At 69.3% G+C, this 114,157-nt stretch carries 102 protein-coding genes and 3 tRNA genes (2 of these 105 only partly in view); 72 read left to right on the top strand and 33 right to left on the bottom strand.

Annotated elements, in window-relative coordinates; translation table 11 throughout:
- Positions 1-1,768, top strand: the 3' portion of a protein-coding gene (locus B7438_RS06585) for a thioesterase domain-containing protein (protein ID WP_085368756.1). The gene continues 167 nt to the left of window position 1, outside the view; only the last 1,768 of its 1,935 coding nucleotides appear in the window; its start codon lies beyond the left edge, outside the window; the stop codon is at positions 1,766-1,768.
- 41 nt (positions 1,769-1,809) lie between these two features.
- Entirely contained in the window at positions 1,810-2,664 is an 855-nt protein-coding gene (locus B7438_RS06580; protein ID WP_085368755.1) for a polyphosphate kinase 2 family protein, read from the top strand.
- Positions 2,665-2,670: 6 nt separating this feature from the next.
- Here B7438_RS06580 and B7438_RS06575 read toward each other — a convergent pair whose 3' ends face one another.
- From B7438_RS06575 to tatA, 3 genes are all read right to left on the bottom strand, one after another.
- Complete coding sequence (locus B7438_RS06575; RefSeq protein WP_256921894.1) at positions 2,671-3,969, bottom strand: isochorismate synthase MenF; 1,299 nt, start codon at positions 3,967-3,969, stop codon at positions 2,671-2,673.
- Between the two features lie 74 nt (positions 3,970-4,043).
- Positions 4,044-4,877, bottom strand: coding sequence for a twin-arginine translocase subunit TatC (gene tatC / locus B7438_RS06570; protein ID WP_256921893.1), 834 nt, complete (start codon positions 4,875-4,877; stop codon positions 4,044-4,046).
- 2 nt (positions 4,878-4,879) lie between these two features.
- Positions 4,880-5,071: a twin-arginine translocase TatA/TatE family subunit gene (gene tatA, locus B7438_RS06565; protein WP_085368754.1), complete on the bottom strand. Its 192-nt coding sequence runs from the start codon at positions 5,069-5,071 to the stop codon at positions 4,880-4,882.
- 102 nt (positions 5,072-5,173) lie between these two features.
- On the opposite strand from tatA, the gene B7438_RS06560 reads away from it, so the two are divergent.
- Positions 5,174-5,458 carry a hypothetical protein gene (locus B7438_RS06560; RefSeq protein WP_085368753.1) on the top strand — a complete coding sequence of 95 codons (285 nt, stop codon included), beginning with the start codon at positions 5,174-5,176 and terminating at the stop codon, positions 5,456-5,458.
- 53 nt (positions 5,459-5,511) lie between these two features.
- Positions 5,512-6,540, top strand: coding sequence for an acetylxylan esterase (locus B7438_RS06555; RefSeq protein ID WP_085368752.1), 1,029 nt, complete (start codon positions 5,512-5,514; stop codon positions 6,538-6,540).
- Here the strand turns inward: B7438_RS06555 and B7438_RS06550 are convergent.
- Positions 6,501-7,166 (bottom strand): FadR/GntR family transcriptional regulator, encoded by a 666-nt coding sequence (locus B7438_RS06550; protein WP_256921892.1) that lies wholly within the window; start codon positions 7,164-7,166, stop codon positions 6,501-6,503. The genes B7438_RS06555 and B7438_RS06550 overlap by 40 nt on opposite strands.
- A 151-nt stretch (positions 7,167-7,317) precedes the next feature.
- Between B7438_RS06550 and B7438_RS06545 the strand changes: the two genes are divergently transcribed.
- The 12 genes from B7438_RS06545 (at position 7,318) to B7438_RS06490 (ending at position 21,219) form a co-directional block, all read left to right on the top strand.
- Positions 7,318-8,931 (top strand): ABC transporter substrate-binding protein, encoded by a 1,614-nt coding sequence (locus B7438_RS06545; protein WP_085368750.1) that lies wholly within the window; start codon positions 7,318-7,320, stop codon positions 8,929-8,931.
- Between the two features lie 65 nt (positions 8,932-8,996).
- On the top strand, positions 8,997-9,950 hold the full coding sequence (locus B7438_RS06540) for an ABC transporter permease (RefSeq protein ID WP_055889842.1): 954 nt from the start codon (positions 8,997-8,999) through the stop codon (positions 9,948-9,950).
- 2 nt (positions 9,951-9,952) lie between these two features.
- On the top strand, positions 9,953-11,998 hold the full coding sequence (locus B7438_RS06535; protein WP_085368749.1) for a dipeptide/oligopeptide/nickel ABC transporter permease/ATP-binding protein: 2,046 nt from the start codon (positions 9,953-9,955) through the stop codon (positions 11,996-11,998).
- A complete protein-coding gene (locus B7438_RS06530; RefSeq protein WP_085368748.1) occupies positions 11,995-12,786 on the top strand; it encodes an ATP-binding cassette domain-containing protein in 792 nt (263 codons plus the stop codon). The genes B7438_RS06535 and B7438_RS06530 overlap by 4 nt, the downstream gene beginning before the upstream one ends.
- Before the next feature lie 66 nt (positions 12,787-12,852).
- Positions 12,853-13,779 (top strand): dihydrodipicolinate synthase family protein, encoded by a 927-nt coding sequence (locus B7438_RS06525; protein WP_143465671.1) that lies wholly within the window; start codon positions 12,853-12,855, stop codon positions 13,777-13,779.
- Positions 13,776-14,822, top strand: coding sequence for an ROK family protein (locus B7438_RS06520; RefSeq protein ID WP_085368746.1), 1,047 nt, complete (start codon positions 13,776-13,778; stop codon positions 14,820-14,822). The genes B7438_RS06525 and B7438_RS06520 overlap by 4 nt, the downstream gene beginning before the upstream one ends.
- The gene (locus tag B7438_RS06515; protein ID WP_085368745.1) at positions 14,819-15,499 is read left to right on the top strand and encodes an N-acetylmannosamine-6-phosphate 2-epimerase; all 681 of its coding nucleotides are present in this window, start codon (positions 14,819-14,821) and stop codon (positions 15,497-15,499) included. The genes B7438_RS06520 and B7438_RS06515 overlap by 4 nt, the downstream gene beginning before the upstream one ends.
- Positions 15,496-16,572 carry a DUF4862 family protein gene (locus B7438_RS06510; protein WP_085368744.1) on the top strand — a complete coding sequence of 359 codons (1,077 nt, stop codon included), beginning with the start codon at positions 15,496-15,498 and terminating at the stop codon, positions 16,570-16,572. Before B7438_RS06515 ends, B7438_RS06510 begins: the two co-directional genes overlap by 4 nt.
- Positions 16,569-17,708, top strand: a complete 1,140-nt coding sequence (gene ubiE, locus B7438_RS06505; RefSeq protein ID WP_085368743.1) for a bifunctional demethylmenaquinone methyltransferase/2-methoxy-6-polyprenyl-1,4-benzoquinol methylase UbiE — start codon at positions 16,569-16,571, stop codon at positions 17,706-17,708. The genes B7438_RS06510 and ubiE overlap by 4 nt, the downstream gene beginning before the upstream one ends.
- Entirely contained in the window at positions 17,708-18,787 is a 1,080-nt protein-coding gene (locus tag B7438_RS06500) for a polyprenyl synthetase family protein (protein ID WP_085368742.1), read from the top strand. The genes ubiE and B7438_RS06500 overlap by 1 nt, the downstream gene beginning before the upstream one ends.
- Positions 18,788-18,805: 18 nt before the next feature.
- Positions 18,806-20,188 (top strand): FAD-dependent oxidoreductase, encoded by a 1,383-nt coding sequence (locus tag B7438_RS06495; RefSeq protein ID WP_085368741.1) that lies wholly within the window; start codon positions 18,806-18,808, stop codon positions 20,186-20,188.
- A gap of 38 nt (positions 20,189-20,226) precedes the next feature.
- On the top strand, positions 20,227-21,219 hold the full coding sequence (locus B7438_RS06490; RefSeq protein WP_085368740.1) for an alpha/beta hydrolase: 993 nt from the start codon (positions 20,227-20,229) through the stop codon (positions 21,217-21,219).
- Positions 21,220-21,297: 78 nt separating this feature from the next.
- Here B7438_RS06490 and B7438_RS06485 read toward each other — a convergent pair whose 3' ends face one another.
- The 3 genes from B7438_RS06485 to B7438_RS20490 form a co-directional block, all read right to left on the bottom strand.
- Positions 21,298-21,786: a YajQ family cyclic di-GMP-binding protein gene (locus B7438_RS06485; RefSeq protein ID WP_085368739.1), complete on the bottom strand. Its 489-nt coding sequence runs from the start codon at positions 21,784-21,786 to the stop codon at positions 21,298-21,300.
- Between the two features lie 76 nt (positions 21,787-21,862).
- Positions 21,863-23,041, bottom strand: coding sequence for a Fic family protein (locus B7438_RS06480; RefSeq protein WP_085368738.1), 1,179 nt, complete (start codon positions 23,039-23,041; stop codon positions 21,863-21,865).
- Positions 23,042-23,121: 80 nt separating this feature from the next.
- On the bottom strand, positions 23,122-23,295 hold the full coding sequence (locus B7438_RS20490; RefSeq protein WP_179150743.1) for a hypothetical protein: 174 nt from the start codon (positions 23,293-23,295) through the stop codon (positions 23,122-23,124).
- A gap of 127 nt (positions 23,296-23,422) precedes the next feature.
- Between B7438_RS20490 and B7438_RS20485 the strand changes: the two genes are divergently transcribed.
- The gene (locus B7438_RS20485) at positions 23,423-23,653 is read left to right on the top strand and encodes a DUF2283 domain-containing protein (RefSeq protein ID WP_085368737.1); all 231 of its coding nucleotides are present in this window, start codon (positions 23,423-23,425) and stop codon (positions 23,651-23,653) included.
- 65 nt (positions 23,654-23,718) lie between these two features.
- Here the strand turns inward: B7438_RS20485 and B7438_RS06470 are convergent, their stop codons facing one another.
- Positions 23,719-24,357: a TetR/AcrR family transcriptional regulator gene (locus B7438_RS06470; protein ID WP_085368736.1), complete on the bottom strand. Its 639-nt coding sequence runs from the start codon at positions 24,355-24,357 to the stop codon at positions 23,719-23,721.
- Between the two features lie 66 nt (positions 24,358-24,423).
- Between B7438_RS06470 and B7438_RS06465 the strand changes: the two genes are divergently transcribed.
- The 6 genes from B7438_RS06465 (at position 24,424) to B7438_RS06440 (ending at position 30,665) form a co-directional block, all read left to right on the top strand.
- Complete coding sequence (locus B7438_RS06465; RefSeq protein ID WP_256921891.1) at positions 24,424-25,896, top strand: MDR family MFS transporter; 1,473 nt, start codon at positions 24,424-24,426, stop codon at positions 25,894-25,896.
- A gap of 98 nt (positions 25,897-25,994) precedes the next feature.
- A complete protein-coding gene (locus B7438_RS06460) occupies positions 25,995-26,696 on the top strand; it encodes a DedA family protein (RefSeq protein WP_085368734.1) in 702 nt (233 codons plus the stop codon).
- A gap of 2 nt (positions 26,697-26,698) precedes the next feature.
- Positions 26,699-27,925, top strand: coding sequence for a sensor histidine kinase (locus tag B7438_RS06455; protein ID WP_085368733.1), 1,227 nt, complete (start codon positions 26,699-26,701; stop codon positions 27,923-27,925).
- Complete coding sequence (locus tag B7438_RS06450; RefSeq protein WP_085368732.1) at positions 27,922-28,596, top strand: response regulator transcription factor; 675 nt, start codon at positions 27,922-27,924, stop codon at positions 28,594-28,596. The genes B7438_RS06455 and B7438_RS06450 overlap by 4 nt, the downstream gene beginning before the upstream one ends.
- A gap of 136 nt (positions 28,597-28,732) precedes the next feature.
- Entirely contained in the window at positions 28,733-30,136 is a 1,404-nt protein-coding gene (locus B7438_RS20960; RefSeq protein WP_085368731.1) for an acyltransferase, read from the top strand.
- Positions 30,137-30,215: 79 nt separating this feature from the next.
- Positions 30,216-30,665 (top strand): helix-turn-helix domain-containing protein, encoded by a 450-nt coding sequence (locus B7438_RS06440; RefSeq protein WP_085368730.1) that lies wholly within the window; start codon positions 30,216-30,218, stop codon positions 30,663-30,665.
- An 87-nt stretch (positions 30,666-30,752) separates the two neighbouring features.
- On the opposite strand, the gene B7438_RS06435 is transcribed toward B7438_RS06440, so the two are convergent.
- Entirely contained in the window at positions 30,753-31,352 is a 600-nt protein-coding gene (locus B7438_RS06435) for an ATP-dependent Clp protease proteolytic subunit (protein WP_256921898.1), read from the bottom strand.
- A gap of 177 nt (positions 31,353-31,529) precedes the next feature.
- Here B7438_RS06435 and B7438_RS06430 point away from each other — a divergent pair.
- The 4 genes from B7438_RS06430 (at position 31,530) to B7438_RS06415 (ending at position 34,526) form a co-directional block, all read left to right on the top strand.
- Positions 31,530-31,611 (top strand) — tRNA-Tyr (locus tag B7438_RS06430).
- Positions 31,612-31,856: 245 nt separating this feature from the next.
- On the top strand, positions 31,857-32,816 hold the full coding sequence (locus tag B7438_RS06425) for a carbohydrate kinase family protein (protein ID WP_085368728.1): 960 nt from the start codon (positions 31,857-31,859) through the stop codon (positions 32,814-32,816).
- Positions 32,800-33,756, top strand: coding sequence for a hypothetical protein (locus tag B7438_RS06420; protein ID WP_085368727.1), 957 nt, complete (start codon positions 32,800-32,802; stop codon positions 33,754-33,756). Before B7438_RS06425 ends, B7438_RS06420 begins: the two co-directional genes overlap by 17 nt.
- The gene (locus B7438_RS06415; RefSeq protein WP_085368726.1) at positions 33,753-34,526 is read left to right on the top strand and encodes a hypothetical protein; all 774 of its coding nucleotides are present in this window, start codon (positions 33,753-33,755) and stop codon (positions 34,524-34,526) included. Before B7438_RS06420 ends, B7438_RS06415 begins: the two co-directional genes overlap by 4 nt.
- Here B7438_RS06415 and B7438_RS06410 read toward each other — a convergent pair.
- Positions 34,469-35,773 (bottom strand): CynX/NimT family MFS transporter, encoded by a 1,305-nt coding sequence (locus B7438_RS06410; protein WP_179150742.1) that lies wholly within the window; start codon positions 35,771-35,773, stop codon positions 34,469-34,471. The genes B7438_RS06415 and B7438_RS06410 overlap by 58 nt on opposite strands.
- A gap of 80 nt (positions 35,774-35,853) precedes the next feature.
- Between B7438_RS06410 and B7438_RS06405 the strand changes: the two genes are divergently transcribed.
- From B7438_RS06405 to B7438_RS06370, 8 genes are read left to right on the top strand one after another with little or no spacing between them, the layout of a single operon-like run.
- Positions 35,854-36,939, top strand: coding sequence for a trans-aconitate 2-methyltransferase (locus tag B7438_RS06405; RefSeq protein ID WP_085368724.1), 1,086 nt, complete (start codon positions 35,854-35,856; stop codon positions 36,937-36,939).
- Positions 36,936-38,042: a hypothetical protein gene (locus tag B7438_RS06400; protein ID WP_143465667.1), complete on the top strand. Its 1,107-nt coding sequence runs from the start codon at positions 36,936-36,938 to the stop codon at positions 38,040-38,042. Before B7438_RS06405 ends, B7438_RS06400 begins: the two co-directional genes overlap by 4 nt.
- Positions 38,043-38,099: 57 nt before the next feature.
- On the top strand, positions 38,100-39,149 hold the full coding sequence (locus tag B7438_RS06395; protein ID WP_179150741.1) for an ABC transporter substrate-binding protein: 1,050 nt from the start codon (positions 38,100-38,102) through the stop codon (positions 39,147-39,149).
- A 3-nt stretch (positions 39,150-39,152) separates the two neighbouring features.
- A complete protein-coding gene (locus B7438_RS06390) occupies positions 39,153-39,950 on the top strand; it encodes an ABC transporter ATP-binding protein (protein WP_085368721.1) in 798 nt (265 codons plus the stop codon).
- A gap of 43 nt (positions 39,951-39,993) precedes the next feature.
- On the top strand, positions 39,994-40,740 hold the full coding sequence (locus B7438_RS06385; protein ID WP_085368720.1) for an ABC transporter permease: 747 nt from the start codon (positions 39,994-39,996) through the stop codon (positions 40,738-40,740).
- Positions 40,730-41,551, top strand: coding sequence for an ABC transporter permease (locus tag B7438_RS06380; RefSeq protein WP_085368719.1), 822 nt, complete (start codon positions 40,730-40,732; stop codon positions 41,549-41,551). The genes B7438_RS06385 and B7438_RS06380 overlap by 11 nt, the downstream gene beginning before the upstream one ends.
- Positions 41,548-42,483 carry a carbohydrate kinase family protein gene (locus tag B7438_RS06375; protein ID WP_179150740.1) on the top strand — a complete coding sequence of 312 codons (936 nt, stop codon included), beginning with the start codon at positions 41,548-41,550 and terminating at the stop codon, positions 42,481-42,483. Before B7438_RS06380 ends, B7438_RS06375 begins: the two co-directional genes overlap by 4 nt.
- 31 nt (positions 42,484-42,514) lie before the next feature.
- Complete coding sequence (locus B7438_RS06370; protein ID WP_085368717.1) at positions 42,515-43,381, top strand: MurR/RpiR family transcriptional regulator; 867 nt, start codon at positions 42,515-42,517, stop codon at positions 43,379-43,381.
- Between the two features lie 91 nt (positions 43,382-43,472).
- Here B7438_RS06370 and B7438_RS06365 read toward each other — a convergent pair whose 3' ends face one another.
- Positions 43,473-44,177 carry a FadR/GntR family transcriptional regulator gene (locus tag B7438_RS06365; RefSeq protein WP_179150739.1) on the bottom strand — a complete coding sequence of 235 codons (705 nt, stop codon included), beginning with the start codon at positions 44,175-44,177 and terminating at the stop codon, positions 43,473-43,475.
- A gap of 121 nt (positions 44,178-44,298) precedes the next feature.
- Here B7438_RS06365 and B7438_RS06360 point away from each other — a divergent pair, with 121 nt between their 5' ends.
- The 8 genes from B7438_RS06360 (at position 44,299) to B7438_RS06325 (ending at position 52,727) form a co-directional block, all read left to right on the top strand.
- Positions 44,299-45,570 (top strand): sugar ABC transporter substrate-binding protein, encoded by a 1,272-nt coding sequence (locus B7438_RS06360; RefSeq protein WP_085368715.1) that lies wholly within the window; start codon positions 44,299-44,301, stop codon positions 45,568-45,570.
- 110 nt (positions 45,571-45,680) lie between these two features.
- Positions 45,681-46,559, top strand: a complete 879-nt coding sequence (locus tag B7438_RS06355; protein ID WP_085368714.1) for a carbohydrate ABC transporter permease — start codon at positions 45,681-45,683, stop codon at positions 46,557-46,559.
- Positions 46,556-47,389, top strand: coding sequence for a carbohydrate ABC transporter permease (locus B7438_RS06350; RefSeq protein WP_210724011.1), 834 nt, complete (start codon positions 46,556-46,558; stop codon positions 47,387-47,389). The genes B7438_RS06355 and B7438_RS06350 overlap by 4 nt, the downstream gene beginning before the upstream one ends.
- Before the next feature lie 7 nt (positions 47,390-47,396).
- Positions 47,397-48,584, top strand: coding sequence for a mandelate racemase/muconate lactonizing enzyme family protein (locus B7438_RS06345; RefSeq protein ID WP_085368712.1), 1,188 nt, complete (start codon positions 47,397-47,399; stop codon positions 48,582-48,584).
- 46 nt (positions 48,585-48,630) lie between these two features.
- Positions 48,631-49,455 (top strand): fumarylacetoacetate hydrolase family protein, encoded by an 825-nt coding sequence (locus B7438_RS06340; RefSeq protein WP_218775141.1) that lies wholly within the window; start codon positions 48,631-48,633, stop codon positions 49,453-49,455.
- Positions 49,452-50,828 (top strand): aldehyde dehydrogenase (NADP(+)), encoded by a 1,377-nt coding sequence (locus B7438_RS06335; protein ID WP_085368710.1) that lies wholly within the window; start codon positions 49,452-49,454, stop codon positions 50,826-50,828. Before B7438_RS06340 ends, B7438_RS06335 begins: the two co-directional genes overlap by 4 nt.
- 45 nt (positions 50,829-50,873) lie before the next feature.
- Positions 50,874-51,686, top strand: coding sequence for an inositol monophosphatase family protein (locus B7438_RS06330; RefSeq protein WP_085368709.1), 813 nt, complete (start codon positions 50,874-50,876; stop codon positions 51,684-51,686).
- A 141-nt stretch (positions 51,687-51,827) separates the two neighbouring features.
- Complete coding sequence (locus B7438_RS06325) at positions 51,828-52,727, top strand: M23 family metallopeptidase (RefSeq protein WP_085368708.1); 900 nt, start codon at positions 51,828-51,830, stop codon at positions 52,725-52,727.
- A gap of 67 nt (positions 52,728-52,794) precedes the next feature.
- Here B7438_RS06325 and B7438_RS06320 read toward each other — a convergent pair whose 3' ends face one another.
- Positions 52,795-54,555 (bottom strand): glycoside hydrolase family 13 protein, encoded by a 1,761-nt coding sequence (locus B7438_RS06320; RefSeq protein ID WP_085368800.1) that lies wholly within the window; start codon positions 54,553-54,555, stop codon positions 52,795-52,797.
- An 85-nt stretch (positions 54,556-54,640) separates the two neighbouring features.
- A complete protein-coding gene (locus B7438_RS06315) occupies positions 54,641-55,705 on the bottom strand; it encodes a LacI family DNA-binding transcriptional regulator (RefSeq protein WP_085368707.1) in 1,065 nt (354 codons plus the stop codon).
- A 219-nt stretch (positions 55,706-55,924) separates the two neighbouring features.
- On the opposite strand from B7438_RS06315, the gene B7438_RS06310 reads away from it, so the two are divergent.
- From B7438_RS06310 to B7438_RS06295, 4 genes are all read left to right on the top strand, one after another.
- Positions 55,925-57,136 (top strand): maltose ABC transporter substrate-binding protein, encoded by a 1,212-nt coding sequence (locus tag B7438_RS06310; protein ID WP_085368706.1) that lies wholly within the window; start codon positions 55,925-55,927, stop codon positions 57,134-57,136.
- A 67-nt stretch (positions 57,137-57,203) separates the two neighbouring features.
- Positions 57,204-58,856 carry an ABC transporter permease subunit gene (locus tag B7438_RS06305; RefSeq protein WP_085368799.1) on the top strand — a complete coding sequence of 551 codons (1,653 nt, stop codon included), beginning with the start codon at positions 57,204-57,206 and terminating at the stop codon, positions 58,854-58,856.
- Positions 58,856-59,743: a sugar ABC transporter permease gene (locus B7438_RS06300; RefSeq protein WP_085368705.1), complete on the top strand. Its 888-nt coding sequence runs from the start codon at positions 58,856-58,858 to the stop codon at positions 59,741-59,743. The genes B7438_RS06305 and B7438_RS06300 overlap by 1 nt, the downstream gene beginning before the upstream one ends.
- A complete protein-coding gene (locus B7438_RS06295) occupies positions 59,740-61,587 on the top strand; it encodes a glycoside hydrolase family 13 protein (protein ID WP_085368704.1) in 1,848 nt (615 codons plus the stop codon). Before B7438_RS06300 ends, B7438_RS06295 begins: the two co-directional genes overlap by 4 nt.
- Here B7438_RS06295 and B7438_RS06290 read toward each other — a convergent pair.
- Positions 61,584-62,420, bottom strand: coding sequence for a pentapeptide repeat-containing protein (locus B7438_RS06290; protein ID WP_085368703.1), 837 nt, complete (start codon positions 62,418-62,420; stop codon positions 61,584-61,586). The two genes, B7438_RS06295 and B7438_RS06290, sit on opposite strands and share 4 nt — an antisense overlap.
- Positions 62,421-62,541: 121 nt before the next feature.
- Between B7438_RS06290 and B7438_RS06285 the strand changes: the two genes are divergently transcribed.
- The 4 genes from B7438_RS06285 to uvrA all read left to right on the top strand — a co-directional run bounded on the left by B7438_RS06285 (position 62,542) and on the right by uvrA (position 66,507).
- Positions 62,542-63,498, top strand: a complete 957-nt coding sequence (locus B7438_RS06285; protein ID WP_085368702.1) for an aldo/keto reductase — start codon at positions 62,542-62,544, stop codon at positions 63,496-63,498.
- A 127-nt stretch (positions 63,499-63,625) separates the two neighbouring features.
- Positions 63,626-63,697: transfer RNA gene (locus B7438_RS06280), tRNA-Thr, on the top strand.
- A 31-nt stretch (positions 63,698-63,728) separates the two neighbouring features.
- Positions 63,729-63,802, top strand: a tRNA-Met gene (locus B7438_RS06275).
- Between the two features lie 182 nt (positions 63,803-63,984).
- Positions 63,985-66,507: an excinuclease ABC subunit UvrA gene (gene uvrA / locus B7438_RS06270; RefSeq protein WP_085368701.1), complete on the top strand. Its 2,523-nt coding sequence runs from the start codon at positions 63,985-63,987 to the stop codon at positions 66,505-66,507.
- Between the two features lie 98 nt (positions 66,508-66,605).
- Here uvrA and B7438_RS06265 read toward each other — a convergent pair whose 3' ends face one another.
- Positions 66,606-67,052: a MarR family winged helix-turn-helix transcriptional regulator gene (locus B7438_RS06265; RefSeq protein ID WP_085368700.1), complete on the bottom strand. Its 447-nt coding sequence runs from the start codon at positions 67,050-67,052 to the stop codon at positions 66,606-66,608.
- Positions 67,053-67,102: 50 nt separating this feature from the next.
- Between B7438_RS06265 and B7438_RS06260 the strand changes: the two genes are divergently transcribed.
- The gene (locus tag B7438_RS06260) at positions 67,103-67,879 is read left to right on the top strand and encodes an alpha/beta fold hydrolase (protein WP_085368699.1); all 777 of its coding nucleotides are present in this window, start codon (positions 67,103-67,105) and stop codon (positions 67,877-67,879) included.
- A gap of 15 nt (positions 67,880-67,894) precedes the next feature.
- On the opposite strand, the gene B7438_RS06255 is transcribed toward B7438_RS06260, so the two are convergent.
- Positions 67,895-68,743 (bottom strand): endo alpha-1,4 polygalactosaminidase, encoded by an 849-nt coding sequence (locus B7438_RS06255; protein ID WP_085368698.1) that lies wholly within the window; start codon positions 68,741-68,743, stop codon positions 67,895-67,897.
- A 132-nt stretch (positions 68,744-68,875) separates the two neighbouring features.
- Here B7438_RS06255 and B7438_RS06250 point away from each other — a divergent pair, with 132 nt between their 5' ends.
- The 3 genes from B7438_RS06250 (at position 68,876) to B7438_RS06240 (ending at position 72,573) form a co-directional block, all read left to right on the top strand.
- On the top strand, positions 68,876-69,673 hold the full coding sequence (locus B7438_RS06250; RefSeq protein ID WP_143465665.1) for a hypothetical protein: 798 nt from the start codon (positions 68,876-68,878) through the stop codon (positions 69,671-69,673).
- 102 nt (positions 69,674-69,775) lie between these two features.
- On the top strand, positions 69,776-71,143 hold the full coding sequence (locus B7438_RS06245) for an NAD-dependent succinate-semialdehyde dehydrogenase (RefSeq protein ID WP_085368696.1): 1,368 nt from the start codon (positions 69,776-69,778) through the stop codon (positions 71,141-71,143).
- A 77-nt stretch (positions 71,144-71,220) separates the two neighbouring features.
- Positions 71,221-72,573 carry an NAD(P)/FAD-dependent oxidoreductase gene (locus tag B7438_RS06240; protein WP_085368695.1) on the top strand — a complete coding sequence of 451 codons (1,353 nt, stop codon included), beginning with the start codon at positions 71,221-71,223 and terminating at the stop codon, positions 72,571-72,573.
- 10 nt (positions 72,574-72,583) lie between these two features.
- On the opposite strand, the gene B7438_RS06235 is transcribed toward B7438_RS06240, so the two are convergent.
- Positions 72,584-73,591, bottom strand: coding sequence for an agmatine/peptidylarginine deiminase (locus B7438_RS06235; RefSeq protein ID WP_256921889.1), 1,008 nt, complete (start codon positions 73,589-73,591; stop codon positions 72,584-72,586).
- 8 nt (positions 73,592-73,599) lie between these two features.
- Positions 73,600-74,598, bottom strand: coding sequence for a nitrilase-related carbon-nitrogen hydrolase (locus B7438_RS06230; protein ID WP_143465663.1), 999 nt, complete (start codon positions 74,596-74,598; stop codon positions 73,600-73,602).
- Positions 74,599-74,689: 91 nt separating this feature from the next.
- On the opposite strand from B7438_RS06230, the gene B7438_RS06225 reads away from it, so the two are divergent.
- Positions 74,690-75,310: a TetR/AcrR family transcriptional regulator C-terminal domain-containing protein gene (locus tag B7438_RS06225; protein WP_179150738.1), complete on the top strand. Its 621-nt coding sequence runs from the start codon at positions 74,690-74,692 to the stop codon at positions 75,308-75,310.
- A 237-nt stretch (positions 75,311-75,547) separates the two neighbouring features.
- Here the strand turns inward: B7438_RS06225 and B7438_RS06220 are convergent, their stop codons facing one another.
- On the bottom strand, positions 75,548-76,471 hold the full coding sequence (locus B7438_RS06220) for an aldose 1-epimerase family protein (RefSeq protein WP_085368692.1): 924 nt from the start codon (positions 76,469-76,471) through the stop codon (positions 75,548-75,550).
- Between the two features lie 123 nt (positions 76,472-76,594).
- On the opposite strand from B7438_RS06220, the gene B7438_RS06215 reads away from it, so the two are divergent.
- Positions 76,595-81,229, top strand: coding sequence for an SdrD B-like domain-containing protein (locus B7438_RS06215; protein WP_085368691.1), 4,635 nt, complete (start codon positions 76,595-76,597; stop codon positions 81,227-81,229).
- A gap of 103 nt (positions 81,230-81,332) precedes the next feature.
- Here the strand turns inward: B7438_RS06215 and B7438_RS06210 are convergent, their stop codons facing one another.
- The gene (locus B7438_RS06210) at positions 81,333-82,850 is read right to left on the bottom strand and encodes a PucR family transcriptional regulator (protein ID WP_085368690.1); all 1,518 of its coding nucleotides are present in this window, start codon (positions 82,848-82,850) and stop codon (positions 81,333-81,335) included.
- Between the two features lie 94 nt (positions 82,851-82,944).
- Between B7438_RS06210 and gabT the strand changes: the two genes are divergently transcribed.
- A complete protein-coding gene (gene gabT, locus B7438_RS06205) occupies positions 82,945-84,300 on the top strand; it encodes a 4-aminobutyrate--2-oxoglutarate transaminase (protein WP_085368689.1) in 1,356 nt (451 codons plus the stop codon).
- Positions 84,297-85,790 carry an NAD-dependent succinate-semialdehyde dehydrogenase gene (locus tag B7438_RS06200; RefSeq protein WP_085368688.1) on the top strand — a complete coding sequence of 498 codons (1,494 nt, stop codon included), beginning with the start codon at positions 84,297-84,299 and terminating at the stop codon, positions 85,788-85,790. The genes gabT and B7438_RS06200 overlap by 4 nt, the downstream gene beginning before the upstream one ends.
- 73 nt (positions 85,791-85,863) lie before the next feature.
- Here the strand turns inward: B7438_RS06200 and B7438_RS06195 are convergent, their stop codons facing one another.
- The 6 genes from B7438_RS06195 to B7438_RS06170 are packed head-to-tail and all read right to left on the bottom strand — an operon-like array spanning position 85,864 to position 93,211.
- A complete protein-coding gene (locus B7438_RS06195) occupies positions 85,864-87,036 on the bottom strand; it encodes a glycoside hydrolase family 1 protein (RefSeq protein ID WP_085368687.1) in 1,173 nt (390 codons plus the stop codon).
- A gap of 12 nt (positions 87,037-87,048) precedes the next feature.
- On the bottom strand, positions 87,049-87,912 hold the full coding sequence (locus tag B7438_RS06190; protein WP_085368686.1) for an alpha/beta fold hydrolase: 864 nt from the start codon (positions 87,910-87,912) through the stop codon (positions 87,049-87,051).
- Positions 87,909-89,612 (bottom strand): ABC transporter ATP-binding protein, encoded by a 1,704-nt coding sequence (locus tag B7438_RS06185; protein ID WP_085368685.1) that lies wholly within the window; start codon positions 89,610-89,612, stop codon positions 87,909-87,911. Before B7438_RS06185 ends, B7438_RS06190 begins: the two co-directional genes overlap by 4 nt.
- A complete protein-coding gene (locus B7438_RS06180; RefSeq protein WP_085368684.1) occupies positions 89,609-90,562 on the bottom strand; it encodes an ABC transporter permease in 954 nt (317 codons plus the stop codon). The genes B7438_RS06185 and B7438_RS06180 overlap by 4 nt, the downstream gene beginning before the upstream one ends.
- Positions 90,559-91,539, bottom strand: a complete 981-nt coding sequence (locus tag B7438_RS06175; RefSeq protein WP_085368683.1) for an ABC transporter permease — start codon at positions 91,537-91,539, stop codon at positions 90,559-90,561. The genes B7438_RS06180 and B7438_RS06175 overlap by 4 nt, the downstream gene beginning before the upstream one ends.
- A gap of 4 nt (positions 91,540-91,543) precedes the next feature.
- Positions 91,544-93,211: an ABC transporter substrate-binding protein gene (locus B7438_RS06170; protein ID WP_085368682.1), complete on the bottom strand. Its 1,668-nt coding sequence runs from the start codon at positions 93,209-93,211 to the stop codon at positions 91,544-91,546.
- 295 nt (positions 93,212-93,506) lie between these two features.
- Between B7438_RS06170 and B7438_RS06165 the strand changes: the two genes are divergently transcribed.
- Positions 93,507-93,938 (top strand): hypothetical protein, encoded by a 432-nt coding sequence (locus B7438_RS06165; RefSeq protein WP_256921888.1) that lies wholly within the window; start codon positions 93,507-93,509, stop codon positions 93,936-93,938.
- A gap of 17 nt (positions 93,939-93,955) precedes the next feature.
- Here B7438_RS06165 and B7438_RS06160 read toward each other — a convergent pair whose 3' ends face one another.
- Positions 93,956-95,059, bottom strand: coding sequence for a LacI family DNA-binding transcriptional regulator (locus B7438_RS06160; RefSeq protein WP_085368680.1), 1,104 nt, complete (start codon positions 95,057-95,059; stop codon positions 93,956-93,958).
- An 82-nt stretch (positions 95,060-95,141) separates the two neighbouring features.
- Here B7438_RS06160 and B7438_RS06155 point away from each other — a divergent pair, with 82 nt between their 5' ends.
- Both B7438_RS06155 and B7438_RS06150 read left to right on the top strand, forming a co-directional pair.
- Positions 95,142-95,849, top strand: a complete 708-nt coding sequence (locus tag B7438_RS06155; protein ID WP_085368679.1) for a PhzF family phenazine biosynthesis protein — start codon at positions 95,142-95,144, stop codon at positions 95,847-95,849.
- On the top strand, positions 95,846-96,751 hold the full coding sequence (locus B7438_RS06150) for a hypothetical protein (protein ID WP_085368678.1): 906 nt from the start codon (positions 95,846-95,848) through the stop codon (positions 96,749-96,751). The genes B7438_RS06155 and B7438_RS06150 overlap by 4 nt, the downstream gene beginning before the upstream one ends.
- An 85-nt stretch (positions 96,752-96,836) precedes the next feature.
- Here B7438_RS06150 and B7438_RS06145 read toward each other — a convergent pair whose 3' ends face one another.
- The 5 genes from B7438_RS06145 to B7438_RS06125 all read right to left on the bottom strand — a co-directional run bounded on the left by B7438_RS06145 (position 96,837) and on the right by B7438_RS06125 (position 102,654).
- On the bottom strand, positions 96,837-98,330 hold the full coding sequence (locus tag B7438_RS06145) for a catalase (RefSeq protein ID WP_085368677.1): 1,494 nt from the start codon (positions 98,328-98,330) through the stop codon (positions 96,837-96,839).
- 13 nt (positions 98,331-98,343) lie between these two features.
- Positions 98,344-98,790, bottom strand: coding sequence for a Fur family transcriptional regulator (locus B7438_RS06140; RefSeq protein WP_085368676.1), 447 nt, complete (start codon positions 98,788-98,790; stop codon positions 98,344-98,346).
- Between the two features lie 73 nt (positions 98,791-98,863).
- On the bottom strand, positions 98,864-100,138 hold the full coding sequence (locus B7438_RS06135) for an ATP-binding protein (RefSeq protein ID WP_085368675.1): 1,275 nt from the start codon (positions 100,136-100,138) through the stop codon (positions 98,864-98,866).
- A gap of 162 nt (positions 100,139-100,300) precedes the next feature.
- On the bottom strand, positions 100,301-102,040 hold the full coding sequence (locus tag B7438_RS06130; RefSeq protein WP_085368674.1) for a sodium:proton antiporter: 1,740 nt from the start codon (positions 102,038-102,040) through the stop codon (positions 100,301-100,303).
- A gap of 50 nt (positions 102,041-102,090) precedes the next feature.
- The gene (locus B7438_RS06125; protein WP_085368673.1) at positions 102,091-102,654 is read right to left on the bottom strand and encodes a TetR/AcrR family transcriptional regulator; all 564 of its coding nucleotides are present in this window, start codon (positions 102,652-102,654) and stop codon (positions 102,091-102,093) included.
- 132 nt (positions 102,655-102,786) lie between these two features.
- Here B7438_RS06125 and B7438_RS06120 point away from each other — a divergent pair, with 132 nt between their 5' ends.
- Both B7438_RS06120 and B7438_RS06115 read left to right on the top strand, forming a co-directional pair.
- On the top strand, positions 102,787-104,244 hold the full coding sequence (locus B7438_RS06120; RefSeq protein ID WP_085368672.1) for an MFS transporter: 1,458 nt from the start codon (positions 102,787-102,789) through the stop codon (positions 104,242-104,244).
- A gap of 52 nt (positions 104,245-104,296) precedes the next feature.
- Positions 104,297-104,914 (top strand): hypothetical protein, encoded by a 618-nt coding sequence (locus tag B7438_RS06115; protein WP_085368671.1) that lies wholly within the window; start codon positions 104,297-104,299, stop codon positions 104,912-104,914.
- Here the strand turns inward: B7438_RS06115 and B7438_RS06110 are convergent.
- Positions 104,911-105,594: a GntR family transcriptional regulator gene (locus B7438_RS06110; RefSeq protein WP_085368670.1), complete on the bottom strand. Its 684-nt coding sequence runs from the start codon at positions 105,592-105,594 to the stop codon at positions 104,911-104,913. The genes B7438_RS06115 and B7438_RS06110 overlap by 4 nt on opposite strands.
- A 257-nt stretch (positions 105,595-105,851) precedes the next feature.
- Here B7438_RS06110 and B7438_RS06105 point away from each other — a divergent pair, with 257 nt between their 5' ends.
- The 8 genes in view from B7438_RS06105 to B7438_RS06070 are tightly spaced (at most 58 nt apart) and all read left to right on the top strand, a layout consistent with a single transcriptional unit that may run on beyond the window.
- A complete protein-coding gene (locus B7438_RS06105; RefSeq protein WP_085368669.1) occupies positions 105,852-107,126 on the top strand; it encodes a Gfo/Idh/MocA family protein in 1,275 nt (424 codons plus the stop codon).
- A 55-nt stretch (positions 107,127-107,181) separates the two neighbouring features.
- Positions 107,182-108,426: an extracellular solute-binding protein gene (locus tag B7438_RS06100; protein WP_085368668.1), complete on the top strand. Its 1,245-nt coding sequence runs from the start codon at positions 107,182-107,184 to the stop codon at positions 108,424-108,426.
- 58 nt (positions 108,427-108,484) lie between these two features.
- Complete coding sequence (locus tag B7438_RS06095) at positions 108,485-109,438, top strand: carbohydrate ABC transporter permease (RefSeq protein WP_256921887.1); 954 nt, start codon at positions 108,485-108,487, stop codon at positions 109,436-109,438.
- Positions 109,435-110,304 carry a carbohydrate ABC transporter permease gene (locus B7438_RS06090; protein ID WP_085368666.1) on the top strand — a complete coding sequence of 290 codons (870 nt, stop codon included), beginning with the start codon at positions 109,435-109,437 and terminating at the stop codon, positions 110,302-110,304. Before B7438_RS06095 ends, B7438_RS06090 begins: the two co-directional genes overlap by 4 nt.
- Positions 110,305-110,330: 26 nt before the next feature.
- Positions 110,331-111,353 (top strand): NAD(P)-dependent oxidoreductase, encoded by a 1,023-nt coding sequence (locus tag B7438_RS06085; protein ID WP_085368665.1) that lies wholly within the window; start codon positions 110,331-110,333, stop codon positions 111,351-111,353.
- A gap of 1 nt (position 111,354) precedes the next feature.
- Positions 111,355-112,431, top strand: coding sequence for a dihydrodipicolinate synthase family protein (locus B7438_RS06080; protein WP_218775140.1), 1,077 nt, complete (start codon positions 111,355-111,357; stop codon positions 112,429-112,431).
- Entirely contained in the window at positions 112,431-113,450 is a 1,020-nt protein-coding gene (locus B7438_RS06075) for a hydroxyacid dehydrogenase (protein WP_085368796.1), read from the top strand. The genes B7438_RS06080 and B7438_RS06075 overlap by 1 nt, the downstream gene beginning before the upstream one ends.
- Before the next feature lie 2 nt (positions 113,451-113,452).
- Positions 113,453-114,157, top strand: partial view of a Gfo/Idh/MocA family oxidoreductase gene (locus B7438_RS06070; RefSeq protein ID WP_179150737.1) — the 5' portion only. 216 nt of this gene lie beyond the right edge of the window; only the first 705 of its 921 coding nucleotides appear in the window; it begins with the start codon at positions 113,453-113,455; its stop codon lies beyond the right edge, outside the window.

The raw sequence follows: 114,157 nt of genomic DNA, 5'->3' as shown, positions 1-114,157 counted from the left end.
TTGGGCGGGGATCGCGTGGGTGTGGTTCGCGATCGTGCTTGCGGAGCGCATCCCGTACCCGTTCCGGCTGCTGCCGCCGAAGACCCGCCGGTCGCGTCGGCTCGCGGGCAGCTCGCTCTACCTGCAGCTCGCTCCGCGGCTCGTCGGCGGCGTCGCGCGTCTCGCCGGGGTGCTGTTCGGACCGCTGCTGCTGGCGACGAGCATCGCCGGGCTGTTCTCCGCGCGCTGGCGTGCCCGCCCGTACCTCGCGGTGTTCACGCTTCCCGCCGTGCTGCGCAAGGTGGTGAATCTGGGGCGCAGACGCGGGCTGCTGCGCGACGGCCACGACGCGGACATCCTCCGCTACGACGCCTTCCTCTCGGGGGCGTTCCCGCACATCCTGGACTTCCTCGACTGGTGGCGCGACCCGCAGGCGCCCCGCGAGTACACGCCGTCTCCGGGGCTGGTGGATGTGCCGGCGGGACTCCTCGGCCTCGACCTCCAGCCGTATCCCGACCCGCTCGGCTATCCGGGGCTGGCCGCCGGCGCGCTCCGCCGCCACAGCATCCGGAGTCTGCGCGAGGTGTTCCTCAGCCAGCGTGAGATCGACGACCTCTGCGACCCCGACCTCGACGACCGGGCGGACGTGGGCCTCATCCGTGTGGCGAGCCGGGTGGATGCGCACGGGCTGCGGCACTGGATCGTCCAGTTCCCGAGCACCAAGTCCTGGCACCCGCGTGCCGGCGCCGCCCCCAACGACCTCACCGCCGATCTCGTGATCGGCGCAGAGCAGGAGCCGACCGCCACCCGCGCCGCCATCGCGACGATGCTGCATGCGGGCATCCGACCGGGCGAGCCCGTGTTGCTCGCCGGGTTCAGCCTCGGTGGCATGGTGGCGGCGCAGGTTGCCGACCGTGCGACCCGCGCCGGCCTCACCGTGGCGCATCTCGTGGTGGCGGGCACCCCGCTCGGGCGGGTGCACATCCCGGACGGTGTTCGGGTGCTCGCCATCGAGCACGTGCTCGACATCGTCCCGCGCATCGACGGCAGGGAGAACCCGGTGCGCCCGCCGCTCTCCGCGCAGGGGACGGACCGCTTCGTCACGGTGAAGGCCGGCCCGCTGCTCCCCGTCGGCTTCCGGCTCGGCGCGCTGCACCAGTCCACGGCGTACGCGGATACGGCGAAAGCCATCGAGGAGCAGTCACCGGATGCGCTCGTCGCGTCCATGCTCGACGAGCTCGCGGTGTACTTCGGCCAGGGCCAGACCGTCGTCGACCACGCCATGCTGCGCACGGGCGGCCTCGGTCCGCAGCCGTCCGTGCCGTTCTACCTGCACAGCACGGTGCAGGAGGGGATCACGCGCGGGACGCTCCGACAGACGCTCCGGCGCATCCCGGGTGTTATCGCGGTCGACGTCTACCAGTCGCGGGCGGGGTTCGCCACGACGATCCTCTGGAACGCCGACGTGCTCGTGCGCAGCCTGAAGCCGTGGTTCACCACGGTGGAGCGGTTCGCCGTCTACCGCGGCCTGCTGTCGCTCCTGAAGCGCCGCAGGGCGGTGGGCATCCACTTCCGGCTGCAGGCGAAGGAGACGCCGGGGGTCACCTGGGAGGCTACGGTGCAGCAGATGGCGGACGGGCAGTGGAGGGAGATCCTCGACGTCTCGTTCGACGACTCTGCTGCAGAGGCGGAGTTCGAGGATGCGTTCCCCGGCGGAGCGGCGCCGACGGTCGTGTTCTACCCGCCCTCGGCGTTCGACCCTGTCGTGGACACCGCATCCCGTCGCTGACCTGGTCGTAGGATGAGGCCCACGCGAACGAGGAGGTCACCGTGGGTCGTGAAGGGTACTGGACGACGGACCCGAAGGACGCGTTGCGCGTCGGTCCCGGTTTCCGGCTGGACGCTCAGGATGCGGCGGCGAAGCCCGGGTTCGACGGGCACAAGTCCGACGGGGAGTTGGCGCTCGCCGAGGGGGCCGGGATCCTCGCCGACCTCCAGGAGCGGCTGTACGCGGCGGGCACCGTCGGCGACAAGCGCAGCCTGCTGCTCGTGCTGCAGGCGATGGACACGGCAGGCAAGGGCGGCATCGTCTCCCATGTCGTCGGGGCGGTCAACCCCGGCGGGGTGCGGTACGCCGGGTTCAAGAAGCCGACGCCGGAAGAGCTGGCGCACGACTTCCTCTGGCGCGTGGACCGCGAGGTGCCGTCCGCAGGCCAGGTCGGGGTCTTCGACCGCTCGCACTACGAGGACGTGCTGATCGGGCGGGTGCGGCAGCTGGCCCCCGCCGACGAGATCGAGCGGCGCTACGGCGCGATCAACGGCTTCGAGGAGGAGCTGCGGGAGAGCGGGACCACGATCGTGAAGGTGATGCTGCACCTCAGCAAGGACGAGCAGCGCGCCCGCCTGGCCGACCGGCTGGAGCGGCCGGAGAAGCAGTGGAAGTACAACCCGGGGGATGTGGACGAGCGGCAACTCTGGGACGAGTACCAGGCGGCGTACCAGGTGGTCTTCGACCGCACCTCGACGGACGGCGCTCCGTGGTACGTGGTTCCCGCCGACCGCAAATGGTATGCCCGGCTGGCGGTGCAGCACCTGCTCATTGATGCCCTGGAAGGCATGAACCTCGACTGGCCAGCGCCCGAGTACGACGTGGAGGAGGAGAAGAGGAGGCTCGCGGCGTCCTAGCGCCGATCAGCCGAACGCTTCGACCACCGGACGGAACTTCATCGTCGTCTCGACCAGCTCCCGCTCCGGCACGGAGTCCGCGACGATGCCGGCGCCGGCATATGCCGTGATGTCGCCGGACTCGGAGACCTGAGCGCAGCGCAGCGCGATGGCCCACTCGCCGTCTCCGTCTCCGCCGACCCAGCCGACGGGGCCGGCGTACCGGCCGCGGTCGAACGGTTCGAGCTCGTGGATGACAGCCATCGCATCCCGTGTCGGGGTGCCGGCGACAGCAGCGGTCGGGTGCAGGGCGTCGACCAGGTCGAGCGAACTGGACCCGTCGCTCAGGGTGCCCTGTACGTCGGTCGCGAGATGCCAGAGGTTCGGCAGCTTCAGCGTGAACGGCAGGTCGCTCGCCGCGAGATCCGCGCTGTGCTCACGCAGGGCGTCGACGACGCTCGAGACCGCGTACCGGTGCTCGTCCTGGTCTTTGGTGCTGCTGGCCAGGGTGACGGCGGCGTCGTGGTCGCTGACGCTGTCGGCCCCGCGGGAGATGGTGCCGGCGAGCACGCGTGCGCTGACGGTGCCGTGGTCGACTCGCACCAGGGTCTCCGGAGAGGAGCCGACGAGGCCGTCGACAGCGAACGTCCAGCACTCCGGGTAGCCGAGCGCCAGCTCGACCAGCGCGCGGCGCACGTCGGACTCGTGCGGGAGGTGGCCGGTGAGATCGCGGGCGAGCACGACCTTGCGCAGATCGCCGTGCCGGATGCGGTCGACGGCAGCCTGCACGGCGGCGCGGTAGCCCTCCTTGCCGAGCGAGCCGGGAAGCAGGGTGAGGCGGTACTCGTCGCCGAACGGAGTGGGGCGGGGGAGCCGCGACGCGGCTGCGCCAGCGCCCTGCGCGCCGGTGCCGTCGCCGTCTGCGTCGTCTGCCGGACGGATGCGCGTGATCCAGCTGCGCCCGTCGCGGCGGCCGATCACGAATTCGGGCACGATCAGCACGCTCGGCGCTGTGCTGTCATCGGCGAAGGCGAACGTGCCGAACGCGACCAGCCCGGTGCCCGGCTTGCCGACGGCGTCGGTGACGGACGCCTGCGAGACGACCTCTCTCCATGCGGCGGCGGCAGCGCGCATCCGGTCGTTGCCGGAGAATTCGAGCCGCAGCGCCTCGCCGATGCCCGCCATTCCTTCTCCCTTGCGGAGCCACAGCAGCGGGTGCCTGGCGTCGAGGAAAGGGATGAGCTGACGAACGTCGTCGATGGGGGTGGTCTCGACCAGGAGTGCCGTTGCGCTCGATGTCCGGGGCGTGGTCGCTGTTGCTGTCACCCGATCAGCCTACGCCCGGGATGCTGGGCGCCGGATGCGCGCGGGCTGGGGGTTGTCGGGGCTGTGGTGCCATCTCAGACGAGCTCGGCGGGGGACGAGGCGAGGATCGCCGCCGCCCTGCGGTCGGAGCGCCGGTCGTGCAGGGCCGCGACTCCCGCGGCGGCGAAGAACAGCGCGACCATCGGCACGGCGAGGCCGACCATCGAGAGCACGTCTGCCGATGGCGTGGCGATGGCGGTGAACAGCGCGATGGCGATCACCGCCACCCGCCACGACCGCACGATGGTGGAGGCACGCAGCACGCCGACGAAGTTCAGCATCGCCACCACGATCGGCAGCACGAACGCCACGCCGATCGCCACCACCAGCTTGAGCACGAAGTCGAAGTACGACTTGGCCTGCACGATCGCCGCATCCTGCTCGGGGGCGAACCCGGTGAGCACGCCGACCATGTGCGGAAGCACGAACCATCCGGCGAGGCACCCGGCGAGGAAGAGCGGGACGGCCGTGAAGAAGAAGCCGAACCCGTACAGCCGCTCCCTGCGGTCGAGCGCCGGGACGAGGAATGCCCACAGCTGGTAGAGCCAGACCGGGCTCGACACGATGACGCCGACGGTCATCGCCACCTGCATCTTGAGGTCGAATGCGCCGGTGATGGTGTCGTAGTTGAGCTCTGCGAGGCGGTGCTGGGTCGCGGCGACCTGCTCGATGGGGGCGCGGAGCGCATCCAGAACCGGGGTGGAGACGAACCAGCCCGCCACCACCCCGGCGAGCAGGGCGGCGGCCGAGCGGAACAGACGGCGGCGGAGCTCGGCGAGGTGCTGCGCGATGGCCATTCGGCCGGCCTCGGCCTTCGGCGTGCGCGTGCGCTTCTCTGCGCGCGCCGTCGTGCTCGTGCTCAGCCGCATGGTCAGACCTCGGTGCTGCCCTGGGTCTTCGGCTCGCCGTCGCGGCCGGTGAACTCGGGCTTCACTTCGTTCTTGAAGATGCGCATCGACTGTCCGAGGCTGCGCGCGAGGGCGGGGATCTTGGGGGCGCCGAACAAAAGGAGGATGACGGCGACGATGATGAGGGCGTGCCAGCCGTTGAGGTTCGCGAACATCGGGGGAGGCCTTTCTCGTGGAGGTTCGCGGCTGTTGCCGCCCGGTCACTCAAGCACATCAGACGTCTGATGTCCAGCGCGAATTGTGATACGGTCGCTCCCATGTTCGGTCTGACGTTCGACAAATTGATCGTCGTGGGAGTCATCGCAGCCTTCCTCGTCGGTCCGGCGCGGCTGCCCGGATACGCGGCGAAGCTGGGTGAGCTGGTGCGCAGGCTGCGAACCACGGCGGACGGTCTCAAGGAGCGCGTCGCCGACGAGGTCGGCCAGGACATCGACTGGCAGAAACTCGACCCGCGCCGCTACGATCCGCGCGCCATCGTGCGCAGTGCGCTGTTCGACGACGAGCAGCAGACGCCGCCCGCTCGCGCGGCCGAACCAGACTGACCACCCGCCGCGACCGCACCGCCCACCCCGGAACCCCCCCCGAAAGTGAGAGCATGTTCCTCGACCTGCCAGAGTCCGAACTTCGCGCGTACCGCAGTGCACAGACCGTCCCGGACGACTTCGACGAGTTCTGGGCGGGCACGATCGACGCTGCCGGCTCGCATCCACTGCTCAGGAGCGTCGTCCAGGTGGATGCCGGACTCGCCACGGTCGACGTGTTCGACGTGCGCTTCGGCGGCTTCGAGGGCGAGGAGATCGCGGCCTGGCTGCGCATCCCTCGCGGCGTGGACGGCCCGCTGCCCGCCGTGGTGCAGTTCCACGGCTACGGCCGCGGCCGCGGAGACGCCGTCGAGAACCTGCTCTGGGCGTCGGCCGGATACGCGCACTTCGAGATGGACACCCGCGGCCAGGGCTGGAGCGGGTCACGGGGCGTCACCCCGGACAGCGGATCGACGGCGCCGCAGATGCCCGGCTTCGTCACCAGGGGCGCCGAAGACAAGGCCACCTATTACTACCGCCGCCTGTTCACCGATGCGGTGCGCGCCGTGGAGGCCGCCCGCTCGTTCGAGGTCGTCGACGCGGAGCGGGTGGCGGTGCTCGGCGTGAGTCAGGGCGGGGGGATCGCGCTCGCCGTCGCCGGGTTGGTGCCCGGCATCGCGCAGGTCATCGCGCGGGTGCCGTTCCTCTGCGACTTCCCGCGCGCATCCGTGATCACCGACAGGATGCCGTTCCGCGAGATCGCCGACTACCTCGCGCACTTCCGCGACAGCGCGGAGCGGGTGCACCGCACCCTCTCCTACTTCGACGGCGTCAACTTCGCCGCGCGTGCCGATGCTCCCGCGACGTTCACGGTCGCGCTGATGGACCCGATCTGCCCGCCCTCGACCGTCTACGCCGCATACAACGCGTACGCGGGGGAGAAGGTCATCCACAGCTGGACGTACAACGCCCACGAGGGCGGTGGCGTGGACGACGACGTGCTCTCACTCCGCGTGCTGCGCGACGCTTTCGCCGAGCCTGGTGCGGCCGAGCGCGGCGCACCTCAGGACGCGGTGCCCAGCCCCCTGCGCAACGGGATGTAGTGCTTCACGACCGCCTCGCGGTACGCCTCCACATCGCCGGCCTCCGCCGCGCGCAGCATGTCGCCGTGCGCGCGGGCCGTCTCGTCGAGCCCGGCCGCCGGGGGAAGCCCAAGCCGCGGGTACACGACCGTGTTGACCTCCCAGAATGCCGTGACGAGCTGGCCGACGAGGGCGTTGTCGAGGTGGGCGAGCAGGGTGGAGTGGAAGGCGCGGTCCTCCTCGGCGAACGGCTCGCCGCGTCCGCTCTTGTCCTCCATCGCTGCGACCACGTCGTGCAGCACGGGATCGCTCGTGCCCTGCAGTGCTCTGCAGATCTGCTCCGCCATCGCGAGGTCGAGCGCTTCACGCACCTCGACCACCTCGCGAAGCGCGGCGAAGTCGTCCTCGGGGCCGAGCACGCCTCGGAAGACGAGGCCTTCCACCAGGGGAGCGAGTGACAATTGTCCGACGTACGTCCCGTACCCATGGCGCACCTCGACGATGTCGAGGGCGGCGAGGGTCCGCATCGCCTCGCGGACGCTGGACCGGCTCACGCCGAGTTCGGAGCACAGCTCTGCTTCGGTGGGAAGGAGGTCCCCCGGTTGCAGGCGGTGGATGAGGATGTAGTCCTTGATCTGGTCAGTCACCGACGAACGGCGTTGGCTGGGGGCCGAGGAGAACATTCCTGTCGTGGTGGGCTCGATCGCCATTGTGGACTTGACCTTTCCGCGGGATGTGCACTACTTTCAGTATACCCACGTAGGACATCAGACGTCCGATCTCAGGAGAGGCAGTTCAATGTTGAGAGATTCACTCCAGAAGCAAACGAGCAGACGTACCTTCCTCGCAGCTACAGGAGCGGCAGGCATCGTCGCCGCGCTCGCAGCGTGCAGCGGCCCGCCATCGACCACCGGCAAGGCCGGAACCGCGGCAGCAGCGGGATCGGTCGACAAGAACGGCACCATCACAGCGGGCATGTCGTACGCGCTCGGCACCGGTTTCGATCCGATGACCACCACCGGCGCCCTCACGATGGCCGCCAACTGGCACACCCTCGAAGGACTGGTCGAGCTCGACCCGGTCACCCGCAAGGCGTACGCCGCCCTCGGCAAGGCGCTCCCGAAGCAGGTCGACAGCACGACCTACACGGTGTCCCTGCGCGACGGAGCCACCTTCCACGACGGCAGCACGGTCACCGTCGACGACGTTCTCTTCTCTTTCCAGCGCGTGCTCGACCCCGCGAACGCGTCGCTCTACGCCGGCTTCCTCCCGTTCCTCTCGCCGGACAGCGTCACCAAGGTCGACGACACGACCGTTCAGTTCAAGTCCGCGTACCCCTTCCCCCTGTTCGCGGAGCGCATCTCCGTGGTCAAGGTCGTGCCGAAGGCCATCGTCACCGCGGACCCGAAGGCGTTCGACGCCCTCCCCACCGGCACCGGCCCGTACAAGCTCACCGCCGCGACCGCGAACGACAAGCTCACCTTCGAGCGTCACGACGCGTACAACGGCTCCCGCCCGGCCCTCGCGGCGAGCATGACCTGGAACCTGCTTGCCGACCCGTCCGCCCGCGTCAGCGCGATGCAGTCCAAGCGCGTCAACGCGATCGAGGACGTGCCGTACCTCAACGTCGACGGGCTCTCCCGCGTCGTCAAGACGGACTCCGTGCAGTCGTTCGGTGTGCTGTTCATGATGTTCAACACCACCATGAAGCCGTTCGACGACAAGCGCGTCCGTCAGGCGCTGTTCTACGCGATCGACATGGACAAGCTGATCAAGAACGGGATGCTCGGGAACGCCGAAGCCGCATCCAGCTATGTGCAGAACGACCACCCCGACTACGTCAAGGCCAAGACGGTCTACAAGCACAACCCGGCCAAGGCAAAGTCGCTGCTGAAGGCCGCGGGCGTCTCCAACCTGTCGATCACGCTCCTCACCACCGACACCGGCTGGGTCAAGGACGTCGCCCCGCTGATCAAGGAGGACCTGGATGCGGTGGGCGTGAACACCACGCTCGACATCGGCCAGTCCGCCGGCCAGTACAAGAAGGTCGACAACAACCAGTTCGAGGTGATGGTCGCCCCCGGTGACCCCTCCGTCTTCGGAAACGACGCCGACCTGCTGCTGCGCTGGTTCTACGCCGACAACATCTGGTCGCAGAAGCGCTACCGCTGGAACTCCGGAGCCGAGTTCGACAAGCTGCAGAAACTCCTGAACGACGGCGCCCAGGCGACCGACCGCACGAAGCAGCTCGACATCTGGAGCCAGATCTACGACCTGGTCTCGGATGAGGTGCCGCTCTACCCCCTGCTGCACCGCAAACTGCCGACCGCCTGGGACTCCACGGCGCTCAGCGACTTCAAGCCCATCTCGATGACCGGCCTGTCGTTCCTCGGCGTCGGACCCACGAAGTAGCGCCCAACGGCGGGGCCGGCCGCACCGGCCCCGCCGCCTCCCTCCAGCCCCTTTAGGAGTCACGCATGGTCGCACTCGTGCGCCTCGCAGGCAGGCGTCTGATCGCCCTGCCGTTCATGATCCTCGGGATCACCCTCTTGGTCTTCATCGTGCTGCAGTTCGCACCGACCGACCCGGCGACCAACGCTCTCGGAGAGAGCGCGAGCGACGCCGCCAAAGCCACCTGGCGGCAGGAGAACGGATACAACGATCCGCTCATCGTCCGCTACCTCGCGTTCCTCGGCCACCTCATCCAGGGCAACCTCGGTAACACCGTGCCGCCGAGCCAGTCGGTCAGCGGACTGATCGGGACCGCGTTCCCGCTCACCCTGCAGCTCACCTTCCTCGGCCTCATCATCGCGATCGTGCTCGCCGCCGTTCTCGGTGTGACGGCGGCCCTCTACCGCGACCGCTGGCCGGACCAGGTCATCCGCGTCGTCTCGATCGCCGGTATCGCCGTGCCGTCGTTCTGGCTCGCGATCCTGCTGATCCAGCAGTTCGCCCTCACCTGGCCCATCTTCCCGACCGGCGGATACACGTCCCCGCAGGACTCCTTCGGCGGCTGGCTGCAGTCGATGTTCCTGCCTGCCCTCGCGCTCGCTGTGCCGGTCGCCGCATCCCTCACCAGGGTGGTGCGCACCTCGATGGTGGAGGAGCTCGACCGCGACTACGTCCGCACCGCCATCGGCAGCGGCCTGCCTCGGAGCGTCGTGATCGGCCGCAACGTCTTCCGCAACGCCCTCATCACCCCGATCACGGTGCTCGGCCTGCGGGTCGGCTACCTGCTCGGCGGCGCGATCGTCATCGAGGTGATCTTCGACCTGCCCGGGATGGGCCAGCTCATCCTCAACGGTGTCACCGCGGGCGACACCAATCTGGTGCAGGGCGTCACCATCACGATCGCTCTCACCTTCGTGATCGTCAACACGATCGTCGACCTCCTCTATCTGGTGGTCAATCCTCGAATCAGGACGGTGTAACGATGCGTCGCACACTCGCCGATCGCCTCTCCGCCCCCGGACTGCGCTTCACGGCACTCCCTCTGTCCTCGAAGATCTCGCTGATCTTCTTCCTCATCGTGGTGCTCGCGGCGGTCTTCGCCCCGCTGATCGCCCCGCACGACCCGCTGAAATCGGGCGTGCCCGCCCAGCCGCCGTCGTTCGACAACTGGTTCGGCACCGACCGCAGCGGCCGCGACATCTTCTCGCGCCTCATCTACGGCGCCCGGTCGTCGCTCGCCATCGGCCTTGGCGCCACGGCCCTCGCGCTGGTCGTCGGCGGCATCATCGGGGCCGTCGCCGCGACGGCGCACCGGTGGGTCAACGAGGGCATCATGCGCATCCTGGACGTCATCATGTCGTTCCCGGGGATCGCGCTCGCCATCGTCTTCGTCGCCGTGTTCGGCAAGAGCCTCCCCGTGCTCATCGCGACGATCGCCTTCCTCTATGTCCCGCAGCTGGCGCGCATCGTGCGGGCCAATGTGCTCAGCCAGTTCGGCGAGGACTACGTGGCGGCCGAGCGGGTGCTCGGCGCGCGCACCTCATACATCCTGCTCAAGCATGTGTTCCGCAACTGCGCTGCCCCGATCCTCGTCTTCGCGACCATCCTCGTGGCGGACGCCATCGTGTTCGAGGCGAGCCTGTCGTTCATCGGCGCCGGTGTGCAGGAGCCGGCACCGTCGTGGGGCAACGTGATCTCGAGCGGCAAGAACCTGCTGCTCGCGGGCGGCTGGTGGGCGACGCTGTTCCCTGGCCTTCTCATCCTCATCACGGTGCTCGCACTGAACGTGCTCGCGGAAGGCCTGACGGATGCGATGGTGCGGCCGAGCATCCGCCGCCGTGCGGCAGCACCGGAGTCGCTCCCCACCGACGCGGGGACCGCATCCCTGGTCACTGCCGAGTCTCTCGACGAGGCAGGAGCCCTCGAAGAGGACGAGGAGAGCGCCATCGCCGACGACAGGCTCGACCCTGTTGCGCCCGACCCTGCGCTCGCCAGGCACCTGCAGAGCCTCGGCGCCGCGGAGAGCGTGCGGACCGACCGGCTGGTCTTCGACTCCGATGTGCCGCCGCTGCTGGAGGTGCAGAGTCTCAGCATCCGGTTCCCCGACCGCCACGGAGACGTGGACGTCGTCGACAGGCTCAGCTTCTCTGTGCGCCCGGGCGAGACGATGGCCATCGTCGGAGAGTCCGGCTCCGGCAAGAGCCTGTCCAGCCTCGCCGTGATGGGCCTGCTCCCGTCCAACGCCGAGGTGACCGGTCGCATCCTGTTCGAGGGCCGCGACCTGCTCACCATGACCGAGGCGGAGCGGAACGGCCTGCGCGGCCACGAGATGTCGATGGTCTACCAGGATGCGCTCAGCTCGCTGAATCCGTCCATGCTCATCCGGGCGCAGCTGAAGCAGCTGATCCGGCGCGGAGGGACACGCAGCGCGGAGGAGCTGATGGAGCTCGTCGGGCTCGACCCGGTGCGCACGCTGAAGAGCTATCCGCACGAGCTGTCCGGCGGTCAGCGGCAGCGCGTGCTCATCGCGATGGCACTCACCCGCAGCCCGAAGCTGGTCGTCGCCGACGAGCCGACGACGGCCCTGGATGTGACGGTGCAGGCCCAGATCATCGACCTGCTCAACGACCTGCGCGCCAAGCTCGGCTTCGCGCTCGTGTTCGTCAGCCACGACCTCGCGCTCGTCGCAGAGGTCGCCCACCGCATCACCGTCATGTACGCCGGGCAGGTGGTCGAGAGTGCGCAGACCGTCGAACTCCTGCTCCACCCGCAGCACGAGTACACCCGCGGGCTGCTCGGCTCCGTGCTCTCGATCGAGTCCGGGGCGACCAGGCTGCACCAGATCCCCGGCACCGTCCCGACACCGCGCGACTTCGCGAAGGGCGACCGGTTCGCATCCCGGTCGGTGGAGCGCCCGGGCGTCGGCCTCGACGTGCGACCGGAGCTGCGCCTCGTCGACGGCACAACAGACCACTACGTCGCCTCCCTGCCGGAGACGGCGAACGCTGAGAAGGGAGCGGCGCTGTGACAGGAGCTGACATCCTCACCCTGGACCACGTGCACGTCGTGCACACCGCCAGGACGGGCACGCTGTTCAAACCGGACAAGGTGCACGCCGTCAACGACGTGAGCCTGACCATCCGGCGCGGGGAGACCATCGGCATCGTCGGCGAGTCCGGCTGCGGCAAGTCGACGCTCGCCCGCGTGCTCGTCGGGCTGCAGCAGCCGACGGACGGCGACGTGCTCTACCAGGGCCGCAGCGTCCTCACCAGGGACCGCGCCACCAGGAAGGCGCTCGGCAAGGCGGTCTCGATCGTCTTCCAGGACCCCTCCACTGCGCTCAACGCCCGCATGACCATCCACGACATCCTGCGCGACCCGCTCGATGTGCACGGGATCGGCACCGGGGCGCAGCGGGAACGCCGCATCCTGGAGCTGCTCGACCTGGTCGGGCTGCCCCGCTCGGCGGCGGAGGTGCTGCCGAGCCACGTGTCCGGAGGCCAACGGCAGCGCGTCGCCATCGCCAGGGCGCTCGCGCTCGAACCGGACCTGATGGTCGCCGACGAGCCGACCAGCGCGCTGGACGTGTCTGTGCGCGCGCAGATCCTCAACCTCCTCAGCGACCTGAAGCAGCGCCTCGACCTGGCGATGGTCTTCATCTCGCACGACATCCAGACCGTTCGCTACGTCTCCGACCGCATCGTCGTCATGTACTACGGCCGGATCGTGGAGGAGGGGACAGCCGCCTCGGTGTTCGACGACCCGAGAGACGAATACACGAGGAAACTCCTCGGCGCCGCGCCATCGCTGCTCTGACAGAGCGCCACCCGTCGAACCACACCACGCCATCAGCACCGTCCAGCACCACCATTGGAGAGAACAGTGAGCAAGCCCAGCTTTTCCGGAGTCGTCCCACCCCTCGTCACGCCGTTCGCGGAGGACGGTTCGCTCGACGTCCCGTCGTTCGAACGCCTCATCGAATCCCAGATCGCGGCGGGAGTCGACGGCCTGTTCGCGCTCGGCTCGTCCGGCGAGGTGGGCTTCCTCACCGACGCCGCCCGTTCGGTCGTGCTGACGGAGGCCGTCCGCATCTCGGCCGGCCGGGTCCCCGTGCTGGCCGGCGTGAACGACATGTCGACGGCTCGCGTGATCGAGCAGATCCGCATCGCCGAGTTCGCCGGTGTGGATGCGGTGGTCGCCACCGTCCCGTTCTACGTCCGCCCGAACATCGTCGAGATCGAGTCGCACTTCCGCGCGCTCGCCGCGGCGACCAGCCTGCCGATCTTCGCCTACGACGTGCCGGTGCGCGTCAACGTCAAGCTGGAGCGCGACCTGCTGATCCGCCTCGGCGTGGACGGCGTGATCGCCGGAGTGAAGGACTCCAGCGGCGACGACGTCGGCTTCCGCCGTCTGGTCGCCGCGAACGAGGCCGCCGGCCGCCCGCTGATCCTGTTCACGGGCCACGAGATCGTCGTCGACGGCGCGCTGCTGGCCGGGGCCGACGGGGTCGTCCCCGGTCTCGGCAACGTGGATCCGGCGTCCTACGTGCGCCTGTACCACGCGGCGAAGGCCGGCGACTGGACGGAGGCCAAGCGCATCCAGGACCAGCTGGCGTCCCTCTTCGAGATCGTCTTCCAAGCGCACGGCGTCAGCGGAGAGGCGGCGGGCCTGGGCGCGTTCAAGACGGCACTTCAGGTCATCGGCATCATCGAGAGCAACCGGATGGCGCACCCGGTCCCGGCACTCGAAGGCGAGACGGTCGACCGCATCCGCGCCATCGTCGAGGAGTCGGGGCTGCTCGTTCGATGAGCGTCGCCGTGGGTGATGGTGCCGGTGCCGATACCGTGAACGGCACGACGTTCGCGGTCGGCATCGACATCGGTGGGACCAAGACCGCTGCCGGGCTGGTCGACCTCCCCACCGGGGCCGTCGTCGCCCGGCAGGAAGCACCCACACCCGCCACCTCGGGACCGGATGCGGTGCTCGCCACCGCGATCCACCTCGCCGAGCGGGTGCTCGCCGCCGCCCCCGCCTCCGCCTCCGTGGTCTCGGTCGGCGTCGGCGCTGCCGGCGTCATCGACCCCGTCGGCCGCGTGGTCGTCTCGGCGACCGACACCCTCCCCGGCTGGGCGGGCACCAGGATCGGCGAGGCCGTCGAGGCGGCCGTCGGTCTCCCCGTACTGGTCGAGAACGACGTGCACGCCCACGCGCTCGGCGAAGCGGGCCGGGGCGCCGGCCGCGGCCACCGCACGGTGCTGGTGGTCGCCGCGGGCACCGGCATCGGCGGAGCGCTCGTCTCGGACGGATCGCTCGTCCGGGGCGCCGGGCACGTCGCCGGGCACTACGGCCACCTGCCATCCGAGGAGGCGCACGGTCTGCCGTGCACCTGCGGACGGGCTGGTCACGTGGAGATGATCGCGGCAGGACCCGCGATCCTCGCCGAGTACCTCCGCAACGGGGGAGCATCATCCACCCTGGACACCCGCGCGGTTTTCGCCCTCGCCGACCAGGGTGACGAGTGCGCGGCGACGACCATCCGGGTGGCCGCGACGGCCCTCGGCCGCACGATCGGCGGACTCGTGAACGCCATCGACCCCGACATCGTGGTGATCGGCGGTGGCCTCTCGGCGACGGGCGCGCGCTGGTGGGCGCCGCTGCGCGCCGGGATCGACCTGGAGACGATCCCCGCGGCCACGGGACGACCTGTGGTCGCCGCGGAGCTGGGCGGCGACGCAGCGATCGTCGGCGCGGCGCTGGCGTCCGCTGCTGCCGTCGCCGGCACCGCTGCCGCTACTTCCACCTCCATGTCCACCGCACCGAACGACCGACACGTTTCAGGAGAAGCACGATGAGAATCGCCCAGACACTCGAATCCCTGGCGGGCGGACTCATCGTCTCCTGCCAGGCGTACCCCGGCGAGCCGATGCGCAGCCCGGAGACGATGGCGCAGATCGCACAGTCGGCGGTCATCGGTGGCGCGGCGGGCATCCGGGCGCAGGGTCCTGGGGACATCGCGCTCATCCGGGAGCGGGTCGACCTTCCCCTGATCGGTCTGTGGAAGGCGGGCGACGCCGACGTCTTCATCACCCCGACCCTGCGCCACGCCGTGAGCGTGCACGCCGCGGGCGCGTCGATCGTCGCTCTCGACGGCACCCGTCGCGAACGCCCGGACGGTCTGACCCTCGCGGAGACGATCCACCGCCTGAAGGAGCTCACGGGCGCGACGGTGATGGCCGACGCCGGTTCCTTGGCCGACGCCATCGCCGCGGTCGAGGCCGGTGCCGACTGCGTCGGGACCACGCTCGCCGGCTACACCCCCGACCGTCCCAAGACCGACGGACCGGACCTGGAGCTGCTGGCCGAGGTCGCGCAGGCTGTGGACGTTCCGGTGATCGCCGAGGGCCGCATCCACACCCCGGAGCAGGCTGCTGCCGCCGTGGACGCCGGCGCGTACGCGGTCGTCGTCGGCACCGCGATCACCCATCCCGCCACGATCACCCGCTGGTTCGCGGACGCGGTCGCCCGATGAGCGACGCCGCCGGTCCGGGCCCTCTCGTCGCGCCAGGCCGACCCGGTGCGTCCGGGATGTCGGCGGGGTCGGATGTCGAGACGACGGGCGTGTTCGTCGGAGCGTACGCCGCCTCTCCGGCGCACTCGGCGTGGGACGCGCGCCTCGAGTCCGAGTTCTTCGACGAGCTGGATGCGGTGCCGGAGCTCCGGGGCGTCGAGCTGCCGTGGATGGGTGCGCTGCATCCGCACGACGACGCCTGGCTGCTGCGCTCGTTCCCGCGCCGGTTCGACGCCGTGCTCACGAGCATCCCCGGAACGATGAAGCGGCTGGGTACCACTCCTCTGTACGGTCTCGCCTCCCGCGATGCGGACGGTCGGGCCGCCGCGCTCGCCGAGGCCGGACGCATTCGCGGCGCGGTCCGCCGTCTCAACGACGCCGTCGGGCGACGCGCGGTGACCGCGGTGGAACTCCACAGTGCACCGTCGGCGGGCAGGGGCGACGTAGCGTCGCTCGCCGCATCCATCGCCGAGCTGTCCGCGGACGCCGACGCGTGGGACGGCGCGACGATCGCCATCGAGCACTGCGACGCGTTCGTGCCGTCGCACCAGCCGGAGAAGGGCTTCCTCGATCTGACGGACGAGCTCGCGGCCATCGCCGACCGGCCGGCGTGGGTGGGGCTCAGCATCAACTGGGGACGTTCCGCCATCGAGCTGCGCGACGGCGAACTCGTGACCGCGCACATCCGCCAGGCGGCAGCATCCGGACGCCTCCGCGGGCTGATGCTGTCCGGCGCGTCGGCGGAACTGTCGCCGTTCGGCGGACCGTGGGTGGATGCGCACCACCCGATGACCCCGTCCTCCTCCTTCCCGTACGGCGAACCGTCCTCGATGCTCACCGAGGACCTCCTCCGCGACGCCATCGCCGCCGCCGGCGCCGTCGACTGGCTGGGCTTCAAGTTCGGCTGGGCCGACCGCGAAGCCCCCGTCGGACCTCGTGTGGACATGATCGCGACGGCCGCTGCAGCTGTCACTGCCGCCTCACAGGGAGCTGGAATGCGTGGCGCAGCGGTGCCGCCTAAGCTAGGGGGGTGAGTAAGGCCGACCTCAGCAAGCAGCCCGCCCAGGTCGCCGCCATGTTCGATCAGGTGTCGACGCACTACGACAGGACCAACAACGTCCTCTCGATGGGCAACGCGGCACTCTGGCGTGTGGCGACGACCAAAGCCGTCGGCCCGCGCGCCGGCGAGACCATTCTCGATGTCGCGGCGGGCACCGGCACCTCCAGCGCGTCCCTCGCGAAGAACGGTGCGACCGTCGTCGCCGCCGACTTCTCCGAAGGGATGATCGAGGTCGGACGACGCCGCCAGGCCGACAACCCGTTCGTCCGCTTCGTCCAGGCCGACGCCACCCAGCTTCCGTTCGACGACGACGAGTTCGACGCCGTCACCATCTCCTTCGGCCTCCGCAACATCGTCGACCCGAAGAAGGCGCTCGCCGAGTTCTACCGCGTGACCAAGCCGGGCGGACGCGTCGTGATCTGCGAGTTCTCCCAGCCGCCGGCATCCATCGTGCGCACCGGATACTCCGCATACCTGCGGTTCGGGATGCCCGTGCTGGCCAAGCTGGCGAGCTCCAACCCCGCCGCATACGAATACCTGATGGACTCCATCGAGGCATGGCCGTCCCAGCCCGTGCTCGCCGACTGGCTGCGCGAGGCCGGGTTCGAGCACGTCGCATACCGCAACCTGACCGCCGGAATCGTCGCCCTGCACCGTGGCTACAAGCCGCGGGATGCGGGTGGAGCGCGCGCGGCGGAGGTCGCCGCTCCCGCCACGGCCGCGGTCGACGAGAAGCCTGCGGCAGAGAAGCCTGCGGCGGGGAAGCCTGCGGCGGAGAAGCCCGCCGAAAAGAGCGCAGCGGGGAAGCCCGCAGCCGTCAAGCCTGCGACGGAGAAGCCCGCCACGACGAAGGCCGCAACGACGAAGCCTGCCCCCGCAAAGGCGAAGCCCACGACAGCGAAGGCCGCGACGGCCAAGCCCACGACCGCGAAAGCCACACCCGCCAAGGCGAAGCCCACGACTGCGAAGCCCGCACCCGCGAAGCCCACCAAGCCCGCGACGGCCAAGCCCGCGACGGCCAAGCCCACAACCACCAAGCCCGCCAGCTCCGACCGAGCGACGGGCACCACGGGGGCATCGGCTTCCGGCGTCCCACCCGAGGGGGAGTAGTGCCACCAAGCGTCCCCGCTGTGCGGCGTACCGCGTCGCTGTCCAGCCAGATCGGTCTGACCGAGCGGATTTTCGCATCCGGTCAGGACAGGGAGCTCGCCGCCGCCGTCGATGCGGGGCTCGCGCTCGTGGAGGAGGGCCTGCACGCAGAGATGCGGTTCGCGGACAACCTCGCCGACGTCACCGCACGCTACCTGCTCGAGGCCGGCGGCAAGCGGGTGCGCCCCATGCTGACATTGCTCACCGCGCAGCTCGGGCGGGGAAACACCCCCGAGGTGCTGCAGGCGGCGGAGGCCGTGGAGATCACGCACCTCGCATCCCTCTATCACGACGACGTCATGGACGACTCGCAGATGCGGCGCGGGGTTCCGAGCGCGCAGTTCGTGTGGGGGAACTCCGTCGCCGTGCTCACCGGAGACCTGCTGTTCGCCCGCGCGAGCAAGATGGTGTCTTCGCTGGGCGAACGCGCCATCCAGTTGCAGGCCGACACCTTCGAGCGGCTGTGCCTCGGGCAGCTGCACGAGACCATCGGACCCCAGGACGGCGAAGACCCCGTCGAGCACTACATCCGCGTTCTCGAGGACAAGACCGGCTCGCTGATCGCCGTCGCGGCGCAGATGGGCGTGGTGTTCGCGAAGGCTCCGGAAGAGTACGAGCAGCCCGTCGTGACGTTCGGCGAGAAGATCGGCGTCGCCTTCCAGATCATCGACGACGTGATCGACCTGTCGTCGAAGGGCGTCAAGGAGACAGGGAAGACGCCGGGCAACGACCTCCGCGCCGGTGTCGCCACCCTTCCCGTGCTGCGGCTGCGCGAGCTCGCCGAGACCGACCAGGGTGCGCGCGAGCTGCTCGATCGGCTCGAACGCGACGTGATCGGCACCGCGGAGGAGGGCGAGATCACCCCGGAGGCGACGGCTGCCATCGCCGCGCTCCGCGACCACGAAGTGACCGCCCACACCCTGCAGGAAGCCCACCGCTGGGCCCGCGAGGCCGTCGAAGCGCTCGAACCGCTGCCGACCGGCCCCGTCAAGAAGGCGCTGATCCGCTTCGCGGACACCATCGTCGAACGTTCCAGCTGAGCAAGAAAGACACAACGAATGACCAAATTGCGACTGGCCATCGTCGGTGCAGGCCCCGCCGGCATTTACGCCGCGGACATCCTCCTCAAGGCGGAGCGCGCCTTCGACGTCTCCATCGACCTGTTCGAGCAGCTTCCCGCCCCGTATGGCCTCGTCCGTTACGGGGTCGCCCCCGACCACCCGCGCATCAAGGGCATCATCACGGCTCTGCGTGAGGTGCTCGACCGCGGGGACATCCGCATCTTCGGCAACGTCACGTACGGCGAGGACATCACCCTCGACGACCTCAAGCGCCACTACAACGCCGTGATCTTCGCGACCGGGGCCGTGCACGACGCCGAGCTGGACATCCCCGGCATCGAGCTGGAGGGCTCGTACGGTGCCGCCGACTTCGTCAGCTGGTTCGACGGTCACCCGGATGTGCCGCGCACCTGGCCGCTGGAGGCCGAGTCCGTCGCCGTCATCGGCAACGGAAACGTCGCCCTCGACGTCTCGCGCATCCTGGCCAAGCACGCCGACGACCTGCTGCCCACCGAGATCCCCGACAACGTCTACGAGATCCTCAAGAACTCTCCCGTCACCGACGTGCACGTCTTCGGTCGCCGCGGGCCGGCCCAGGTGAAGTTCACCCCGCTGGAGCTGCGCGAGCTCGGCGAACTGCGCGACGTCGACATGATCCTCTACGACGAGGACTTCGACTACGACGAGCAGTCGAAAGCCGCCATCGCGAGCAACAAGCAGGTCATGGTGATCGACCGCGTGCTGCAGCCGTGGCGTCAGCGCGAGGTGGGGAACGCATCCCGTCGCCTGCACCTGCACTTCTACGCCAAGCCGCTCGAGGTCGTCGACGACGGGAACGGTCACGTGGCCGCGTTCCGGTACGAGCGCACCGAGTCGGACGGCGAGGGCGGCGTGCGCGGGACCGGCGAAATCCGCGAGGTGCCCATCCAGGCCATCTACCGCGCTGTCGGCTACTTCGGGTCGCCGCTTCCGGGCATCCCGTTCGACAAGAAGCACGGCGTGATCCCGAACCACGAAGGCCAGGTGCTGCGCAAGGGCGACAACGAGCGCATGTACGGCGTGTACGCCACCGGGTGGATCAAGCGTGGACCGGTGGGTCTCATCGGCCACACCAAGTCGGACGCCATGGAAACGATCAAGCATGTGATCAATGATCAAGGGAACTGGTGGTCGCCCACCGACCCCTCCGAGGAATCTGTGGAGAACCTGCTGCGCGAGCGGGGTGTGGAGTACACGAACCTCGACGGCTGGCACAATCTCGACACGCACGAGCAGGCACTCGGCGCCGAACGGGGCCGCGCCCGCGTCAAGGTCGTCCCGCGCGACGAGATGGTCAGGGTGTCGAACGCCACCCCTGTCGAGGCGTCCACCGAGAGCTGACGGTCGCGCGAACCCGCCGCGCCTGCCACGCTGGGGTCATGACGCGCGCACAGGAGTGGTCGCCGGATGTGCTGGGGGAGCCGTTCGAGCAGCTCACGCTGCCGCTGAAACCGGATGCGGAGGGCGAGGTCGTCGCGACCCTCGTCCGCTATGCGCCCCCACCGCACCTCGCCGACCTGCGCCTGCTCCGCGCCGTCGCGGCCGACGCGGACGTGCTCTACGTGCACGGCTGGTCCGACTACTTCTTCCAGAAGGAGCTCGCCCGGTTCTGGCACGAGAACGGGGCGCGCTTCTTCGCCATCGACCTGCGCAAGTACGGCCGCAGCCTGCGTCCGTGGCAGACGCCGGGCTTCGTCGACGACCTCGCGACGTACGACGAGGAACTGGATGCGGCCATCTCGGTCATCCGCGAGAGCGCGCAGAAGGACCGCAAGCTCATCCTGCTCGGCCACTCGACGGGCGGCCTCACGCTCAGCCTCTGGGCCGACCGCCATCCCGGAAAAGCGGATGCGCTGGTGCTGAACAGCCCGTGGCTCGAGTTCCAGGCGCACTCGGCGGGGCGGGCCGCGTTGGCGCCGCTGATCGGCCTGCAGGCGCGCGTCGACCCGAAAGCCCCGCTGCCGAACGTCGACCTCGGCTTCTACACCAGGACGGTGTCGTCGACGATGGAGGGCGAGTGGGACTACAACCTCGACTGGCGGCCCGTGCGAGGCTTCGCGGTGCTGCCGGCGTGGCTGACGGCGGTGATGGCCGGGCATGCGCGCGTGGCGGCCGGCCTGCACATCGACGTCCCGGTGCTGACGATGGTTTCTGCGCGGTCGACGATCCTCCCGCGGTGGACGCCGGACATGATGAGCTCGGACATCGTTCTGGTCGTGGATGAGATCGCTCAGCGCGCGCTCAAGCTGGCGCCGACGGTCACGGTCTCGCGCATCGACGGGGCGATCCACGACATCTTCCTGTCGCGCGAGCCGGTGCGGCAGGCGGCGTACGCCGAAGTGCGGCGGTGGCTGCGCGGCTACCTGCGCTGAGCGCGGGGTGCTGCGGATGCGCGGGATGCGCCGGATGCGCGGCCGCCGCGTCTCCGGCGACCGCGCATCCCGGGTCGTCTAGCGGAAGTTGACGAACTGCAGCGCGACGTCGAGGTCGGCGCCCTTGAGCAGGTTCATGGTGGCCTGCAGGTCGTCACGGCTCTTCGACGTGACGCGGAGTTCGTCGCCCTGGATCTGCGACTTCACGCTCTTCGGCGCTTCGTCGCGGATGAGCTTGTTGATCTTCTTCGCCGCATCCTGCTCGATGCCGTTCTTGATGCCGGCCTCGATGCGGAACTCCTTGCCGGACGGGTACGGCTCACCGGTGTCGAGCGAGCGCAGCGAGATGCCCCGCTTGATGAGCTTCGACTCGAACACCTCGAGGACCGCTTTGACGCGCTCCTCGGTGTTGGCCTTCATCAGAACCTTTTCGCCGCTCCACTCGATGGATGCGCCGACATTCTTGAAGTCGTAACGCTGCTCCACCTCTTTGCGAGCCTGGTTGAGGGCGTTGTCGGCCTCCATCTTGTCGACCTTGCTGACCACGTCGAACGATGAGTCTGCCATTCGTCGCCACCTTCCTGAGAGAACTACGGGTGCCGTGCGGCACCAGACAATTCAAACAGGGTCGGGCGGGAAACGGTTAACCTTGGCGTCGGCGTCCGATGCGTACCGCGAACGCATCCAGGGCGTCGAGCACATCCTGGTTGACCCAGACGCGATTCCGCTGTTTCGAGTTTCCCGGGGCGAGGACCCCGCGTTTCACCAGTTCGTCGAAACCGTTGCTCACGGACGGCTTGCTCAGGCCGGTGACCGCAACCGCGGTCGGGGAGTTGAGCACCGGGTACTCGATGGTCAGCCTGGCGAGTGTGCGCGCGGCAGCGTCGGCACGGAGACCGGCCAGCTTCTCGTCCCACGCCTCCTGAAACTCGGCGATGTCGCGTGCCAGGACTTTCGCGTTCTGGAGTGCGACCAGGGACGCCTCGGCGAAGACCTGGACGATCGGGCCCGGGTCGCCGCTGCGGTATGCGGTGAGCGCGTCGAAGTACGACTCGACGTCGGTCAGCAGCCCAGCGGACACGGGGACGGTCAGGTTCCGCAAGACACCGCCGTGCCGCAGCATCGCGTGCAGCAGTGCCCGCCCAGTGCGCCCGTTGCCGTCGGGGAACGGGTGGATGGTCTCGAACTGTGCGTGAGCGATGGCCGCGTGAGCGAGCACAGGGAGGTCGGCCCGGACCGCGAACCTGACCAGGTCGTCCATCGCGGCGTCGACGCGGTCGTGGTGGGGAGGAACGAAGCTGGCGGAGTGGGGGAGCCGCCCACCGATCCACACCTGCTCGCGACGGTATTGACCGGCCATGTCGGGGTGCGAGCCGCGGAGCAGCGCGTCCTGCATGGCGATGATCGACGCGTTCGAGATATCGTCGGCCAGTGCGAGAGCCGCCTCCATCGCCCGGACGTTGCTGACGATAAGCGGCGCGTTGCCGTCTGAGCGCTCGCCGATCGCCGCCTCGGCGATCGCGCGCGGACCGGACGTCAACTGCTCGATCTGCGAGCTCGACGCCGACTCCGTCTGCAGCAGCACGGAGGAGAACGGAGCGGGGAAGTCGCCCATGTGCGCGTCGAAGCGCACCAGCTCGGCCGTGGCGTCGTCGACGTCGGCGAGAATCTCCGGTGCGAGGTCGAACACTGCGTCGGCGATCTCGGGAACGACGGCAGCCTGGTAGGGCCGGCGGCGCTCGAGGTTTAGTCGACGCGACGACATCAGCGCCTCTTCGGGTGCGGGAAGCGTGCGCTCCTCGAACGTCACAGCGGTGCTCACCCTTACCTCCGACCTCGTCGTTAGTAAAGTTTAGCGGATAAGCCTTACTAACGACAGGTACGCAGTAAAGGTTGCGGCTGCTACGCCGTCTGCTGCAGTTCGGCCAGGTAGGTCACGTGGCAGCCGTCGCCGCTGCACTCCACGCACACTGTGATCTCTTCATCGTGCTGGAACGGGTCGGCGCCGGTTCCGTCGCACCGTTCGCAAATCTCCAACGTTCTCATGCCGACGATTCTGCGCCGCACCACCGACATTGCGGGCAGTGGATGCGGGGTGTCGCGGATCGGCCGACGCCGCCGAAGACTTCTCCTCCTGCGGTCGAACGGGAGGTGGTACGACGGTCCGACGACACGCCGCCGCGCGGTTCCTAGGCTCGGAGTCATGCGACTCACCTACGACCCGGAGCTCGACGTCGCGCACTTCCGCCTCGACGTCTCGACCGATCCGTCCCTGCCCGACCGTTCGGCCGTCCCGGATGCTCCTGCCGCTGGCGCTCACATCGATGCGGAGTTCGACGCGGCGGGGTTCCTCGTCGGGTTCGAGGTGCTCGGGGCGCACCTCGTGCTGCGGCCGGACGTGCTCGCGGCCGCGGAGCGGTCGAGCCGCGCGTAGCGGCGAGCGCAGGGCGCAGGGCGCCAAGCGCGTAGCGCGTAGCGCATAGCACCAAGCGACGAGCACTAGCGCGCCCCAGCACCACCCGCATCCACTGGTCGCACCAGCGGCAGGAAGATGGTGTCGACGATCTCCTCGATCGTCTCCGCCGGCACCGGCCGCAGGGTCATGATGGCGTCGTGCCGGAAGAGGTCGAACGGCAACGTCGCGATGCGCGGGGTGAGGCGTGCAGGGTCGATCTCTCCGCGGTCGATGCCGCGCTGGATGACGGTGTCCACTCTGGTCGTCCTTCCGCCGATGAGCACGTCGCGGAGGTCGGAGAGGCTCGTTCCCGTCTCGGCGAAGTAGCCGCCGAGGTGGACGCTCATGGCGGCGGCGAAGCCGATCCTGGTCTCGTTGGCCGTGGTGAGGAGGGCGATCAGGTCGCCGCGGAGGCTGCCCGTGTCCGGCGTCGCCGGCTGGTCGCGCAACCCTGCGCGTGCGACGGCCGCCCTGACCAGTTCCTGCCTGGTCGGCCAGCGACGGTAGACGACCGGGCGGCTGGTCTCGGCGCGCGCCGCGACCGCGTCGATGGTGAAGGCCGCATAGCCGTGCTCGACGAGCTGGTCCCAGGCTGCATCGAGGATCGCGTTCTCCAGCTCGGCCCCTCGGCGTCGCCGGGCGGGTGCGTCCGCCTCCGGGGTCGGCTGCTCAACAAGATCCATTTGCGTATCTTATCGCGTCGACCTATGATCCCAATAAGATACAGGCGCGTACCTTAAGGAGACATGGTGACCGAGAAGTCCAAGCTCGACCCGGGGGTCGTTCGCATCGCCGTCGTCGTGATCGTCGGCGCGCTCGCCGTGATCTTCGACACGACCATCGTGAGCGTCGCCCTGCACACGCTCGCCACCGACCTGCACACCTCGGTCGACACCATCCAGTGGGTCAGCACCGGGTATCTGCTGGCGCTCGGCGTGACCATCCCGATCGTCGGCTGGGCGCAGCAACGGATCGGCGGCAAGCGGCTCTGGATCATCGCCCTCGCGATCTTCCTGCTCGGCTCCGTGCTCTGCAGCCTGGCGTGGGATGCGCCCAGCCTGATCGCCTTCCGTGTCGTGCAGGGCATCGGCGGCGGCATCATGCTCCCGCTCATGTCCACCCTCGTGATGCAGGCGGCGCACGGCCAGAACCTCGGCCGCATCATGTCGGCGGTGAGCCTCCCCGCCGTGCTCGGCCCCATCCTCGGCCCGGTGCTCGGCGGCCTCATCCTCAGTTACCTCGATTGGCGCTGGCTGTTCTGGGTCAACGTCCCGTTCTGCGTCGTCGGCATCGTGCTCGCCATCCGGATGCTGCCCCGCGACACCCTCGGCGCCCGGCCGAGACTGGACTGGGTGGGGCTGGTGCTCCTGTCGCCGGCGGTGGTCGGCCTGCTCTACGGTCTGTCCAATGTGAGCAAGGACGGCGGCTTCGGCCGCGGCGACGTGCTCGTGCCCCTCATCGCCGGAGCCCTGCTGCTCGCGGCCTTCGTGCTCTGGGCGCTGCGGCGCGGAGAGGGAGGGCTCGTCGACGTGCGGCTGTTCCGGCACCGCCCCGTGGCCTCCGCCTCCACGCTGCTCTTCCTGTCTGGCGCTTCGCTCTACGGCGCGATGCTGCTCCTTCCCCTCTACTTCCAGGAGGTCAGGGGAGCGGATGCGCTCGGAGCTGGTCTGCTCCTGGTGCCGCAGGGCATCGGTACCCTGCTCAGCCGCACGACGGCCGGACGACTCACCGACCGCCTCGGCGCACGCTGGGTGTCGATGGCGGGCTTCGCGATCGTCGGTATCGCGACCGTGCCGTTCGCCTTCACCACCCCCACCACGAACGAGTGGATGCTCATGGCCGCCCTCTTCGTGCGCGGTTTCGGTCTCGGAGCCGTCACCATCCCGTTGATGGCGGTCGCATTCATCGGACTGGAACGCAGCGAGGTGCCGCACGCAAGCATCCTGACCAGGATCACCTCGCAGCTCGGCGGTTCGTTCGGTGTCGCGCTTCTGGCCGTGATCCTGCAGGGCGCAGCGGTGGGCGCCACGTCGCTGGACGGAATCGCGGACGCGTTCGACCAGGCGTTCTGGTGGGCGGTCGGGTTCACCGTGCTGGCGATCGGGCTGTCCGCTCTGCTGCCGGGACGCCCGGCCGCGCAGCCCGCCGCAGCAGCGCCAGAGCAGACGGCGCCGCTCGCTCCGGCGCAGGCCGTGGCATCCGGAGATATCCCCCTCCGGTAGGGGTGCCGGGGTACCGCCGGGTGACGCGCTGCGGCATCCCGTCTCCCTAACGTCGGATACGGGCGGAAATCTCCGCCCGTATCCGAGGGGAGCACGGGATGGACGCACTGAACGAACTGATCGCGCAGGCGGTGTCGTCGCCGTGGATCTACCTGCTGGTCGCCGCCGTCGTCTTCGTGGACGCGTTCTTCCCTCCCGTGCCGAGCGAGTCGGTGGTGATCGCGGCAGCGGCGGCGAGCATCACGCTCGGCCAGCCGAACATCGCCATCATCGTCGCCTGCGCCGCCATCGGTGCGATCGTCGGCGACAACGTCACCTTCGCGATCGGTCGCGGCGTCGGGCTCACCCGGTTCCGCTGGATGCGCAGGCCCAGGATGCAGGCGGCCCTCGGCTGGGCGCGCGACGGCCTCGACCGCCGTGCCGCCGTGCTGCTGCTGACCGCGCGCTACATCCCGGTCGGACGGGTCGCCGTGAACCTCGTCGCGGGAGCATCCGGGTTCTCGCGCCGCCGGTTCTTCGGGCTGTCGGTCCTCGCCGGTCTGTCCTGGGCGGCGTACAGCGTTACGGTGGGACTGCTCGCCGGGCACTGGCTGCACGGCAACCCGCTGCTCGGGATGCTCGCGGGCATCGCGATGGGACTCCTGACCGGTGTGCTGCTCGACGCGGGGATGCGGTTCGCAGCCCGGCGGCGCGCGAAGCGTGCTGCGGCGGCCGCGCCCGCCGCGGTGCTGGATGAGGTCGAGGCCGCGGAGACGCGGCCGGACGGAGTGCTGGTGTGCGCGGACGGACCAAGGAGATGACGATGACGGCCGAACATCCACCGCTGCGCACCAGGCTCGACGGGATGCTCGTCCTCCTCTGGGGGATCGGCTCGACCGCCGCCGTGGCGATCCTGGCGCTGACCTCTGCGCTCGGTTCGACGCTGTACGGCATCCCGGTGGTCATCGCCCTCGGCCTCGGTGTGGCTCAGGCGGCGTCGATCGTGCTGGCGATCGTCTCGCCGCGCCTTGCCGTCGTGATCTCGGTGGTGACTCTGGTGGCCGCCGGATTCGCGTCCGTGCCGGACGGCGCGAGCCCGTGGCCGGTCGCGGTGCCGACGATCGTCGCCAGCGCGCTGGTGCTGGTGATCGCGACGCTGCGCTCCGACTGGCGGGTCGGCCTGGTCGGCTGGGCGGGCGGCGCCCTCAGCAGCATCCTGGTCGCCCTGGTCGCAGCCCGGCCGCCCGCGACCTCCGGCGCGATCACCGCCGACCTCATCGTCTTCTGGTCGATCACGGCCGCCGCCATGCTGGGCGCGACGCTGGTCGTGAACTGGCAGGATGTGCGCCGACAGCTGCTCAGGGAGCAGCAGATCTCCGCCTCCGAGCTGACCCGCCGCGAGATCGCGGAGGAACGCACCCGCATCGCCAGGGAACTGCACGACGTGGTCGCCCACGGCATGTCGGCCATCCAGGTGCAGGCGTCGAGTGCCAGGTACCGCATCCCGTCGCTGAGCGAGGAGGCGGCCGAGGAGTTCGACGACCTCGCGGCCACCGCGCGTGCGGCGATGGGCGAGATGCGCACGCTGCTCGGTGTGCTCCGCAGCGAGGACACGGTGGTGGAGACGGCGCCGCAGCCTGGGGTGGGCGAGATCGCCGGGCTGGTGGCGCGCGCATCCCGAGCCGGTGGGGCCGTGCGCCTGGACGACCGGGTGGCCGCACAGGACGTCGCCGCCCTCGACCCCGCCGTGTCGCTGACGGTGTACCGCATCGTGCAGGAGGCCCTCAGCAACGTGGCCAGGCACGCGACGGGCGCATCCACGGTCGTGACGCTCGACCGCAGTGGGGACGCCCTCGACGTGTCTGTGCGCAACGAGCGCGCGCCGGGGCGACCGGCCTCCGCACCGGCTCCGGACACCGGAGGACACGGCATCCGCGGGATGCGCGAGCGCGCCGCCCTGCTGGGTGGCAGTCTGGAGGCGGAGCGCATGGACGACGGCGGTTTCGTCGTCCGAGCGCGCATCCCCGTCGTGTCGAGAGGAACAGTATGACCATCACCGTGCTCATCGCCGACGATCAGGCGATGGTGCGGGCAGGGTTCGCCGCCATCCTCGACGCCCAGGACGACATCACGGTGGTCGGTCAGGCGGCGGACGGCGAGGAGGCGGTCACGCTCGCCCGGCGGCTGAAGCCCGACCTCGTACTCATGGACGTCAGGATGCCGGGGATGAACGGCATCGACGCCACCCGCGAGCTCATCCACCCGACGGGCAGAGGCGAACCGCACCAGCCGCTCGTGCTCGTCCTGACCACGTTCGACGCCGACGACTACGTACACGAGGCCCTCTCGGCCGGCGCCAGCGGCTTCCTCCTGAAAGACGCGACCCCCGGCGATCTGGTGCAGGCGGTCCGCATCGTGGCGGCAGGGGATGCGCTGCTCGCCCCGCGCGTGACCAAACGGCTCCTGGAACGGTTCGCCGCCCAGCGCCCGGCCGGAAGCAGGCACGCGCTGCAACTCGCCGACCTCACCGAGCGGGAGCGCGAGATCCTGGTGCTGATCGGCCGAGGCAAGTCCAACGGCGAGATCGCGGCGGACCTGTTCATCGCCGAGCAGACGGTGAAGACGCACGTGAGCCGCATCTTCAGCAAGCTCGGACTGCGCGACCGCGTGCACGCGGTGATCCTGGCGTTCGACGCCGGGCTGGTGGAACCGGCGCCGTAACGGCGCTGGACCCCTGCCGCTGGACCCCTACCGCGGTAGGGGGACGGGTTGGCTCCCCGGGCGGACGACCGCCGGCCGAGCCCGCTGAGAACCTTCCGGAGACGGCCCACAGGGGGCCGGACGGAAGGGGAAACCTATGTCGGTCTCGTTCGCGCCGGAGGCGGTGCGGGATGCCGCGAGCGGCACAGCGCGGAGTCGGGCGGGTGCGGCCGCGGGTGGCGGTGCGGGTGCTCGTGCGGGCGCACGGGATGCGGCGGTCGACCTCGCCAGGGCCGCCTGCCTCGTGGTCGTGGTCCTGCTGCACGCGCTGATGGTCGGCGTGAGCGTACACGACGGCGCACCCGTGCTCGAGAACGCCCTCGACGGCTGGGCGGGCCTCCCCGCGCTCACCTGGCTGGCGCAGGTCATGCCCCTCTTCTTCGTGCTCGGCGGGTTCTCCAGCTTCCTGCACTGGTCCGGGATGCGCGCCGGCGGCACGACGCCCGCCGCCTACCTCGCCGGCCGGATGCGCCGCCTCCTTCTCCCTGCAGCCACCGCCATCGCCGCCTCGGCCGTGGTCCTGGCGGTGCTGACGCTGTGCGGTGTTCCGCCGGAGCTGGTCGCCGTCGCCGGGTTCCGGCTGAGCCAGCCGCTCTGGTTCCTCGGCGTGTACGTGCTGTGCACGGCGGCGGTGCCGGCTCTGGTCGCCGCGCACAGACGGTTCCCCGTTGCGACGGTGGCCGTGCTGGCGGCGCTCGCGGTCGGTGTCGACGTGGTCCGCGCATCCACTGGCGTCACGGTTGTCGGCTTCGCGAACCTCCTCTTCGTCTGGCTGCTGGTGCAGCAGCTGGGATTCTGGCTCGCGGACGGCACCGTCTCCGGCCTGCAGCGCCGCACGCTCGTCGCGCTCGCCGCAGGGGCGACGGCCACGCTGTTCGTGCTCGCGGCGACCGGGGTGTACTCCTTCGACCTGCTCGCCAACCTCAACCCGCCCACGTTCGCCCTGGTGCTGCTCGGCGTCTCCCAGCTGGCACTGTTCTCCCTGGCAAGACCCACCCTGCGCAGGCTCGCGGGCAACCGGATGCTCTCCGCCGTCGTGCAGGCCGTCAACGCCCGCGCGATGACGATCTACTCCTGGCACATGCTCGCGCTGATCGCGCTCGCCGGGCTGCTCCTGCTGTCCGGGGTCTCGCTGCCGCAGCCGCTGACGCCGGACTGGTGGGCGACCCGCGGGATGTGGCTGGCGGCGGTGGGCGTCGCGGTGGCCGCGCTGGTCGCGGTGGCCGGACGCGCGGAGGCGGGGCGCGGTGGGGCGCGGCGTGGAACGGCGGGGCGCGCGACGGCTGGTGGTGCCGGCGCGGAACGTGCGGCGGTGCGGCCGGGGGTCGGCGCGCATCCCGGGCTGGTGGCGCTGTCTGTGGCGTGCGGAGCAGGCGGGGTGCTCGTGATCCTGCTGGCCGGGGCGATGGTGGCCGGGTGGGTCACCGGATGCGCGCTCGTGGTCGGCGCGCTCGCGCTGGCGCGTGCGGCGGCGGCGCCCGGGTCGCGGATTCTGCCGTGAGCAGAATCGTGCGGAGGTGCGGGCGCGTCGGCGGGTGCGCGCCTAGGCTGGCGGACACGTCGACGGACGAGGAGGGGACATGCTGCTCAGACATGCGATCGGGGCCGTGCTCCGGCGGCTGAGGCTGGAACGCGGTGAGACGCTGCGTCAGCTGTCCGAGACGGCCAGCGTCTCCATCCCGTATCTGTCGGAGATCGAGCGCGGTCGCAAGGAGGCCTCCTCCGAGATCCTCGCCACGCTGTGCCGTGTCTTCGACATCAGCGAGGGCGAGCTGCTCACGAGGGTCGCCGCCGAGTTCGCCACCGCCGACCGCGTCGGTCTTCGTCCCGTCGAGACCCGCACGGCAGCGCCGGTCCGCGAACTCGCTCCCGCGGGAATCGGCAGCAGCAGCGGCAGCGCGGGCGCCTTCGGGCCCGGCATCTCCGTCGACCTCCGCCTCGCCGACCTGCTCGACGCGCAGCCCGCCGACCTCCGCATCGCCGAGCCCCCGCAGGACGGGCCGGCCGCGGCGGTACTGCTGGCCGCCTGACGCATCCCGCATACGCTGCGCATCCCGCGCATCCACCGGTCGGTGCTGCGCCGCCGTCTCGTCCTCCACCTCGACGTGCAGCACGGCTCAGCCTTTCGGCAGCGCGCGGGTCGACCCGACGACGTGGTCGACGAACCCGTAGGCCAGCGCCTCGTCGGCCGTGAACCAGCGGTCCCGGTCTCCGTCTTCGAGGATCTGCTCGATCGGCTTGCCCGTCTGCACGCTCGTGAGTTCGGCCATGCGCTTCTTGAAGTACAGGATCTGCTTCGCCTGGGTCTGGATGTCCGCCGACGTCCCCCCGAAGCCACCGTGCGGCTGGTGCATCACCACGCTCGCGTTCGGCAGCGCATACCGCTTGCCCTCCGCGCCGGAGGACAGCAGGAACTGCCCGGCCGACGCGGCGAAGCCCAGCGCGACCGTCGCGACATCGGCCTGCACGAAGTTCATGGTGTCGTAGATCGCGAACGCCGCGGTGATCGAGCCGCCCGGCGAGTTGATGTAGAGGTAGATGTCCCGCTCCGGCTCGATCGAGTTGAGGATCAGGAGCTGGGCGCAGATCTCGTTGGCCGAGTCGTCGGTGACCTCGCTGCCGAGGAAGACGATCCGCTCTTCGAGAAGACGTTTGAAGATCAGTTGGTCCGGTGTGTTGTCCGTCATGGTGCTCATGCGCCCATCCTGCGAAGGGATGGCCACCGAGCGCGAGCGTTTCTGCCCGGCGCGAATCTGCCGACGGCAGAGGCGGGCGCCGACCCTGCCACGCCCGGGAACCGGCTGGGCGTGCGCTGATTTCGTCTGCGGGCGTTGGAACAGTATTCTTGTCGAGCGCCTTCGATCACGAGAACACTGGTGGTCGGGAGCGCCAACGGCGAGTTACCCAAGCGGCCAAAGGGATCTGACTGTAAATCAGCCGGCGTAGCCTTCGGGGGTTCGAATCCCTCACTCGCCACACTGTGATGAGTCGGGACATCTGTTCTGGACGAGTCGCGAGTCATATCACAGAGAGCCCGGCCATCGGCCGGGCTCTCTTTGTCGTTGCGAGAAGGGCTTCGGGTTTCCCGGTAGGCCATCCGGGCGTTGACCCCTGCATCCAATGGTGCTCGGCTCCATGATCTGCAATACATGCTGGCATTCTGCGCCAGATTGCGGTAGAGATAGAGGTGTCGAGTTGGCCCCCGTCGTGAGGAGCAGTGCATGAGCGAAGTGCCACAGAGATCCCGCCCGCAGCCCGATCTTCTCGTCGTGTCGAGGGTCGTGCTCGATGATCTCCACCGGAGGGACGGTCGTGTCGACGCCGGTATCCTCGGCGGCTCGGGGTTCTGGGCCGCGTTCGGTGCCGCGCTGGTTCTCGACGAGGTGGCCATCACCTGCAAAGTGGGCGAGGACTTCGAGCCGTATCGCGCGCAACTGGCGTCCCTCGGCATCCGCGACGACGGACTCCTGGTCAGCGGCGGGCGGACATCGCGCACGCGCGTCACGTACAGCGGCGAGGTTCGCTCCGAGGAGCCGATCCCCGACTGGGATGCGCATGTCGCGCTGCGCACCATGCCGAGCGAGTTCACCGCGGGCGTCCGCCGCCCGCTCTCCTACTATGTCTTCCGCGGGTGGCATCCGGGATTCTGGGAGGCGTTCACGAGCGAGCGTCTGGCCGGCTCGCCCGTGCTCTGGGAGATTCCGGGAAGCGTGTGCTTTCCGTCCGAGCGCGAGCGGATCCGGATGGTGCTGGATTCCATCGACGTGCTGTCGATCAACCGCGACGAGGCGGTGAGCCTGTGCGGTGATGGATCGCCGGACGACCTGATCGCGGAGCTCCACGAGCTCGGGGCAGCCACCGTGGCCCTCCGCCTCGGGTCGGCGGGCGCACTCGTCTCGCGCGACGGCCGGATCCGTGCAGCTGCGCCCCCGCCCGGCCCGGAGGTCGTCGAGGTCACCGGGGCGGGCAATGCCTTCTCCGGCGCCTTCATCGCCGAGTACGCGCGAGCTGGGGGCGATCTCGACGAGGCGCTCCGCAGCGCGATGGCCGCCGCGGCAGTCGCGATCGGCCAGATCGGCCCACCAGAAGACCGCCCGCTCGCACGCTCGAGCTGGCGACGGTATCGCGAACAGATCGGCGTGACGGATTTTCGGGAGGGTGACGATGGCCGGACAGCTTGACCCGACGGACATCACCGAGGCCGAACGCGCGCAGATCGAGGCTATCCGCGGTTCGGCCTGGGCGCGCTATGGCTACCGCGACGTGCTCCCTCCGCGGGGGCTCACCATCGACGGCCGTCCAGCACTGACCGGCACCGACCCGCGCGACGTCGGTCGTTACGTCGTGTTCACGGTGCGCGATCCGCTCGGTGGAGAACACGACGAGCCCCACGGTTTGCGGCTCGCCCGGCAATTCGGGCCCGCCAGAGAAGTGGGTGCGACGGGACTCTTCCAGGTCTACACGGCCGACATGGACGGCACGGCGGTGACGGTGGTGGCCACTGGCAGCGGTTCGCCTGAGCTGGAGCTGGCGCTGGTGGAGATCATGGACCACTCGGACGCGGAGGTGCTCGTCTACTTCGGGACGGCCGCTGGACTCCATCCGTTCGTCAGCCCCGGGCAGGTCGTGATCTCGTCGGGGGTCGTGCGCGAGGAGGGGATGACCAAGGCCTACGTCGACACGAGCTTCCCCGCCGCCCCGTCGTATGACGTGGTCGCCGCGCTCGTGAGCGGCGCGGAGAGCGCGGAGGTCCCATACCGGGTCGGTCTCACCCGCTCGACGGACTCCGATCCGCTCGGCAACGGCCGGCCATCGGTCGGCGGGTATTTCCAGCGTTCGCACGCCGACGTGCTCGACTACTGGATCCGGGCCGGCGTGCTGTGCAACGACCGCGAGGCGTCCGCAGTCGTCACGCTGGGCACCCTGTTCGGTCGCCGTACCGGCGTTGTCGTAGGAGTGACGGACAACTTCCCGTCCGGCAAGACGCTCATGGTCGGGGCAGGCATGGAGAACGCCGCAGAGACGCTCGTCGCCGGGCTCCGCGAGCTGAGCCGAATGGATGCCACGAAACGCGCACACGGGCGCCAGTACTGGAGCCCCGCACTCGCGGCCGACTCGTGAGCGCCGTCATCGGCCTCGTCCTCGACGGGCCCCCCGGCGACGACGGCTTCGTCGACGCCGGGGTCGAAGCGGCCCGTCGTGCCTCGGCCGACGGCATCGCCGTGGAGGTGCGCGCGTCGCCACCGGCGAGCATCCCGCCGAGCTGGATGGCCGTCCTGGCGCACGGCAGCTCGTTGACGGACTGGGCGATCGGCGCCCGGGCGCGCGGGCGAACGGTGGTGCTCAGCGATCGGCCGGAGGACATCGCGGAACTCGCGGGCATCCACTTCATCGACTGGGCGTGGGACGAAGGCTATGCGGCGCTCGGCTCCCTCGCGGCCGAGCTGCCCGGCGAACCGCGCGTGACGCTCGTGACGGGCCCGGACTTTCCGCCGCAGCGGCGCATCGCCGCGGGGTTCCTTGCGGCGTTCGGAGAGGGAGCGGACAACCGTTCCGTGGACCGGGTATCACTCGGCAGCTTTACCGATGAGGCCGAAGCCGCGCGCGTGTTCCCCGGCATTCTCGAACGCTCCGGACCCGATGGGGTGGTTGTCAGCTCCGCCGGTCGCGCCGGCGACCGCCTGTGCGAGCTCGCCCCGGCCAACGGGCTGACGACGTTCGGATTCTCCTCGCGAGGCGACGGTCACGCCGCCTGGGTGACGAGCGATATCGCCGGCGTCCTCGAGCACATCATCCGGACCATCGCCGCAGGAGGGGAACTGCCCCGCTCGCTTCAGTGCGGATTCGCCTCGGGCTTCCTCTCCTGGACGCGGGGCCCAGCGGCGTCGTGACGTCCGCGGCGTTCGCGCCGCCAGAGGCTGGGCGATACTCCGAGGATTACGACGCTCACAGCGGCGCACGCGATGAACGGCAGCGTGAATCCGCCGGTGAGGTCGCGCAGGATCCCGAAGCCCACGGGTCCGGCCGCGCCGAGCAGTTGCGACAGGAAGAGAAGGATCGCGCCGGCCGCCACGGCCTCGCCCGCTGTCGCGGACCGCGCGGCGACGATGTAGTTGGCCAGAGCGAACGTCGAGCCGTGCCCGATGGCGACGACCGTGAGGCAGGCGAAAGCCCACGGAGAGCCGGCGGAGTCCACCCAGCCGAAGAGGGGAACCATCCCCACCGAGCCGGCCAGCAGAATGGCGCTCGCGACGATGACGGGCCGGCCGGGCGCCACGGTCCGCTGGGCCCAGAACGGGGCGAGAACTCCACCGGCGACCTGGACAGTGGAGAAGATGGCGAGAAGCATGCCGACCTGCGATGGATCCCAGCCGGCGTGGATCGCGGACGGGCCCAGCCAGGCGAGCAGGGCGAACGCGGCGGCCGCCTGCAGCCCGGCGAAGAGGATGAGCGGCACCAACCACGGCAGCGCGAGTACTGCGCGGATTCCCACCCGCTTCTCACCCCCTGGATCGGTCGGCGCAGCGAGCGAGGTCGGCCGGTCGATTCCCCGGCGTCGAGCCGCGAGCAGCCAGGCGCAGAGGCTCACCACCGCAAGCCCGCAGAAGAGGAGGGCAGCGAGGCGCCAGGTGCCCAGCGCGGACGCAGCCCACCCCGCGAGAAGTGTCGAGGCCAGCAGGCCGAGGGACGAGCCGGCCATCATCGCGCCGATCCCCGCCCCGGTGGAACCGGGCGCGAGTTCCCTCACCTGCCAGGGAACGAGGGCGCCGAGCATCCCGGCCCCGAGGCCGCCGGGAACGATCGCCACCCATAACATCGGCGTCGCGGGGATCGAGAGGATCACCAGCGCGAGGGCTGTGAGAAGCAGTGAGATGCTCACCGCCGCGCGCGGACCGACCCGGCGGTTCACGACGAGCACCACGGTGCTGCCGACCGCGACCAGGAGGACCATGCCGGTGGACAGCGCGCCGACCAGCACTCCACTGCCACCGAGTTCGGCCTCGATCGTCGCCGACGCCGCCGCGATCACGCCGAGCATGGTCCGGAGATTCGCGGCGCACAGGGCGATGACCAGGATGGCGGCCACCGGTGGGAGAGCGCCTCTGGGCGCTGTGTTCGCCGTGTCTGTATCGGGCACCGGTGCTCCATTCGACGGATTTGGAAGAAAATTCCAATTGCTACTGTACAACATGGTGCTCGAAGCCATACCATCGTCGCATGACTACACCAACGGCGGTCGTCAGCCCCTCGGCCGAACAGATCGCAGCCTCGACGGATGCGATCGCCGAGATCATGAACCACGGATGGCTCGTGCTCGGGATGTCCATCGGCGAGCACCTCGGCCTGTTCGAGATCGCCGGCGACGGCGTCTACCGTTCGGTGCCGGAGCTCGCGGAGGCTTCGCGGTGTGATCGGCGGTATCTGCAGGAGTGGGCATGGGCGATGTGCGCCGGAGGATTGCTGGAGGTGCGCGGCAACGATGGCGGAGAGCCGCTGTTCCGAGTGCGCCCGAGCTTCGTGCCCGCGCTGACCGCGGCCGGAGGCCCGCAGCACTGGTCGCGGATCACCACGCAGATCGCGGCGCTCGCCCAGCTCGAAGGTCCCCTGCTTGAAGCGATGCGGACAGGAGCCGGCCTGTCAGGAGACCTCTACGAGGGGGACATCGTCGAAGCACTCACCAGTGAGAGCGCGCCGATCTTCGCGAAGGCCTTGCACGACGAGGTCATCCCCGTCCTGGGCATCGCCCCGGCTCTGACAGCGGGCATCCGGATGCTCGACGTCGGATGCGGCACTGGCGACGCACTCATCTCGCTCGCGACGGCCTACCCGGCCTCGACCTTCCTCGGCGTCGACCAGTCCCCCGACGCGGTGGCCGTCGCACGTGTGCGCGCCGACGGCCTGGCCAACGTCGCGTTCGAGGTGATGGATGTGGAAGACGGTCTGCCGGATGGTCCGTTCGGGCTGATCATGGCCGCCAACCTCGCACACGACCTCAGCGACCCGGCACGATTCTTCCGCGCAGCACACGCCGCCCTCGCCCCCGGCGGCACCTTCTACCTCCACGAGCTGAGCGCGAACGCCGACATGGAGGAGAACATCGCGAACCCGCACGCGGTGGGAATCCTCATGTTCAGTCTGTTCCACTGCGTCCCGTTGGCGCGGAGGAGGGATGGGATCGCGCCAGGCGGGATGTGGGGGAGGGAGCACTACATCGACTCGCTCCGCGAAGCGGGCTTCTCCGGCGTCAGCGTCTTCAACGCGCCGTCGGACCCGAACAACGACACCATCTACGCCACCGCATGAGAGACGAACGTCTGTCGACCCCGAAGGGAATGATGAACACCCAAACCCACACGTTCGAGCGTTACACCGTCATGGAGTTCCAGGACGAGTTGCGCGAGATGCCGCTGACGTACCAGCGGTCCTTCACCGAAGACGTCAGCGAGTTCGCCGCGTGGCTGCGGTCGCGCGCCGACGCCCCCTTGCTCGCCGTAGGGGCCGGAGGTTCACTCGCGGCCGCCCAGCTCGCTGCCGCGCTGCACAAGAAGGCGACCGGTCAGCTCGCCTCGATCGGTGAGCCGATGGACATCTACCAGCTCGACGACGCGGCCGACAGCACGACCGTCCTCCTTGTCACGGCGAGCGGTTCGCACAGCGACTCGCTCGCCGCCTGCGCCGTCCTGGCTGGAAAGGCGGCACCCAGCGCCGTCTTCTCCGGCAAACGGAACTCGAAAGGCGCCGACCTCCTCGCCGGCACCGAGACGCCCGTCTTCGAATACGAACTGCTCCCCGACACGCACGGTTGGGTCGCCGTCAACTCGCTCCTCGCCCAGGCGATCGTCCTGGCGCGAGCATACGCGGAGGCGTTCCCCGACAAGCTCGGCTCCTTGCCGAGCACACTCGCCGGTCTTGCGCCAGAGTGGACCGACGTCGACGCAGCGGTCGACGATCTCGCAACCCTGCTGGAGTCCGCTCTCGGCCGCGAGCTGCTCGTCTTCCTCCACGGTCCTGACACCAAGTCGGCCGCCGTCGACCTCGACTCGAAGTTCGCCGAATCCGACCTGGGATGGCTCAGCGTCTCCGAGTACCGGAACTTCGCCCACGGCCGGTACCAGATGATCCTGCCGCGCCAGAGCGAAACGGGCGTGCTCGCCTTCTACAGCCGACGCGAGGAAAGCATCGCCCTGGCGACGCTCGGTGAGCTCCCCGAACACGTCCCGCATGTCGGGCTGCTCGTTCCCGGAGACTCCGCCGCTGCTGAACAGGTCGGCTCCATCGTGCTGCTGCTCCTCGTCGTCGGCGCGCTGGGTCGCGTCCGGCAGATCGACGTCGGCTGGGGAAGCCGGTCGACCTTCGGCGACGTGATCTACGACATCGATCTCACACCGTTCCACACCGCACATTGAATTGAAAGGATGGCAGTAACAATGAAGTATCGCGCCATATCCCCCCGCACGAGGTCCATGGTCCTCGCGAGCGTGATCGCCGTTGCGATGGTCCCCACCCTGCTCACCGGGTGCTCCGGGTCGACATCTTCCGACGGGAAGGGAGGCCTCACCGACGCGAGTCTGCAGCTGAACTGGATCACGAACGCGACCTGGGCAGGCAGCTATCTCGCCGACGAGAAGGGCTACTACAAGGACGAAGGACTCAAGGTCACCATCCAGACCGGTGGACCGAACGTCGACTTCATGGCGGCGCTGAGCTCCGGGCAGGCGCTCGTCGCGTTCGCCGGATTCACCGAGCCGGCCACCCTGAATCAGAAGGGAGGCGACTTCGAGATCGTTGGAACGATGTACCAGAAGAGCCCGCTCTCCTTCATCTCCAAGGCCGGAAGTGGCATCGAGAAGCCGTCGGACCTGGAGGGCAAGCGTGTCGGCATCTCGACCACCGCGCTCTCGGTGTGGAACCAGTTCTCGAAGACGGCCGACATCGACACCTCGAAGGTGAAGATCGTGCCGATCACGACCGGACCGGACCCACTCGTCGCCGGTGACATCGATGCGTACCTCGGTTTCAGCAACGAGGGACCCGCCGCGCTCGCCAAGCTCGGTGTCGACTCGACGTACTTCCTCCTGCAGGACTACGGCTACGGCTACTACGTCAACGTCTACACTGTCCGCAAGCAAGACCTGAAAGACCCGACCAAGCGCACGCTCATCAAAGGTCTCCTGAAGGCAGACCTGCAGGGTCAGCTGCAAGCGATCAAGGACCCGTCCGCCGCCGGCAAAATCACGGTGGATCGGTATGGCGACTCCCTCGGCCTCGATGTCGCCTCCGAGACACGGGCCGCGAAAGACGCGATTCCACTGTTCTATTCGCCGACGAGCGAGAAGAAGGGGATCGGGTACATGGGAGGGGACGAGATGACCCTGGCGATGACCACACTGAACAGCATCCTCGGCACCCATCTGCCGCTCGATGGCAAAGGCTACGTCGACATGTCCTTGCTCGACGAGATCCACAAGGAGGACCCGAGCTTCGGCGAGCTACCTCCCCTCACGAACGGCTGACCCATGAGCAACAATTCGACAGGTCAGGACCTCCGGCCCATCGACGTCGAGGTGGCGAACGTCTCCAAGTCCTTCGCCACCTCCGACGGGGCGTTCGAAGCGCTCCGGGACGTCTCGTTCACGGTTCCCGCCGGCGGGTTCTACTCGCTCGTCGGCCCGAGCGGTTCGGGGAAGTCGACTGTGCTCCGAAGCCTCGCAGCGCTCGAATCCCCGACCTCGGGGACGATCCTGCTCGGGAAAGAGGCGCCGAAGGTCCGCGTCAAGTCCCATGAAGTGGGCATGGCGTTCCAGGACGCTGCGCTGCTGCCGTGGCGCTCGATCCGCAAGAACATCGAGTTCGCGCGCGAGATGGCAGGGCTGCCCCGCGATCCCGAGTACGTGGACGAACTGATCGGTCTTGTCGGGCTCCGCGGCTTCGAACGCTCCCGGCCCGCGCAGCTGTCCGGCGGAATGCGGCAGCGCGTCTCGATCGCCAGGGCGCTCGTCATCCGCCCCCGGCTGCTCCTGCTCGACGAACCGTTCGGCGCGCTGGACGAGCTGCTGCGCCAGAGCCTCAACATGGAGCTGCAGCGCATCTGGATGCACCAGAAGATCTCGACGGTCATGGTCACCCACTCGGTGAGCGAGGCCGTGCTGCTGAGCGACGCCGTCGTCGTCATGGGCAGCCGACCCGGACGGGTGGAGCGCATCATCGACGTGCCGTTCGCCCGCCCACGGACGCCAGCCCTGGTCACCAGCGAAGAGTTCTTCCACGTGTGCACCTCCGTGAGCGAGACATTGCGGGCGAGCCTTGTCCAGTAGCGCGCATGGGCTGCGGACAGCCTCCCCACTCTCCCGCCTCGTCGTGGTCGTCGCCCCGGGGGCGATCACCTTCGTCGCACTCATCGCCGTGTGGATGTGGGCGTCGGCGAACCTCGCAGGCGGCGGGCTGATCCTGCCATCGCCTGGCGCGGTGGTCGGCGCACTCGTCGCCGACTGGTCGATCATCGTGCGAGCGCTCGGATTCACTCTCGGGACCGCCTCGATCGGACTCCTCGTCGGTGTCCTGGTGGCGGTCGTCCTCGTGGCGATCTCGGTCGCGATCGTGCCATTGCGCCGTCCCATGATGCGGCAGGTCACCATCCTGTTCTGCCTGCCGCTCGCAACCATCGCGCCACTGCTCTTCCTGCTCCTGCCGCTGCCCGGTCCGCAGATCGTCGTCGCCGCCTCGTCGGTGGTGTTCCCGGTCTACCTCGCTCTGGAGCAAGGGCTGACGGCGAAGCACCAGGCGTGGGAGGACCTCACTCAGGTGCTGGGCGGGACGAAGATGCATCACTTCTGGAGCGTTCAGGTGCCGGCGGCCACCAAGGAGTTCTTGGTCGCGATGCGTATTGCGGGACCGGCGGCGATCCTCGGAACGACGCTGGCCGAGTACTTCGGCGGCGCCAACGGCATCGGCGTGCTGATGATTAACGCTCTCAGCCAGTTGAACGCGCCGCGCGCATACGCGCTCGGCGTGGTCATCACCCTGACCTGTGCAGCGGCCTATCTCGTCGTCGGCCTGGTCTCCCGCGCTTTCCCCTGGACCTCGGAGCTGCACGATGTCGACTGAAACTCTGCAACAGCGTCGGATGAGCGGCGTTGGCGTTCTCGGGCGGGAGATCCTGGCCGGTCTCGTTCCCGTGCTGGTCGTCCTCGTCCTGTGGGAGATCGGCTACCTGCTGGTACCGCACAACACCTATCTGCACGGTCCGATCGAGGTGCTGTCGCTGCTGAGCGATCCCGCCCACTTCGTGCCGGTGCTGGCGGCCCTGGGCGACACCTTTCTGATGCTGGTGCTCGGATATGTGATCTCGGTGGTGTTCTCGCTCGTGCTCGCCTCCGTCGTCGTGGTGAGCCGGATCGCCGAACGTGCCATCATGCCGATCGCGATCATCGTCGGGGTGGTTCCGGTCATCGTCATCACTCCTGTCCTCCTCATGCTGGTCGGCCGGGGACCGGCGACCTCGGTCGTGGTCTGCGTCATCATCACGTTCTTCCCTGCGCTGATCAACATCGTCTCCGGGATGCGGTCACCCAGCCGCAGTCTGATCGACCTCACCTCCGTGCTCGGCGGGAACCCCGCCAAGACCCTGCTCCTCGTGCGTCTACCGAGCTCGATCCCCGGCATCTTCTCTGCTGCCAAACTCGCGCTCCCCGCTGCTCTGACCGGCGTGATCCTGACCGAGTACATCGCGACCGGCCGCGGGGTCGGGACGTTCATCAACCTCTCCCGCGCGAACTTCCAGTACCCGGACATGTGGGCCGGAATCTTCGCGACACTGGTCCTGTCGGTGCTCGCGTACTCCGTGCTCGGAACGGCGGAACTGCTCCTTCGCGATCGCTATGTGTCGGGGGCGAGCAGATCGAGGCGCGCCTCGTGAGGACCGCCGTCGTCATCGGAACCGTCGCACTCGACCTCGTCGCGGCGTCAGCAACCTCCAGCCACGCCAGAGCCGCCGTCGGCAACACCGGCGCGAACATCGCTGTCCGGCTGTCGGCTGCCGGCTGGAACGTCGAGTTCGTCTCCCTGGTCGGACGGGACAGTGCGGCCGACCTCGTGGAAGAGGACCTGCGCCGGTGGGGAGTCGGCACCAGCGGTGTCGTGCGACGGGAGGGGTATCTGACTCCGCGTGTCTTCCAGGCGCTGTCGACGTCGTCGAGCTCCGCGAGTCTCCTGCTGACCTGTCCCCGCTGCGATCGCCCTCGGGGGCACCGGCTGGAGATTCCGCGCCCGGACGAACTGCCGGAATCCGTCGTGGCGTTCGCACGCGACGCTGACCTGGTCATCGCGGATGTCGCGGGCCCGGCCTCTGGCCGTCTGGTCTCCGCGAGCCGCGGGCTCACCTGGTACGAGGCGAGCCTGCGCGAGGCGACCGACGCCGAGATCGCCGACCTCGCAGGCCGGGTGGATGCGGTGAAGTGCTCCTCCGAGGAGCTCGACCACTTCGCGGCTGCCTTCGCCGATGCTGCGGAGGAACCGCGCCTCCGAATCGTCACGGAGGGCGCGCAGGGGGTGCGGTTCCAGGAGCGGCCCGCGTCCGCGTGGTCGGACTGGACGCACACCGACTCGACGCTGCGCACGCCCCCGATCGACACCATCGGCGCGGGCGACGCGTTCACCGCTGCGGCAGCGGGTGTCCTCGCCGAGGGCGGCACCGCGCTGTCCGCCGTCGGGGCCGGCTCGGACGCTGCGGCACTGGCCTGCATGAGCGAGGGGGCGCGAGGCGACATGGTACTGTCGGGCGAAGTTCCAAGCGCATGGCTCGACGTCGGAGTGGCATTCCAGTGCGGGCGCTGCGACGCAGGAATCTAGTGTCGAGACCTTCAACAATTGGGGAGCAGCGATGTCTAAGCAGTACTCCGTCCCCGGGCAGTCGATCCTGGCGCGCATCCGTTCGCTGTTGCCTACCCTGTCGCCCAGCGAAGCGCGTGTCGCCCTGTTCATCCTCGAACATCCGGACGAGGTGATCCACATGACCGTCGGAGAGGTCGCCGAGCGTGCGGGATCGGGGGAGTCGACCACGGTGCGATGCTGCCGCACCCTCGGCTTCAGCGGTTTCCAGGACCTCAAGATCTCGCTGGCGAGGGAGACGACCTCGCTCACCCACTTCGTCTACGACCAGGTCGACCCGAGCGATGCCCCTGGGGATGTCCTGGTCAAGGTGATGTCGTTCTCTGCCCAGGTCATCAGCGACGCATCCAGCAGCATCGATCCGCTCGTCTTCGAGGAAGCGGTCTCGGTCATCGGCAAGGCGAGCGAGGTCCTGATCATCGGCTACGGGGCGTCGTACCAAGTTGCCAGGAGTGCGCACGACCAGTTCGCCTCCATCGGCATCAAGGTGAGCGCGCCGCTCGAGTTCAACCTGAAGTATCTGGAAAGCCGCACGATCGCCGAAGACGCCTGCTGCCTGGTCATCAGCCACACGGGAGCCACCAGGGAATCCATCCGGTGCCTCGACGCTGTGCGGAGCCGCGGCGTGCCCACCATCGCGATCACCAGCTTTCCGCGTTCCCGCCTGGCCGATCGCGCCGACTACTCCTTGATCGCCAGCGGACGGGAACTCTCGTTCCGATTCGAGGCGCTCTCCGGTCGCCTAACGCACCTGGCGGTCGTGGACGCCCTGTATCTCGCACTCGCCAGGGCCGACCCCGACCGTGCTCGCGCCTCGCTCGACATCTTCCACGAAGTGGATGCGTCCTGGCAGCTGTAGGAGCTCCGCCGACGGCGTGAGCACAGCCTTCCTCGCTCCGCCCGAGCCCACGCAGCGCACCCCGTGCTTCTGGGCTCTGCCGCGGGGCCGATCAGGCCGGGGTCTCGAACGGCGGCTCTCCGCTGCGGAGGTCTTCGTCCGACTCGCGGATCGCGTGACGCATCGCGGCCTCGGCGCCGACGGTGTCGCCCGCCTCGACAGCCTCGAGCACGCGACGGTGGTCTGGCACGGGGTCGAGCCATCCTGCTCCCGGGTGGTGCTGGATGCGGTTACGGGCATCCAGAGCGTGGACGACCACCGTGTCGAGCCGCATCAGGAGTTCGTTGTGAGTGGAGCGCAGCAGGCGGAGGTGGAAGTCCAGGTCGGCGGCTGCCAGACGTTCCACATCGTGGCCGGCCGCCTCGAACTCGGCGAACGAGGTGCGGAGGGCGGCGATGTCGTCGTCGTCACGGTACTCGGCGGCCAGGCGCGCTGCTGCCGGTTCGATAACGTCGCGCAGCTGTGACAGTTCGGAGAGCAGGCGGTCGTCGTCACGGCGGGCGGCGCGCCTCCACATGATGACGTCGCCGTCGAGCAGCTTCCAGGAGTCGCGATTGTTGACGATCGTGCCGCGCCGCGGCCAGGAGTCGATGAGCCCCTTCTCCCTGATCACCCGCAACGCCTCTCGGATGGCCGTCTTGCTCACGCCGAGTTCGGGCTCCAGCGCATCGAGGTCGATGCGCGTCCCGGGTGGGTAGTCGCCGCGGACGATTCTCAACCCGAGCTTCTCAACGAGTTGGGCGTGCAGATCAGCCATGAGTGCGACCCTATCCGCCCCTGACTGCATTCTGAGGCTTATTTGCGTTTAGACCTATTGTTAGTATTATTACTAATTGCACACCAACCCGCCAATCGCACCGTTTACGAAGGAGTAGACCATGCACGCACGTTCACGACGCAGCGCACGGATGATCGCCCTGGTCGCCGGCATCAGCGCGAGCGCCCTCGCTCTCGCGGGATGCTCGTCCTCGTCGGGAGAGCCGTCCGGCTCCTCCGGGAAGCCGAGCCCGGCGACGATCACCTTCGCGGCATCGACACTCGGTGACCCCGGACGCGGTCCAGGGCTGCAGAAACTGCTCGACGAGTACAACTCCAGCCAAGATATCGTCACCATCAAGCCGGCCTCCGTTCCGTATCCCACCTTCGGGCAGACGGTGCTCACCCAGATGGGCGGCGGCGAGGGCCCCGACCTGGTGCGCTTCGACATGCCCGAGTTCGAGGCGGCAGCAGGATCGCAACTGCTCGAGCCCCTCGACGACCAGATCGACGCGAAGAAGCTGGACCTCATCGCGGCGCCGGACAAGTACCTGACGGTGGACGATCACCGCTACGGCGTCGTGTTCGAGGACGCGAACTACGCGATGTTCTACAACGCCGACCTCATCCCCGAAGCACCGAAGACGTTCGACGAGTTCGTGCAGACGGCCAAGAAGCTGACGGCCGGCGACACGTACGGGCTCGCCTTCCGGCAGACCCAGGCCGAGGAGGCCGGTGTCTGGCAGGACATCTTCAACTACGTGCTCGGGTTCGGCGGCAACTGGTCGGACGGCAAGAAGCTCACGATCGACTCGCCGAAGGTGGTCGAAGGTCTCGAGGCGTACCAGAAGCTCTACGACGACAACGTGATCCCGAAGGGCGCTGACGCCGCGACGTTCCGCAAGATGTTCGCCAACGGCAAGGTGGGCATGGAGCTCAACAACGGCGGGTACGTCACCGCGACGACGGCGGCGAACCCCGACCTCAACTTCTCCGTTGCGCCCATCCCGTTCCCGGTGAAGAAGCAGGGCGCGCTCATCGCCCCGATCGTGGTCAACGCGAACAGCAAGCACAAGGATGCCGCCCTGGACTTCATCCACTGGCTCCTGAAGCCGGCCCAGCAGGTCAAGCTGCAGGAGATCCTCGGCGCGAGCAGCGTCGCCACGCCCACCGAACGAAGTGCGGCGAGCCTCGAGAAGTACCCGTTCCTGCCGGTGCTCGACAGCCTGACCGACACCGGTGTTCCGCAGATCGTCGTCGGGTTCGGCGCTCAGACTCCGGACCTGCGACACATCATCGTCACGCAGGTGCTCACCGCGCTCAAGGGTGAGAAGGACATGAAGACCGCGATGCGCGACGCCCAGAAGCAGGCGGAGGAGCTGGTCGGCAAGTGAGTGGCACGACCTCTGGGACCGCGCGTGGGCGCGCGGTCCCCGGGGCCGCGCCGCACCCCACGGCACCGCCCCCATCCTCCGCGTCGCCGAGCCGCCGCCGTCGCAGGCGAGTGGTCGGCAGCCCGTGGACCCCGTACATCTTCCTGGCGCCCGCCGCCGCGTACATCCTGCTCTTCCAGCTGGTCCCGCTCGGCCAGGAGGTCTGGCTGAGCTTCACCAGGACGACGCTGCTCAATCCCACCGCGAGCGTGTGGGTGGGGCTCGCGAACTATCTGTCGGTGTTCGCCGACCCCGATTTCCGTCAGACGCTGCTGACCACCGCGATCTACGTGATCGCATGCGTCGTCGGAGCCGTGGGGCTCGGCCTGCTCGTGGCGCTGCTCCTCAACGGACGGTTCCCCGGCCGCGCCGTCGCCCGCTCGCTCGTGACCGTCCCGTGGGCGGCGCCCGGCATCGCCGTCGCGCTGATCGCCACGTGGATGCTCAACCCCCAGTACGGCATCCTCACCAAGCTGCTGCGCGCCATCGGGATCGATCCTGGACCGAGCGGCGTGCTCGACAACTCGCACATGGCGCTCACGGCGATCCTGATCACGACGATCTGGCAGCTCGTCCCGTTCGTCGCCGTTGTGCTGCTGTCCGCGATGCAGTCCGTGCCGCAGGAACTCGTGGAGGCCGCATCCGTCGATGGAGCAGGGCGCTGGACCGTGTTCCGCGTCGTCACCTGGCAGGTGCTCAAGCCGACCATCGGCCTGCTCGTGGTTCTGATGACGATCTGGTCGCTGCGCCGGTTCGAGCTCATCTGGCTGATGACCAGGGGAGGCCCGCTCGGGTCCACCCGCACCCTGGTGATCGACCTCTACTCACAGGCGTTCGAGTCCAAGCAGCTCGGCACCGCCGCCGCCATCGGCATGGTCGGCATCGTGATCGCGCTCATCGTCATCGTCGGCGGCCGGCTGGTCGTGCGCGCGGCAGGAAAGGAGTCATGATGCGCACCACGCGATTCGGCGTCACCGCCAGGATGCTCGCCGTGCTGATCGTGCTCGGTCTGGCGATCTTCCCCATCTACTGGATGTTCGTCACCGCGCTGACGCCGGACAGCGAGCTATTCGGTTCCGGCACGAACCTGCTGCCCGACCTGTCGAGGCTCGGGGTGTTCGCCGACGTCCTCGAGAACGGCGAGGTGCTCGGCTGGCTCCTCAACAGCCTGATCGTCGCCGCAGGCACGACCGTGCTCGCGATCGGCCTCGGTATTCCGCTCGGATACGCACTCTCGCGGTTCGGCTTCCGAGGGAAGGTCCTGATCGGGCTGCTGCTGCTCTTCACCCAGATGCTGCCGGAGGCGCTGCTGGTGGTTCCGCTGTTCTCCATCTTCCGGCGGTTCGAGCTGCTGAACTCCCTGCACGGCCTGATCCTCGCCGACACCGCCTTCGCGCTTCCGGTGGTCGCGCTCATCCTGAAGGGCGCCATCGACGGGGTTCCGCGGGAACTCGACGAGGCGGTGCGGGTGGATGGCGGCCGACCGCCGACCATCCTGTTCCGCATCATCCTGCCGCTGATCGCACCCGCGATCGCCGCCGCCGCCGTCATCGCGTTCTTCAGCGCGTGGAACGAGTACGTCTTCGCCGTGACCTTCGTCTTCGACAAGGGTCTTCAGCCCGCGTCCGTCGGCGTCGCGGGGTTCATCGGCGAGCAGGACACCTCGATCCAGAGCATCATGGCGGTCGCGCTCCTGTTCACGCTGCCCGCCGTGGCCTTCTATCTGTTCGCACAACGCTACGTCGTCAGCGGTATGACCGCCGGCGCCGTGAAGGGATGACCGCCCGATGAGAATCACCGCGATCGACACCGTCCTCGTCGATTTCTACCGCACCAATCTGGTGCTCGTGCTGCTGCACACCGACGAAGGGATCACCGGCGTCTCCGAGGCGACCCTGGAGGGCCAGGAGCTCGCCGTCGTCGGCGCTGTGCGGCAGCTCGCCGACCGCCTGATCGGGAGGGACCCGACGCGCATCCAGCAGATCGTGTACGAGCTGAACCGCGACTCGTACTGGCGCGGCGGCCCGGTCTCGATGACCGCGCTCAGCGCGATCGAGCTCGCGCTCTGGGACGTCTCCGCCCGCGCGCTCGGCGTACCGGTACACCGGATGCTCGGCGGCCAGACCAGGGACAGGGTGCGCGCCTACGCCAACGGCTGGTTCTCCAGCGCACGCACCCCGGACGAGTTCGCTGCTGCGGCGGTGGCCACGGTCGCCCAGGGCTTCCGGGGGCTGAAGTGGGACCCGTTCGAGGCGGTGGACCTCACGGTCGGGCGGCTGGACCTGGAGCGGATGCTCGAGCCGGTCGCCGCCGTGCGCGCCGCCGTCGGCGATGACGTCGAACTGTTCATCGAGGGCCACGGGCGGTTCGACGTGCCGACGGCCATCCGGGTCGCCAGGGAGCTGGAGCAGTTCCAGCCGGTGTTCTTCGAGGAGCCGAGCCCGCCGGACAGCATCGACGCCCTGGTCGAGATCCGGTCGAAGTCGCCTGTGCCGATCGCGGCGGGCGAGCGCTGGTTCGGCCGCAACGCCTTCCTGCCCGTGCTGCAGAGGGGTGCGGTGGACTTCATCCAGCCCGACGTCACCCACGCGGGCGGTCTGCTCGAGCTCAGTTTCATCTCCACGCTCGCCGCCGCGCACTACGTGCCATTCGCCCCGCACAACCCGTCCGGGCCACTCAGCACCGCTGCGACGCTCCAGCTCGGGGCGGCCATGCCCAACTTCCGCTACCTGGAGATCATGGCGGTCGACGTCCCGTGGCGCAGCGACATCTCGAACGAGGCCGTGCAGCTCACTCCGGAGGGCGACATCCTGATCCCCGACCGGCCGGGATTCGGCATCGACCTGAATCTGGATGCCATCGCCGAGCATCCCTACTCGCCGCATCCCATGAGGATCTTCGACGACGCCGTCGCTGACATCCGGCCGGCGGATGCACGCAGCTATTTCAACCTCGACCGCGTTCCGGCGGTCTGACGAAGGGAACATCATGCAGCTGTTTCGAACCGCGGACGGTCGTGTCATGACGGAACGGGACGGGGTGGTCGCGACGGTCGCCGTCTCGTCGTTCGCCGACCTGCTCAGCCGCCCGGTGGAGGAGATCCGCCGGTTGGTCGATGACGCAACGGACCAGGACGGCTCGCGAGCCGACCTCGAACCGTGCGCGCCGATCGACGGGCGCACCGAGGTCTGGGCGAGCGGGGTGACCTACCACCGGTCGCGCACCGCGCGCATGGAAGAGTCGTCCGACCCGGACATCTACGACAGGGTGTACGAGGCGGAACGTCCAGAGCTGTTCTTCAAGTCGGCGGCCTGGCGGGTCGTGGTCGACGGGGAGCCGGTGGCGATCCGCGGGGACTCGACGTGGGACGTTCCTGAACCGGAGCTGGCGGTCATCGCGAACCGATTCGGCGAGATCGTCGGATACGGCGTCTGCAACGACATGAGCTCGCGCTCTCTGGAGGGCGAGAACCCGCTTTACCTGCCGCAGGCCAAGGTGTTCGCCGGCGCGTGCGCCGTGGCGGCGACGATCCGTCCGGCCTGGGAGGTCGACGCGAGGGACCTCGCCGTCCGGCTGTCGATCGAACGGGATGGCGCCACCGCGTTCGCGGAGGAGACATCGACGGCGAACCTCGCCCGCACGCCGGAGGAGCTGGTGGAGTGGCTCTTCCGTGCGGAGAACTTCCCGGACGGCGTCTGGCTGTCCACGGGGACCGGGATCGTGCCGCCCGACGACTTCACCCTGCGCGAAGGCGACGTGGTGACCGTGACGGTCGACGGCGTCGGGACGACGACGAATCCTGTCGCCACCGGACGGGCGGCGTGGACCTACTTGGAGAGACGATGACAGCGACGGACGAACTCGACCGCACCTGCGAGGCGGCTGCCGCAGCGGCGGCGCCGTACGCGGCGACGTCCCCCGGCGTGCGAGCCGCTCTGCTGAGCGACATCGCCGACCGGCTGGACGCCGACAGCGCCGCCCTGGTCGCGCTGGCCGAGAAGGAGACCCACCTGAGCGCCGCCCGGCTCACCGGCGAGGTGGCGAGGACCACGGGGCAGCTGCGCTCCTTCGCGCGGCTGCTCGGCGCTCCCGCGCCGGTCGTGGTGGACCATCCGGACGGCTTCCCCGAGCTGCGGCGCTATCTAGTGGCGCTCGGGCCGGTCGCCGTGTTCGCCGCGAGCAACTTCCCGTTCGCGTTCAGTGTCGCAGGTGGGGACACGGCTTCCGCGCTCGCCGCCGGGTGTCCGGTGGTCGTGAAGGCGCATCCGGGGCACCCTGCACTGTCGATGGCGACGGCGGCGCACATCGCGGCTGCTGTCGAGGCTGCTGGATTGCCGTCGGGTGTGTTCGGTCTGGTGGACGGGTGGGAGACGGGGCCCGCGCTCGTGCAGCATCCGGTGATCGCCGCGGTCGGATTCACGGGGTCGACGGAGGGCGGGCGGGCGCTCTTCGAGCTGGCAGCGGCGCGACCGGCTCCCATCCCGTTCTACGGCGAGCTCGGCTCGGTCAATCCCGTCTACGTGACCGCCGAAGCAGCGCGGGCACGACTGGCAGACATCGCGCAGGGATTCGTCGGTTCGTTCACTCTCGGTGCCGGCCAGTTCTGCACGAAGCCCGGTCTGGTGTTCGTGCCGGACGCCGATGCGTTCGCCGCCGCGGCTGCTGCCGCCCTCGGCGACGTCGCTCCGGCGGCGATGCTGAACGAGCGCATCCGCGACGGGTACGAATCGCTCGCTCCGCGCTACGAGGACCACCAGGGCGTGCGGGTGGTGCGGAGGGGCGGCGCGGACGGAGACGCCGTCGAGCCGAGCCTGTATGCGACCACCGCCGATGTGTTCCTCGCCGACATCGACGAGCTCGGCGCCGAGCGTTTCGGCCCGAGCGCGCTGATCGTCGGCTACCGAGACCCTGGCGAGCTCTCCACCATCGCGCGCGCGGTCGGAGGCACGCTCACGTCGACCTTCCAGGCCGAGTCGGCCGGCGACGACGGGCTGGACGTTCTTGTCGCCGAGGCCATCCGCCACAGCGGCAGGCTGGTCTGGAATGGGTGGCCGACCGGCGTCGCCGTCTCCCCGGCGATGACGCACGGAGGGCCGTATCCGGCCAGTACGGCGGCGGCGAGCACGTCAGTCGGCACAGCGGCGATCGACCGGTTCCTCCGGCCGGTGACGCTGCAGGGGTTCCCCGACGACGCGGATCCGGTGCGACCGGCCATCTGATCGTGGCGTGCCCATCCGGCACCCCACGTCTGTCAGGCTGTCCTCATGCCTTCCAACGCCGAACTCCGGGATATCGCACTCACTGTCGCGCGTCGCGCTGCCGACCTCGCCCACCTGCGGCGGTCGGAGGGGGTGGAGATCGCCGCATCCAAGTCGTCGCTGACCGACATCGTGACGCGTGCCGACCGTGAGGTGGAGCATCTGGTGCGTGAGGCGATCGCCGCGTCTCGGCCACGGGACGGGTTCCTCGGGGAGGAGTCGGGCGGCGGTGAAGGGACGAGCGGGCTGACCTGGGTGGTCGACCCCATCGACGGGACCGTCAACTACTTCTACGGCATCCCCGCCTATGCCGTGAGCATCGCCGTGGTCGAGGGCGACGCGGACCCGCAGACCTGGACCACCCTCGCGGGCGCCGTGGTCAACCCGGTCAGCGGCGAGGCGTTCACGGCGGCGGCGGGCGGGGGAGCGCGGCTGAACGGCAGGGAGCTGCACGTCAACGGGGATGTTCCGCTTGAGCTGGCGCTGGTCGGCACGGGGTTCGGCTACGACGCCACGATCAGGGAGCGCCAGGCGGCGTTCGTCGCGCAACTGATCGGCAAGGTGCGGGATGTTCGGCGCATCGGCACTGCATCCCTCGACCTCTGCAATGTGGCGTCCGGGCGACTGGATGCGTACTTCGAGCGTGGCCTGAATCCCTGGGACCACGCGGCCGGGGCGCTGATTGCGCGGGAGGCGGGGGCGGTCGTCGGCGGCCTCGGGGACCTGCAGGCCGGAGCGGAGCTGCTGGTGGCCGCACCGCCCGCGCTGTACCAGAAGCTCAATCCACTGGTTCAGGAGTACTACTCGGCCTGGCGCTGAAATACCCATGTGTTCGCATCATTTTTGCTGAATGGCTTGGGAAGTCGGTTACACATTCGTTACATTGGGAGGGTTGTCTTGCCGCCGCGCAAGAGTAATCCCCTGTGATCGTCTGAGAAAGATCGAAAGCCGACCATACCGTTGACTCCCGACCGCCTGAACTCCCCGGTGCCCCAGCGCCCGGTCGACGTGTCGGCGACTCCGGATGCGGTTCCGCTCACCCGGCGCGCGTTGCGCGAGCGCGAGCGGATGCTGGAGGCCGGACGGCGTTGCGCGGAGGGGCCGACGCGCGCGACGCCCACTCCGCGCACCTCACCCACCTCCCGCTCCCGCAGGGGCCTCAGCGCCGTCGCCCTGACCTTCGCCGTCGCGATCGGCGTCGCCACGTCCGTCCCTGCCATGGCGCTGCTCACCGAGGAGGATGTGCGCGCCCAGGCCATCCAGGCGCAGCAGGTCGCCCCCGCCGCCCCGTCGGACGGGGTGCAGGGGTTCGCGGCTCCCGCCCAGCAGGGCGTCGCATCCATCGTCCGGGACGGCATGCAGGTGAGCTCGCGCGAGAAGGTCGCCGGGCTGCGTTCCATGCGCATCGCCGACACGTTCACCAACAACCCGGCGGGGGCCGTGCAGTGGCCGTTCCCGCTCGGGGTCCCGATCTCCGACTGGTTCGGGCCGCGGGCGGCACCGACCGAGGGCGCATCCACGAACCACATGGGCATCGACTTCACGCCGGGGTCCGGGGTGCCCATCCAGATCATGGCGGACGGCGTCGTGCGCGAGGTGGTCACCGGCGACAACGGCGGATGCGGCGTGAACGTGACCATCGACCACATGATCGGCGGTCAGCTGGTGAGCAGCAAGTACTGCCACATGCAGTCCGGGTCGGTGCGAGTGAGCGTCGGTCAGCAGGTGAAGGTGGCGGAGACCGTCGGTCTCGTCGGCAACACCGGTGTCTCCACCGGCGCGCACCTGCACTTCGAGATCCTGCTCGACGGCACCCGTCAGGTCGACCCGTACGCCTGGCTCACCGCCAACGCCTCCTAACGGCGAGATGCCAGCAACTGTCGCGAAACGCCCGGGAGGCGGCGCAGTTACTGGCATCTCGGCGTAACTAGGCGCGCAACCAGACCGTGGTGTCGTGCGGGAGGGTGCGGTCGCTGAGCGGGGCGCTCGCGAGGAGCACCTCGCCGTCGGGGAGCGCCACCGGCGCGGTGCCCACGTTGGCCACCACGAACACATTCCCGGAACGGAATGCGAGCACATCCTCGCCCAGGTCGGCCCACTCGAGCGTGCCGAAGGCGAGGTCGTGCTCGCGGCGCGCCGCGAGCGCATCCTGGTACATCGTCAGCGTCGAGCCGGCGACGCCCTCCTGGGTGTCGCGCGTGTACGACGCCCAGGATGCGGGCTGCGGCAGCCAGCTGGCCGCGCCGGGCCCGAAGCCGTAGGACGGCTCCGTGCCCTCCCAGGGCAGCGGCACGCGGCAGCCGTCGCGGCCGTACCGCTCTCCGTTGGTGCGGAACCACGTCGGGTCCTGGCGTGCGGAGTCCGGCAGGTCGATCGCCTCGGGAAGGCCGAGCTCCTCGCCCTGGTACAGGTAGGCCGAGCCGGGAAGCGCCAGCATCAGCGCGGTCGCCGCACGGGCGCGGCGCAGCGCGAACGCCGTGTCCGGGATGCCCGTGGACTTCGGCCCGATGCCGTGGCCCTGCAGGTTCTCGCCCTCCAGGGCGAGGCGGGTGGCGTGGCGGACGACGTCGTGGTTGGACAGCACCCAGGTGCTCGGCGCGCCGACGCTCGCGAAGACGGAGATCGAGCGGTCGATCACCGTGCGGAGCGCCGCCGCGTCCCACGGGGTCTCCAGGTAGCCGAAGTTGAAGGTCTGCTGCATCTCGTCCGGGCGCACCCAGCGGGCCAGCTTCTCCAGCGGCTCGACCCAGGCCTCTCCGCAGAGCACGCGGTCGCCCTCGTACTCCTCCAGGACCTTGTGCCAGTCGCGGTAGATGGCGTGCACCCCATCCTGGGCGAAGTACGGGGGAGTGGGCGGCTCGCTGGATGCGTGAGCGCCGATCTCGGGTTCGAGGGCGACACCGCCCATGCTGCCGGCGTTCGCGGGAGGGGTGTAGTCGGGGAGGCCGGCCTCCTTGACCATGCCGTGCGCCACATCCACGCGGAAGCCGTCGACGCCGCGGTCGAGCCAGAAGCGCAGGATGCCGCGGAACTGCTCCCACACCCACGGGTTCTCCCAGTCGAGGTCGGGCTGGGACTTGTCGAACAGGTGCAGGTACCACTGGCCGGGGGTGCCGTCCGGCTCGGTGATGCGCGTCCAGGCCGGGCCGCCGAAGATCGACTCCCAGTTGTTCGGCGGGAGGTCGCCGTTCTCGCCCTTGCCATCGCGGAACATGTACCGCGCGCGCTCCTCGCTGCCGGGGGCGGAGGCCAGCGCGGCCTGGAACCAGGCGTGCGCGCTTGAGCTGTGGTTGGGGACGATGTCGATGATGACCCGCAGTCCGAGGCTGTGCGCGCGCTCGAGCATCGTGTCGAAGTCGGCGAGCGTGCCGAACAGCGGGTCGACGTCGCAGTAGTCGGCGACGTCGTATCCGCCATCGTTCTGCGGCGAGGTGAAGAACGGGGACAGCCAGACCGCATCCACGCCGAGACTGCGGAGAGCGGGGAGGCGGTGCGTGATGCCGGGCAGGTCGCCCATGCCGTCGCCGTTCGCGTCGGCGAACGAGCGCGGGTACACCTGGTAGATGACGGCGGAGCGCCACCACTCCCTGCCGGGGCTGCTCGGCGCGAGGGCGGTGCCGGGTGCGGCGCCCGTGGATGCTGCGGGGAGGGATGTGCGCTGCTCGCGCGACGATGCTGGGGACGTGATGACGATCACCTGACTCGGAAGGGGGATGGGGTGGTTTCGGGCGATGGCGGCGCTGGGAACGGGCCGATCGACAGGGCGGTTCCGCTCAGTGTGCGGGCGGGACGGCCGTGCTGCTTCTGACGATCAACTCGTATGGGACCGGAATCGTGGCGGCATCGTCGGCGCTCACGGACATGGTAGCCGCCTCCGCCTTCGTGGACGATGAGGGCTGCGGTGACGGCTGCAGCGACCGCATCAGCAGTTCCACCGCCTGCTCGCCCTGGCGGTCGGGGAACTGCGCGACCGTGCTGAGGCCGAAGAAGTCGGACAGGTCGTGGTCGTCGATGCCGATCACCGACACGTCGCCCGGCACGGTGAGCCCCAGGTCGCGGGCCGCGAGGATGCTGCCGATGGCCATCTCGTCCGACGCAGCGAAGATCGCTGTCGGCCGGTCGTGCGGGGCTCCGAGCAGCTGCTTCGCTGCCCCGTATCCGCCCGCGATGGTGAAATCGGCCTTGCGGTAGAGGGCGTCCTCGGCCGGGATGCCCGCCGAGGCGAGTGCCCGCTCGTAGCCGAGCCTCCGGTTGGTCGGGATGTGGAAGTCGAGGTCGAACTCGTGGCTGCCGCCGATGTGGCCGATCCGGCGGTGGCCGAGCGCGATCAGGTGCGCCGTGGCGAGCTCCGCGACGGCGACGTCGTCGATCGTGAGCGACGGCACCCCGCGCAGCGGCCCTCCGACGCCGACGAGCGGCTTGCCGATGCGCAGCAGGCGGCCCACTTCGTCGTCGGTGAGTTCGAGGGAGACGGCGATGACCGCATCCACGCGTTGCCGCAGCAGATGGTTCTCGAACACCGTGCGCCGCTCGTCGCCGCTTCCGCTCAGGTTGTAGAGCGTGAGGTCGTATCCGCGGCGCAGCAGCGCGCGTTCCGCACCCTCGATGACCGAGCAGAAGAACCACCGGTTGAGGTGCGGCACCACGGCGCCGACGTTCTTGGTGCGACCGGATGCGAGGCTCGACGCGTACGAGGAGACCACGTAGCCCAGCGTGGATGCGGCCTCAGCCACCCGCGCCCGCGTCGCATCCGAGACGTGCGCGTTCCCGCTGAGCGCCCGGGAGACGGTCGCGGTGGAGACTCCGGCGAGACGCGCGACGTCTTCGATGCCCGCCATGTTCTCCTCGCCTTCGGTCGCTGATGATCCTAGCGGCGCCCGGGACCGGGTGTGCGAGGATCGTGCAAGCGTTTCCATGATCGAGCGATCCTATGCGTGCAGCATTGCTCGCGCAAACTCGGGAGACCCGTAACATCCACGTATTCTCTGCGCTTGCAAACGACGCAGAAGTCGGGTAACAATGAAAACGCTTGCAGCATTCCAACGAAAGGCACACCAATGACGGTGAAACCCCGCACCCTTCTGACCGCAGGCGCGGTCGCCATCACGGCGGCGCTCGCGCTCGCCGGATGCTCGGGAGGAGCCGGCTCCTCCTCGACGTCCGGCTCTGAGAGCAAGACCCCGTTGACCGTCTGGGTCGACGCGGACCGGGCCAAGGTGATGAAGGACGCAGCTGCCTCCTTCACCAAGGAGACCGGCGTGAAGGTCACTCTCGTGCAGAAGGACTTCGCCAAGATCCAGGACCAATTCGTCGCCCAGGTCCCCACCGGCAAGGGCCCGGACATCACCATCGGCGCGAACGACTGGACGGGCAACTTCGTCACCAACGGCGTCGTCCAGCCCATCGAGCTCGGCGACAAGGCCGCCGGCTTCGAGAAGGTCGCCGTCAGCGCGATGACCTACGAGGGCAAGACGTACGGCCTGCCGTACTCGATCGAGAACATCGCGATCCTGCGCAACACCGCGCTGGCCCCTGAGCCGGCGTCGTCGTACGCCGACATGGTCTCCAAGGGCTTCGTGGTGCAGGTCGGGCCGCAGTCCGACCCGTACCACCTGTACCCGTTCCAGGCCTCGTTCGGCGCCCCCGTCTTCGGCACGGCCGCCGACGGCAGCTACGACCCGAAGAAGCTCACCATCGGTGGAGCATCCGGGGATGCCTTCGCCGCCTGGCTCGCCGAGCAGGGCAAGGCCGGGGTGCTCAGCACCTCGGTGACCGGCGACATCGCCAAGGAGAAGTTCAACTCCGGCAAGGCGCCGTTCTTCCTCACCGGTCCGTGGAACGTCGCTGACGCGGAGAAGGCGGGCATCAAGCTGGCCGTCGACCCCATCCCCTCGGTCGGCAGCGCGCCCTCCGCACCGTTCGTGGGCGTGCAGGGCTTCTTCGTCAGCTCAAAGACGAAGAACAAGCTCGCCGCCAACGACTTCCTCACCAACTACATCGGCACCGAGAAGGTGCAGACCGCGCTCTACAAGGTGGGCGCTCGCCCGCCGGCGCTGACCGCGGCGTTCGACAAGGCGGCCAGCGACCCCATCATCGAGGGCTTCGGCAAGGTCGGCGCCTCCGGAGAGCCGATGCCGAACATCCCGGCGATGGGCAAGGTGTGGCAGTTCTGGGGCGTGACCCAGGCCGCCATCATCGACGGCAAGGGCGACCCGGCTGCGCTCTGGCAGAAGATGACCACCGACATCCAGACGGCGATCGCCCAGTAACCGGATGCGCGTCCCGGCCGGTCAGCAGACCGGCCGGGACGCCGCCGTGGTCGAGGAGGGCCGCGCGATGACGACAACCCAGCGAACAGCACCGGACAGCGACGAGCGGTCGCGTCCGGACGGCGGAGACGACCCCACTCCCCGCTCGAAGCGCTCCCTGCGCGCTGCGCGGGTCGCGGAGGAGGCGTCTGTCGGCGTGAAGACGCTGATCCTGAAGATCCTGCTGCTCGGCATCGTGGACGCGACCAGCCTCTACGCGCTGTTCGTCCTTTTCGCCAACAAGAGCTGGCTGCCGTTCGGCATCGTGCTCGCGGTGACGCTCGTCGTCAACTGGATCTACTTCGGCAAGCGCAAGCTTCCGGCGAAATACCTCACCCCCGGCGTGATCTTCCTGCTCGTGTTCCAGGTGTTCGTGATCGGTTACTCCGGCTACATCGCGTTCACCAACTACGGCACAGGGCACAACAGCACCAAGGAGGACGCGGTCACCGCGCTCCTGCAGTCCGCGCAGGCCAGAGTGCCGGACTCGCCGACCTACCGCCTGAGCGTGGTCGAGCGCGCAGGGCAGCTCGGGTTCCTCGTGACGGACCCGGACGGCTCCGTCGAGGTCGGCACGGCGGACAGCCCGCTCGAGAAGGTGTCCGGCGCGACGCTCGACGAGGAGGGGACGGCGGTGGCCGCTCCCGGCTACCGCACCCTGAACTTCGCGCAGGTGATCGACAAGCAGGACGAGATCGCGAAGCTGAGCGTCGCCGTCAGCAGCGACCCCAACGACGGAGCACTGCGCACGTCGGACGGCAGCAGCGCCTACCTCTACCGGTCGACGCTGAGCTACGACGCCGCGGCGGGGACCATGACGGACAGCAAGACCGGCACCGTCTACTCCGACACCGGGCAGGGTGCCTTCACGGCGCCGAACGGCAAGCAGCTGATGCCCGGCTGGCAGATCACGGTCGGCTTCGACAACTTCGTGCGCGCATTCACCACCGAGTCCATCCGCGGACCGCTCCTCGGAGTGACCCTGTGGACGTTCGCGTTCGCCATCCTCTCCGTCGCGACCACGTTCGTGCTCGGCCTGTTCCTCGCGATCGTCTTCAACGACATGCGGATGCGCGGCCGCAAGTTCTACCGGATCGCCATGATCCTGCCGTACGCGTTCCCCGCCTTCCTCTCCGCCCTGGTCTGGGCCGGGATGCTCAACCCGCAGTTCGGGTTCGTCAACCAGGTGCTGTTCGGCGGGGCGGAGATCCCGTGGCTGACGAACGAGTGGCTGGCGAAGGCGAGCATCCTGTTCGTGAACCTGTGGATGGGCTTCCCGTACATGTTCCTGGTCTGCACGGGTGCGCTGCAGTCCATCCCCGACGAGTTCCAGGAGGCGGCGCGCGTCGACGGGGCGAGCGCCTGGGCATCGTTCCGGCTGATCAAGTTCCCGCTGCTGCTCGTCTCGCTCGCGCCGCTGCTGATCAGCTCGTTCGCGTTCAACTTCAACAACTTCAACCTGATCTACATGCTGACCAACGGCGGACCGCAGGATGCGAGCGCCGGCATCAACGTCGGGGCGACGGACATCCTCATCTCGATGGTCTACAAGGTCGCCTTCGTCGGCGCCAACCGCGACTACGGCCTCGCCAGCGCGCTGTCGATCATCATCTTCATCGTGGTGGCCGTCATCTCCGCGATCAGTTTCCGCCAGACCAAAGCCCTCGAGGAGCTGACCTGATGACCGCACCAGCACTGACAGCATCCCGTCGGCCGACGTTCGGGAAATGGTTCCGCGCCACAGGGTGGCGGCACGTGGTCGGCGTGGTCATGGTGATCTTCTCCGCGTTCCCTCTGGTCTACGTGCTCTCCGCATCCCTGCGCCCCGGCGGCACGCTGATGACCGCGAACGCGCCGTTCTCGGTGATCGACCCCGCCAACTACGTCACGCTGTTCCAGCTGCCTCAGCAGCCGTACGCCGCGTGGTTCGGCAACACCCTCGTCATCGGCATCGCGACCTCCGTCGGCTCCGTGTTCCTCGGGGCGCTCGCCGCGTACTCCTTCTCTCGGATGCGGTTCCGCGGCCGGCGTATCGGCCTGCTGACGCTGCTCCTCGTGCAGATGTTCCCGCAGCTGCTCGCGATGGTCGCGATCTTCCTGCTGCTCGACGGCATCGGCAACGTGTTCCCCGCGCTCGGCCTGGACAGCCAGCTCGGCCTCATCATGGTCTACCTCGGCGGAGCGCTCGGGGTGAACACCTACCTGATGTACGGGTTCTTCAACACGGTTCCCACCTCCATCGACGAGGCGGCCAAGCTCGACGGCGCCGGGCACGCGCGCATCTTCTTCACGATCATCCTGCGACTCGTGGCGCCCATCCTGGCCGTGGTGGCGCTGCTGTCGTTCCTCGGCACGACCAACGAGTTCGTCATCGCGAGCACCGTGCTGATCACGCCGGAGAAGCAGACGCTGGCGGTCGGGTTGTTCCAGTTCGTGTCGCAGCAGTTCTCCGAGAACTACGGTATCTTCGCTGCTGGCGCGGTCCTCGCCGCGCTTCCGGTGATGGCGCTCTTCCTCTTCCTGCAGAAATACATCGTCGGCGGACTCACGGCCGGGAGCGTCAAATGACCACCTCGTTCCACCTGCCCCACCACGACGGCTCGCCGCTCCACGTGTCGACCCAGGAGCCGTCGCTCGGCGACCACGTGCAGGTGCGGCTCCGCATCCCGCACAGCTGGGGAGCAGTGGATGCGGTGCGCACCCGCTCCAACCCCGACCACGAGCCGCGGTTCTCCGACGCGCAGCTCGTCGCGTCCGCGGACGGCTGGGACTGGTGGGAGGCTCCGGTCATCGTCGAGAACCCGGTGCACGGCTACCGGTTCCTCATCTCCCGCGCAGACGGCGGCAAGGTGTGGGTGAACGCCACCGGCGTGCACGACATCGAGACACTCGACTCCGAGGACTTCAAGCTCGTCGCGTTCTCCGCTCCGCCGGCGTGGGTCAAGGCGACCGTGCTCTACCAAGTGTTCCCCGACCGCTTCGCGCGCTCGGCCGCCGCGGACTCCCGGCCCGCGCCGGCCTGGGCCATCCCCGCGGCCTGGTCCGACCCGGTGGACGACGTGCCGCCCGGCCGGTCGCAGCAGTTCTACGGCGGCGACCTCGACGGCGTGATCGAGCACCTCGACCACCTGGAACGCCTCGGCATCACCACCATCTACCTCACGCCGGTCTTCCCGGGAAGCTCGAACCACCGCTACGACGCCTCCAGCTTCGCGATGGTCGACCCGCTGCTCGGCGGCAACGAGGCGCTCGCGCGTCTGACCGCCGCCGCCCACGAGCGCGGCCTGCGCGTGATCGGCGACCTCACCTCCAACCACTGCGGCGTCGGCCACGAGTGGTTCACGGCTGCGTACGGCAACCCGGATGCGCCGGAGAGCGAGTTCTTCCTCTGGCTGAACGAGGAGCACACGCAGTACGTCTCCTGGCTCGGCGTCCCCAGCCTGCCCAAGCTGAACTGGAACTCGAACGAGCTGCGCCGCCGCTTCATCGAGGGACCGGACTCGGTGGTCGGCCGCTGGCTGCAGGAACCGTACGGCCTCGACGGCTGGCGCATCGACGTCGCCAACATGACGGGACGGTACGGGGATCAGGACCTCAACGAGTCCGTCCGCCGGATGATCCGCGCCACGATGCTCGCCGTCAACCCGGACACGATCCTGCTGGGCGAGTCGACCAACGACGCGTCGAGCGACTTCCAGGGCGACGCCTGGCACGGCGCCATGACGTACGCGAACTTCACCAGGCCGGTCTGGGGCTGGCTGTCGAAGGAGGGCAGCGCATCCAGTTACTTCGGGCTGCCGTTCGGCACCATCCCGACGTACACGGGCGGTCAGGTGTTCGCAGCGCACCGCCAGTTCACGGCCGGATTCCCGTGGCGCACCAGGCTCGGGACGATGAACGCGCTGGACACCCACGACACCCCGCGCTTCCTGACCAACGCCCGGCCGGGCACCGTGCCTGTCGCGCTCGGCCTCTCGGTGACGCTGCCGGGCATCCCCGTGGTGTTCGCCGGCGACGAGTTCGGGCTGACCGGGATCGACGGGGAGGCATCTCGGACGCCGCTGCCGTGGGGGACGGAACACACCACCGCCGCAGCCTCCGTCGACCTCTACGCGACGCTCATCGGCCTGCGCCGCGCGCACCCGGCGCTCAGTAGCGGCGGGATGCGGTGGCTGCACGTCGGGGACGACGCGCTCGCCTTCGTGCGCGAGGCGGAGGATGAGTCGGTGCTGGTGCTGGCAGCGCGGGCCGACGTGTCGTTCACGGTGGATGCTGCCGCTCTCGGTGGAGTGGCCGCAGCGACGCCGCTGGTAGGGGATGCGATCGTCTCCGGCGGAGAGGACGGCATCCGGTTCACCTCCAGCGGCCCGGCGTTCACGGCGTGGGCGCTGCCAGGTATCGGCGCGCTCTAGACCGCCCAGTGCGACGGGGCGACGAGCCCTGCGGGGAGCAGCGTGCGCGCATCCCCTTTCGCCGCGTTGACCTGCACCTGGGTGACATAGATCGCCGTGCCCAGGTCGGCGCCGCGGAGGTTCGCGTCGCGGAGGTCGGCGCCGATCAGCTCGGCGTACGACAGGTCGGTCCCGCTCAGGTCGGCGGCGATCAGGAGGGCGCCGCGGAGTTCGGCGCCGCGCAGGTCGCGTCCGGCGAGGTTCGCCCCGACGAGGTCGGCGCCGGGGGCGAGGCGCTGATCGCGCGGTGCAGCGGCGACGTTCGCCTCGCGGGTGAGGCGGCTCGCGGCCCGCAGCAGCTCGGCGACGGGTGCCCGCAGGTCGTCCACCTCGACGCTCAGGATGCGGTGGGCGGGGGAGTCGGCGACCAGCGCGACCTCGGTGCGTGCCGCATCCAGTCGCTGTCGCAGCGGGGTCGCCGCGGGCATCAGGATGGCCTCGTCGAGGTACCAGAGCAGCTCGTGCAGCTGGCGCATGATCGGGAAAACGGCGAACATCTCGCCGCGCAGCTCCGGGCGCTCACGCCAGTCGCCTCCGCCGAAGGTGTGCTGGGTGACCTGCTGGCCGGCCCCGAAGCAGTCGAAGACCGTGCATCCGGAGAAGCCGCGCTCGCGCAGCTCCGGGTGGATGCGGCAACGGTGGCCGTCGTCGAGGTTGACGCACGGTTCGCCTGCCGCCTTGTCGAACGCGAACTCGGAGGAGCGGGCGAACGCGAGGGCGACGCAGCAGAGGCCGACGCACCGCGCGCAATCGGCGGTCAGGTCGGCGCGATCGGGGCGCGCGGAGATCTGCATCCCTCCACAGTAGGCATCCGCCGTAACTTCTCCACATCTTCAGACGATCCCGGAATAGCCGTCAGCACTCCGCGTTAGCGTGAGAGCACCGTCAATCGACGCCATCGAAGGAGAAATACGAATGACAGCACCACGCCGCACCATCGGATCGTCCGACCTCTCGGTCTTCCCCCTCTCGCTCGGGGGCAACGTCTTCGGATGGACGGCCGATCGGGACACGTCGTTCGCCGTCCTCGACGGCTACGTGGCTGCGGGTGGCAACTTCGTCGACACGGCGGACGGATACTCGGCGTGGGTGCCCGGCAACACCGGAGGGGACAGCGAGCGCATCCTGGGCCAGTGGTTCCAGGCGCGCGGCAACCGTGACGATGTCGTGCTCGCCACCAAGGTCAGCCAGCACCCCGACTTCAAGGGGCTCGCGGGCGACAACATCCTGCGCGCGGCGGACGCATCCCTCGAACGTCTTGGCTCCGACCACATCGACCTCTACTACGCACACTTCGACGACGAGACGGTTCCGCTGGAGGAGACCGTCGCCGCCCTCTCGAGCCTGGTCGACGCCGGCAAGGTGCGCTACATCGGCATCTCCAACTACTCTCCGGAGCGCATCGAGGAGTGGTTCAGGATCACCGAGGCGGAGGGCCTGCACCGCGCGGTCGCCCTGCAGCCGCACTACAACCTGGTCGAGCGCGACTTCGAGCAGAAGTACCGCGCGCTGGCCGAGCGCGAGAACCTCGGCGTCGTTCCCTACTTCGCGCTCGCCGCCGGCTTCCTCACCGGCAAGTACCGCGACGGCGTCACGGTCGACAGCGCCCGCGCCGCCGGGGCGTCGAAGTACCTCGACGACCGCGGCCGCGCCGTCCTCGATGCCCTCGACAGCGTGGCGGCCGCCCACGACGCGTCCGTCGCATCCGTCGCCCTCGCCTGGCTGGCGGCACAGCCCACAGTGGTCGCCCCGATCGCGAGCGCGCGCACCCTCGACCAGCTCCCCGACCTCCTCGCGTCGGTGACGCTCGACCTCACCGACGACGAACTGGATGCGCTGTCCGGCGCCTCCGAGGAGCGCGACGCGGCCTGACCCACGGCATCCGGCTCGGGGTGGTCGCCACTCCGGGCCGGGGGCGTGCGCGTGTACAAACCACCCTCGCGCAGATGGTATCCTCGTACGGTTGCCAAAAACGCGAAGCGGAAGCTGCGCAGGCTTCGCCCCCTTAGCTCATTGGTAGAGCACTTCCTTGGTAAGGAAGAGGTAGTGGGTCCGATTCCCACAGGGGGCTCCCTCCTCCCGGCACGACAGCGGGAGGCAGCGGCGGGGTAGCTCAGGTGGTTAGAGCACACGGCTCATAATCGTGGTGTCGCGGGTTCGAGTCCCGCTCCCGCTACTGGCCCCGAGATCTCGCCATCTCGGGGCTTTTTTTGTGCCCGCCGGATCGCATCCCCGTGGGTCTGGGGTCTCCCCCTACCGATTCGTCGCCCTCCCGGGGAGTATGGGTGGATCGGCTTGCGCACCCTCTCGGGCGCCGACGCTGTGAGCATCCCGCGGTGAAGGAGGGGTCGGGAGACCATGACGAATGAAGACCCGTCCGTGATTCAGCCGGATGTTCAGCCGGATGTTCGGGTGCGAGGCGCCCGCGAGCACAACCTGCAGAACGTGGACCTCACCGTCCCGCGCGATGCGATGGTCGTGTTCACCGGGGTGTCCGGGTCGGGGAAGTCGTCCCTGGCCTTCGGGACGCTCTTCGCGGAGTCGCAGCGCAGGTACCTGGAGTCCGTCGCCCCGTACGCCCGGCGTCTGATCGACCAGGCCGGTGTCCCGGACGTCGACTCGATCACCGGAATGCCGCCGGCGGTGGCGCTCCAGCAGCAGCGCGGTGGGCGCAGCCCCCGCTCGACGGTGGGCAGCATCACGACGCTGTCCAGTCTCGTGCGGATGCTGTACTCGCGGGCCGGGGACTACCCGGACGGTCAGCCGATGCTCTACGCGGAGGACTTCTCGGCCAACACCGTGCAGGGCGCCTGCCCGGAATGCCACGGCATCGGCCGGGTGTACGCCGTCACCGAGCAGCAGATGGTCCCCGACCCATCGCTCACGATCCGGGAGCGGGCGATCGCGTCCTGGCCGACGGCGTGGCACGGGCAGAACCAGCGGGACATCCTGGTGTCCCTGGGCTACGACGTCGACACGCCCTGGCGCGACCTTCCGCGCGAGGATCGCGACTGGATCCTCTTCACCGAGGAACGCCCGACCGCCCCGGTCTACGCGGGGTTCACTCCCGAGCAGACGCGGAGGGCGATCTCCGCAGGGACGGAGCCGAGCTATCAGGGGACCTTCGTGGGCGCCCGCCGCTACGTGCTCGACACGTTCGCCACGACCAAGAGCGCGTCGATGAAGAGGCGGGTCGCGGAATATCTCACCTCCGCCGTGTGCCCGGTGTGTCACGGCAAGCGGCTCAAGCCGGAGGCGCTCTCCGTGACGTTCGAAGGGCTCGACATCGCCGAGTTCTCCCGGCTTCCGCTGCGCGAGCTCTCCGTACGGCTCGCAGACCTGGTGCGGAACCCGAACCAGGCGGTGGAGAAGCGCGCGGCGGCTGCCCGCCTCGCCGCCGAGCTGCTGGAGCGCCTGCGCCCCATCATCGACCTCGGGCTGGGGTATCTGTCGTTGCACCGCACGACGCCGACCCTGTCCGGAGGCGAGCTGCAACGACTGCGGCTCGCCACCCAGCTGAGCTCCGAGCTGTTCGGGGTCGTATATGTGCTCGACGAACCGTCGGCCGGCCTCCACCCGCAGGATGTGAACGCCCTCCTGGGCATCCTCGAGGGGCTCAAGAAACGAGGCAACAGCCTGTTCGTCGTCGAACACTCCGTCGACGTGATGCGGCACGCGGATTGGCTCGTGGACATCGGTCCGGGAGCGGGCGAACGGGGCGGTCGCGTCCTCTACAGCGGAGCACCGGATGGGCTGGCGGACGTCGATGAGTCGGTGACCAGGGACTATCTGTTCGGCCGGCGCGGGCTCGCTCCACGGACTCCGCGCGCGGCGACAGGATGGCTGACGCTGGAGCAGATCACCCGCAACAACCTGCGCGACGTGTCGGTCTCGATCCCACTCGGGGCCTTCACTGCGGTGACGGGAGTGTCCGGTTCGGGAAAGTCCAGCCTGGTCAGCCAGGTGCTCCCCGCGCTGCTCGGGGACCACCTCGGCCGCCCGGTCGACCTGGCCGACAGTGCTCCGGAATCCGACGACCTCCTCCTCGCCGACGGCCCTGAACTGCTCGAAGGCACCGTGTCCGGCGACCTTCGTGGCGTCCGCCGGGTGGTCAACATCGACCAGAAGCCCATCGGCCGCACCCCGCGCTCCAACGTCGCGACATACACGGGCCTGTTCGACCATGTCCGGCGTCGTTTCGCCGAGACCCCTGAGGCGCGCACGCGAGGCTACCGGCCCGGCCGGTTCTCCTTCAACGTGGCCGGGGGCCGCTGCCCGACCTGCGAAGGCGAGGGTGCAGTGATGGTCGAGCTGCTGTTCCTGCCATCGGTGTACACGGTCTGCCCCGAATGCCACGGCGCCCGGTACAACGACGACACGCTCGAGATCACCTGGCGTGACCGGAACATCGCCGAGATCCTCGCGATGTCGGTGGAGCAGGCCCATGACTTCTTCGGCGGCGAGAACGAGATCATGCGCTCCCTGACGGCGCTCATGGATGTCGGACTCGGCTACCTGAGGCTGGGGCAACCGGCGACCGAACTGTCCGGTGGAGAGGCGCAACGGGTGAAGCTCGCCTCCGAGCTGCAGCGTGCCCAGCGCGCAGACACCCTGTACGTGCTCGACGAACCGACCTCCGGCCTCCACTGCGCAGACGCCGACCGCCTGATCGAACACCTGCAGAGCCTGGTGGATGCGGGAAACACGGTGGTCGTGGTCGAACTCGACATGCGCGTCGTCGCCACCGCCGACTACGTCGTCGACCTCGGCCCCGGCGCCGGCGAGCTCGGCGGGACGGTCGTCGCCGTTGGGACACCCCAGGAGGTCGCCGGTGCGGCCGCCAGCGCTTCTGCCCCGTACCTGGCTGCGGCTCTCGCGTGACGCTTCGGCCTCTACCGCGCCATCCTGCTCGTCTTCGTCGTCCGGCAGCGCCCACCGAGTTCGAACCGGATGCGCTGTTCGCGGCCCCGGAGGGCTGATCACCGACGCGTGAGAATCGGCCCCGGAGACTCCGCCCCATCCGCCGTCAGCACCTGCAGCACCGCGAGCAGCGTCGCGCGCTGATCCTCGTCGAGCGGCGCGAAGAGGCCGTCGAGCACCCCGGACGCCACCCGGTAGCCGTCCGCCAGCGCCGCGCGACCCGCGTCGGTCAGGGCGTGCTCGATGCGGCGGCCCCTGCCTGCCGTTCGGGAGATGAGGCCGCGGGAGACGAGGCGGGTCGCCAGAGTGCCGAAGGACTGGTCGCTCTGGAAGGTCGCCAGGGCCAGGTCGTGCCCGGAGGCGTGGGGCATGCGCTCGATGGCGCGCAGCGCGTCCCATTGCACGAGGCTGATGCCGACGTCGCGCAGGGCGGCGTCCATCGTGCGGTGGTTGCGGTACTGCGCGCGCTTGATCGTCTGGCCGAGCACTTCCAGGTTCGTCGTCACAGTGCTAGCGTATCAACATCCGTAAATAAGCATATTGACTTAGGAGCATGATGAGCATTTCCCCGTTCGAAGACCTCCCCCTCGTCCAGGCCGGCGACCCCGCGTCGCGCACGGCGCTCGTGCTCCACGGCGGGGGCGGGCCGCAGACCGTCGCTCCGATCGTCGGGCACCTCGCGCCGACCATGCACGCTGTCGCCCCGACGCACCCGGGGTGGGAGGGGACGCCGCTCCCCGCATCCACCGCCTCCGTCGCCGACCTCGCCTCCGACTACCTCGGGCGCCTGCTGGCCGGCGGTGAGCGGGACGTCGTGCTGATCGGCTCCTCCATCGGTGGCTGGCTCGCCCTCGAGATGGCGGTGCAGGCCGCCGCGGACGAGCGGTACGCCGGCCTGATCGGCGCCGTGGTCGATATCGACGGTGTCGGGGCGGTGGTGGACGGTGAGCCGGTCGCGGACTTCTTCGCCCTCGACGCCCGCGGCCTCGCCGAGCTCGCCTGGCACGATCCGGAGCGCGGCTACCGGGATCCCGCTCTGGCGACAGACGCGCAGCGCGCCGTGCAGCAGTCGAACGGTCGCACGATGGCCGTCATCGCGGGCGCCGGGATGAGCGACCCTGCCCTGCTCGGCCGGCTCGGCGGCATCCGGAATCCCGCCCTGATGGTGTGGGGCGAGAGCGACCGGATCGTGACCCCGGCATACGGACGGGCGGTCGCCCACGCGATTCCCGGTGCGCAGTTCGCCGAGATCCCCGCAGCAGGGCACCTTCCCCACCTGGAAGCGCCCGAAGCGACGTGGGCGGCGATCGACCCGTTCCTCGCGCGGTCCTGACGCTCCCGCCCCGACTCAGCAGCTGCGGTACACGTACCCGTCGTCGGCCGGGGTGACGAGCGAATGGTCCCGCAGAATCATGGTCTGCGGTCGCTCCGAACTCGAGCACGCGCGACCGAACGCATCCTCGCCGAGTTCGTCGGTGTACTCGATGTCCAGCACCACGGGGTAGACGTCGGTGTACGACTCGCACTCGGAGAACTGGAAGCACGACTCCGTCACGGCGAAGTCGTACCCGGCGGCCTTCAGCTCGGCCGACTGATCTGCCGTGTTCTTCTGCGCGATCGCCAGGCCGGCGTCGTGGGCGATCCGGGCGTAGTCGGCGGCGAGAGCGAGGTTGTCCTTCACCGAAAGGGCGCCGTCGGAGCGCGTGTACGAGTCGAGGTTGTCGATCTCGACGGCGGAGAAGCCGCTGTCCGCACACCCGCGGATCCACGTCCCGACGATTGCGGCCAGCGACCCTCGTTTGTCCTCTGTCGAGGTGTCGAAGATGTACTCGTCCGGCCATCCTTCGTCGACGAGCGGACCATCCGGTGTCTGCACGACCAGCTCGGGATGCTCGGCCGCGAACGCCTTCGACGCGTCCGGCTGCGTCTGGAACCCGTTGACGTAGCAGATGTCGTAGCCGGCACCCGACGGTTCGGATGTGCGGTCGCGCTCGACGACGGTCACCCCCTCGGGCGGCGTGTACGCACCGCCCAGCTGGTAGTCGAACCGGGCGCCGGCTGCGGGCAGTGCAACGGCCGGATGCGCAGGGGCCGGATGCGCTGAGGTCGCTGCTTCGCCCTCTCCGGACGCAGCACAGCCGGTGAGGACGAGCGCCGCGGCGGCGAGGAGGAACGCGGGCACGGTACGAAAGGTCACTCGTTCTCCAGATCAGTGGCGATGGGGAGAATCACGATACAGGGCCCCGCCGGGCATCTCGGGCATCTCGGGTAGCGTGGAGGTGTCCGTGCGCCGCGACCCGGCGGCGCTCGTCTCGCGGGGGAGAATCTGGTGAAGACACGTCGTCGGTCCGTTTTCGTTGTGTGCGTGCTGGCGGTGGGGGCGTCATTCCTCGCCGGATGTTCTGCGACGGGGCGCACAGCGGGAACAGACCCAGGCGCAAGCACCGGCCCGAGCGCGGGCGCGAGCGCCTCGGAGCGCACATACTCCGCCCGCGATCTCGCGAACATCCTGGACAGGGCGGGCACCGCGCTCGGCGTCGACGGCACCCTTGTCACCGACAGCGAGCTGAAGGACGCCGCCGCGAAGGTGGGCGGGGCCGCCGGACTCGCCCAGCTGCTCGGCGGGTCGAACGTCACGTACTCTCCGCAGGCGTGCGGCGACCTGCTGGCGACGGCGATGCAGGGCGGGGTGCCCGAGGATGCGATCGCCGCGCAGTTCCGCACCTCCACGGGCGCGGTGACGGCCGCATCCTTCGCCGGCACGCCGCTGACCTCCGCGCAGAAGGCGTCGTGGACCACCACCGTCGACAGCGTGCTCGACCAGTGCGGCACGGTGTCGCTGTCGTTCGAGATCGCGGGCAAGTCGGTCTCCGCGAAGGTCATCACGGCGAAGGCCACCGCCACGACCACCGCGGACACCACCGTCGGACTGCGCCAGACCATGTCCATCGAGGCCGCAGGGCAGAATCTGTCCGCGGTGAGCACCGTCGTCCAGGCCGTGTGGGGCAACCTGCTGATCTCGGCCACCACGATCGCGACGGACCAGACGACCGACGCCCAAGCGCAGGCCAAGACGGTGACAGCGGAAGCCGCCGTGGATGCGGTCGTGGCGGCCGCGAAGCGCTGATCCCGGCCGCCGGCAATCCAGGGTGACAGGTGCGCATCCGGCGGCGCGCATCTAGTGTCGTCTCTGTCGACCATGCACCACCACACGAGAACGAGGAACGCTATGAGCTATGCCGTGACCAATCCCGCCACCGGTGAGACGGTCAAGACCTACGACACCATCAGCGATGCCGACCTGCAGGCGGCCATCGCGGCGGCCGACAACGCATACCGCACCTGGGCCAAGAGCACGACCGTCGAGGACAGGGCTGTCCTCGTGCGTCGCGTCGGTGAGCTGCACGTCGAGCGCAGGCAGGAACTCGCCGAGATCATCGTGCGCGAGATGGGTAAGCCGATCGAGCAGGCGCTGGGCGAGGTCGACTTCGCCGGCGCCATCTACGAGTACTACGCCGACCACGCCGCCGAGTTCCTGAAGGACGAGCCGATCACGCTGCTCGACGGGGACGGCTCCGCGGTCATCCGCCGCTCCGGTCTCGGCGTGCTGCTCGGGATCATGCCGTGGAACTTCCCGTACTACCAGGTGGCCCGCTTCGCAGCGCCCAACCTGATCATCGGCAACACCATCCTGCTGAAGCACGCGGAGCAGTGCCCGGAGTCCGCCGCAGCGATCGAGCAGATGATGCTCGATGCCGGCTTCCCCGAGGGCGCGTACGTGAACATCTACGCCGGTCACGACCAGATCGAGCAGGTCATCGCCGACCCGCGCGTCCAGGGCGTCTCCCTCACCGGTTCGGAGCGTGCGGGCGCGAAGGTCGCCGAGATCGCCGGACGCAACCTGAAGAAGGTCGTGCTGGAGCTGGGCGGCTCCGACCCGTTCATCCTGCTGTCCACCGACGACCTGGATGCGACCGTGCAGAACGCGGTCGACGCGCGGCTGGACAACAGCGGCCAGTCCTGCAACGCCGCCAAGCGGTTCGTCGTGGCCGACGAGCTGTACGACGCGTTCCTGACCAAGTTCACCGAGAAGCTCGCGGAGGTGGAGGCCACCGACCCGACCAGCGACGACTCGGCGCTCGGGCCGCTCTCGTCGCTCCGCGCGGCGGAGAACCTCGACGAGCAGGTCAAGCGGGCCGTGGAGAACGGCGCGACCCTGGTGCGCGGTGGAGGCCGCAACGGCGCCTTCTTCGAGACCACGGTCCTCACCGACGTGTCCGAGGACAACCCGGCATCCAAGGAGGAGTTCTTCGGACCGGTCGCGCAGGTGTTCCGTGCGAAGGACGAGGAGGACGCCGTGCGCATCGCCAACGACACCCCGTTCGGGCTCGGCTCCTACCTGTACACGACCGACCCCGCCCAGGCTGACAGGGTGGCCGACCGCATCGAGGCCGGGATGGTGTTCGTGAACGTCGTCCTCGCCGACGGCGCCGAGCTGCCGTTCGGCGGCGTCAAGCGCTCCGGTTCCGGCCGTGAGCTCGGCCGGTTCGGCGCTGACGAGTTCGTCAACAAGAAGCTCATCCGCATCGGCGGCTGAGTCCACGAACGTCGCGGCGCTCATCCATCGGCCAGGCCAGTGGATGGGCGCCGCGCCCGGTGAACGAGAGACACACCATGAGCAGCATCGAACGTGACGTCGTGATCGTCGGAGCAGGAGCATCCGGGCTGACGGCGGCCACCGAGCTGAGGAAGGCCGGGCTCAGCGTCGCGGTCCTCGAAGCGCGCGACCGCGTCGGCGGACGGCTGTGGACGGACGACGTCGACGGCGCCACCCTCGAGATCGGCGGCCAGTGGGTCTCACCCGACCAGGATGCGCTGATCGCCACCCTGGACGAGCTCGGCCTCGAGACGTACGAGCGCTACCGCGACGGCACCAACATCTACATCAGCCCCACCGGAGAGCGCCGCACCTTCGACGGCGAGATCTTCCCCGTGCCCCCGAAGACCGAGCACGAGATCGTCAGCCTGATCGACAAGCTCGACGCGCTGGTGGCGGAGATCGACCCAGACCGGCCTTGGGAGCACCCGCAGGCGGAGGAGCTTGACGAGATCTCGTTCCGACGCTGGCTCGAGACCCAGACCGACGACGAGGAGGCCCGCCTCAACATCGGCATGTTCATCGCCGGCGCCATGCTCACCAAGCCCGCCCACGCGTTCTCCGCGCTGCAGGCGCTGCTGATGGCCGCCTCCGCCGGCAGCTTCTCGCACCTGGTCGACGCCGACTTCATCCTGGACAAGCGGGTGAAGGGCGGCCTGCAGCAGGTGCCGCTGCTGCTCGCGGAGCGCCTCGGAGACGACCTGCACCTGAACGCGCCCGTGCGCACGATGCGCTGGGACGAGAAGGGCGTGACCGCCATCGCGGACGGCGTCGAGGTGAAGGCACGGTTCGCGATCCTCGCCCTTCCGCCCGTGCTGATCAGCCGCATCTCCTACGAGCCCCCGCTGCCGCGCCTCCAGCAGCAGCTGCACCAGCACCTCTCGATGGGCTTCGTCATCAAGGTGCACGCGGTCTACGAGACGCCGTTCTGGCGCGAGGACGGATACTCGGGCACCGCGTTCAGCCCGTACGAGCTCGTCCACGAGGCGTACGACAACTGCTACGACGGAGACCAGCGCGGCACCCTCGTCGGCTTCGTGTCCGACGAGGCGGCGGATGCGGTGTTCCGCCTGTCTCCGGAGGAGCGGAAGGCGCGCATCCTGGAATCGCTGTCGCACTACTACGGCCCGAAGGCGCTCGACACGGTGGTCTACTACGAGAGCGACTGGGGCAGCGAGGAGTGGACGAGGGGCGCGTACGCCGCGAGCTTCGACATGGGCGGGCTGGCGCGCTACGGCGCCGATCTGCGCACGCCGGTCGGGCCCATCCACTTCTCCTGCAGCGACATGGCAGGCAAGGGATACCAGCACGTCGACGGCGCGATCCGGGTGGGTCGGGAGACGGCGGCGGCCATCGTCGCGCGCGCGTAGCCCGGCTCGACTAGCGGGCTGGCTGCTGCTGCGTGATGCAGTGGATGCCGCCGCCGCGGGCGAACAGCGGGCGCGCATCCACGGTCACCACGCGACGGCCGGGGTATGCGTCGGCGAGGATGCCGGCCGCCTCCTCGTCGTTGTCGTCGCCGAAGCTGCACGCGATCACGCCGTCGTTGACGAGCAGGTGGTTGATGTAGCTGTAGTCGGTCCAGCCGTCGTCGTCGCGGAGGGTCGCCGGGGCGGGCACCTCGACGATCTCGAACGGCCTGCCCGCCGCATCCTGTGCCGCCTCCAGGGTCTCCCGGATCTCGCGCGTCACCGCGTGGTCGGGATGATCGCTGTCGCGCTGGGTGTGCAGCAGCACGACGCCCGGCCGGGCGAACGCCGCGACGATGTCCACGTGACCGCGGGTGCCGAAACGCTCCGAGTCTCGGGTGAGGCCCCGCGGCAGCCAGACGGTGGTGGTCGCGCCGATGGTGCGCGCGAACTCCGCCTCCACCTCGGCGCGCGTGATGCCCGGGTTGCGGCCGGGATCGAGCTGGACCGTCTCGGTGGCGAGCACGGTTCCCTCGCCGTCGACGTGGATGCCTCCGCCCTCGTTCACCAGGGCGCTCGACACGATGGATGCTCCGGCCAGCGACCCGACCACGCCGCCGATGCGCGCATCCAGGTCCCACTGCGCCCAGTCCTGGGCGCCCCAGCCGTTGAACACCCAGTCGACGGCGCCGAGCTCTCCGTCGTCGCCGAACACGAACGTCGGGCCCATGTCGCGCATCCAGGCGTCGTTGAGCGGCGCCTCGTGCAGCTCGATGTCCCCGGAGAGGTAGCGCGGGGCGATGGCGCGGTCGCGCGGGTCGATCACGACGGACACCGGCTCGAACTCGGCAATCGCATTCGCAACGGCCGCCCAGGTACTGCGCGCCTCCTCGGCGTCCTCGGCCGTGTCGCCGAGCGTGTATCCCGCGGTCGGGAACGCGAGCCAGGTGCGTTCGTGCCGCGCGCCCTCGTGCGGCATCCGCCAGCTCATCGGGCGGTCCCCGCGGCCTCGGTCGCGGAGCCGGTGCCGTCGGCGCCGAGCACGCCGTACGTGTCCGGGCGGCGGGTCGACAGGAACGGGAACAACTCCAGCCAGTCGGAACGCTGCGGCAGGTCGAGGTCGACCACGAGCACGGCCTCCTCGTCCCGCGGGGCCTCGGCGAGGATGCGGCCGTACGGGTCGCTCACGAACGACGAGCCGTAGAAGGTGTTGCCCGGCGTGCCGTCCGGGCGCGTCTCCGAGCCCGTCCGGTTCGGGACGACCATGAAGGTGCCGTTGGCGATGCCGTTCCCGACGATCACCTGGCGCCACAGCGGCTGCGTGTCGAACTCGGGGTGGTCGGGCTCCGACCCGATGGCCGTCGGGTACACGAGCACGTCCGCTCCCTGCAGGCTGTACGCGCGTGCGACCTCGGGGAACCACTCGTCCCAGCAGGTCGGCAGCCCGAGCTTGGCCGGGATGCCCGGGATGCTGTGCACGGGATACGGCGTCTCTGCCGGTCCGGCGCGGAAGTACTTGTCCTCGTAGTATCCGGCGGTGACCGGGATGTGGAGCTTGTGGGTCTTCGCGACGATCTCACCGGTCGGAGCGACAACGATGGCGGTGTTGAGGCCGCGTCCGTCGTCGTCCCCGGTGCGCTCGTAGAGGGACGCGTGCACGAAGACGTCGTTCGCCGCGGCGGCCGCTGCCGCCCACGCGCGGGTCGGGCCGGTCTCGAAGTCTTCGGCGAGCACGTCCGCCCGGCCGTCCGGCAGGGTGTCCGCCGGGTAGCGGGAGAGCGTCAGCTCGGGGAGGAAGACGATCTGCGCTCCCTCCGCGGCCGCGAGGGCGACGGCCTCGTCCAGCTCGGCGGTGAGGGCGGCGATGTCCGGCTGCCAGGCGTGCTGCACGACGCCGATGCGCAGGGGAGCGGCGTCGTCGCGGCTGCCTGCGACGCGGGCGAGGGAGGTGGGCGGGGTCGTCGCGCGGACGAGTGCGAAAGTCATCTGGGCCATCCCGTTTGAGGAACGTGCTAAAACGAATAGTGTTCGTTTATTATGCACAGGAGACGTCACCGACGGAAGAGGGGGAGCAGAGATGCCACGGCCGTCATCGCCCATTCTGAGCCCCGACCGCATCGCGGACGCCGCCATCGAGCTCGTCGACGCCGGCAAGCCGTTCGGTGTGAACGCGCTCGCCCGGCAGCTCGGCGTCACGCCGTCGTCGCTCTACAACCACGTGGACGGGCGGGATGCGATCGTCGAGCTGATGCGCGGGCGGCTGGCGGAGCGCGCCGCCATCGTGGTGCCGGACGGCCTGGCCTGGGATGCGGTGGTGGAGTACGTGGTGCGGGAGCAGCGCGCGATGTTCTCCGCGCATCCACTCGTACTGCCGCTGCTGGTCGGCAAGCCGGTCACCGACGCGACCGTGCTCGGCTACTACGAAGCGCTCGCCGAGGCGCTGCTCGACGCCGGTTTCCCCGAGGGCGACGTGCTGGTGATCGTGGCGATCCTGGATGCGTTCGCGCTCGGATCAGGGCTCGACCTGTCCGCCCCTCCGCAGGTGTGGCGGGCGCGGCAGGGAACGGCCCTCGCCCGCCTGGTCGACACTGGCGAGCCGGGTGATGTGCGGGCCGATCGCGCCTTCGACCTCGGGGTCGAACTCCTCCTCGGATCGCTGCGCGCGCGCCTGGCAGGGCGTGACGACTTCGGGCATTGATGACCTGAAACGCCTTCATAGCGCGGACGCAGTCGTAAAATTTGGCATCCGGCATGTAGGATGGACCAAACGAGACCGTGAGTAATCCGGCCCTCGAACGGACGGATCGCCTGAACGGGTACGGGCACCGTCCGGATTGCGCGAGCGTCCTAGCGCCGCGTCGGTGCCCCCAGCTGTTTCGGGTTCAGCTGGGGGCATCCCTTCGTTTGCGCCAGATGCCTGCGTCAGATGTCTGCGTCAGACTCCGCGGATGGTCCATCCGGCGGTCGTGGAGGCGCCGGGGGCGAGGACGACGAGGTCGGTGCCGGAGTTGAAGGCGTCCGGCGGGCAGGTCATCGGCTCGACGGCGAGGCCGATGCGGTTCGTCGCCTCGTCGTCCGTGTCTGCCGTGTGTACCTGCACCCATGGGCAGGCGTCGTCCCAGCTCATCGCGACTCCGCTTCCGTCCGCGGCGCGCAGCCAGACCGTCGCCGTGTCCGTCTCGTCGCGCTGCAGCCCGGTGAAGGCGTGGTCGATGAAGGTGTCGCCGATCGGACGCGGTTCGCGGAAGTCGAAGACGCCGTCTCCCTCTGTCGCCACGTCGGCGAGGCCGACCGGGATCAGGCGATCCTCCGTGACGGTGAGGACGGTGGCCGCGGGAAGGGTCAGGGTCCACTCGTCGACGCGTCCGTCGCCCGCCACCAGGTAGGGGTGGGGTCCGGTGCCCCAGGGGGCGTCGTCGTGTCCGGTGTTCGTCGCGGTGACCGCGGTATGCAGGCCGTCCTCGTCGAGTTCGAAGGCCACCACGACGTCGACGCGGTGCGGGTAGCCGGCCTGTGCCTCGATGGTGGCGGTGAAGGTGACGCTGCTCGCCGAGCGGTCGACGGCGGCGAAGTCGAGCCAGGTCGCGAGACCGTGCAGCGCATGACCGCGGTTCGGCTCCGTGAGTGGCAGCTGCTGCTCGACCCCGGCGAACGTGTACTTCCCGTCGACCACGCGGTTCGGCCACGGCGCGAGCGTCGCCCCGCGGTATGCCGGGCGCACCTCGTCCGCGTCGAAGGGCACGACGAGCGGCCGCCCCTTGTACTCGAGCGTGCGCAGCGATGCACCGACGGAGGCGATCGTGGCGTGGTAGTCGCCGGCGGTCAGGCCGAAATGCGTTCCGGAGAGGGGAGTAGTCATCCGTCCATTCTGTTGTACGGGCGCGTGCCGCGCACACCCGCAGGGGTGGGAGGTTCGGACTCCGCCCCAACGAACATCAGTATATATGAAATATAGGCATCCACAATGTGGTAATAATGCCTCATGAACGTGACATATTCTTCGCGGCTAGGGACGCGGAAGAAGCGGATCGGGTGGGCGGCCATCGCGCTCTCAGCGCTGCTCGCCGCCTCCCTCCCCGCCCTGCCGGCTCTGGCCTCCTCCGCCGCCATGTCCGCGACCATCGAGGCGATCGACGACACCGTGAAGTCCGGCGGCCAAGCGGTCTACCGGGTCGCCTATCAATGCTCCAACCTGACGACGGACAGCTGCATCGCTCCGACCTTCACGGTCCCGACACCGGGCGGCACCGGGCCGAACGGCGAGCCTGCCGCGTTCGGCGGCGAAGCGGTTCTCGGCGGTGGAGCGCACATCGTCTCCGCCACCGGATCGCCGCTCACCATCGGTTTGCGCGATCTTGGCCCCGGCGAGAGCGGCGAGTTCACCATCTCCTGGCCGGTAGCCAACTTCACGACGCTCCCCGGAACGACGTTCCCGGCGACCATCCGACTCGGCTACGCCGACGCTGCAGCGCCCGACGGACAGGTGACGACGCAGGTCACCACTGCGCGGCCGGTCGTCGTCGAGGCGAAGTCTGCCCTCACGGTCGTCAAGCAGATGAAGACGCCGATCCGCGAGACCCTGGTGCGACCGGACGAACCGGTCACCTACGCCATCTACGGCTGCAACCCGAACGCGGCCAGCCTCGGCGCGCTCGATTACACAGACCTGGTGCTCGTCGATTCGCTCCCGAAGGGGACGACCTTCGTCTCCGCCTCCGATGGCGGCGTCTACGATCCGATCGCAGAGACCGTCACCTGGACCACTCCGGCGCCGGCGCGCGACGACTGCATGAATCCCACGCAGGTCCGCGAGCTCACAGTGATCTACTCCGACGAGACGTTCGTCCAGTCGATCCCGAAGGGCGAGTTGATCAACGCTTTCCAGAACAAGGTGGAGGCCACCGCCGTGGCGCTCGACGGCACGAAGCTCTCCGCGTTCGACCAGCGCAACCACACCTTCCTCGCGCCGGACAGCGAGCGGCAATACGAGTTCGTGGCCAACAAGAACGCCTCGCACAACAACTATCTGCACTCGGACACGACGAGTGAGTACCAGTGGGGGATGTTGACGCACTGGCACGGGAACGTCCCCGGCTACGACTCGGCGAATCTGCGTCCGGCCGTCGTCCTCGACCGGATGCCGTGTCTCGTCGGCGGGCAAGCGGTCTCGCCCGCCATGCCGGCGAGCGATCCGCTGGGCATGTCGTTCCCCGGTGCGATCAGCATCCCGTCCGACCAGTGCACGAACCCCGCTTTCAGTACGGAGCAGCTGCGCTTCGACGAGAGGACGGCGAGCCACCTCGTGCAGGTGGAGGTCGTCACCTGGAACGGCGTGATGCCGCAGACGCACCGTTACGTCAAGCCGGCAGACAAGGTCGAGCCGTTCCGCCTGAACATCCACCGTCCGAGCGGTGCGCCGAACGAGGAGACCCTCGGTCTTCCCGTCGGCGAGGTGGTCACCGACCTCCGCATCGTCAGTATCGGCGAGGACAATGTCGGCGACTGGTGGGCGGTGCGCGGTGTGAACACGCAGGCGTTCGCCGATACCGGCCTGCTCACGATGGCCAACACCTACGTGCCGTTCTACGGCGTCGAGTTCGCGCCGGGCGCCAGCCCGGTCGCCGGGATCGCCGGAACGGGGTCGCCGCGCGCGGCAGCCGAGTACTTCGCCTCCCCGTCGCCGGATCCGCAGGTCGTGAAGGTTGCGGCCTCCGATGTCAGCGGTCTGCGCCCGGGCGTCGCCGCGTCCTGGACGATCACGATCGCCAACGGCGCGAACGGCAAGGTGCCGCTGCGACCGATGCTGGTCGACGTCCTGCCGATCGGGCTGGAGCTCGACGAATCCACCATCAGCTGGACCAACCTGGATGCGGTCGGCAAGCCGACGCTGAAGCAGGGCACCGTGACGATCGGTGGTCGGAGCCATCGGACGCTGACCTGGACGTGGCCGGAAGGCACGGCGCTCGGCGTTGGAGACCCCCAGCCGACGGTGACGTTCGACACGGATGTCACCCTCGCGGCGACCGAGGGCGCTCACGCGAACGACGATGCCCAGCGCGCCGTGCTGTTCGACATGGACTACACCCTCAGCAACAAGGGCACGGGCGTGGCGACGGATGTCGACGACCTGAACGGCAACGGCGACACCGAGGAGATGGTGTCGGAGAGCACGGTCGGCTGGACCGTCCTCGCCAGCGCCGGCGCCGCCATCGAGAAGACGGTCAAGGGAGCGCTCGACGCGGACTGGACCCGCGGCGGACTGACGAACGCGACGTTCGACGGGAACGGAACCCACGTCGACTACCGCCTCGCGGTGACCAACCCGAACAACACCGCGCTCAAGGATCTCGTCATCTACGACGTGCTGCCGCACGTCGGCGACACGGCGATCAGCGGCGTCCTGGAAGGCGCAGAGCGCGGGAGCGCGTGGGAGGTGACGTTCGGCTCGATCCTGTCGATGCCGGCCGGCGCGACCATCGAGTACTCGACGTCGAACGACCCGTGCCGTCCTGAGCTGTTCGACCGTCCAGCCGGTCAGGCGCTGCCTGCCGGCTGCGACGCCGACTGGTCGGCGACCCTGCCGGAGGATCCCGCGAGCGTCAGGGCACTCAGGGTGGTCTTCGCCGACCTGGCTCCGGCACTCACGCCGGAGTACATCGAGTACCGCACCATCGCGCCGGCGTTGAGCGGGGCGAACGACCTCGCGGTCACCGATCCTGCGGCGGTCGCCAACAACAACGTGGCCTGGCAGACGTCGCGCGTCACCAATGCGGGCGCCACGGCTGCGGTGCTCGCGTCCGAGGCGCCGGTCGTCGGCGCGAGGCGCGTCGCCGGGCAGCTGGGTGACCGCGTCTGGCTCGACGCCGACCGTAACGGTGTCCAGGACGCTGGTGAGGTCGGCGTCCCCGGCATCACGCTCGAACTCCGCGACGAGAACGGCCAGCCGGTCACCGCCGCGGACGGCCAACCGGTGCGCACCAGCACCGACAAGAACGGAGAGTACGTGTTCACCGTGCCGCTCGGCACGTGGAGCGTCGCGATCGTCGGGCTGCCGGCCGAGTACGAGCTCACCGCGCACCACGCAGGCACCGACACGGCCGCCGACTCCGATTTCACGGGCGTCGGCGTCGCCACCGCACCGGTGACCATCGCCGACCCCGTCAGGAACGGTGAAGGGGCGAACATCGTCACGACACTCGATGCCGGGCTCGTCCGCGCCGGAGTCACCATCACCAAGGACGACGGTTTGACCGTCGTTCATCCTGGTGAGTCGATCACGTACACGATCACCGTGACCAACACGGCGGCGCAGGCCGTCGCGAAAGCCGTGGCCGTCGCCGACGCGCTGCCCGCGGAGCTGGACTTCGTCGGCGCCACGGAGAGCGGCGCGTTCGACGAGGACGACCGGGTGATCACCTGGGCGCTCGGCGACCTCGCACCGGGCGAGACGCGCATCCTCGAAGTGACGGCGACCGTCTGGGAGGACATCTCCCCGGACACGGAGATCGCGAACGTGGCGACCATCACCGGCACCTTCGACTGCGTCACGGACTGCGCGGCCAGCGACGTCGACAGGACGCCGCCGAGCGTGAGCATCGTGAAGGACGACAACCGCACCACGGTCGGCAACGGGGAGACCCTCCGCTACGACCTGTTCGTCGAGAACGGTTCGTCGTCGGCCACCGCCACCGGCGTGACCGTGGTCGACACGCTTCCAGAGCACCTGGAGTTCGTCGACGCGTCGGACGACGGGGTGTACGACGAGGACGCCAGGACCGTCACCTGGACCCTGGGCGACCTGGCGCCGGGCAGCGGACGGGTGGTGCAGGTCCACGCGACCGTCGCCGTCACGACGCCGGCCGGATCGACGATCACCAACACCGCGACCGTCGAGACCACCGAGGGCTGCATCGTCGACGACGAGTGCCGCACCGAGGACGTCGACCACACGCCGGACGTCTCGATCGCGAAGGACGACAACGAAGAGGTCGTGGCGATCGGCCAGGACCTCACGTACGACCTGACCGTCACCAATGGTGCGGCCTGGGATGCGCCGCTCACCGTCGTCACGGACGTGCTGCCGGACACCGTCGAGTTCGTCTCGGCGACCGACGACGGCGAGTACGACGAGGAGACCAGGACGATCACCTGGGAGCTCGGAACCCTCGACGCCGACAGCGAGCGGGCCGTCAGCGTGACGGCGCGGGTCGTGGACGGCCTGGAGGACGGGGACACGATCGTCAACACGGCGACCGTGACCACCGAGCACGGATGCGCCGACGACGCTCGGTGCAGCTCGACGGACACGGACACGGTCGAGGTTCCGAAGCCGGGTGAGCTGGACGATGAGCTGGACGAGACCGAGGTGGAGGTGGGCGACCCCACGCCGACCGCCACTCCGTCGGCCAGCCCGTCCGTTCCTCCGACGGTGAACCGCAGTGACGCCCCTCGTCTGGGTTCGCAGAACAACGGATCGACCACGGCCGGGCAGAAGGACGGGCTGGCGAACACCGGTTCGACCGTCGCCACGCTGGCGGGATGGATCGGCGGGCTGCTCCTGCTCGCGGGTGCCGTGCTGCTGCTGATCCGTCGAAGGAAGGCATACGGAACGCGCTGATCCCGCGACACCGAGCATGACCCTGAGCGGGGTGGACGTTGAGCCGTCCACCCCGCTCAGTCGTGCGTCCGCAAGGTCGGGCTGGGGAGGCTGGTCGGGCCGGTCAGGCGTACGCGGCGCGGAGCGCCGCGAAGAGGTCGGCGCGGGCGGCGAAGCTGCCGAGGTCGACGCCGAGGATGCGTTCTGCCTCCGCCACGCGCGTGCGGAGGGTGTGCCTGTGCATCCCGAGCTCGCGGGCGGCCACGTCGTAGACGCCGTTGTGGTCCAGCCAGACGAGGAGCACGCGGGGGAGGTCGGCGTCGGCCGAGCCGAGCGGGGCGATGGCCGCCGTGGCGACGGCGCGGGCGTCCGGAGTGTCCAGCAGGGCGAGCATCCCGCCGCCCGCGATGTCGTCGAAGCCGCGGAGGGGCCGGTCGGCGTCCGCCCGGTCGCGCGCGGCGGAGGCCTGCGCGAGCGCCGACGCGAGCTCGGTGAGCGGTCCGGCCGCCGAGATGCCGCCGCGGAGGTCGAAGCGGGCGGCGAGCTCCGGCAGGCCGGACGGGGCGGCATCCTCTTCGAGCACCATCAGGTCGTGCCCGTCGCGGGCGAAGAACAGTCCTGGCCGGGACTCGAGGATGTCGGCGGCGGACGCGATGGCCGTGCCGCCGAGCACGGCCACGCGCACGGGGCCGGAGGGGAGCGCGCCGAGCACCGGCTCCGCCACCGTCTCCGCGAGCGCCCTGTCTCCGGCGAGCAGCGCCCGCCACACCGCGGTGCGCAGGCGGGTCCGCGCCGCATCCGTCGCCCTGCTCTGTTCGAGAGCGAGACCGGCCAGTGCAACGACGCCGGTGACCACCTGCTGCGCGGCCTGGTCTAGCGCCGCTGACCCGACGGCGAGCACCCCGCGCAGCCGCCCGGCGGCGCCGAGGGTCTGCAGGGCGAACGTCGCGCTCGCGCTCGCGCCGTCGTCGGCGTCGTCGTCTCCCGCCCCTGCGCCACCACCTGCGCCACCACCCGTCGTCCCCGCCGCGCGGCGGCGCGCCCGCAGCAGCGGCTCGGCCGCCGTCGTGATCGCCGCGCGATCCTGCGTGGACAGTCCGCCGGGCGGATACGCCCTGTCCAGTTCGCCGTCCGCGCCGACGAGGGCGACAGGGCGGTCGATCTGCCTGGCGAGTTCCGCGAGCACCGCGCCGAGCGCATCCGGTCGGAGCGCCGCCAGCGAGATGGCCCTGGATGCGCGGAGCGCCCAGGTGTTGCGGGCGTAGGTGTCCGCCGCCACCCGATCGGCGACGAACCGCGCGATGGCGATGAACGGCGTGCGGTACGGCACCTCGAACAGCGGCAGGCCGTGGCGGGTGCAGGCGTCGACCAAGGCGTCCGGCGTCCCGGCGCGCACCACCTCCGTGCCGAAGCCGAGGCCGGCGATGCCGTGCGCGACCAGGCGGGACACGTACGGCTCGACGTCGTCCGGCGCCCCCGTGATCAGGAGCACCTGGCCGGGCGCGAGGAACGGCGTCGGGTCTTCGAGGTCGGAGCTGTGCGCCCAGTGGATGCGCGCATCCAGCTCGGCGGCCCCGCTCGGGGTGAGCAGCCGCAGCCCGAGATCCTGCCGGGCGAGCAGCTGGGCGACGGTGGCGGGCACGAGCGACTCCGATCCGCCAGTATGTACAAAACCGGCGAGGCGATTGTACAACGTGGCTGATGGCCTGCGTCGGGCGCGTCCTTACGATTCCAGCATGAGCATCGTCGAGACCCCTTCCGCCGTCCTCGGCGGGCCATCGCTCCCTCAGGAGCGCAGGCTCGTCACGTCCATCCCCGGTCCGGAGTCGCGCAAGCGCGCCGAGCGCAAAGCCCAGGCCGTCGCGGCGGGCGTCGGCACCACGCTGCCGGTGTACACGGTCGCCGCCGGCGGAGGTGTGCTCGTCGACGTCGACGGGAACTCGCTGATCGACTTCGGCTCGGGCATCGCCGTGACCGGCGTCGGCAACTCGGCGCCGCGCGTCGTGGATGCCGTCACCGCGCAGGTCGCCCAGTTCACCCACACCTGCTTCACCATCACCCCGTACGACTCGTACGTCGAGGTGGCAGAGGCGCTCAACCGGCTGACGCCCGGCAACCATGCCAAGCGCAGCGCCCTCTTCAACTCCGGCGCCGAAGCCGTGGAGAACGCGGTCAAGATCGCCAGGCACTACACCGGCAAGCAGGCCGTCGTCGCGTTCGACCACGCGTATCACGGCCGCACCAACCTCACGATGGGGCTGACCGCCAAGAACCAGCCGTACAAGAACGGCTTCGGCCCGTTCGCGCCCGAGATCTACCGCGCTCCGCTCAGCTACCCGCTGCGCGACGGCGGCCTGACCGGGGCGGAGGCCGCGAAGCGTGCCATCACCATGATCGAGAAGCAGGTGGGCGCCTCCAACCTCGCCGCCATCATCATCGAGCCGATCCAGGGCGAGGGCGGCTTCATCGTGCCGGCGGACGGCTTCCTCCCCGCGCTCGCGGAGTGGGCTGCCGCGAACGGCGTAGTCTTCATCGCCGACGAGGTGCAGACCGGGTTCGCCCGCACGGGCACGATGTTCGCCTCCGAGCAGTTCGGCATCGTGCCCGACCTGATCGTCACCGCCAAGGGCATCGCGGGCGGCCTTCCGCTGTCCGCCGTGACCGGCCGCGCCGAGATCATGGACGCCCCGCACGTCGGCGGCCTCGGCGGAACGTACGGAGGCAACCCGCTCGCCTGCGTCGCGGCGCTCGCCGCGATCGAGACGTACGAGACGGACGACCTCGCCGCGCGCGCCCGCGAGATCGGCGCCATCCTGTTCGAGAAGCTCGGTGCGTTGCGCGATGCCGACCCGCGTGTCGCAGAGGTGCGCGGCCTCGGCGCGATGGTCGCCATCGAGCTGGTCGACGAGACCGGCGAACCGGATGCTGCACTCACCTCCGCCGTCGCGGCCGCCGTCCACGCCGCGGGCGTCGTGCTGCTCACCTGCGGAACCTACGGGAACGTCATCCGGTTCCTTCCGCCGCTGAGCATCCCGGACCACCTCCTCATCGAAGGACTCGACATCGTCGCGGAAGCATTGGAGAACGCATGAGCATCGCAGAGCAGACCACAGCATCCACCCTGTCCGAGCGGGAGAGCGACCTGCTCTCGCGCGTGCCGGACGGCCTGTACATCGACGGGCGCTGGGAGCAGGGGACGCGCGACCCCATCGAGGTCAGCGACCCGGCCACCGGACGCGTGATCAAGCGCATTGCGAACGCGACGCCGGAGGACGGCATCCGGGCACTGGATGCGGCGGACGCGGCCGCGGAGGCGTGGGCGGCGACCCCGCCCCGCACCCGCGCAGAGATCCTGCGGAAGGCGTTCGACCTGCTGCAGGAGCGCCGCGACGACTTCGCCCTGCTCATGACGCTCGAGATGGGCAAGCCGCTGGCGGAGGCCAACGGCGAGGTCACGTACGGCGGCGAGTTCCTGCGCTGGTTCAGCGAGGAGGCCGTGCGCATCGGCGGTCGCTACGGGCAGAACCCGGAGGGCACGGGCACGATGGTCGTCTCGCAGCGCCCGGTCGGGCCGTGCTTCCTGATCACGCCGTGGAACTTCCCGCTGGCGATGGCCACCCGCAAGATCGCGCCTGCGCTGGCGGCGGGATGCACGGTCGTGGTCAAGCCGGCGGAACTCACCCCGCTGACCACCCTGTTCTTCGCGCAGCTGCTCGAAGACGCCGGCGTGCCGGCCGGTGTCGTGAACGTCGTGCAGACGAGCACGTCGAGCACGGTGTCCGGTCCGATCATCGCCGACCCGCGCCTCCGGAAGCTGTCGTTCACCGGCTCGACCCCGGTCGGCCAGCGACTGATCGCGCAGGCGGCGCAGAACGTGCTGCGCACCTCGATGGAGCTGGGCGGCAACGCGCCGTTCGTCGTGTTCGACGACGCCGACGTCGACAAGGCCGTCGAGGGCGCGATGCTCGCGAAGTTCCGCAACATCGGCCAGGCCTGCACCGCGGCCAACCGGTTCATCGTGCACGAGTCCGTCGCCGACGAGTTCGCGCAGAAGGTCACCGCCAAGGTGAACGCCCTGCGGCTCGGCCGAGGCACGGAGGACGGCGTGACCATCGGGCCGCTCATCGACGCCAAGGCCGTCGCATCCATGCAGGAGCTGGTGGGGGATGCGGTCTCCCGCGGCGCCCGCGTGCTCACCGGAGGAAACGCGCCGGAGGGCGACGGGCACTTCTTCGAGCCGACGGTGATCACCGACGTGCAGCCGGGCAGCACCATCCTGAGCGAGGAGATCTTCGGGCCGGTGCTCGCGATCACTACGTTCGCCACGGAGGAGGAGGGCGTCGCCCGCGCCAACGAGACCGAGTACGGCCTGGTCGGCTACGTCTTCACCGAGGACCTGGCGCGCGGTCAGCGCATGATCGACGCCATCGCCACCGGCATGATGGGGCTCAACACGGGCCTCGTCTCCAACGCGGCGGCCCCCTTCGGCGGCATCAAGCTGTCCGGCCTCGGCCGTGAGGGCGGCGCGGAGGGCATCCACGAGTACCTCTCGACGAAGTACACCCTCATCCCGGCCAGCTAGACGCAAACGAGTCCGGACTTATGCACGGTCACGCTCGGCGTGTCGCGTGCATAAGTCCGGACTCGATTTTTACTTAGAGGGCGTTGGCGCGGGCGACGGAGCCGAGCCAGGCGAGGGACGGCTTGGGGGTGCGGACGAAGGTCTCGCGGTCGACGGCGATCAGGCCGAAGGTCGGCCGGAAGCCGCTCGCCCACTCGTAGTTGTCGAGGGCGCTCCAGTGCAGGTAGCCCTCCAGCTGGATGCCGTCCTCGATGGTGGCGTGCAGCTCGCGCAGGGCTGCGTCCGTGTACGCGATCCTGCGCTCGTCGTCGCTGGTCGCGATCCCGTTCTCGGTGATCATCACCGGGACGCCGCCGGACAGCTCCCACGCGCTCCGCACGCCCTCTGCGGCGGCGGGCGGGTAGAACTCCCAGCCGGTCAGCGTGGTCTCGACGTCGTCGGCCACCGGCAGCGGTCCGTTCGGGCCGATGAACGTGCGCGTGTACGCCTGCACTCCGACGAAGTCGTCGCCGGCCGACTGCTCCAGGTACCAGTCGTCGCGCGGGTAGCCGTACTCGCGCAGCATCTCCTCCGAGCCGGGCTCTCCGTTGGAGCGGAACGCCTGCGTCGCGATGGTCCAGCCCGACTTCAGCCCGGAAACCTGCGACAGCACCTCCCTGGAGCGCTTGTGCGAGGCGAGCAGCGCATCCGCGACCCCGAGGTCCGGGTTCGGCAGGCCGTACGCGACCAGGTTGGCCGCGTCCTCTCCACCCGCGAGCATCGCCGCGATGTTCGGCTCGTTGATGGTGCAGACGTATTCGACGCCGTCGGAGACGATGGGGAGCGCGAGCTCGGTGTACCTCGCGAACAGGTCCGCCGCATCCGGTGCCCGCCAGAAGCCGTCGCGGTCGAACCAGCGCGGCACGGTGAAGTGCATGAGCGTCACCACCGGCTTCAGGCCGAACTCGTGGGCGGTGTCCACCATGCGGCGGTAGTGGTCGATCTCCGCGCGGGAGACGAAGCCGCGCTCAGGTTCGATGCGCGCCCACTCGACGCTGAACCGGTAGGTGTTCAGTCCGGCGTCCGCCAGCAGCTTCATGTCTTCGCGGTAGCGGTGGTAGCTGTCCATCGCGTCTTCCGACGGTTCCACGATGGTCGTGCCCGGTGTGTGCTCGAGCACCCACCAGTTGCTGTTGATGTTGTTGCCTTCGATCTGGTGCGCAGCGGTGGCAGCGCCCCAGAGGAATCCGTCGGGGAAGGTGAGCACAGTTCTCCTGTTTCAGTGGATGGTCGAGAGGAAAGCGTCCAGCGCGGAGGCGGTGGCCTCGGGCGCTTCGAGCTGGGGGGAGTGGTGGCCGCCGGGGATCACGGCGTAGCTCGCACCGAGCCGTTCCGCCATGTGCTGCTGCATCGGGATGGGCCACGCGTCGTCGAACTCGCCGTGAGCGACGAGGACGGGGACTCCGGATGCGCGCAGCGCGTCCGTCGTGTCGTGGTCTGCGCGCAGGATCTCGGCCCCGGCGAGCAGGTTCTCGCTCGAGGTGCGCTCCGCGCGCAGGCGGAGGAAAGCCTCGTCGGCGGTGAGAGCGGAGTCCGGCTGCCCGACGGTGTGCGGGTTGTCGCGGTTCCACATCCCGATCGAACCGGAGGCGGTGACGGTGTCCGTCGTCTCCTGGTGGCGGCCGGGCCAGCCGGTGGGGCCGGAGCAGAGCATGGTGTACGAGGCGAACGCCTCCGGTGCGGCGATGATCGCCTCGCGCCCGACGACGCCGCCGAGGCTGTGGCCGATCAGGTGGACGGGGCGGCCGTCGGCGATCAGGCGCGCCACCTCGACGGTGTCGGCGGCGAGGGTGTCGAGCCGGTAGCTGTCGATGCCGGAGGGGGCGGCGGAGTCCGCCTGGCCCCGCTGGCTGTACGCCCAGACGTCCCAGCCCTGCGCGGCGAGCAGGGGGAGGAAGGTGCGGAAGTCCTCTTTCGACCCCGTGAAGCCGGGGACGAAGAGCACCGTGCCCCGGGCATCCCGTGCCGGAGCGTGCAGCGCCGTGAGCGTGCCGACTGCGGCGGGGATGCCGACCACCTCGACGCCGTCCGGGATGGGCAGCGCGCCGAACGCGGGAATCGGCGAGAACAGGGCGCCGGTCATGCGAGCGCCTCCCTGGCGCGGGCCGGGTTCGGGACGGCGTCGAGCAGCTCGACCGTGTACGGGTCCGACGGGTGCCGCAGCACGTCCGCCGTCCTGCCCCGCTCGACGACGCGACCCGAGTTGAGCACCATGATGTCGTCGGTGACGAGCCGCGCGGAGAGCAGGTCGTGCGTGATGTAGAGCAGCGAGACGCCCCACCGCTCCCTGAGGTCTTCGAGCAGGGCGAGCACTCCGGCGCGCAGGGTCACGTCCAGCATGGAGACCGGCTCGTCGGCGATCAGCACCTGCGGGTCGCTGGCCAGGGCGCGCGCGATGACGACGCGCTGGCGCTGCCCGCCCGAGAGCTGGTGCGGCAGTTTGGAGGCGAACTGCTCGACCGGCGTGAGGCCGACCGTCTCGAGCAGTTCGAGCACGCGGGCGCGGGCGGCAGAGCCGTGCAAACCGGTGAAGTTGACCACCGGACGCGTCAGGGCGTACTCGACGGTGTGCAGCGGGTTGAGGGCCGCGTACGGATCCTGGAACACCATCTGCACGTTCTTGTGCAGGTCGCGCACGCCACGGCGGCCGAGCTTCGCCACATCCGCGTCACCGAAGGTGACGGTGCCGGAGGTCGGCTTCTCGACGCCGGTGAGCAGCTTGGCGATGGTCGACTTGCCGGAGCCGGATGCGCCGACGAGCGCGAGCGACTGGCCCGGTTCGAGCGTGAACGAGACGTTGTCGACCGCGGTCACCTCGCTCTCGCCGCGGCGGGGAGCCGGGTACACCTTGGAGACGCCGTCGACCACGATGGCCGCCTGCGCGGCACGGCCGTCGCGCTCGCGCACCGCCGTGGTCGCGCCTGAGCCGGATGCGCCGGCACCGGTCGTGCCTGCACTATCGCGCCTCGCGGGGAACCCCGGCAGCTCCACCACCTCGGCGCGCGGGTCGGCGTAGTGGCTCAGCAGCATCCGCGTGTACTCGTGCTGCGGCGCCTCGAGGATCTGTCTGCTCGACGCGTCCTCCACGATGCGTCCGTCGTGCATCACGAGCACGCGCTGCGTCGCTTCGAGCACGACGCCCAGGTCGTGGCTGATCAGGATGGCGGTGAAGCCCTCCGACTGCTGCAGTTCGGTGATCGTGTCCATGATCGCGTGCTGCACCAGCACGTCGAGCGCGGTGGTCGGCTCGTCGAACACCATCAGGCGGGGTTCGAGCGACAGGGCGAGCGCGATCGAAACGCGCTGGCGCATCCCGCCGGAGAGTTCGCCGGGGAAACGGGCGAGCACCTGCTCTGTCAGCCCGACCTTGCCCACGAGTTCGCGCATCCTGGCGTCCCACCGCTCCTTCGGCACGTGGCCGTGGGCGCGGAAGATGTCGGCGAAGTGCTTGCGGATCGTGCGGACCGGGTTGAGGGCGTTCATGCCGGACTGCAGCACCATCGCGAAACCGCCCTGGCGCTGGCGGCGCAGCTGCTCGGCGTCGAGCTCCCGGATGTCCTGCCCGCCGAATAGGATCTCGCCGCCGTTCGTGCGCGCCGGCGGCTTCTGCAGCCGGGTGAGCGCGAAGCCCAGCGTCGATTTGCCGGAGCCGGACTCGCCGACCAGGCCGATGAACTCGCCGGCGCCGACGGTGAACGAGACGTGGTCGACCGCCTGCACGGGCGTCTGCCCGGCCGACTCGTAGATGACGGAGAGGTCGCGGACCTCGAGAAGCTCGCTCATCGTGCGCTCTTTTCTTTCGCGGGGCGGCCTTCGCGGAGGCGCGGATTGCTGATGGCGTCGACGCCGAAGTTGATGAGCGTGAGGCTCATCGCGAGCAGCGCGATGCAGAGACCGGGGGCGAACAGCAGGATCCACTGGCCGGTGAGGAGGGCGTTGGAGTTCTGCGCCCAGTAGAGGATGGTGCCCCAGCTGACGATCGAGGAGTCTCCGAGTCCGAGGAACTCCAGACCGGCCTCCGCCAGGATCGCCGCCGTCGCCGCTCCGAAGAAGCTGCCGGTGATGAGCGAGGTCATGTTGGGCAGGATCTCGTTGAACACGATCCGGAACGGCCGGTCGCCGGAGAACCGGGCGGCGGTGACGAAGTCGCGCGACCGCAGGGACTGCGTCTGGCTGCGCAGCACGCGGGCGCCCCACGCCCATCCGGTGATCACGATCACCGTCACGATCATGAACAGGCCGCCGTTCTGCAGGTATGCGGCGATCACGATCATCAGCGGCAGGCCGGGGATCACGAGGAAGAGGTTGACGAAGAAGTTGACCACCTCGGCGCCGAAGCCCCGGATGTAGCCCCAGCTGAGCCCGATCAGCACGGCGACGACCGTGGAGAGGAAGCCGGCAATGAAGCCGACCGCCACGCTCACCCGAGCGCCGTAGATGAGCTGGCTGAGCACGTCCTCTCCGGCGGCGGTGGTGCCGAACCAGTGCTCGGGGCTCGAGTCCGCGTTGCGGGGGAAGCCGTCCTGCGTCGCGCCGTACGGTGCGAGCAGCGGGGCGAAGATCGCGACGAGCACGAAGAACGCCAGGATGATGAGGCCGAGCCTGGACTTCCAGTTCGACCAGAGCGTCGACGCCGCCCGCCCGATGAATGCGAGCCGGTGCGGCGGCTTCGACCCTCCGGATGCGGAGGCCGCGTCCGTGGTGATGGACTTGAAACTCTGTGTCGTGGTCATCGGCGGGTCCTTGGGTCGAGTACGCCGTACAGAATGTCGACGAGGAAGTTGGCGACGAGAACGCTGACGGTGATGAGGAGGAACAGCGCCTGCATGAGCGGGTAGTCCTGGCCGATCACCGCGTTGAACAGCAGGAAGCCGATACCCGGGTATCCGAACACCTGCTCCACCAGGATGGAGCCGCCGACCACGCCGCCGAGGGCCAGCCCGAAACCGGTGAGGTTCGGCAGGATCGCGTTGCGGGCCGCGTACTTCATCGCGACCGTGCGGCCCTTGAGACCGTTGGCCTCCGCGAACGTCACGTAGTCGTCGCCGAGGGTGTTGATCATGGCGTTGCGCATCCCGAGGATCCAGCCGCCGATCGACGTGATCAGGATGGTGATCGCGGGAAGCACGGCGTGGTACGCCACATCGACGATGAAGTCCCAGCTCCACGCCGGCGTCGCCGTCGGGCCGAACGCCCCGGAGGTGGGGAACCAGTGCAGCACATAGCCGAGGAAGAACAGCAGGAGCAGCGCCGTCCAGAAGTACGGGAACGTGCTGGCGAACGTGCCGGTCAGGGTCGGCAGCGAATCGAGCCAGGTGTTGCGGCGCCAGGCGGCGAGCACGCCGAGCAGGGTGCCGAGCACGAAGGCGACGATGGTCACGATGCCGAGCAGCACGATCGTGTACGGGAACGCCTGGCCGACGAGCTCGGACACGCTCTGCGGATAGAACGTGTACGAGACACCGAAGTCGAACGTGACCACCTGGTGCAGGTAGCTCACGTACTGATCCCAGAGGTTGCCGCCGGGGACGCCGAGCTGCGCCTCGATGGCCGCGCGGGTGGCGGCGGTGACCGGGCCGTTCTGCGAGAGCTTCGCGATGGCGGCGTCGGTGGGGGAGCCGGGCATCAGCCTCGGCAGGATGAAGTTCAGCGTGACCGCCGCCCACAGGGTGAGGACGAACAGGCCGAGCTTGCGGAGCGCGTACGCCATCGGCCTACTCACCGTCCTTCCGGAGCTTCAGATGGGTGAAGACGAGCAGCGGGGTCTGGTCGTAGGTCTGCGGCGGAGCGTAGGGGTTTTTCGCATCCGGCCAGCCGGTGAACTTGGCGTCGTTGTACAGCCCCCAGAGGCCGCCGTAGTAGAGGCCGATCACGGGCAGCTGGTCGTAGACGACGCGCTGCAGTTCGTGGCTGAGCTGCAGGCGGGCGGTCTCGTCGGTGGTGACCTTGTACTCCTGGAGCAGCTGGTCGGTCGCCGGGTTGCTGTACCTGCCGAAGTTGCTGGCGGTCGCCTTCCCCATCGGGGTGGCGAACTCGCTGGAAAGCAGGCCGTTGAACGCCTGGAAGATGATGCCGCCTCCCATGCCGCCCATCGCCACCTGGAAGTCGCCGTTCTGGATGGCCGCCTGATATCCCGGCGGCTGCGGCTGCTTGATCGAGACGTCGATGCCAATGGCACCGAGCTCTTTGCGGACCTCCTGCACGGCACGCAGCCAGTCGGAGTATCCGTTCGCGGTGGTGATGGAGAACGAGAACTGCTTGCCGTTCGCATCCACCAGCTTGTCGCCCTGCTTGGTGTATCCGGCCTTCGCGAACGCCTCCAGCGCCGCCTGGGTGTTCTGGGAGATGATCCCCTGGTCCGGGATGCTCGGGTCGAGTTCCGCCTGCTGGTTGGGCAGCATGAGCCCGGTCTGTCCCGCCGCCTTCATGTAGCCCTCGGTGGCTGAGTCGGCGATCTTGTCCCTGTCGAGGGCGAGCGCGATGCCGCGGCGCACATCCAGGTTGTCGAACGGCTTCACCGTGAGGTTGGGCATCAGGCTGATGACGCCGCCCGGCGGGAACCAGTACTTGTTGTTCTTGTTGGCGGACACCCAGGTGCCCTGCACGTCGCTCATGAAGGCGTACGCCCAGTCGAAGCCCTTGGTGGCGATGTCGAGCTCGCTGGTGGCGGAGGGGAGCACGAGGTGCTTCACCTCGACCTTGTCCGCCTGCCAGTACGACTCGTTCTTGTCCATCGTGTACTGCTGCGAGGAGAAGTTGCCGAGCGTGTACGGGCCGGTGCCGACCGGGTTCGGGTCGCGCCAGGTGTCCGGGTTCTTGACGTCCTTCCAGATGTGCTGGGGCACGATGAGCGTCTGGGAGATGATGTCGGATGCCGGGGCGTCCGCCTCCTTGAGGTGCACGATCAGGTGATTGCCCTTCACCTCCAGGCTCTTGATGTGCTGCCACGCGCCCTTGAGGTCGAGCGTCGGGAACTTCTTGATGAGGTCGAGAGTGAACTTCACATCCTGGACGGTGAACGGTGTGCCGTCCGACCAGGTCGCACCGCTCCGGATGGTGTAGTCGATCGTCTGCGGGTCGGGGAGCTCGATCTTCGAGGCCAGCCAGGGCGTTCCTTTGCCGTCGAGCACGTTGATGACCACGAGGGGCTCGTAGATGTAGCTCGATGCCGCCCTCTTGTTGACGAGGTACGGGTTGAAGTTGCGCTCCATCATCGGAGTGCCTTTGTCTGCGGCCAGCAGCATGGTGTCCGCCGGGATCGACGGGTCCTGCTGGCTCTGGATCTTGATGCTGCAGCCCGAGAGGGCCAGCGCGGCCGCGGCCAGCGTCGCGAGCATCGCGAGTCCCCGGCGCCGGGCGCCGGTGTGTTTCGTGTGCGTCATTGCCACCATCCTTGTTGGTACGCGGACCACTGTAAGCGCATACATTAAGTTTTGCAAGATGCCCCCGAATGGGGGTCCGCACAATGGAGGACAGACCGCTATAGTCGGGGTACGTCATCGGCTTCCCGAAAAGCCGGTGGAGTCCTCTCGGCACCGTCGAGAGCGTTTACCCGCTTCGTCTGTTCGATGCGGTGCATGGGGGAACGTGCTAGGGAAGCGTCTCCGTGACCCATCAATCGGCGTGAATTCAATGGAAAGTACCCGAACTTCCATGTCCACAATCTCTGACACCCCTATGCCCGCACCCCTCCTGTCCGTGGTCGACGACGTCGCCCCCGGCCGGTGGATCGCCATCTCGTCGCTCGACGCCTCCCGCGGCGCCGGGCTCGCGAGCGGCGTCTCGATCGAACGGCTGACGGCCGCACTGTTCCCCGTCCTCCCGATCAGCGCCGCGACGGCCACGCCGCTCGTCGGCTGGCTCGCCGACCCGAGCGACGACGCCAGCGTCGACGCGTTCTACACGGTGCAGGGCACCGCGCGCGACGCCGAACGGCGCTCGTTCGAGATGCTCAGCCTCGCCGCCCTGCCCGAGGACGTCTGGCACGCGGTGGATGCGGTCATCACGGTCGACGCGCAGGAAGACTTCGTCTTCTTCGTCTGCGTCGGCGGCCGCACCCCGCACACCGTCACCGACCTCCTCCTCGAAAGCGTCGTCCTCGCCGCCTGACCCGCTGTCTCTGGGCGTCAGGCGGGCTCGGAGCTCTCGCGGAGGTAGACCTCGACGGGGAGACGGACGGAGCCCGCAGGGCGCGTGGGGTCGGCGAGCCGCCGCACCAGGAGCTGCACGGCCGCGCGGCCGAGCAGCTCCATCGGCTGCTTCACCGTGGTGAGGCGCGGCGTGGAGAGCCGGCCGGCGTCGATGCCGTCGAAACCGGTCACGATGAGGTCGGCCGGCACCTCCACGCCGCCGATGCGCGCAGCGTCGATGACGCCGAGCGCCATCTGGTCGTTGGCGCACACCACAGCGCGCGGCAGCGTGCCGGAGGCGAGCAGTTCGCGGCCGACCCTGCGGCCGCCGTCGCGGGTGAAGTCGCCGCGGAGCAGCGGGGCGTCCGGCGCAGGCATCCCGCGCTCAGCGAGGGCCGACCGGTAGCCGCCCCAGCGCTCCGCGTCGTCCGGCGAGTCGATGCTTCCCGCGACGTACACGAGATCGTGCACACCGAGATCGTCGACGAGATGGCCGACGAGGGCGCGCATCCCCTCGCTGTTGCTGACGGAGACGTGGTCGAACGTGTCGCCGCCGCGGGCCCCCGCCATCACGACGACCGGGATGCGCCTGGCCAGCTGCGCCAGCTCGTCCTCGCTCGCGCTCCCCGCCAGCACCACCAGCCCGTCGACCCGGCCGGCCATCTCCCTGACCGTCTCGGCCGACGTGGTGCCGCGGCCGACGCCGACGAGCAGCACGAAGCCGTTGCGCCACGCCTCCAGCTCGCTTCCGCGGAGCACTTCGTCGAAGTACAGGTTCAGCGGCCTGGTGTCCGCGACGCCGCCGACATCCCGGATGATCGTGGTGCGGCTGGCGTCGTCGTCCTCGCCGTCGATGGGCACGTCGGAGATGCCGTCCATCGCGTCGAGGCCGGGGAAGAACAGGCCGAGCACGCCGGTCTTGCGGGCGGCGAGTCCACGGGCGGCTCCGCTCGGGACGTAGCCGAGGGCATCCACGGAGGCCTGCACGCGTTCGCGCGTCTCCTGCTTCACGGTGTCCGGGCGGCTGAACACGCGCGACACCGTCGCGATGGACACACCGGCGTGCGTCGCAACATCGTAGACGGTCGGATTCCGGCCCATGTATGCGCTTCCTCACTGCTTCGAGCACCCCCACTATACGCAGGAGCATCCGCACGCGCCGCGTTCGTGGGAGGCTGGCTGCATGGACGAATCGATCGAGGTAGTGGTGGTGCGCGTCTTCACGGACGATCGTGGCGCGAACGGCAACGAGCTGGGCATCGTGCGCAGTTCGACGGCGACGGCCGGGCGGGAGCAGGCGATCGCCTCTGCGCTCGGTTTCAGCGAGACGGTGTTCCTGGATGCGCTGAGCGAGGACGGCGAACTCGGCCGCGTCGCGACCATCCGCATCTTCACCCCGGCCGCCGAGCTGCCGTTCGCCGGTCACCCGAGCGTGGGCACCGCCTGGTGGCTCTCCGAGCAGGGCACGCCGATCACGATGCTGCGCGAGCCCGCCGGGATCGTGGATGTGACGTACGGCTCGGAGGACGAGCCCACCTGGATCACGGCGGAGGCGGAGTGGGCGCCGACGTTCGAGTGGCTGCCGCTGGAGTCCCCGGCCGACGTGGATGCGCTCGACGCGTACGCGTTCACCGAGGGCAAGCACTACGCGTACGCCTGGATCGACGAGTCGGTCGCCCACCTGCGCTCGCGCATGTTCGCCCCGGCGATGGGCATCATCGAGGATGAGGCCACCGGCGCCGCCGCCATCGCACTGACGGCGCGGCTCGGCCGCGACCTGCACATCAGCCAGGGCGAGGGCTCCGAGCTGGTCACCGCCATCGAGGGCGACGACCGCATCGGCGTCGGCGGCCGCACGGTGTACGACCGCACGATCACCGCGACGCTGTGACGGCGGAGGTTTCGGCGGTGCGCGTGATCGAGCATCCGGTCGGCGAGCCGGGTGACGGCCCGTACGGCGTCGCCGTCACCCGCGACGGCGGCGTGTGGTTCACGCTCGTGCACGGCGGCAGGGTGGGGAGGCTGTCCCCGGACGGCACGGTCGCGTACCTGTCGCTCGGCGACGGGTCGCAGCCGTCGCTGCTGGCCGCCGCCACCGAGTCGACGGTGTGGGTGACCGACAGCACGGGCAACCGCCTGGTGCACCTCGGGGTGCGGGATGCGCGGGTCGAGCTGATCGGCGAGGTCGCCGTGCCGACTCCGGATGCTCAGCCGTTCGGCGTGGTCGCGCTCGACGACGGCACGGCCTGGTTCACCGAGCTGGGCGCTGACGCCCTGGGCCGCATCGACATCCTCGGCAGGGTGGAGGAGTTCCCGGTGGGGCGGGAAGGCTCGTTCGTGTCGATGATCGCGACGACGGGGGACAGCCTCTGGTTCACCCTCAACGCCGCCGGGCTGGTCGGCCACGTGCGCGGAGGGGATGCGGCGATCGCGTTCACCGAGCTGCCGGGCGACCCGTCCGGTCCCGTCGGGATCGCGGTCGCCTCGGACGGCGGCGTGTGGGTGGCGCTGATTCTCGGGGACGCACTGGCGCGCATCCACCGGGGAGAACTGAGCACGGTGCAGCTGAAGCAGGGCGCGAAGCCGCACGCGGTGGCGGCGGACGGCGACGGCGGCGTGTGGGCGACGCTCTGGGGAGCGAACCAGCTCGCGCACGTCACGGCAGCGGGCGACATGACCCTGCACGACCTGCCGACCGCGGACTCCGAGCCGCACGGCCTGGCCGTCGCACCGGACGGCACGGTGTGGGTCGCGCTCGAATCCGGGGCGCTCGCCGAGGTCGTGCCCTCCTAGCCGCACCGGTCGCAGACGGGAACGGCCCCGGACCGCCGTGGAGGCGATCCGGGGCCGTTCCGGTGGAGGCGCTGGATGCGCTGGACTAGCCGGCGACGCCGACGTACTCCGCGGACTCGTCCGGGGTCGTGCCGCCGTTCTCCAGGTTGGCGCGGAGGGCGGCGCCGAGCGTCGCATCCACGTTGGTCCAGTACTGGATGGCGCGCTCGCGGATCTCGGCGCTCTTCACGCCGCCGACCGCTCCCGTGATGGTCTCGAGGAAGCGCTCCTTGGCCGCGGCGTCGTAGACATCGCGGTAGAGGGTTCCCGCCTGGCCGAAGTCGGAGTCCTCGGCGTGCAGGGTCGCCGCCGAACGCACCAGGGCGCCGTCCGACTCCCACGAGCCCTCACCGGCGCGGTCCGCGTCGGCGACGGGTCCGCCCTTCGAGTTGGGCGCGTACACCGGGGCGGTCGCGGCCTTGAAGCCGTGACGGCCGGCGCCGTCCTGCGAGTAGTTGTGCACCGGAGCGACCGGGGCGTTGACCGGCAGCTCGTTGTAGTTGGTGCCGACGCGGTATCGCTGGGCGTCCGGGTAGGAGAACACGCGCGCCATCAGCATCTTGTCCGGGCTGATGTCGATGCCGGGGACCGTATTGGCCGGCGAGAACGCCGCCTGCTCGATCTGGGCGAAGAAGTTCTCCGGGTTCTTGTTGAGCGTGTGAACGCCCACCTCGATCAGCGGGTAGTCGCTGTGCGGCCACACCTTGGTGAGGTCGAACGGGTTGAACCGGTAGGTCTTCGCGTCCTCGAACGGCATGACCTGCACGGACACCTTCCACGCGGGGAACTCGCCGCGCTCGATCGCCTCGTAGAGGTCGCGGCGGTAGTAGTCGGCATCCGCACCGGCGATGGCCTCCGCCTCCGCGCCGTGCATCTCCTCGTTGCCCTGCATGGCGTGGAAGTGGTACTTGACCCAGAAGCGCTCACCGGCCGCGTTGATCCACTGGTAGGTGTGCGAGCCGTAGCCGGGCATGTGCCGCCACGAGCGCGGGATGCCGCGGTCGCCCATCAGGTAGGTCACCTGGTGCGCGGACTCGGGGGAGAGGGTCCAGAAGTCCCACTGCATGTCAGCATCCCGCAGCCCGGAGCCCGGCAGACGCTTCTGCGAGTGGATGAAGTCGGGGAACTTGATGCCGTCGCGGATGAAGAACACGGGGGTGTTGTTGCCGACGATGTCGTAGTTGCCCTCGGAGGTGTAGAACTTCACCGAGAAGCCGCGGACGTCGCGCCAGGTGTCCGGGGAGCCCTGCTCGCCGGCGACCGACGAGAATCGCTGCACGGTCTCCGTGGTGGTGCCCGGCTGGAACACGGCGGCCTTGGTGTACTGCGACACGTTCCCGGTGACCACGAAGGTGCCGAACGCTCCGCCGCCCTTGGCGTGGACGATGCGCTCCGGGATGCGCTCCCGGTTGAACTGCGCGAGCTTCTCCACCAGGTAGCGGTCGTGCAGCGCGGTGACGCCGTTCTCTCCTGCGGTCAGCGAGTGTGCGTCGCTGCCGACCGGGGTACCGGTCTGGGTGGTCGTGTAGTTCTCCGACATGCAATCTCCTTCGTCACTCGACGCGCGACGGGGCTTTCGCCGCGCGCTCCTGGCAGGACGGGCACAGCCCCCAGAACGTCACCTCGGCCGTGCTCACCGCGAAGCCGGACGCATCCGACGGGGTGAGGCACGGCGCGTGGCCGACGACGCAGTCCACATCGGCGACGGCTCCGCACGAAGTGCAGACGACGTGATGGTGGTTGTCGCCGATGCGCCGCTCGTACAGCGCCGGAGAGCCGGCGGGCTCGATGCGCCTCACGAGTCCGGCTTCGGTCAGGTCGCCCAAAACGTTGTGCACGTTCTGGATCGACGTCCCCGGCAGCGCGTCGAGCACGCTTCGGAAGACCGTATCGGCGTTCGCGTGGGGGTGAGTGGCAAGGGTCCCGAGAACCGCGACGCGGCCCGCCGTGACCCGGAGCCCGGAGGCGCGCAGTGCGCTCTCGAGCTGTGCCGTGTCCATGCGGACGAGCCTAACCTGTTTTGAATGATTCAAAAAATGTTGGCATTTGCCGCGCGTGTCAGTGCCGCGCAGGTCAGTGGCCGAGGAGCGCCAGCGGGACGACCGCGACGCCGTCGTCGCGCCGATATGCGTACGGCCCCGTGTTGAGCACGACCATGTCCGCAAGATCGTCGCCGAGCTGCTGCTTCAGCCAGAGCAGGTGTTTGACGTGTCTCGGCTCGACCGTTCGTGCGAGCTTCACTTCGATCGCGACGTGCGCGCCGTTGTCGTCCACGACGATGAAGTCGATCTCGCGGTCGCCGTTGGGTGATCTGTAGTGGAACACCTCCGCGTCGTTCGCTTGAGCGTACGTGCGGAGGCTGAGCGCGACGAGCCCTTCGAAGAGGGCGCCGATGGCCGTGCCGTCATGGGGGCGCAGTTCCGCCGGGCCTGACAGATCGAGGAGTCTGGCCTGATTCAGCTTCAGGAGCCGCGCGGCCAGGGCCGGGTCTGCGAGGAAGTGCTTCTCGGCCTGGGCGAGACGCTTGAACGCATTGTGGTTCGGCAGCCACGCGGGAACGGGATCGAGAATCCACAGCTCGGCGAGGATGTCGCGGTAGCGGGCGATCGTCGGGCGGGAAGGTAATGCAGGTTCGCCCGGCTGGGAGGCTCTCGCGATCTGGTTCATCGAGGACGTCGTGGCGGTCGCGGCGGCGTAGGCAGCCATCCAGTGCCGAAGCGCCTCCGGCCGGCGCAGCGCCGTTCCTTCCTGCTCGGGGTAATCCGTGGAGATGGCCCGAGTGAGATAGGAATCGAGCTGTGATCTGCGCGCGCGAGGTGCGAGCTCGCGGATGGCGGGAAAGCCGGACGCGAGGATCTCCTCCACGTACGTCACCGTGTTGACGTCCGTGACGCCGTCCGGCTCGGCCGTGCCGGCCAGGAGGTCGCCGAGTCTGACCGTCGGCGCCTGGATGCCGCGCTCGGAGAACGCGAGCGGGCGCATCCTTCTGATGTCGATCCGGCCGGCGCCCGAATGCAGGTCGATGCCGCCCGTGGCGGCAGCGCTCCCGGTGAGGAGATATCGCCCGCCCGTCGCGTCGGCGTCGACCAGGCGCTTGACGTGATTCCATAGTTCCGGCGCGTTCTGCCACTCGTCGAGGAGTATCGGCGTCGGCAACTGGTCGAGCCCGCTGAGGGATGCACGGAGCAGGTCGCGCACGGCCGGATCGTCGACCCGGAGGGTGGTGGTGGCGCGTTGACTCGCCGTCGCCGTCTTGCCGATGGCTTTCGGGCCTTCGATGGCGATGGCCGCGAGGTGGGGGAAGAGTTCGTCCAGCTCGTCGTCGATGATTCGCCGTGCGTACGCCATCCCGCACCTCCTCACTGCTTTTACTTTACCGTTTACCGAATCTTTAGTTTACCGTTTACCGAATATATAGCTTTCCGTTTGCCGAGGAAATCGTTTCCCGTTTCCCTAGTGCGAGCTTTACCGTTTCCCGCGACGAGAGCGTGGGCGCGCCTGCCGCGCGTGTCAGTGCCGCACGTTGCGGGACTGCAGCCTGGTCTCCTCCAGGTCGAGCATCGACTCTGCCTCTTCCAGGATGCGCGAGGGGTATGCGCCGCGCGTCCGCTCTTCGAGCAGCCTGTCGCGTTCGGCGTTGACCACGGCGAGACGCAGGGTGCGGTAGAGCTGGTGCGGGCGGCTGTCTGCCGGGACGTCGTTGATCAGGATGCGCTCCCAGGCCGACTCCGCACGGAGGTAGGAGGACTGGCGCACGCGTTCGACCACCTCGGGGTCGATCGGGTCTGCGACGCCGGCGGCGCCCTCCGGGTCGTCGAGCACCGCGAGGCCGTCGTTGCTGAGGTCGTCGAGCAGGCGGGCGAGCTGCTGGCGGTCCGACTTGGTGTCGATGCCCTCGATCTTGAGCAGGCGGATCAGCCAGGGCAGCGTCCCGCCCTGCACCACGAGGCTGACCACCGCGACCGTGAACGCGATCAGGATGAGCTGGGGCCGGTACGGGATGCTGCCGTCGTCCGGCAGGGACTGGGCGGCGGCCAGGGTGACCACTCCGCGCATCCCGGACCAGCCGAGCACGACACCGCCTCGCCAGTCGATGTCCTCCTGCCTGAGCTGTTCCAGGTCGGCGCGGCGTCGCGCGTACCGGGCTTCGAGGCGCTGCTTGCGGAAGGCTTCGCGTCTGGTGCGCACCGGATGGTCGCGGAAGTAACTGATCATCAGCCACTCCCGGAAGGTGGCGTTCTCCGCCAGCCGTGCGCGTTGCCGGAGGGCGAGCACGAGAGGGCCGATCAGGATGTACCGGATGATCACGAGGGCGAGCGTAGCGAGCAGGCCGATGCCCACCGCATCCCAGACACTGAGGATCTCGGGGTGCTCGACGTCGGCGACGAGGGTGCGGATCTCGAGGCCGATGAGCAGGAAGACGCCGTTCTCCAGCAGGAACTGGATGGTGCGCCAGTTGATGCGGTCGGTGATCCTGGCCTGGGCGGTGAAGTGCTTCGGCGCGGAGTGGCCGGTGTACAGGCCGGCGATCACCACGGCGAGGACGCCGGAGCCGTGCGCGGCCTCCGTGGGCATGAACGCCGCGAACGGCACGGCGATCGACAGCGCCGTGTCGAGCACGGGATCGTTCAGCTTGGAGCGCACCCAGACCGAGACGATGCCGGCCACCAGGCCGATCACGAGGGCGACCACCACGGCGTAGAAGAAGTCGAAGACGCCGGCCCACGGGGTCGCCAGCGCGCCGACGGCCGCGGCGATGGCGGTGCGCAGCAGCACGAGGGCCGTCGCGTCGTTGACCAGCCCCTCGCCTTCGAGCACGGTGAGGAGGCGGGGAGGGAGCCCGAGCTTGCGTCCGATCGAGGTCGCGGCCACCGCATCCGGAGGGCTGATGATCGCACCGAGCGCCACGGCGGCGGCGAGGTTGAGGTCGGGCAGCATCGTATAGAGGAGGAAGCCGGAGGCGAACGCCGTGATGATCACCAGGATCACGGAGAGGCCGGCGATCGGCGCGAGGTTGCGCCGGAAATCGGTGAGGGGCACGCTGATCGCCGCCGCGTAGAGGATGGGCGGAAGCAGTCCGTCGAGGATGATCTCGTGCGGGACCTCGATCTCCGGCACCCCGGGCAGGTAGGAGAGCCCGACACCCACCAGGACCAGGATGATCGGCGCGGCGACGCCGAGCTTCCTCGCGAACGCGGCGACACCGACGATCACCGAGATTGCAATGACCGCGTAGAAGCCGAGTTCCATATATCCAATCCTAGAGGGCTACGTCCGCGGCCGACGGCCCGCGGAGGGGGTCAGCGGGGTCGGAGGCCGTCCATTGCGATGGCGATCACGCGGTCGCGCTGCTCGTCGTCGTCGAACGCGACGCTCGCGATCCCGGAGAGCATGCGGACCACATCCTGGATCTGCGCGTCTTCGCGCATCTCGCCCGCCTGCTTGGCGCGTTCGAGGAGCGGCTCGCCGGCGTCGTACAGGGACGTGCGGCAGGTGAGCAGCACGGGGGAGTCCTTGTTCAGGCCGTCGACCAGGGCCTTCTTGGTGCCGATGTAGCTGACGAACCTGCGCACCCAGGTCTCGACCGCAGCCCACGGCTCGAGGGCGGTGGTGGCCTCTGCCGCCGCGACCACCGCATCCACTTCGTCGACGTAGACGGCCTCGACGAGGGCGTCGCGGGTGGGGAAGTTGCGGTAGAGGGTGCCGATGCCGACCCCGGCCCTGCGCGCGATGTCTTCGAGGGATGCGCTGGTGCCGTTGGCCGCGAACGCCTCACGCGCGGCGGCGAGCAGCGCGTCGAAGTTGCGGCGCGCGTCGGCCCTGAGCGGGCGGTTCGAAACGGCGGTCGGGGTGGTGCTGGCCAATTTCTCCTCCGGGAGGGTTGCAAAGTGGAGGGGCCCTCCGCTAATGTCTTTAAAGCGGAGGTTGCCTCCGATCGGAGCCAGCCTCCATTCTAGCCGATATCTCGGCACATTCCTCGAGAACGGAAGAACTCAATGTCTCGAACCCGCCCCAGCCTCACTTTCGCCGTCCTGGCGCTGAGCGCAGGCTCCTTCGCCACTCTGCAATCCCTCGTCGTCCCCGTGCTGCCCGTCATCCAGACCGACCTCGGCACCACCACCTCCGGCGTCACCTGGACGATGACCGCCTGGCTCATCTCCGCCGCCGTCGCCACCCCGCTGCTCGGCCGGGTGGGAGACATGGTCGGCAAGCGCCGCATCCTCGTCCTCGCCCTCCTGGCCGTCGCGCTCGGAAGCGTGGTCGCCGCCGTCGCGCCGACCATCGGCGTGCTGATCGGCGCCCGCATCATCCAGGGCCTCGGCGGCGCCATGTTCCCGCTCGCCTTCGGCATCATCCGCGACGAGTTCCCCGCACACCGGCTGCCGTCCGCCATCGGCGCGATCGCCTCCATCATCGCCATCGGCAGCGGGCTCGGCACCGTCCTCGCCGGGCCGCTCGCCGACGTCCTGAGCTGGCGCGGGCTGTTCCTGGTCCCCGCGGTGTTCACCGTCGCGGGCGCCGTGCTCGCCATGCTGTTCATCCCCGAATCGCCCACCCGCGCAGCGGGAGGGGTCAACCCGTGGTCGGCCGTGCTGCTGTCCGGCTGGCTCGTCGCCCTCCTGCTCCCACTCAGCACGGGAGCGCAGTGGGGCTGGGGGTCGCCGGCCGTGATCGGCCTGCTCGTGCTCGCCGCCGTGCTGCTCGCCGCCTGGATCCTCGTGGAGCTGCGCTCCCGCACGCCGCTCGTCGACATGCGCCTGATGCGCGAGCACGGGGTGTGGACGATGAACGCGGCAGCCGTCTTCGTCGGCGCATCGATGTTCGCGGTGTTCGCCTTCTTCCCGCGCTTCGTGCAGACGCCGGTCTCGACCGGGTACGGGCTCGGCGCATCCGTCGCCGAATCCGGGATGCTCATGCTCCCGATGCTCGTCACGATGGCCGTCACCGGGTTCCTCAGCGGACCGCTCGCCCGGTGGGTGGGCTTCCGCGCCCAGATCGTGATCGCCGCCGGGCTGATGGCCGTGGCCGCAGTGTCGCTCGGCCTATTCCACAACAGCCTGGCCGAGGTGGCCGTCGCATCCGGAGTGTTCGGCATCGGACTCGGGCTCGTCTACGCGGCGATCACCAGCGTGGTCGTGCAGAGCGTCCCGGCGACCCAGACTGGGGTGGCCAGCGGCATGAACGCCAACCTGCGAACCGTCGGCTCCGCCATCGGCGCTGCTGTGATGACCGCGCTGGTCACCGGGTCGACGGCGGCGGACGGACTGCCGACCGAGGCCGGGTACAGCGACGGCTTCGTCGTGGCCGGGCTGCTGTCCGCCGGGGCGCTCGTGGTGACCGTGGTGGCGATCGTGCTGATGCGGGCATCGCGGATCGCGGCGGCTGACGATCACGCGGCTGTTCCCGTGCCGATCGCCGGGGAGCCGGAGCAGGAGCTCGTCCCGGCGGCCTGACGCCGGTCGCGCATCCGGTGCCACACTGGATGCAGCGATAAAGGGGGTTCCGATGGGCATCTTCCGCCGGGGCCGCCGGGTGGACATGCGGCCGTTCGATGCGGCAGCCATCGAATCGCCGCGGCCCACCACCCTGGAGCACGCGCTCGAGGAGGGGCTGCTCATCGCCGACTACGCGGTGCGCATGGCCGTCCGCAACCGGATGATGACCGAACTCCTCACCACCGACCGCTCCTTCGACGCCGACCACTACCGTGAGGTCGCAGCGGAGGCCGTGCTGCGGCTGGCGGAGGAGGCGGACGCCTCCGAGGCCAGGATCGTGCGCGAGCAGGCGTGGGCGGAGGTGCAGGACGGCCGTGCGGAGCACACCCACGACTACCGCACGGCGGACTCGCTCAACCTCCGCAGGCGCGAAGCCCTCGCGAAGGCGACGGCGCGGGCCCTCCGCTCACGCGCAGCGGACCCCGACTACCTCGCAGACATCGTCGAGCACTCCCGCCAGGACGCCTGGCGGGAGTTGTCGTCTGTGGTGGAGGAGACGGTGCGGGTGCGTTCGGTCGGCGGCGACGAGCGTGGGCGGCAGCAGCGGATGGATGCGCTGCGCTCCGACATCGAAGCGCTGCGGAAGTCGCGCACGGCGCGCAAGCGGCGCCGGCCGGCCCACGGCTAGCTCGCCGGCTTCTCCTCGTCGTCCACCACGCTCGTCGTGATGCGTCGCGCGGCGATCTCGACGTGGTCGGCCATCGCCTGGGCTGCACGGTCGGTGTCGCCGCTCGCCAGCGCATCCACGAGGGCGTCGTGCGAGCGGGCGTGGGCCACGAGCTCGTCGGGGGCGAGGCTGGCGTTCGCCGCGCGGAGGAACCCGTTGATCCTGCTGCGGAGCTGGGAGGCGATGGTGAGGAGCGTGCGGTTGTCTGCCATCTCCCAGAGCGTCTCGTGGAAGCGGCGGTCGAGGGCGAACATCGTGTCGATGTTCTTGCGCTCCGCGGCGGCGACCATCGAGTCGACGACCTTGCGGAGCTGCGCTTCCGTCTTCGGGGTCCAGGTCTGCTGCACGCGCTGGGCGACGTACTGTTCGAGCACGATGCGGAGGCTGGAGATCTCGGCGAGCTCCTTGTCGGTGAGCAGCGCGACGCGGGCTCCCCGGCGGGGCGTCCGTTCGATCAGTCCCTCCTCGGCGAGCTTCGCGAGGGCTTCCCTGACCGGGATGTGGCTGACGCCGAGCCGGTCGGCCAGCTTGCGTTCGACCAGTCTCTCGCCGGGTTCGAACGTGCCGTTCTGAATGGCCTCGCGCAGTTCGTCGGCCACCTTCGCCGAGATGTTCCTGTCGGAAACGCTCCCGAGTGTCATCGTTCTCCTCCGTTGGCGGACGCCGGCCGACGGCCTGTTCCTGCGAACCACCGTGATTATGCTTTGCTACAAGCTATAGGACGTGAGGATGGATTCGCGCCATCTCTCTCTGCGCCTTCTCAATGTTTCGAGCGGGTAAATCTTCCTTCCCGATCTTTTCATTTGCTACATGCTATAGCAATAATGCTATCGTGGGAGCGTTCGACGGCGAACCCTCCCGGGCACAGCCGCAGCGATGAAGAGAAGGCCTAGGAGCGATGGAAAACACCCCAGAGAGCACGCGACCGGTGCGCATCGCACTGATCGGCGCCGGCAACAGGGGGCAGTCGTACACGCGCTGGATCCACGCCAACCCCGAGAGGGCGCAGCTCGTCGCCGTCGCAGACCCGCGGGCGTTCCAGCGCGAGCTCGTCTCGCAGGGGAATGAGGGCATCCGGCAGTTCGACGACTGGCGTGAGCTGCTCGCTCTGCCGGAGCGGATCGCGGACGCGGTCATCATCGCCACCCAGGACAGGCAGCACGTCGAACCGGCCATCGCCTGCGCCGAGCGCGGTTACGCGATCCTGATGGAGAAGCCGCTCGCCCCCACCGAGGAGGAGAGCAGGCGCATCGTCGATGCCGTCGAGGCGAGCGGAGTGCTGTTCGGCGTCTGTCACGTGATGCGGTACATGCCGTACACCGATCTGGTGAAGAGCATCGTGGACACCGGGGTGCTCGGGGACATCATCAACGTGCAGCACCTCGAGCCCGTCGGCTGGTGGCACATGGCCCACTCGTACGTGCGCGGACCGTGGCGCAGGGAGGACCTGGCGGCCCCGATGCTGCTGGCGAAGTCCAGCCACGACCTCGACTGGATCAGGTACGTCACCGGCAAGCGCATCGCCGGTGTCGCGAGCTTCGGCTCCCGCCACCACTTCCGCCACGAGAACCGTCCGGCGGAAGCCGCGGACCGGTGCCTCGACTGCCCGCTCCAGAACAGCTGCCCGTACGCGGCGCAGAAGCTCTACCTCCCGGTCGTGCGCGACGAGGGAGCGGTCTGGCCGGTCACCGTCATCACCGACGACGCGACGGAGGCCGGAGTGATCGAGGCACTCAGGACCGGTCCGTACGGCGTCTGCGTCTACGCAGCGGACAACACGGTCGTCGACAACCAGGTCGTCGCCCTGCAGTTCGAGGACGGCACAGCCGGCACCTTCGTCATGACCGCGTTCAGCGAGCAGGAGCACAGGAAGACCCAGCTCTTCGGCTCGCACGGGATGCTCGACGGCGACGGGGAGCGGGTCACCGTCACAGACTTCCGCACCGGAGAGTCCGCCGTCTACGAGACGGCGCCGACGGGTGCGGCCAACGCCGGGGGAGACCACGGCGGAGGAGACGGCGGCGTCATGAACGCCTTCGTCGCAGCGGTCGCCACCGGCGACCCGTCGTACATCCGGTCAGGACCGCGCGAGTCGCTCGACAGCCATCTCGCCGTCTTCGCCGCAGAGCGGTCACGGCACCACGGCACCGTGGAGTCCGTTCCCCGAGCCTGACAGCGTTCCACCCCACCCGAGCGACATCCGTGTCGCGCCACCGAGAAGGAGCAGCATGCGGTACAAGAAAATGATCACGGCGACCGCCGTGGCAGCGACGGCAGCGATCGCTCTGGCGGGCTGCAGCGGAGGGTCCGGCGAGTCCGACACCTCCAAGAAGACCGTCACGATGTGGATCTACCCGGTCATCGCCGACGAGAAGGCGCACAAGACCTTCTGGGACTCGACGATCAAGGCGTTCGAGGCCGAGCACAAGAACATCACGGTCAAGTACGAGATCTACCCGTGGGCCAACCGCGACGAGTCACTGGCGACAGCGATCGCGGCAGGCAAGGGGCCCGACCTGGTGTACCTCATCCCGGACCAGCTCTCCACGTACCAGAAGTCGATCGAGCCGATGGACGCGTACCTTCCCTCCGCACAGAAGAAGGACATCCTCGACAACGTCACGAAGTCGATCACCATCGACGGCAAGCTGATGGGGGCACCGATCCTCACCAGCGCCAACGCGCTGATGTGCGACGCCAAGGCGTTCGACGCCGCCGGCATCACGGAGTACCCCAAGACCTGGGACGACCTCGAAGCCCTCGCCCCGAAGTTCAAGGAGAAGGGAATCTACGTCACCAACTACTTCGGCTCGCCGGATGTCACCCTCAACATGACCTTCTACCCGCTGCTCTGGCAGGCGGGAGGCTCCGTCTACAACAAGGACGGAAGCAAGGTCGCCTTCGACAGCGCGGCGGGCGAGAAGGCGCTCAGCCTGATCTCCGGCTTCGCCAAGGACGGCTCCATCGAGAAGGACCTCATCTCCACGATGCCGAGCCTCGAGCAGACCGCGCTGGCGAGCAACAAGGTGGCGTGCACCTGGCAGTCCGGCCCGGCGGACGTCACCTCGTTCTGGGGTGAGGACGCGATCAAGATCCTCCCGCCGTTGACCGACAAGGAGTCCGTCTCGTACGGCACCGTCGGCTCGCTGGCGATGCTGAAGGGCGCGACGTCGAAGGATGCGGCCGGCGAGTTCGCCGCGTACGCGACCGACGCGGAGAACTCCAAGAAGTTCGACCTGGCGTCCAACTTCTTCTCCCCGCTGAAGTCCACCGGCGAGCTCTACGCGGACGACCCCATCCAGAGCGCCATCGAGAAGACCATCCCGACCAGCAGGGTCGGCGAACTGCAGCCGAGTGCTCGTGCGGTGATGGGTGTTCTCGCACCGGAGATCCAGGCGGCGCTCCTCGGCACCAAGACGCCGAAGCAGGCGCTGAAGGATGCGGCAGCCGCCGCCCAGCCCCTCATCAAGTAACAAGCCCTTTGCTCGGGGCGGGGAGCGATCCCCGCCCCGAGAAGGAGGAGGAATCCCCGTGACAACGACCAGACCGGCCCCGGCGGCGTCCAGACCCCCGGAGCAGCGCGAGCAGCGCAGAGACGTCGGGCGACCGCCCGGCCTGACCAAGCGCATCCTGGCCAGGCGTGAGGCCCGCATCGGTCTCTTCTTCGTGCTTCCCGCGTTCCTGCTGTTCCTGGCGTTCCGCTTCGGACCGGCGCTGGCCGGTGTCGGCCTGAGCTTCTTCGACTACGACATCTCCGGAGAGCTCGACTGGAAGGGCGTCGGCAACTTCCAGCGGATGTTCGCCGACCCGGTGTTCTGGCAGGCGCTGCGGGTCACGCTGATCTACTCCGTGCTGGCCGTGCCGATCTCGGTGGCCCTGTCGATCGCGATGGCGCTCGGTGTTCGGAGGGCGTTCCGCGGCTCGCGGATCTTCCGCTCGGTGTTCTTCCTCCCGGTGATCACCTCGCTGGTGCTCGCGGGGGCCATCTTCAAGTGGATCTTCTCCAGTGACGGGCCGTGGTCGACGCTGATGACGCCGCTCGGTCTCGGCGGCTCGTGGCTGAACTCGACCGTCCTGGTCATCCCCGCGCTGGTGATCGTGGGCGTGTGGTCCCGGTTCGGCTACGGGATGCTCATCGTCATCGCCGCGCTCCAGGACGTGCCGAGAGAGCTGGAGGAGGCGGCGCTGATGGACGGGGCGAGCGCGTGGGCGCGGTTCAGGTTCATCGTGCTCCCGTACCTCAAGCCCACCGTGTTCTTCCTCGCCGTCATCGAGACGACGGCGTCGTTCCAGGTGTTCGACCTGGTCTACGTGATGACCCAGGGCGGACCGGCGCACGGCAGCTACTCGCTCGTCTACATGCTCTACGACCAGGGCTTCAAGTACACCGACTACGGGTACGCCGCCGCCATCGGCGTCGCCCTGTTCGTCATGACACTCGTCGTCGCGCTCATCCAGCGCCGCGTGATCGGGAGGCAGAAATGACCGCCGCGACCCAACGCATCCCGCGCACCAGGCGTGCGTACCGGGCGCTCGAGCCGAGCAGGATGGGCCTCGTCGTCCGCTACATCTGGCTGACGATCGCCGCCGTCGTGTGCTTCTTCCCGTTCTACGCGATGGTGATCCTCAGCCTGAAGCCCGGCCTCGCCGTCGACTTCCCCGCGAGCCTGATGCCGTGGAACCTGTCCACCGCGTCGTACGAGCAGGTGCTCGGCGGGCAGAACATCCTGGTCTGGGTGGGCAACACGCTGATCTACGCCCTGGTCAGCGTCGTCGCTGTGCTGCTGCTGTCCGCGATGGCGGGCTACGCGTTCGCGAAGAAGCGGTTCCGCGGCAAGGAGACGATGTTCTGGTCGTTCCTCGCGATGGTGATGGTGCCGTTCCACGTGACCCTCATCCCCACGTTCATCGTGCTGGCGAAGCTGGGCGGCGTCGACACGTACTGGGGTCTGATCCTGCCGACGCTCGCGAACGCGCAGGCGGTGTTCCTGATGCGCCAGTTCATCCAGGGCCTCCCGGACGAGCTGTTCGAGGCGGCGAGGATCGACGGAGCGGGCGAGTTCCGGATCTTCCTCACGATCGTGCTCCCGCTCTGCAAGCCGGTGCTCGCCACCCTCGGCGTCTTCATCTTCCTGTGGCACTGGAACGACTTCCTCTGGCCGTTGATCATGGCCAAGAGCTCGGACATGTGGACGCTCACCGTTGGCGTCGCGTCGCTGCAGCAGCAGAACGTCCCGCTCAGCGTGATGCTCGCCGGCTCGGTCGTCGCCCTCGTCCCCATCTTCTTCGCCTATGCCGTGGCTCAGCGCTACGTGCAGGAAGGCGTCACATCGGCGGGCATCAAGGGATGACCGGCCGTCCAGCAGGAAAGGCAGCCATGTTCACCTCAGAGATCGAGCTCGAAGACGCCCTCGCCACCCCGCGCCCCGAACTGGTCGACGACCTGGCGGAGTCGTCCGGCGACATCGTCATCCTCGGCGCAGGCGGCAAGATGGGCCCGAGCCTGTCCAGGCTCGCCCGCAACGCCCTCGACCAGGCCGGCCGTTCGTCCGACACCGTCTACGCCGTCTCCCGGTTCTCGAACCAGGAGGCGCGAAACGGTCTGGAGGAGAAGGGCGTGACGACGGTGCCGTTCGACCTGCTCTCCGACGACGACTTCGCCGCGCTGCCGGATGCGGAGAACGTGGTGTTCATGGTCGGTGCGAAGTTCGGGGCGGCGACCAACGCATCCTGGGCGTGGGAGGTCAACGCCGCGCTTCCCGACCGGGTGGCCAGGCGGTACAGGGACAGCGCGATCACCGCGATGTCCACCGGCAACGTCTACCCGTTCGTGTCGCCGGCGAGCGGTGGGTCGGTCGAGACCGATACGCCCGCTCCCGTCGGCGAGTACGCCATGTCGTGCCTTGGCAGGGAGCGCGTGTTCGAGTTCGCCGCGCTCACCCGCGCGACGCCGGTCTCCGTCGTGCGGCTCAACTACGCCATCGACCTCCGCTACGGGGTGCTGGCGGACATCGCGTCGACCGTGCTCGCCGGGGAGCCGGTGTCGCTGACGACGGGAACGGCGAACGTGGTGTGGCAGGGCTACGCCAACGAGGTGGTCCTCCGGTCGATGCGGCACGCGAGCGAGTCGGTGTTCACCGTCAACCTGACCGGGCCGGAGCAGCTCTCCGTGCGGGCGGTCGCGCAGCGCTTCGGGGAGCTGTTCGACCGCGAGGTGCAGTTCGAGGGCACGGAGGCGCCGACGGCGCTGCTCAACAACGCCGGCCGGTGCTTCGAGCTGTTCGGCTACCCGACCGTTCCGGCCGGCACACTCGTCGAGTGGCAGGCTGACTGGCTCTCCCGCGGGCTCCCCACCTCCGGCAAACCCACCAAGTGGGCCGTCAGGGACGGGAGGTTCTGAGGTGCTGTCCACTCCGCTCACCGCTCCCGCCCTCCCGGAGGAGATCGCGGCGCTGCTCGCGCGCGGCACGGTCGTCCCCGCGCATCCACTGGCTCTGGATGCGCACCGCAGGCTCGACGAGCGCCGCCAGCGCGCGCTCACCCGCTACTACCTCGCTGCCGGAGCGGGCGGCATCGCCATCGCCGTGCACACGACGCAGTTCGAGATCCACGAACCGGAGCGCGGACTGCTCGAACCGGTGCTCGCCCTCACCGCCGACGTGCTCGACAGGGAGGCGGACCGCCCGCTGGTCAGGATCGCCGGAGTTGTCGGCGACACCGCCCAGGCGGTGCGGGAGGCGCAGCTCGCCGCCGGGCTCGGCTACCACGCCGTGCTGCTCAGCCCCCGGGTCGCCGGGGCGGACGAGGACGCGCTGATCGAACGCGCGCGCGCCGTGGGCGAAGTGCTGCCGGTGGTCGGCTTCTACCTGCAGGAGGCCATCGGAGGGCCGGTGCTCTCGCGCTCGTTCTGGCGGAGATTCGCCGATCTGCCGTCGGTCGTTGCCGTCAAGGCCGCTCCGTTCGACCGGTACCGCACCGCCGAACTCGTGCGCGGCGTCTCGGAGTCCGACCGTGCGGACGCCGTGAGCCTCTACACCGGCAACGACGACGCGATCGTCGCCGACCTCACCGCCGTCCACCACGTCGAGACGCCGTCCGGGATGCGCGAGGCGCGCTTCGTCGGAGGGCTGCTCGGGCAGTGGGCGGTTGGCACGCGTGCGGCGACGCAGGTGCTGGCGCTCGCCCACCGGGCGGCGGACGGCGACCGCGAGGCCGGAGCGGAGCTCAGCGGCCTGGCCGCCGACCTCACCGACCTCAACTCCGCCGTTTTCGATCCGGCCAACGGGTTCGCGGGAGTGATCGCCGGGGTGCACGAGATGCTGCGCCAGCAGGGGCTGCTCGACGGCATCTGGTGCCTCGACGAGCACGAGACGCTGTCGCCGGGGCAGGCGGAGGAGATCGAGCGGGTGCGGCGGCAGTACCCGCACCTCAACGACGACGCGTTCATCGCGGAGCACCGCGACGAGTGGCTGCGCTGATGACCGCATCCCCGTCCGTCATCGTGGCCGTGCCCTCCGGGCTCCGCGCCGAGTTCTTCACGGAGGACGACCTCGCACTGCTCGGTGCGGCCGCGGCAGGTCTGGTCGGTGACGGTCTCGCGGTCGCCGAGTCCGTCGAGGACGCCGCAGCCCGGTTCGACCCGGCCGCCGTGCAGGTGGTCGTCATCGCCTGGGGCGCACCGCGCTTCGACGACGGACTGCTCGACCGCCTGCCGTCGCTGCGGCTGATCGCGCACACCGGAGCGAGCGTGAAGCCGTTCGTGTCCGAGGCGTGCTTCGAGCGCGGCGTGGCCGTGACGCAGGCCGGCGCGGGCATGGCCAGGTCGGTCGCCGAGGTGTCGCTGGCGTTCACGCTCGCGCTGCTGCACCGCATCCCGCGGTTCGATCACGCGCTGCACGCCGGCGCGGAGTGGGCGGACGCCGAGGACGCGCCGGCCAGGCACGAGCTGCTGGATGCGCCGATCGGCGTGGTGGGTGCCTCGCGCACCGGGCGTGCCTACCTCGGGATGCTGCGGGCGCTCGGCGCCCGCGTGCTGCTGGCCGACCCCACCATCGACGACGCCGAGGCGGAGACGCTCGGCGCGACCCTCGTTCCGCTGTCCACGCTGCTCGCGGAGAGCAGGATCGTCGCGCTGCACGCCCCGTCGCTCCCGGAGACCAGGGGGATGATCGGCGCGACGGAGCTCGCGACGATGCCGGATGGCGCAGCACTGGTCAACACGGCCAGGTCGTGGCTGGTCGACGAGGAGGCCATGATCGCCGAACTGCGCTCCGGCAGGATCGACGCGGCCCTCGACGTGTTCGACGACGAGCCGCTGCCCGCCGGCCACGAACTGCGAACGCTTCCGAACGTGCTGCTCGTCCCGCACAAGGCGGCGGGGACGGTCGAAGGGCGGCTGCGGCAGGGACGCATCGTGGTCGACGAGATCGGCCGGTTCTGCGCGGGGGAGAGCCTGCTGCACGCGGTCTCCTCCGCCGACCTGAAACGGATGGCGTGAGCGTGCGCGTCGCATTCGCCGGGGTCGCGCACTCGCATCCCTTCACGGATGCGGCGAACCTCTCCGGGCTGGGCGCCGAGGTCGCCGGGGTTTGGGACGCGGACGACGCCGACCGGCTCTCCGCCTTCGCCGAGCGCTTCCGCGCGCCCGTCGTCGCCGACCTCGACGCGCTGCTCTCCCTCCGCCCTGACGTGGTCGTCGCGACCCCGCGCACCGCCCGCGCGGCGGACGTGGCGACCGCCTGCGCGGCCGCCGGGGTGCCGGTCTTCCTGAACAAGACCATCGCGACCTCGGCGGCCGGCCTTCGCAGGTTCGAGGAGCTGCGAGGCGCCGCGCGCTGGGCCAGTTCCTCCGTGCTCCGGTTCGCGCCGGAGGCCGTCGCGTTCGGCTACCGGATGTGCGCAGAGCGCCCGCTGTCCATCCAGGTCGCCGCGCAGCACGACATCGGCGGGTTCCTGACGCCGGAGCGTCGCTGGCAGGACGAACAGGACGGCGCGGGCGGCACCCTGCTCAACATCGGCATCCACGCGTTCGAACTGCTCGACCTGGTGACCGGCGGCGACGGCATCGAGATCGTGGGCGGCACGGTGGAGCTCGGCGCGCTCGACACGCGCTCCGAGTCGGCCGGGCTGGTCTGGGCGCGCACGTCGGGCGGTGTGCCGGTGACCGTCTCGGTGAGCGGTGTGCCGGGCCCGGACGAGTACAGC

The sequence above is a fragment of the Leifsonia sp. NCR5 genome, from assembly GCF_002105485.1.
GTDB lineage: Bacteria > Actinomycetota > Actinomycetes > Actinomycetales > Microbacteriaceae > Leifsonia.
The sequence above is the reverse complement of the archived record's forward strand: the minus strand, read 5'-3'. Positions and strand labels throughout refer to the sequence as shown.

What these genes read in the sequence shown, in the direction of transcription:
- B7438_RS06335 (WP_085368710.1), top strand. Translation starts at nt 49,452, where the DNA reads ATGACAGCGACGGACGAACTCGACCGCACCTGCGAGGCGGCTGCCGCA.
- B7438_RS06310 (WP_085368706.1), top strand. Translation starts at nt 55,925, where the DNA reads ATGACGGTGAAACCCCGCACCCTTCTGACCGCAGGCGCGGTCGCCATC.
- B7438_RS06160 (WP_085368680.1), bottom strand. Translation starts at nt 95,059, where the DNA reads ATGGGCCGGAATCCGACCGTCTACGATGTTGCGACGCACGCCGGTGTG.
- B7438_RS06360 (WP_085368715.1), top strand. Translation starts at nt 44,299, where the DNA reads ATGCACGCACGTTCACGACGCAGCGCACGGATGATCGCCCTGGTCGCC.
- B7438_RS06245 (WP_085368696.1), top strand. Translation starts at nt 69,776, where the DNA reads ATGAGCTATGCCGTGACCAATCCCGCCACCGGTGAGACGGTCAAGACC.
- B7438_RS06470 (WP_085368736.1), bottom strand. Translation starts at nt 24,357, where the DNA reads ATGGATCTTGTTGAGCAGCCGACCCCGGAGGCGGACGCACCCGCCCGG.
- B7438_RS06175 (WP_085368683.1), bottom strand. Translation starts at nt 91,539, where the DNA reads ATGGCGTACGCGCTCCGCAAGCTCGGCCTGTTCGTCCTCACCCTGTGG.
- B7438_RS06365 (WP_179150739.1), bottom strand. Translation starts at nt 44,177, where the DNA reads ATGGCTGATCTGCACGCCCAACTCGTTGAGAAGCTCGGGTTGAGAATC.
- B7438_RS06215 (WP_085368691.1), top strand. Translation starts at nt 76,595, where the DNA reads ATGAACGTGACATATTCTTCGCGGCTAGGGACGCGGAAGAAGCGGATC.
- B7438_RS20490 (WP_179150743.1), bottom strand. Translation starts at nt 23,295, where the DNA reads ATGTCGGTGGTGCGGCGCAGAATCGTCGGCATGAGAACGTTGGAGATT.
- B7438_RS06560 (WP_085368753.1), top strand. Translation starts at nt 5,174, where the DNA reads ATGTTCGGTCTGACGTTCGACAAATTGATCGTCGTGGGAGTCATCGCA.
- B7438_RS06120 (WP_085368672.1), top strand. Translation starts at nt 102,787, where the DNA reads ATGTCTCGAACCCGCCCCAGCCTCACTTTCGCCGTCCTGGCGCTGAGC.
- B7438_RS06420 (WP_085368727.1), top strand. Translation starts at nt 32,800, where the DNA reads ATGGCCGGACAGCTTGACCCGACGGACATCACCGAGGCCGAACGCGCG.
- B7438_RS06155 (WP_085368679.1), top strand. Translation starts at nt 95,142, where the DNA reads ATGGACGAATCGATCGAGGTAGTGGTGGTGCGCGTCTTCACGGACGAT.
- B7438_RS06235 (WP_256921889.1), bottom strand. Translation starts at nt 73,591, where the DNA reads ATGCCGCACGAGGGCGCGCGGCACGAACGCACCTGGCTCGCGTTCCCG.
- B7438_RS06185 (WP_085368685.1), bottom strand. Translation starts at nt 89,612, where the DNA reads ATGAGCGAGCTTCTCGAGGTCCGCGACCTCTCCGTCATCTACGAGTCG.
- B7438_RS06130 (WP_085368674.1), bottom strand. Translation starts at nt 102,040, where the DNA reads ATGGAACTCGGCTTCTACGCGGTCATTGCAATCTCGGTGATCGTCGGT.
- B7438_RS06315 (WP_085368707.1), bottom strand. Translation starts at nt 55,705, where the DNA reads ATGGCGGGCATCGAAGACGTCGCGCGTCTCGCCGGAGTCTCCACCGCG.
- B7438_RS06240 (WP_085368695.1), top strand. Translation starts at nt 71,221, where the DNA reads ATGAGCAGCATCGAACGTGACGTCGTGATCGTCGGAGCAGGAGCATCC.
- B7438_RS06495 (WP_085368741.1), top strand. Translation starts at nt 18,806, where the DNA reads ATGACCAAATTGCGACTGGCCATCGTCGGTGCAGGCCCCGCCGGCATT.
- B7438_RS06455 (WP_085368733.1), top strand. Translation starts at nt 26,699, where the DNA reads ATGACGGCCGAACATCCACCGCTGCGCACCAGGCTCGACGGGATGCTC.
- B7438_RS06115 (WP_085368671.1), top strand. Translation starts at nt 104,297, where the DNA reads ATGGGCATCTTCCGCCGGGGCCGCCGGGTGGACATGCGGCCGTTCGAT.
- B7438_RS06105 (WP_085368669.1), top strand. Translation starts at nt 105,852, where the DNA reads ATGGAAAACACCCCAGAGAGCACGCGACCGGTGCGCATCGCACTGATC.
- B7438_RS06345 (WP_085368712.1), top strand. Translation starts at nt 47,397, where the DNA reads ATGAGAATCACCGCGATCGACACCGTCCTCGTCGATTTCTACCGCACC.
- B7438_RS06135 (WP_085368675.1), bottom strand. Translation starts at nt 100,138, where the DNA reads ATGGCGTACGCACGGCGAATCATCGACGACGAGCTGGACGAACTCTTC.
- B7438_RS06090 (WP_085368666.1), top strand. Translation starts at nt 109,435, where the DNA reads ATGACCGCCGCGACCCAACGCATCCCGCGCACCAGGCGTGCGTACCGG.
- B7438_RS06350 (WP_210724011.1), top strand. Translation starts at nt 46,556, where the DNA reads ATGATGCGCACCACGCGATTCGGCGTCACCGCCAGGATGCTCGCCGTG.
- B7438_RS06405 (WP_085368724.1), top strand. Translation starts at nt 35,854, where the DNA reads ATGACTACACCAACGGCGGTCGTCAGCCCCTCGGCCGAACAGATCGCA.
- B7438_RS06400 (WP_143465667.1), top strand. Translation starts at nt 36,936, where the DNA reads ATGAGAGACGAACGTCTGTCGACCCCGAAGGGAATGATGAACACCCAA.
- B7438_RS06260 (WP_085368699.1), top strand. Translation starts at nt 67,103, where the DNA reads ATGAGCATTTCCCCGTTCGAAGACCTCCCCCTCGTCCAGGCCGGCGAC.
- B7438_RS06075 (WP_085368796.1), top strand. Translation starts at nt 112,431, where the DNA reads ATGACCGCATCCCCGTCCGTCATCGTGGCCGTGCCCTCCGGGCTCCGC.
- tatA (WP_085368754.1), bottom strand. Translation starts at nt 5,071, where the DNA reads ATGTTCGCGAACCTCAACGGCTGGCACGCCCTCATCATCGTCGCCGTC.
- B7438_RS06225 (WP_179150738.1), top strand. Translation starts at nt 74,690, where the DNA reads ATGCCACGGCCGTCATCGCCCATTCTGAGCCCCGACCGCATCGCGGAC.
- B7438_RS06555 (WP_085368752.1), top strand. Translation starts at nt 5,512, where the DNA reads ATGTTCCTCGACCTGCCAGAGTCCGAACTTCGCGCGTACCGCAGTGCA.
- B7438_RS06295 (WP_085368704.1), top strand. Translation starts at nt 59,740, where the DNA reads ATGACCACCTCGTTCCACCTGCCCCACCACGACGGCTCGCCGCTCCAC.
- B7438_RS06100 (WP_085368668.1), top strand. Translation starts at nt 107,182, where the DNA reads ATGCGGTACAAGAAAATGATCACGGCGACCGCCGTGGCAGCGACGGCA.
- gabT (WP_085368689.1), top strand. Translation starts at nt 82,945, where the DNA reads ATGAGCATCGTCGAGACCCCTTCCGCCGTCCTCGGCGGGCCATCGCTC.
- B7438_RS06300 (WP_085368705.1), top strand. Translation starts at nt 58,856, where the DNA reads ATGACCGCACCAGCACTGACAGCATCCCGTCGGCCGACGTTCGGGAAA.
- B7438_RS06510 (WP_085368744.1), top strand. Translation starts at nt 15,496, where the DNA reads ATGAGCGACGCCGCCGGTCCGGGCCCTCTCGTCGCGCCAGGCCGACCC.
- B7438_RS06285 (WP_085368702.1), top strand. Translation starts at nt 62,542, where the DNA reads ATGACAGCACCACGCCGCACCATCGGATCGTCCGACCTCTCGGTCTTC.
- B7438_RS06140 (WP_085368676.1), bottom strand. Translation starts at nt 98,790, where the DNA reads ATGGACACGGCACAGCTCGAGAGCGCACTGCGCGCCTCCGGGCTCCGG.
- B7438_RS06340 (WP_218775141.1), top strand. Translation starts at nt 48,631, where the DNA reads ATGACGGAACGGGACGGGGTGGTCGCGACGGTCGCCGTCTCGTCGTTC.
- B7438_RS06180 (WP_085368684.1), bottom strand. Translation starts at nt 90,562, where the DNA reads ATGACCACGACACAGAGTTTCAAGTCCATCACCACGGACGCGGCCTCC.
- B7438_RS06305 (WP_085368799.1), top strand. Translation starts at nt 57,204, where the DNA reads ATGACGACAACCCAGCGAACAGCACCGGACAGCGACGAGCGGTCGCGT.
- B7438_RS06395 (WP_179150741.1), top strand. Translation starts at nt 38,100, where the DNA reads ATGGTCCTCGCGAGCGTGATCGCCGTTGCGATGGTCCCCACCCTGCTC.
- B7438_RS06110 (WP_085368670.1), bottom strand. Translation starts at nt 105,594, where the DNA reads ATGACACTCGGGAGCGTTTCCGACAGGAACATCTCGGCGAAGGTGGCC.
- B7438_RS06145 (WP_085368677.1), bottom strand. Translation starts at nt 98,330, where the DNA reads ATGTCGGAGAACTACACGACCACCCAGACCGGTACCCCGGTCGGCAGC.
- B7438_RS06390 (WP_085368721.1), top strand. Translation starts at nt 39,153, where the DNA reads ATGAGCAACAATTCGACAGGTCAGGACCTCCGGCCCATCGACGTCGAG.
- B7438_RS06515 (WP_085368745.1), top strand. Translation starts at nt 14,819, where the DNA reads ATGAGAATCGCCCAGACACTCGAATCCCTGGCGGGCGGACTCATCGTC.
- B7438_RS06200 (WP_085368688.1), top strand. Translation starts at nt 84,297, where the DNA reads ATGAGCATCGCAGAGCAGACCACAGCATCCACCCTGTCCGAGCGGGAG.
- B7438_RS06425 (WP_085368728.1), top strand. Translation starts at nt 31,857, where the DNA reads ATGAGCGAAGTGCCACAGAGATCCCGCCCGCAGCCCGATCTTCTCGTC.
- uvrA (WP_085368701.1), top strand. Translation starts at nt 63,985, where the DNA reads ATGACGAATGAAGACCCGTCCGTGATTCAGCCGGATGTTCAGCCGGAT.
- B7438_RS06220 (WP_085368692.1), bottom strand. Translation starts at nt 76,471, where the DNA reads ATGACTACTCCCCTCTCCGGAACGCATTTCGGCCTGACCGCCGGCGAC.
- B7438_RS20485 (WP_085368737.1), top strand. Translation starts at nt 23,423, where the DNA reads ATGCGACTCACCTACGACCCGGAGCTCGACGTCGCGCACTTCCGCCTC.
- B7438_RS06545 (WP_085368750.1), top strand. Translation starts at nt 7,318, where the DNA reads ATGTTGAGAGATTCACTCCAGAAGCAAACGAGCAGACGTACCTTCCTC.
- B7438_RS06370 (WP_085368717.1), top strand. Translation starts at nt 42,515, where the DNA reads ATGTCTAAGCAGTACTCCGTCCCCGGGCAGTCGATCCTGGCGCGCATC.
- B7438_RS06450 (WP_085368732.1), top strand. Translation starts at nt 27,922, where the DNA reads ATGACCATCACCGTGCTCATCGCCGACGATCAGGCGATGGTGCGGGCA.
- B7438_RS06330 (WP_085368709.1), top strand. Translation starts at nt 50,874, where the DNA reads ATGCCTTCCAACGCCGAACTCCGGGATATCGCACTCACTGTCGCGCGT.
- B7438_RS06085 (WP_085368665.1), top strand. Translation starts at nt 110,331, where the DNA reads ATGTTCACCTCAGAGATCGAGCTCGAAGACGCCCTCGCCACCCCGCGC.
- B7438_RS06380 (WP_085368719.1), top strand. Translation starts at nt 40,730, where the DNA reads ATGTCGACTGAAACTCTGCAACAGCGTCGGATGAGCGGCGTTGGCGTT.
- tatC (WP_256921893.1), bottom strand. Translation starts at nt 4,877, where the DNA reads ATGCGGCTGAGCACGAGCACGACGGCGCGCGCAGAGAAGCGCACGCGC.
- B7438_RS06520 (WP_085368746.1), top strand. Translation starts at nt 13,776, where the DNA reads ATGAGCGTCGCCGTGGGTGATGGTGCCGGTGCCGATACCGTGAACGGC.
- B7438_RS06460 (WP_085368734.1), top strand. Translation starts at nt 25,995, where the DNA reads ATGGACGCACTGAACGAACTGATCGCGCAGGCGGTGTCGTCGCCGTGG.
- B7438_RS06290 (WP_085368703.1), bottom strand. Translation starts at nt 62,420, where the DNA reads ATGCAGATCTCCGCGCGCCCCGATCGCGCCGACCTGACCGCCGATTGC.
- B7438_RS06485 (WP_085368739.1), bottom strand. Translation starts at nt 21,786, where the DNA reads ATGGCAGACTCATCGTTCGACGTGGTCAGCAAGGTCGACAAGATGGAG.
- B7438_RS20960 (WP_085368731.1), top strand. Translation starts at nt 28,733, where the DNA reads ATGTCGGTCTCGTTCGCGCCGGAGGCGGTGCGGGATGCCGCGAGCGGC.
- B7438_RS06535 (WP_085368749.1), top strand. Translation starts at nt 9,953, where the DNA reads ATGCGTCGCACACTCGCCGATCGCCTCTCCGCCCCCGGACTGCGCTTC.
- B7438_RS06540 (WP_055889842.1), top strand. Translation starts at nt 8,997, where the DNA reads ATGGTCGCACTCGTGCGCCTCGCAGGCAGGCGTCTGATCGCCCTGCCG.
- B7438_RS06490 (WP_085368740.1), top strand. Translation starts at nt 20,227, where the DNA reads ATGACGCGCGCACAGGAGTGGTCGCCGGATGTGCTGGGGGAGCCGTTC.
- B7438_RS06170 (WP_085368682.1), bottom strand. Translation starts at nt 93,211, where the DNA reads ATGACGCACACGAAACACACCGGCGCCCGGCGCCGGGGACTCGCGATG.
- B7438_RS06230 (WP_143465663.1), bottom strand. Translation starts at nt 74,598, where the DNA reads ATGACTTTCGCACTCGTCCGCGCGACGACCCCGCCCACCTCCCTCGCC.
- B7438_RS06165 (WP_256921888.1), top strand. Translation starts at nt 93,507, where the DNA reads ATGCCCGCACCCCTCCTGTCCGTGGTCGACGACGTCGCCCCCGGCCGG.
- B7438_RS06190 (WP_085368686.1), bottom strand. Translation starts at nt 87,912, where the DNA reads ATGACCGGCGCCCTGTTCTCGCCGATTCCCGCGTTCGGCGCGCTGCCC.
- B7438_RS06440 (WP_085368730.1), top strand. Translation starts at nt 30,216, where the DNA reads ATGCTGCTCAGACATGCGATCGGGGCCGTGCTCCGGCGGCTGAGGCTG.